This is a genomic window from Staphylococcus sp. EG-SA-17, assembly GCF_017151845.1.
Taxonomy (GTDB): domain Bacteria; phylum Bacillota; class Bacilli; order Staphylococcales; family Staphylococcaceae; genus Staphylococcus; species Staphylococcus aureus.
The window spans coordinates 57,672-173,014 of the sequence record NZ_JACVZO010000002.1 but is presented as its reverse complement, the minus strand read 5'-3'; the positions used below and the strand labels follow the sequence as shown (position 1 = coordinate 173,014).

Annotated in this window: 81 protein-coding genes, 1 other RNA gene, 2 pseudogenes and 1 riboswitch (2 of these 85 cut by a window edge); of the genes and pseudogenes, 23 read left to right on the top strand and 61 right to left on the bottom strand. The window is 33.1% G+C overall.

The annotated features are described in order from the left end of the window. From trpA to IDG65_RS01840, 5 genes are all read left to right on the top strand, one after another. On the top strand, window positions 1–199 hold the 3' portion of the coding sequence (gene trpA / locus IDG65_RS01860) for a tryptophan synthase subunit alpha (RefSeq protein WP_000163624.1). The gene continues 530 nt to the left of window position 1, outside the view; only the last 199 of its 729 coding nucleotides appear in the window; the start codon falls outside the window, past its left edge; it ends in the stop codon at window positions 197–199. Window positions 200–520: 321 nt separating this feature from the next. Then, window positions 521–1,783, top strand: a complete 1,263-nt coding sequence (femA, locus tag IDG65_RS01855) for a glycine glycyltransferase FemA (RefSeq protein WP_000673315.1) — start codon at window positions 521–523, stop codon at window positions 1,781–1,783. 18 nt (window positions 1,784–1,801) lie between these two features. Beyond that, the gene (femB, locus tag IDG65_RS01850) at window positions 1,802–3,061 is read left to right on the top strand and encodes a glycine glycyltransferase FemB (RefSeq protein ID WP_000673098.1); all 1,260 of its coding nucleotides are present in this window, start codon (window positions 1,802–1,804) and stop codon (window positions 3,059–3,061) included. A gap of 289 nt (window positions 3,062–3,350) precedes the next feature. Then, window positions 3,351–4,097, top strand: a complete 747-nt coding sequence (locus IDG65_RS01845; protein WP_031928673.1) for a hypothetical protein — start codon at window positions 3,351–3,353, stop codon at window positions 4,095–4,097. A 229-nt stretch (window positions 4,098–4,326) separates the two neighbouring features. After that, window positions 4,327–5,094, top strand: a complete 768-nt coding sequence (locus tag IDG65_RS01840; protein WP_001213026.1) for a Cof-type HAD-IIB family hydrolase — start codon at window positions 4,327–4,329, stop codon at window positions 5,092–5,094. Between the two features lie 48 nt (window positions 5,095–5,142). On the opposite strand, the gene IDG65_RS01835 is transcribed toward IDG65_RS01840, so the two are convergent. The 7 genes from IDG65_RS01835 to IDG65_RS01805 all read right to left on the bottom strand — a co-directional run bounded on the left by IDG65_RS01835 (window position 5,143) and on the right by IDG65_RS01805 (window position 9,651). Then, entirely contained in the window at window positions 5,143–5,616 is a 474-nt protein-coding gene (locus tag IDG65_RS01835; RefSeq protein ID WP_000523667.1) for an SWIM zinc finger family protein, read from the bottom strand. Between the two features lie 123 nt (window positions 5,617–5,739). Beyond that, window positions 5,740–6,441: an ABC transporter ATP-binding protein gene (locus IDG65_RS01830; protein WP_000571256.1), complete on the bottom strand. Its 702-nt coding sequence runs from the start codon at window positions 6,439–6,441 to the stop codon at window positions 5,740–5,742. Continuing rightward, window positions 6,434–7,207 carry an ATP-binding cassette domain-containing protein gene (locus IDG65_RS01825; RefSeq protein WP_000052325.1) on the bottom strand — a complete coding sequence of 258 codons (774 nt, stop codon included), beginning with the start codon at window positions 7,205–7,207 and terminating at the stop codon, window positions 6,434–6,436. Before IDG65_RS01825 ends, IDG65_RS01830 begins: the two co-directional genes overlap by 8 nt. Continuing rightward, window positions 7,194–8,024, bottom strand: coding sequence for a nickel transporter permease (nikC, locus tag IDG65_RS01820; RefSeq protein ID WP_000548940.1), 831 nt, complete (start codon window positions 8,022–8,024; stop codon window positions 7,194–7,196). Before nikC ends, IDG65_RS01825 begins: the two co-directional genes overlap by 14 nt. Beyond that, window positions 8,017–9,003, bottom strand: coding sequence for a nickel ABC transporter permease (gene nikB / locus IDG65_RS01815; protein WP_000469957.1), 987 nt, complete (start codon window positions 9,001–9,003; stop codon window positions 8,017–8,019). Before nikB ends, nikC begins: the two co-directional genes overlap by 8 nt. A 170-nt stretch (window positions 9,004–9,173) precedes the next feature. Further along, window positions 9,174–9,359: a hypothetical protein gene (locus IDG65_RS01810; RefSeq protein ID WP_001791844.1), complete on the bottom strand. Its 186-nt coding sequence runs from the start codon at window positions 9,357–9,359 to the stop codon at window positions 9,174–9,176. Further along, window positions 9,307–9,651, bottom strand: coding sequence for a 6TM ABC transporter family protein (locus IDG65_RS01805; RefSeq protein ID WP_000171798.1), 345 nt, complete (start codon window positions 9,649–9,651; stop codon window positions 9,307–9,309). The genes IDG65_RS01810 and IDG65_RS01805 overlap by 53 nt, the downstream gene beginning before the upstream one ends. Before the next feature lie 204 nt (window positions 9,652–9,855). Between IDG65_RS01805 and pepF the strand changes: the two genes are divergently transcribed. Next, complete coding sequence (gene pepF / locus IDG65_RS01800; RefSeq protein ID WP_000077545.1) at window positions 9,856–11,670, top strand: oligoendopeptidase F; 1,815 nt, start codon at window positions 9,856–9,858, stop codon at window positions 11,668–11,670. Between the two features lie 142 nt (window positions 11,671–11,812). On the opposite strand, the gene phoU is transcribed toward pepF, so the two are convergent. From phoU to cvfB, 6 genes are all read right to left on the bottom strand, one after another. Next, window positions 11,813–12,454: a phosphate signaling complex protein PhoU gene (phoU, locus tag IDG65_RS01795; protein ID WP_000974850.1), complete on the bottom strand. Its 642-nt coding sequence runs from the start codon at window positions 12,452–12,454 to the stop codon at window positions 11,813–11,815. A 6-nt stretch (window positions 12,455–12,460) separates the two neighbouring features. Further along, complete coding sequence (gene pstB / locus IDG65_RS01790; RefSeq protein ID WP_000079445.1) at window positions 12,461–13,312, bottom strand: phosphate ABC transporter ATP-binding protein PstB; 852 nt, start codon at window positions 13,310–13,312, stop codon at window positions 12,461–12,463. A gap of 46 nt (window positions 13,313–13,358) precedes the next feature. Further along, window positions 13,359–14,276 carry a phosphate ABC transporter permease PstA gene (gene pstA / locus IDG65_RS01785; RefSeq protein ID WP_052997617.1) on the bottom strand — a complete coding sequence of 306 codons (918 nt, stop codon included), beginning with the start codon at window positions 14,274–14,276 and terminating at the stop codon, window positions 13,359–13,361. A 1-nt stretch (window position 14,277) separates the two neighbouring features. Then, complete coding sequence (pstC, locus tag IDG65_RS01780) at window positions 14,278–15,204, bottom strand: phosphate ABC transporter permease subunit PstC (protein WP_052997616.1); 927 nt, start codon at window positions 15,202–15,204, stop codon at window positions 14,278–14,280. Between the two features lie 190 nt (window positions 15,205–15,394). Next, a complete protein-coding gene (locus IDG65_RS01775) occupies window positions 15,395–16,378 on the bottom strand; it encodes a phosphate ABC transporter substrate-binding protein PstS (protein WP_000759232.1) in 984 nt (327 codons plus the stop codon). Between the two features lie 312 nt (window positions 16,379–16,690). Then, window positions 16,691–17,593 (bottom strand): RNA-binding virulence regulatory protein CvfB, encoded by a 903-nt coding sequence (gene cvfB / locus IDG65_RS01770; RefSeq protein ID WP_001162348.1) that lies wholly within the window; start codon window positions 17,591–17,593, stop codon window positions 16,691–16,693. Between the two features lie 146 nt (window positions 17,594–17,739). On the opposite strand from cvfB, the gene IDG65_RS01765 reads away from it, so the two are divergent. The 9 genes from IDG65_RS01765 (at window position 17,740) to lysA (ending at window position 28,452) form a co-directional block, all read left to right on the top strand. Further along, complete coding sequence (locus IDG65_RS01765) at window positions 17,740–19,341, top strand: ABC-F family ATP-binding cassette domain-containing protein (protein WP_000942303.1); 1,602 nt, start codon at window positions 17,740–17,742, stop codon at window positions 19,339–19,341. Window positions 19,342–19,943: 602 nt separating this feature from the next. Continuing rightward, window positions 19,944–20,119, top strand: a riboswitch (Lysine riboswitch). A gap of 81 nt (window positions 20,120–20,200) precedes the next feature. Further along, entirely contained in the window at window positions 20,201–21,406 is a 1,206-nt protein-coding gene (locus tag IDG65_RS01760; RefSeq protein WP_000258716.1) for an aspartate kinase, read from the top strand. Between the two features lie 63 nt (window positions 21,407–21,469). Next, window positions 21,470–22,459 (top strand): aspartate-semialdehyde dehydrogenase, encoded by a 990-nt coding sequence (locus IDG65_RS01755; RefSeq protein WP_000163522.1) that lies wholly within the window; start codon window positions 21,470–21,472, stop codon window positions 22,457–22,459. A gap of 1 nt (window position 22,460) precedes the next feature. Beyond that, complete coding sequence (gene dapA, locus IDG65_RS01750; RefSeq protein ID WP_000149276.1) at window positions 22,461–23,348, top strand: 4-hydroxy-tetrahydrodipicolinate synthase; 888 nt, start codon at window positions 22,461–22,463, stop codon at window positions 23,346–23,348. Beyond that, complete coding sequence (gene dapB, locus IDG65_RS01745) at window positions 23,345–24,067, top strand: 4-hydroxy-tetrahydrodipicolinate reductase (protein WP_000698233.1); 723 nt, start codon at window positions 23,345–23,347, stop codon at window positions 24,065–24,067. Before dapA ends, dapB begins: the two co-directional genes overlap by 4 nt. 26 nt (window positions 24,068–24,093) lie before the next feature. After that, window positions 24,094–24,813, top strand: coding sequence for a 2,3,4,5-tetrahydropyridine-2,6-dicarboxylate N-acetyltransferase (dapD, locus tag IDG65_RS01740; protein WP_000249839.1), 720 nt, complete (start codon window positions 24,094–24,096; stop codon window positions 24,811–24,813). A gap of 142 nt (window positions 24,814–24,955) precedes the next feature. Further along, the gene (locus IDG65_RS01735; protein WP_001003801.1) at window positions 24,956–26,107 is read left to right on the top strand and encodes an amidohydrolase; all 1,152 of its coding nucleotides are present in this window, start codon (window positions 24,956–24,958) and stop codon (window positions 26,105–26,107) included. Window positions 26,108–26,111: 4 nt separating this feature from the next. Then, window positions 26,112–27,197 carry an alanine racemase gene (locus tag IDG65_RS01730; RefSeq protein WP_000127589.1) on the top strand — a complete coding sequence of 362 codons (1,086 nt, stop codon included), beginning with the start codon at window positions 26,112–26,114 and terminating at the stop codon, window positions 27,195–27,197. After that, window positions 27,187–28,452 (top strand): diaminopimelate decarboxylase, encoded by a 1,266-nt coding sequence (gene lysA / locus IDG65_RS01725; protein WP_000216942.1) that lies wholly within the window; start codon window positions 27,187–27,189, stop codon window positions 28,450–28,452. Before IDG65_RS01730 ends, lysA begins: the two co-directional genes overlap by 11 nt. Window positions 28,453–28,692: 240 nt before the next feature. Here lysA and msaC read toward each other — a convergent pair whose 3' ends face one another. The 3 genes from msaC to msaA form a co-directional block, all read right to left on the bottom strand. Further along, a complete protein-coding gene (gene msaC, locus IDG65_RS01720; protein ID WP_000876203.1) occupies window positions 28,693–29,094 on the bottom strand; it encodes a sarA expression modulator MsaC in 402 nt (133 codons plus the stop codon). A gap of 196 nt (window positions 29,095–29,290) precedes the next feature. Next, window positions 29,291–29,491 (bottom strand): cold shock protein CspA, encoded by a 201-nt coding sequence (cspA, locus tag IDG65_RS01715; RefSeq protein WP_000809131.1) that lies wholly within the window; start codon window positions 29,489–29,491, stop codon window positions 29,291–29,293. A 170-nt stretch (window positions 29,492–29,661) separates the two neighbouring features. Beyond that, window positions 29,662–29,970: a regulatory protein MsaA gene (gene msaA / locus IDG65_RS01710; protein WP_000269923.1), complete on the bottom strand. Its 309-nt coding sequence runs from the start codon at window positions 29,968–29,970 to the stop codon at window positions 29,662–29,664. A gap of 162 nt (window positions 29,971–30,132) precedes the next feature. Here msaA and IDG65_RS01705 point away from each other — a divergent pair, with 162 nt between their 5' ends. From IDG65_RS01705 to IDG65_RS01695, 3 genes are read left to right on the top strand one after another with little or no spacing between them, the layout of a single operon-like run. Next, window positions 30,133–30,402 carry an acylphosphatase gene (locus IDG65_RS01705; RefSeq protein ID WP_001215907.1) on the top strand — a complete coding sequence of 90 codons (270 nt, stop codon included), beginning with the start codon at window positions 30,133–30,135 and terminating at the stop codon, window positions 30,400–30,402. A gap of 18 nt (window positions 30,403–30,420) precedes the next feature. After that, window positions 30,421–31,050: a 5-bromo-4-chloroindolyl phosphate hydrolysis family protein gene (locus IDG65_RS01700; protein WP_001788788.1), complete on the top strand. Its 630-nt coding sequence runs from the start codon at window positions 30,421–30,423 to the stop codon at window positions 31,048–31,050. Between the two features lie 31 nt (window positions 31,051–31,081). Continuing rightward, window positions 31,082–32,218 (top strand): toxic anion resistance protein, encoded by a 1,137-nt coding sequence (locus IDG65_RS01695; RefSeq protein WP_052997615.1) that lies wholly within the window; start codon window positions 31,082–31,084, stop codon window positions 32,216–32,218. 72 nt (window positions 32,219–32,290) lie between these two features. On the opposite strand, the gene brnQ3 is transcribed toward IDG65_RS01695, so the two are convergent. From brnQ3 to IDG65_RS15030, 26 genes and pseudogenes are all read right to left on the bottom strand, one after another. Next, the gene (gene brnQ3, locus IDG65_RS01690; protein ID WP_001039279.1) at window positions 32,291–33,634 is read right to left on the bottom strand and encodes a branched-chain amino acid-like transporter carrier protein BrnQ3; all 1,344 of its coding nucleotides are present in this window, start codon (window positions 33,632–33,634) and stop codon (window positions 32,291–32,293) included. 224 nt (window positions 33,635–33,858) lie between these two features. After that, window positions 33,859–35,745, bottom strand: coding sequence for a nitric oxide reductase activation protein NorD (locus IDG65_RS01685; protein ID WP_001283682.1), 1,887 nt, complete (start codon window positions 35,743–35,745; stop codon window positions 33,859–33,861). Between the two features lie 13 nt (window positions 35,746–35,758). Next, window positions 35,759–36,550, bottom strand: a complete 792-nt coding sequence (locus IDG65_RS01680; RefSeq protein ID WP_001185421.1) for an ATP-binding protein — start codon at window positions 36,548–36,550, stop codon at window positions 35,759–35,761. A 180-nt stretch (window positions 36,551–36,730) separates the two neighbouring features. Continuing rightward, window positions 36,731–36,934 carry a DUF6501 family protein gene (locus IDG65_RS01675; RefSeq protein ID WP_000902175.1) on the bottom strand — a complete coding sequence of 68 codons (204 nt, stop codon included), beginning with the start codon at window positions 36,932–36,934 and terminating at the stop codon, window positions 36,731–36,733. Window positions 36,935–36,962: 28 nt separating this feature from the next. Further along, on the bottom strand, window positions 36,963–37,772 hold the full coding sequence (locus tag IDG65_RS01670) for a VOC family protein (protein WP_000334518.1): 810 nt from the start codon (window positions 37,770–37,772) through the stop codon (window positions 36,963–36,965). Between the two features lie 579 nt (window positions 37,773–38,351). After that, complete coding sequence (gene sucB, locus IDG65_RS01665; protein ID WP_001115439.1) at window positions 38,352–39,620, bottom strand: dihydrolipoyllysine-residue succinyltransferase; 1,269 nt, start codon at window positions 39,618–39,620, stop codon at window positions 38,352–38,354. Window positions 39,621–39,633: 13 nt separating this feature from the next. Further along, a complete protein-coding gene (locus tag IDG65_RS01660; RefSeq protein WP_000180673.1) occupies window positions 39,634–42,432 on the bottom strand; it encodes a 2-oxoglutarate dehydrogenase E1 component in 2,799 nt (932 codons plus the stop codon). A 524-nt stretch (window positions 42,433–42,956) separates the two neighbouring features. Continuing rightward, on the bottom strand, window positions 42,957–44,312 hold the full coding sequence (gene arlS, locus IDG65_RS01655) for a sensor histidine kinase ArlS (protein WP_000166801.1): 1,356 nt from the start codon (window positions 44,310–44,312) through the stop codon (window positions 42,957–42,959). Continuing rightward, a complete protein-coding gene (gene arlR, locus IDG65_RS01650) occupies window positions 44,309–44,968 on the bottom strand; it encodes a response regulator transcription factor ArlR (RefSeq protein ID WP_000192137.1) in 660 nt (219 codons plus the stop codon). Before arlR ends, arlS begins: the two co-directional genes overlap by 4 nt. Before the next feature lie 261 nt (window positions 44,969–45,229). Beyond that, a pseudogene (locus IDG65_RS01645) lies at window positions 45,230–45,362 on the bottom strand (hypothetical protein). Between the two features lie 76 nt (window positions 45,363–45,438). Further along, window positions 45,439–45,639, bottom strand: a complete 201-nt coding sequence (locus IDG65_RS01640; protein WP_000184336.1) for a hypothetical protein — start codon at window positions 45,637–45,639, stop codon at window positions 45,439–45,441. A 116-nt stretch (window positions 45,640–45,755) separates the two neighbouring features. After that, the gene (locus IDG65_RS01635; RefSeq protein WP_000084776.1) at window positions 45,756–46,370 is read right to left on the bottom strand and encodes a phosphatase PAP2 family protein; all 615 of its coding nucleotides are present in this window, start codon (window positions 46,368–46,370) and stop codon (window positions 45,756–45,758) included. Between the two features lie 16 nt (window positions 46,371–46,386). After that, a complete protein-coding gene (locus tag IDG65_RS01630) occupies window positions 46,387–47,457 on the bottom strand; it encodes an undecaprenyldiphospho-muramoylpentapeptide beta-N-acetylglucosaminyltransferase (RefSeq protein ID WP_000716819.1) in 1,071 nt (356 codons plus the stop codon). Between the two features lie 11 nt (window positions 47,458–47,468). Next, a complete protein-coding gene (locus tag IDG65_RS01625; RefSeq protein ID WP_000620199.1) occupies window positions 47,469–47,978 on the bottom strand; it encodes a GNAT family N-acetyltransferase in 510 nt (169 codons plus the stop codon). A gap of 396 nt (window positions 47,979–48,374) precedes the next feature. Beyond that, complete coding sequence (locus IDG65_RS01620) at window positions 48,375–49,865, bottom strand: S41 family peptidase (RefSeq protein WP_052997613.1); 1,491 nt, start codon at window positions 49,863–49,865, stop codon at window positions 48,375–48,377. A 188-nt stretch (window positions 49,866–50,053) separates the two neighbouring features. Continuing rightward, window positions 50,054–50,275: a YozE family protein gene (locus IDG65_RS01615; RefSeq protein ID WP_000801007.1), complete on the bottom strand. Its 222-nt coding sequence runs from the start codon at window positions 50,273–50,275 to the stop codon at window positions 50,054–50,056. Then, complete coding sequence (locus IDG65_RS01610; protein ID WP_000473653.1) at window positions 50,275–50,775, bottom strand: PTS sugar transporter subunit IIA; 501 nt, start codon at window positions 50,773–50,775, stop codon at window positions 50,275–50,277. The genes IDG65_RS01615 and IDG65_RS01610 overlap by 1 nt, the downstream gene beginning before the upstream one ends. Before the next feature lie 11 nt (window positions 50,776–50,786). After that, window positions 50,787–51,215, bottom strand: coding sequence for a peptide-methionine (R)-S-oxide reductase MsrB (gene msrB / locus IDG65_RS01605; protein WP_000913317.1), 429 nt, complete (start codon window positions 51,213–51,215; stop codon window positions 50,787–50,789). After that, entirely contained in the window at window positions 51,208–51,741 is a 534-nt protein-coding gene (gene msrA / locus IDG65_RS01600; protein ID WP_000159902.1) for a peptide-methionine (S)-S-oxide reductase MsrA, read from the bottom strand. Before msrA ends, msrB begins: the two co-directional genes overlap by 8 nt. A gap of 85 nt (window positions 51,742–51,826) precedes the next feature. Beyond that, window positions 51,827–52,666 (bottom strand): fatty acid kinase binding subunit FakB2, encoded by an 840-nt coding sequence (gene fakB2, locus IDG65_RS01595; RefSeq protein WP_000166065.1) that lies wholly within the window; start codon window positions 52,664–52,666, stop codon window positions 51,827–51,829. A gap of 14 nt (window positions 52,667–52,680) precedes the next feature. Further along, on the bottom strand, window positions 52,681–53,160 hold the full coding sequence (locus IDG65_RS01590; protein WP_000175748.1) for a dihydrofolate reductase: 480 nt from the start codon (window positions 53,158–53,160) through the stop codon (window positions 52,681–52,683). Window positions 53,161–53,359: 199 nt separating this feature from the next. After that, window positions 53,360–54,316 carry a thymidylate synthase gene (locus tag IDG65_RS01585; RefSeq protein ID WP_000934889.1) on the bottom strand — a complete coding sequence of 319 codons (957 nt, stop codon included), beginning with the start codon at window positions 54,314–54,316 and terminating at the stop codon, window positions 53,360–53,362. Window positions 54,317–54,739: 423 nt separating this feature from the next. Further along, window positions 54,740–55,177: a bacilliredoxin BrxA gene (brxA, locus tag IDG65_RS01580; protein WP_000995283.1), complete on the bottom strand. Its 438-nt coding sequence runs from the start codon at window positions 55,175–55,177 to the stop codon at window positions 54,740–54,742. Window positions 55,178–55,192: 15 nt separating this feature from the next. Next, window positions 55,193–56,317 carry a virulence factor gene (locus tag IDG65_RS01575; RefSeq protein ID WP_052997612.1) on the bottom strand — a complete coding sequence of 375 codons (1,125 nt, stop codon included), beginning with the start codon at window positions 56,315–56,317 and terminating at the stop codon, window positions 55,193–55,195. A 37-nt stretch (window positions 56,318–56,354) separates the two neighbouring features. Then, complete coding sequence (locus IDG65_RS01570; protein ID WP_001165814.1) at window positions 56,355–56,606, bottom strand: NifU N-terminal domain-containing protein; 252 nt, start codon at window positions 56,604–56,606, stop codon at window positions 56,355–56,357. 11 nt (window positions 56,607–56,617) lie between these two features. Further along, window positions 56,618–56,812, bottom strand: a complete 195-nt coding sequence (locus IDG65_RS15030; RefSeq protein ID WP_014667711.1) for a zinc-finger domain-containing protein — start codon at window positions 56,810–56,812, stop codon at window positions 56,618–56,620. Between the two features lie 244 nt (window positions 56,813–57,056). Between IDG65_RS15030 and IDG65_RS01560 the strand changes: the two genes are divergently transcribed. Beyond that, window positions 57,057–57,761, top strand: coding sequence for a queuosine precursor transporter (locus tag IDG65_RS01560; RefSeq protein WP_000282171.1), 705 nt, complete (start codon window positions 57,057–57,059; stop codon window positions 57,759–57,761). A gap of 379 nt (window positions 57,762–58,140) precedes the next feature. Continuing rightward, window positions 58,141–58,542, top strand: a complete 402-nt coding sequence (locus IDG65_RS01555) for a ribonuclease HI family protein (protein WP_001062947.1) — start codon at window positions 58,141–58,143, stop codon at window positions 58,540–58,542. Window positions 58,543–58,600: 58 nt separating this feature from the next. On the opposite strand, the pseudogene ebh reads toward IDG65_RS01555, so the two are convergent. From ebh to IDG65_RS01520, 7 genes and pseudogenes are all read right to left on the bottom strand, one after another. Next, window positions 58,601–88,945: pseudogene (ebh, locus tag IDG65_RS01550) on the bottom strand (hyperosmolarity resistance protein Ebh). A 397-nt stretch (window positions 88,946–89,342) separates the two neighbouring features. Beyond that, a complete protein-coding gene (gene norB / locus IDG65_RS01545) occupies window positions 89,343–90,734 on the bottom strand; it encodes a multidrug efflux MFS transporter NorB (protein WP_052997611.1) in 1,392 nt (463 codons plus the stop codon). Window positions 90,735–90,889: 155 nt separating this feature from the next. After that, entirely contained in the window at window positions 90,890–92,212 is a 1,323-nt protein-coding gene (locus tag IDG65_RS01540; RefSeq protein WP_000064778.1) for an APC family permease, read from the bottom strand. A gap of 30 nt (window positions 92,213–92,242) precedes the next feature. Beyond that, a complete protein-coding gene (gene tdcB / locus IDG65_RS01535; protein WP_000210828.1) occupies window positions 92,243–93,283 on the bottom strand; it encodes a bifunctional threonine ammonia-lyase/L-serine ammonia-lyase TdcB in 1,041 nt (346 codons plus the stop codon). Between the two features lie 94 nt (window positions 93,284–93,377). Then, window positions 93,378–94,496: an alanine dehydrogenase gene (ald, locus tag IDG65_RS01530; RefSeq protein ID WP_000959415.1), complete on the bottom strand. Its 1,119-nt coding sequence runs from the start codon at window positions 94,494–94,496 to the stop codon at window positions 93,378–93,380. Window positions 94,497–94,969: 473 nt separating this feature from the next. Next, entirely contained in the window at window positions 94,970–95,848 is an 879-nt protein-coding gene (locus tag IDG65_RS01525; protein WP_001133024.1) for a 5'-3' exonuclease, read from the bottom strand. A gap of 19 nt (window positions 95,849–95,867) precedes the next feature. Continuing rightward, entirely contained in the window at window positions 95,868–99,308 is a 3,441-nt protein-coding gene (locus IDG65_RS01520; protein WP_000608535.1) for a dynamin family protein, read from the bottom strand. 303 nt (window positions 99,309–99,611) lie between these two features. On the opposite strand from IDG65_RS01520, the gene IDG65_RS01515 reads away from it, so the two are divergent. Continuing rightward, window positions 99,612–100,952 (top strand): PepSY-associated TM helix domain-containing protein, encoded by a 1,341-nt coding sequence (locus IDG65_RS01515; RefSeq protein ID WP_000799007.1) that lies wholly within the window; start codon window positions 99,612–99,614, stop codon window positions 100,950–100,952. A gap of 208 nt (window positions 100,953–101,160) precedes the next feature. On the opposite strand, the gene IDG65_RS01510 is transcribed toward IDG65_RS01515, so the two are convergent. From IDG65_RS01510 to IDG65_RS01485, 6 genes are all read right to left on the bottom strand, one after another. Next, window positions 101,161–101,493: a DUF4889 domain-containing protein gene (locus tag IDG65_RS01510; RefSeq protein ID WP_000516801.1), complete on the bottom strand. Its 333-nt coding sequence runs from the start codon at window positions 101,491–101,493 to the stop codon at window positions 101,161–101,163. An 83-nt stretch (window positions 101,494–101,576) separates the two neighbouring features. Further along, on the bottom strand, window positions 101,577–102,722 hold the full coding sequence (locus IDG65_RS01505) for a THUMP domain-containing class I SAM-dependent RNA methyltransferase (RefSeq protein WP_000487150.1): 1,146 nt from the start codon (window positions 102,720–102,722) through the stop codon (window positions 101,577–101,579). A gap of 208 nt (window positions 102,723–102,930) precedes the next feature. Next, window positions 102,931–103,310, bottom strand: an RNA gene (gene rnpB / locus IDG65_RS01500) — RNase P RNA component class B. Window positions 103,311–103,372: 62 nt separating this feature from the next. Further along, window positions 103,373–103,717, bottom strand: coding sequence for a cell division regulator GpsB (gene gpsB / locus IDG65_RS01495; RefSeq protein ID WP_001286320.1), 345 nt, complete (start codon window positions 103,715–103,717; stop codon window positions 103,373–103,375). A 13-nt stretch (window positions 103,718–103,730) separates the two neighbouring features. Next, window positions 103,731–104,294, bottom strand: coding sequence for an SLOG family protein (locus tag IDG65_RS01490; RefSeq protein WP_000241302.1), 564 nt, complete (start codon window positions 104,292–104,294; stop codon window positions 103,731–103,733). Further along, entirely contained in the window at window positions 104,287–104,637 is a 351-nt protein-coding gene (locus tag IDG65_RS01485; protein WP_001000805.1) for a YppE family protein, read from the bottom strand. Before IDG65_RS01485 ends, IDG65_RS01490 begins: the two co-directional genes overlap by 8 nt. Before the next feature lie 538 nt (window positions 104,638–105,175). On the opposite strand from IDG65_RS01485, the gene recU reads away from it, so the two are divergent. After that, entirely contained in the window at window positions 105,176–105,802 is a 627-nt protein-coding gene (gene recU / locus IDG65_RS01480; RefSeq protein ID WP_001108885.1) for a Holliday junction resolvase RecU, read from the top strand. Beyond that, entirely contained in the window at window positions 105,799–107,982 is a 2,184-nt protein-coding gene (locus tag IDG65_RS01475) for a transglycosylase domain-containing protein (RefSeq protein ID WP_000138345.1), read from the top strand. The genes recU and IDG65_RS01475 overlap by 4 nt, the downstream gene beginning before the upstream one ends. 517 nt (window positions 107,983–108,499) lie before the next feature. Here IDG65_RS01475 and IDG65_RS01470 read toward each other — a convergent pair. The 6 genes from IDG65_RS01470 to IDG65_RS01445 form a co-directional block, all read right to left on the bottom strand. Further along, complete coding sequence (locus IDG65_RS01470; RefSeq protein WP_000182028.1) at window positions 108,500–108,841, bottom strand: YpoC family protein; 342 nt, start codon at window positions 108,839–108,841, stop codon at window positions 108,500–108,502. 4 nt (window positions 108,842–108,845) lie between these two features. Further along, window positions 108,846–109,505: an endonuclease III gene (nth, locus tag IDG65_RS01465; protein ID WP_000253765.1), complete on the bottom strand. Its 660-nt coding sequence runs from the start codon at window positions 109,503–109,505 to the stop codon at window positions 108,846–108,848. Next, window positions 109,495–110,181 (bottom strand): DnaD domain-containing protein, encoded by a 687-nt coding sequence (locus IDG65_RS01460; protein WP_000362222.1) that lies wholly within the window; start codon window positions 110,179–110,181, stop codon window positions 109,495–109,497. Before IDG65_RS01460 ends, nth begins: the two co-directional genes overlap by 11 nt. 327 nt (window positions 110,182–110,508) lie before the next feature. Next, window positions 110,509–111,801, bottom strand: coding sequence for an asparagine--tRNA ligase (gene asnS, locus IDG65_RS01455; protein WP_000858795.1), 1,293 nt, complete (start codon window positions 111,799–111,801; stop codon window positions 110,509–110,511). Between the two features lie 321 nt (window positions 111,802–112,122). Next, entirely contained in the window at window positions 112,123–114,816 is a 2,694-nt protein-coding gene (locus tag IDG65_RS01450; RefSeq protein WP_000525063.1) for an ATP-dependent DNA helicase DinG, read from the bottom strand. 23 nt (window positions 114,817–114,839) lie between these two features. After that, on the bottom strand, window positions 114,840–115,343 hold the 3' portion of the coding sequence (locus tag IDG65_RS01445; RefSeq protein WP_000049913.1) for a biotin--[acetyl-CoA-carboxylase] ligase. It continues 468 nt past the right edge of the window; the window shows 504 of its 972 coding nt (coding positions 469–972); its start codon lies beyond the right edge, outside the window; its stop codon occupies window positions 114,840–114,842.

Here is a 115,343-nt window from a genome sequence, read left to right as displayed (position 1 = left end):
AATTGAGTCAATTAAAGCGATAGCCAATGTGCCAGTTGTCGCAGGATTTGGTATAAGAACACCTCAACATGTTGCAGATATAAAAGAGGTTGCAGATGGCATCGTCATTGGTAGCGAAATCGTTAAGCGATTTAAATCTAACACGCGTGAAGAAATCATTAAATATTTACAATCTATCCAACAAACATTGAATAATTAAGTTTACTTGATTTAAAAAAATTAGTCGAATACTGTTTGAAAAAGTGAAAAACGGTGAATTATAAAATTGAATAGAAATGATACAAAAGTAATATGAGCAAACCCAAACGTTCATATTACTTTTTTTGAAATTGTATGCAAAAATCTAAATATTACTATAAAAGTATACGCAATTAAAGCGTTTATGTTTTAGTTTTAACATTAACTATTGTATACTTATTTAGATTAGATTTATTATTTTTGACATTTGCAGAGGGGAAATAGAAAAACTGCAAATACGGAAATGAAATTAATTAACGAGAGACAAATAGGAGTAATGATAATGAAGTTTACAAATTTAACAGCTAAAGAGTTTGGTGCCTTTACAGATAGCATGCCATACAGTCATTTCACGCAAACTGTTGGCCACTATGAGTTAAAACTTGCTGAAGGTTATGAAACACATTTAGTGGGAATAAAAAACAATAATAACGAGGTTATTGCAGCTTGCTTACTTACTGCTGTACCTGTTATGAAAGTGTTCAAGTATTTTTATTCAAATCGCGGTCCAGTGATCGATTATGAAAATCAAGAACTCGTACACTTTTTCTTTAATGAATTATCAAAATATGTTAAAAAACATCGTTGTCTATACCTACATATCGATCCATATTTACCATATCAATACTTGAATCATGATGGCGAGATTACAGGTAATGCTGGTAATGATTGGTTCTTTGATAAAATGAGTAACTTAGGATTTGAACATACTGGATTCCATAAAGGATTTGATCCTGTGCTACAAATTCGTTATCACTCAGTGTTAGATTTAAAAGATAAAACAGCAGATGACATCATTAAAAATATGGATGGACTTAGAAAAAGAAACACGAAAAAAGTTAAAAAGAATGGTGTTAAAGTAAGATATTTATCTGAAGAAGAACTGCCAATTTTTAGATCATTTATGGAAGATACGTCAGAATCAAAAGCTTTTGCTGATCGTGATGACAAATTTTACTACAATCGCTTAAAATACTACAAAGACCGTGTGTTAGTGCCTTTAGCGTATATCAACTTTGATGAATATATTAAAGAACTAAATGAAGAGCGTGATATTTTAAATAAAGATTTAAATAAAGCATTAAAGGATATTGAAAAACGTCCTGAAAATAAAAAAGCGCATAACAAGCGAGATAACTTACAACAACAACTTGATGCAAATGAGCAAAAGATTGAAGAAGGTAAACGTCTACAAGAAGAACATGGTAATGAATTACCTATCTCTGCTGGTTTCTTCTTTATCAATCCATTTGAAGTTGTTTATTATGCTGGTGGTACATCAAATGCATTCCGTCATTTTGCCGGAAGTTATGCAGTGCAATGGGAAATGATTAATTATGCATTAAATCATGGCATTGACCGTTATAATTTCTATGGTGTTAGTGGTAAATTTACAGAAGATGCTGAAGATGCTGGTGTAGTTAAATTCAAAAAAGGTTACAATGCTGAAATTATTGAATATGTTGGTGACTTTATTAAACCAATTAATAAACCTGTTTACGCAGCATATACCGCACTTAAAAAAGTTAAAGACAGAATTTTTTAGGAAGGGAATTATCAAAACATGAAATTTACAGAGTTAACTGTTACCGAATTTGACAACTTTGTACAAAATCCATCATTGGAAAGTCATTATTTCCAAGTAAAAGAAAATATAGTTACCCGTGAGAATGATGGCTTTGAAGTAGTTTTATTAGGTATTAAAGACGACAATAACAAAGTAATTGCAGCAAGCCTTTTCTCTAAAATTCCTACTATGGGAAGTTATGTTTACTATTCGAATCGTGGTCCAGTAATGGATTTTTCAGATTTAGGATTAGTTGATTATTATTTAAAAGAGTTAGATAAATATTTACAGCAACATCAATGTTTATATGTTAAATTAGATCCGTATTGGTTATATCATCTATATGATAAAGATATCGTGCCATTTGAAGGTCGCGAGAAAAATGATGCCTTAGTAAACTTGTTTAAATCACATGGTTACGAGCATCATGGCTTTACAACTGAGTATGATACATCGAGCCAAGTACGATGGATGGGCGTATTAAACCTTGAAGGTAAAACACCCGAAACATTGAAAAAGACATTTGATAGTCAACGTAAACGTAATATTAATAAAGCGATAAACTATGGTGTTAAAGTCAGATTCCTTGAACGTGATGAGTTCAATCTTTTCTTAGATTTATATCGTGAAACTGAAGAGCGTGCTGGATTTGTATCAAAAACAGATGATTATTTTTATAACTTTATTGACACATATGGAGATAAAGTATTAGTACCATTAGCATATATTGACCTTGATGAATATGTGTTAAAGTTGCAACAGGAATTGAATGACAAAGAAAATCGTCGTGATCAAATGATGGCGAAAGAAAACAAATCAGATAAGCAAATGAAGAAAATTGCAGAATTAGATAAGCAAATTGATCATGATCAGCATGAATTATTGAATGCAAGTGAATTGAGCAAAACGGACGGCCCAATTCTAAACCTTGCTTCTGGCGTTTATTTTGCAAATGCATATGAAGTGAATTATTTCTCTGGTGGTTCATCAGAAAAATATAATCAATTTATGGGACCATACATGATGCATTGGTTTATGATTAACTATTGCTTCGATAATGGTTATGATCGTTATAATTTCTATGGTTTATCAGGTGATTTCACAGAAAACAGTGAAGATTATGGCGTATACCGCTTTAAACGTGGATTTAATGTACAAATCGAAGAATTAATAGGGGATTTCTATAAACCAATTCATAAAGTGAAATATTGGTTGTTCACAACATTGGATAAATTACGTAAAAAATTAAAGAAATAGATGTAAATGATGTTAGGGCTTATAGTTATTGATGCTATAGGCTCTTTTTTATATGTTTTTTAGCGAAATTTTAATTATTTCACACTAAGAAAAACTAGTATGTATTTGTCAATCTAATGTTTTTCATTATAATGCTGTTTTATTGATTTAATTTTATGATTAAAATATTATGCAAAACATAAAATATATAGCGTCATATTTGAGTTTTAATGATAATATTTTTATAATATATAATATAAAATAATGGTTATCTGAGTATGAAATGCAAGTAAGTGAGGTAGTTAAAAAAATGAATCGAATTGAAAAACATGCTAAAAACACTTTTATTATTCTGATGCTCATTATGTTATTTTGGATTTTTATGAGTTTTATTTTCCAGAAATTATTATTTCCACCTTCGAAAAATAATTTAACTACATATGAAGCATTGAAATATTATACACATTTAAAGGGATATTACGGTTTGGATCATATATCAAAAGGAATAGCATACATTGCCTGTGTGTTAATTCCACTCAATTTCTTTTTTAGATTCAATGACATCAAAAAAGATAATAACTATAATAATATTATAAGTACGTTATTCCTATTATTATACTTTTTAGTTAATGGAATTTCATTGATTATTCAAGGATTCACTGCAGAATTTACAATTAGTTTAATTAGTAAGGCAAATATTCATAATAATCATGAATTTGCTGTGAACTTATTTAGATATGTCATACAAGAAGGTGGTATTTCTTTTAGTACATATCTAGTGTGTAACTTTTGCATAATAATGTGGTTATTATTTTCGTGTTCTTTATTAAAAGAAAGAAAACCAGTTGTCAGATGTTTACCATTAATTATATCTTGTTTAAAATTAATATTAATTCTACTATTTTTACTTTCAATACTTTTGGTCATATATCAAACTCAATCTGCACAAATCTTATTTGTTTTTATAGATTTTCTAAATTTTGTCGCGTTAATTTTAGTTTATTTATGTACTAATCCTAATAATAGAAGTATTGATAAAATAGCATGTGTTAAATAAAAAGTTAATAGTAACTACAAACATACTTTACTAATAATCAAAACGAGTTACACAAACATACAGTTATATAAGTCCCCTTATGGAATTTCACATTCTAGTTTACATAATATATATTATAGGAAGTAATGTGTGTGACGCAAAAGGTACCCTACATCATAATCATTATCTAATATCGTCACATAACTTACTTATGCTATAATCATGGTATTATATTGTTTGGAGTGATTTGATGAGATTTGTCTTTGATATTGATGGTACGCTTTGTTTTGACGGCCGATTAATTGATCAGACTATTATTGATACATTGTTACAATTACAACATGATGGTCATGAACTTATATTTGCATCAGCACGTCCAATTCGTGATTTGTTGCCAGTTTTACCATCAGTATTTCATCGGCACACATTAATTGGCGCAAATGGTGCTATGATTTCACAGCAATCAAAGATTTCTGTTATCAAACCAATTCATACTGATACATATCACCATATCTTAAAAATAATTCAAAAGTATGAGTTAGATTTTATTATTGATGATGATTGGAATTATGCTGCACAACTTGACGCTGAGAACGCGATTTTTGAGCGTTTAGATCCACATAAGCTGGCCAGTTGTATTGATGTTGCAAATATCGACACGCCAATCAAAGTTATTTTATTAAATATAGACCCGGCACAAATTACAACTATATTAGACGAGCTAAATAAATACCATCAAGAATTGGAAATGATTCACCATTCAAATGAGTATAACATTGATATAACAGCGCAAAATATTAATAAATATACTGCATTACAATATATATTTGATGCAGATGTTAAATATATAGCATTTGGTAATGACCACAATGATATTGTCATGTTACAACATGCTAGTAGTGGCTATATTATAGGACCATCAGAAGCATACACACACGCAATATTGAAACTTGATAAAATCAAACACATCAATAATAATGCACAAGCTATTTGCAAAGTCTTAAAATCATATAAATAAAAAACACCCCTATCAAATGATAATCATTATCAATCGATAGGGGCTATTTTAATAAAATTCGTCCTCGAACATTTCGTCCTCTTCATCTAATCCAAATAATTCTGCCATTTCTCCATGTTCAATTAACATGTTTAAATATGCATCGCGGAGTTCTTCTTCACTCATATCATTAATCATTTCTTTAAGAGAATCAATCCACATATTTCTGCGTAAGTGATAGTCTTCTTCAACTTCGTTTAACATGATTATATGTTTATTTGCTGCTTCTGGACTAGCTGTAAAGAGTAATGCAATCATATGTTTACATATCACTCGTCTTCCATCAGCATGAGGACAATTACATTTGGATTTTCTAGGATGTTCCATATCAATATAACAACGATATACTTTGTTACCACTGCCTTTTACTTCAGCCTCATGCTGCGTTTCTGAAAATGATTTTAAGTTAATGACGCATTCACTTTGATAATAATTAAAGCCTCTTTCTATAGAACGAATACTTGCAATATCAAGTAATCCCATTAATGATACTCCTTTTTATTATTATTTTTAAATACAGAAAATAAAATCGATAAGTGTCTAGATTAATATACTTGATTTATCTATATTTTATAACAAGTCTAGAATTATCGCATTCTTAAATAACTAATATGAAAATGCTTGCACTAATTCTTTTGTATAAGGGTGTCTATCAACATTAAATAATTCCTCTATTGCAAAATCATCGACTATCATGCCATCCTTAAGAACGATAATTCTATTAACTAAGCGTTGTAACACGGATAAATCATGAGAAATAACGATAAAATGATTTAAGTTCGTAATCGTTTGCGCTTTTAATATATTTATTACATTTTGTTCAGCTATAACATCTAAATTTGAAGTTATCTCATCACATATTAAAACGCGAGGTTGTACTAATAACGAACGCATGACATTAAATCTTTGTAATTGTCCACCACTCACTTCGCTTGGTAATTTAGTCAATAATTGCGCGTTCAACTCAAAAGTAGATAAATGTTGTATTAATAATTGATCCTGAGCAGTATTATCAGTTAGGCCTCTGTAATAATATAACGCTTCTTTTAATGAGGTCTCAATCGTCCAATCAGGGTTAAAGCTAGTTAAAGGGTGTTGGAAAATCGGTAACACAGCATTATCACTTAAGTAAATTTCTCCTTTAACAGGTTTAAACAAGCCAAGAACCAATGAAGCGAGCGTACTTTTACCACAGCCACTTTCGCCTAAAATACCAACATTTTCTCCATCAGGTATAGTAATATTGATATCTTGTAGCACCATCTGCTTTTTATTATAACCAAAAGTCACATGTTTTAACTCAATCATAGTAATCCCTCTTTAATTGTGTTCTATATTTAATTAGACGTTCAGTATACGGATGCAAATGCTCATACTTGAAATGATTAATATTACCTCGTTCAATGATTTGACCTTCTTTTAAAACATTAATGTACTGACAATATTTCAATACATGACTTAAGTTATGTGTGATAATAAATAATGTTTGACCATGTTCTAATACAATATGCTGTAATAAATCCATCACTTGATTACCGTTCAAAGCATCCAATGATGCAACTGGTTCGTCTGCAATGATTAATTTAGGCTCCAACATGAGAACGCTTGCTATGTATACGCGTTCAAGTTGGCCCCCAGAAAGTTGGAAACTATATTTATTTAATATATCTTTGCTTTGTAAATTAACCCACGACAAAGCCTTATCAATTTTGGACAAAGCCTCTTCTTTACTATTTTTATAATGCTTACGATAAATCGCAGTTAACTGTTTACCTAATTTAGTATGGTCGTTAAAACTTTCTGCATAATTTTGAGAAATATAGCCAATTGTATGACCATAATATTGACTCAATTTACTAACATTTTCCCCATCAAATTGGTACGAATCATACGTGCAGGTTAAATCGAATGGTAAATATTCAAGTAAGGCTTTAGCAATCAAACTTTTTCCAGCGCCGCTCTCTCCAATCAAGGCATTAATCCGTTGACTAAAAATTTTCAAATCAATCCCTTTAATAAGTGATTTCTCACTAGTATTCTTTATTGTTAAATTTTGTATATCAATGAGACTCATCATATTCACCTCGTTGTTTCAGCAATCTATCTCTTAGCGTATCACCGGTTAAATTAAAAATTAAAATAGTTATAGCAATGACTGAAGCAGGTGCAATCAACATAATTGGATGAGACGAAATAAAATCACGACCTTGTTGCAACATAGCGCCCCACTCTGGTGTTGGCGGTTGTGCACCTAACCCAATAAATGATAGTGAACTTATATATAGAATGATTTTACCGAAATCAACGACCATCAAAACGATAATAGCCGGTATAATTTTAGGTGTTAAATGACGTATTAATATTGTTCTTGTAGGTACATGAAATAATTGTGCCATTTTTATATAAGGCTTATTCATTTCGCTATTAACTATACTTCTAGTCAACCTTGTGTAATTCATCCATTTTATTACTGCAATTGAAATAACTAAATTCCATAACGATGGTTGGAAAAAGCTTGCTAAAGCAATCATGATGATAAATTCTGGAATACTTAGACCAACATCAATAAACCTTAACACTAATCGTTCAATCCACCCCTTTTTATATCCGGCAAATAGACCTAGTGTAACACCTATGACAACGATAGCTATTAATGTTAAAACAGTAACAAACAATGTTGAACGTGCACCGATAATAATTCGGGTAAATAAATCTCTCCCATAATCATCAGTTCCTAATAAATGCAACCAACTAATAGGTTCAAAAGTTTGTGATAAATTGACTTTGGTTGTATTTTCACTACTTACAAAGAATTGCAGTACAATTACCACAAAAATAAATGCAACGAATACAAAAAATATCAGGTTATTCTTTGAAAATATTTTATGCATGACGGTCACTACCTTCTGATATCAATGGTGTATTGGTTTTGTTTTTTGGATTTCCTAATTGTAGACGCTGCTTCGGATCAAGTAATAACGTTAATAAATCAGCAATCGTATTAATAATAACAACGAAGAAGCCAATAAATAACACGCATCCTTGAATAACAGGATAATCTCGAGATTTAATACTATCCATTAATAGATAACCAATACCAGGTATATCAAATAAATTTTCAATCACTACAGTACCACCTATTAGACTACCAAGTGAAATCCCTAATAATGGGATAATCGGAAAAATTGTTGGTTTTAGTAAATCATGAATTAAAATATAACGTTCATTCATACCGCGTAATCTTGATGCTTGTACGATATTACTTTGCAATAACATCAATAAATTAGAGCGCACTAAACGAATGATGTATGCACACATACCTAAAGATAGTGTGAGTACAGGTAATATAAACTGACTTAGTATAACGCTATCTATATTCATTAAATTTGTGACAATAAATAATAAAATAATACCGATAAAGAACGCTGGTAAACTAATTGATAGTGTTGAGATCACTCTAATCACTTTATCCGTCCACTTATGAAATCGTTTGGCTGCTATAATGCCGAGCGGTATAGATATGCATAACGACACTACTAATGTTGAAAATGATATGAGTAATGTTATGGGTGCATAGTTGAATAATATCTGTGTTACCGGTTCTTTTGATTCAAAACTTTTTCCTAAATTAAAATGTAATAAATGATTCATCCAATGCCACCACTGTACCAATAAAGAATCATTTAATCCCAATTTATCTTTGGTTGCATTTATTTGTTCCGTCGACACTTGTGCTACATCAAGATGTAATATTTTATCAACAGGATTTCCTGGTGATAATTTCATTAAAATGAATGTAAGTGTAGAAATAACAAATAAAACAACTATCATTTGTATCAGTCTATACATCATAGACTTTATTATGAACATAATAGTCCCCCTCCTTGTGTAAGTTACCAACACTTTCTTGTTACATGAGAATGGCGCGTGTATATGCAACTTACATATTAAGAACCAACGTTCATTATAGTATTATCCCAAAAGAAATTGAAGTATATTTAATTTTTTAACAAAATCATTATAAAATATAATATTTTGAATCAAGTCAACCATGTAAAATATAAAAAAGTCAAAACAAAAACAACTATAGCACTGTATTCCATCTCTTTCGAAATAATTGTTACTGCAGTGTAACTTAAAAGTCGATGATTTTGTGCATATAGTTGTCGAATATTATTTTTTATCTTTACGGCGAAGTTCAGCGCCCTCATAGCCGTATTTTTCAATTTGCTTTTCTAATTTACGCGCTTTTCTTTCTTTACGCCAATTTCTAGTAAAATACCATAATAGAAAACTAATTAATAAACTCATAATCGCTAAAAATGCAGCGTATCCTAATAATGGTTGATATTTTATATCTTGAAAATTTGGAATAAAAAATGCAAGCACACCTAATATAACAAATGTAATTACTGCAGATACAAACCATTTATTTAAAACTAAGCAACAGAATATTGTTAATAAAATCATTATTAATGTTGTAATCCATAAATAATTAGGCATATCGAATAATGTCATATTCATTCTCCTTTTATTTCATTACTTTCCTTGTATACATTTTATTATAAATTTTTAAAAACTTAAACAATAGCAGTCAGTTTCAAGCAATATTCTATCTACTATTAGAAAAATCATTGTTCCTTGCGACATGGAAATCGTAACATTATCGTTTAGGAGACAAAATTATGTATAATGAATGTATTATACCAAAGGAGTGATTATATGTCTCAAGGTTTACTTTTAAGAGAAGATGTTCCTGTTTCAGAAACATGGGATTTAGTAGACTTATTTAAAGATGATCAACAATATTATGAAAGTATTGACGCTCTAGTACAACAAGCAAATCAATTTCATCATACATATGCAACAACATTAAATTCAATCGAACAAATTAATACTGCTTTAGCTGAATTAGAAAATATTTTAATTGCCTTAGATCGCTTAAGTAATTATGCAGAACTACGTTTAAGTGTAGATACTAGTAATATTGAGGCGCAAGTATTGAGCGCTAAATTATCTACTACATATGGTAAAATTGTTAGCCAATTATCATTTGTAGAGTCAGAAATACTTGAATTACCAGAAGAAATACTTCAACAATTAGAAGAATCATGTCCATATCAACACTATATTAAACAGTTAATAAAACAAAAGCCATTCCAATTATCTGCGTCGGTAGAACAAGTATTAGCAACTTTATCACCTACGCTAAACAGTCCTTACGATTTATACGGCACGACAAAAATGCTAGATATTACATTCGATTCATTTGAACATGATGGTACAACGTACCCTGTCGACTATGCTACGTTTGAAAATGATTATGAAGATAATAAAGATCCTGAGTTTAGACGTAAAAGTTTCAAATCGTTTAGCGATGGGATTCGAAAATATCAGCATACTACCGCGGCTACATATAATATGCAAGTACAACAAGAAAAAATTGAAGCTGATTTACGTGGATTTGAATCGGTCATCGATTATTTACTACATAGTCAAGAAGTAACGCGTGATATGTTTGACCGTCAAATCGATATGATTATGCGTGACTTGGCACCAGTTATGCAGAAATATGCTAAACTTTTACAACGTATTCACGAATTAGATAACATGCGTTTTGAAGACTTGAAAATTTCTGTAGACCCTGATTATGAACCAGAGATTTCAATTGAAGACTCAAAAAATTATATTTTCGGTGCGTTAAGTGTTTTAGGTGATGACTATACAAACATGTTACGTGAAGCATACGATCAGCGATGGATTGATTTTGCACAAAATAAAGGTAAAGATACAGGCGCATTTTGTGCAAGTCCATACTTTACACATTCGTATGTGTTCATTTCTTGGACTGGTAAAATGGCTGAAGCATTTGTCCTAGCACATGAATTAGGTCATGCAGGTCATTTTACATCAGCTCAAAAACATCAACCATATCTTGAATCAGAAGCATCAATGTACTTTGTTGAAGCCCCTTCTACAATGAATGAAATGTTGATGGCCAATTATTTATTTAACACAAGTGATAATCCAAGATTTAAGCGTTGGGTTATTGGCTCAATTTTATCTAGAACATATTATCATAATATGGTTACCCATTTATTAGAAGCTGCTTATCAACGTGAAGTGTATCACAAAGTAGATCAAGGTGAATCTTTAAATGCGCCGACATTAAATGAAATAATGCTAAATGTTTATAAACAATTTTTTGGAGATGTAGTAGACATGACTGAGGGTGCTGAATTAACATGGATGCGTCAACCTCATTACTATATGGGATTATATTCGTATACGTATTCTGCTGGCTTAACAATCGGAACTGTCGTTTCTCAAAAGATTAAAAATGAAGGCCAACAAGCTGTTGATGCTTGGTTAGAAACATTGAAAAAAGGTGGTAGTGTATCACCTGTCGAACTTGCAAACATTGCAGGTGTGGACATTACTACAGAACAGCCACTTAAATCTACAATTCAATATATTTCTGATTTAGTCGATGAAGTTGAAAAATTAACAGATGAAATTGAGCAAGCAAATAACTAAGATGCGAGACAATTTATAGTAGAACAATATAAACCAAGATTTTCACATTACTAATTGTGAGAATCTTGGTTTTTTTTTTGAGGGTTTATGAATAATAGAAATATATATTTATCGTAAGGGATTTTATAGTAATAACTTTAAGTTATTGTTCGTAATGTGTACCTGTTAAATAAAAATAAACACTTTCAGCGATGTTAATAATATGATCACCAATACGTTCTAAATGTCTTGCTGCTAAATGAGCTTGTGCAGCGACAAATGGATCGTTATCAATAAGATACGTTGCGTTAATAATATGACTATATAAGTCATCGATATCTTCATCACGCTCAATTATTTCTCTTATTAATACGGTATCTTTCTTTTTAAATGCTTGATCTAAGTCCTTTAACATTAACATAGCTAATTTACCCATTGTCTTTAAACGGGTTAACACATAATCATCTGTAATCTTCGTACGCAATCGAATATTGGCAATACTCGATGCATTATCTCCTATTCTTTCTAAATCGGAGGCGATTTTTAATGAAGAAATCATCATACGCAAATCACTCGCAATGGGCTGTTGCTTTGTAATTAACATGATAACTCGCTCATTAATATTATAATTTAATTGATTGATATGTTTATCGTTTTTAACTGTTTGTCGTGCAAAGCCTCTATCGTCAATACTTAATGATTTTATACCATTTTCAATACTCACATAGACATTTGCACCTAACCGACGTAATTCTTTTATTAAATCATCAAGTTGCTCCTGATATCGTTGTCTAATTATTGCCATTATATATCAACCAAACCTTCCTGAAATATAATCTTCTGTTTTCTTGTTTGATGGGTTAGAGAAAATTTTATCAGTATCATCATATTCATTGACATAACCATTTAAGAAAAATGCAGTTTTATCTGATACACGAGCTGCTTGTTGCATATTATGTGTAACCATAATAATTGTATACTTTTCTTTTAGTTCTTGAACCAACTCTTCTACTCTTAATGTTGAGATTGGGTCTAATGCTGATGTCGGTTCATCCATTAAAATGACTTCAGGTTCAATTGCTAAACAACGCGCGATACAAACACGCTGTTGTTGCCCGCCGGATAAACTATATGCATTTGTGTGCAACCTATCCTTTAGTTCATCCCAAATTGCCGCGCCACGTAATGATTTCTCAACGATTTCATCAAGAACTTTTTTATTTTTAATACCGTGAATCTTTGGACCGTAAGTAATATTATCGTATATTGATTTTGGAAATGGATTAGGTTGTTGAAAGACCATGCCCACATTTGTACGTAATTGTTCTTTAGAATATTTTTGATCAAATATGTCTTGATCGCGATATAGTATTTTACCAGCTGTTTTGACTGTGGGTACTAACTCAACCATTCGATTCAAAGTTTTAATATATGTTGATTTGCCACAACCAGATGGACCTATAATGGCAGTTATTTCATTTTCATAAATATCTAAATTAATATTTTGCAATGCATGATTTTCGCCATACCATAAGTCTAAATTTTGTGTTGAATATATAACAGAATGTGAGTTTGTATCATCTGGTGTTTTATGATGACTTTGTGAGACATCAAACGTATGACTTTGAGATATTTGTTTAGTTTGTGCAAGTGTTTGCGCCATGTTTAAAACTCCCTTTTTAATAGATAAATGAGATTGATTGTTTAAATTAGAATTTTTTACTAAATTTGTTACGTAAAATAATCGCAACGCCATTCATTAATATTAAGATAACTAGTAAAACGATAATGCCTGCCGATGCAACATTCTGGAATTCTTCTTGAGGCATTTTCGCCCAAGTATATATTTGGATAGGTAATGCTGAAAATTGATCCAATATACTCCTAGGTGTTGCCAATAATATAGTCGGTATACCGATAAGCACAAGTGGCGCTGTTTCTCCCAGTGCTCTTGAAAGAGACAAAATGAATCCAGTTAAAATACCAGGTAACGCTGCTGGTAAGACAACACGTCTTATCGTTTGCCATTTATTAGCACCTAAACCGTAAGAAGCTTCGCGTACTGAGTTAGGTACAGCTCTAATTGCTTCCTGACTTGAAACAATAATAATTGGTAATATCAGTAAGGTCATTGTTAGCGCTGCTGCCAATATACTGTTACCCATTTTCAAGGCTTCAATCCCCGCGCCACCAACGAACAAAGTGTAACCTAATAACCCAAATACAACTGATGGTACACCAGCTAAATTGGAAATACTGATTTTAACAAACTGAGTAAATTTGTTGTTTTTCGCATATTCTTCTAAGTATATAGCTGTACCTATTCCTAGGATGATTGATAATGGAATGATACTTAACATTAACCAAAGTGAACCGATTAACGCGCCTTTAACGCCAGCCATAGATGGTGTTGAAGAAGAAAAATTAGTGAAAAACTGTAAATTTAAATGACTTACCCCCTTAATCAATGTTTGAGTTAACAACGCAATAAGTACGACAAGTCCTAATAATGTACATGCTAAAAATATGAGTTTGAACACTTTATTTTTAACCGTTCTGGATGATAAATGTTTTTGGACAAGTTGTTGATCGACGAGTGATTGTCTATTATTATCTGTCATTTCCATATTAATACTCCTCCCTAAAACGCTTAGAAATCCATTGAGAAAGTAAATTCATGATTAAGGTAAAGATAAATAATGTGAATCCTACAGCATAAATACTGTAATAAATATTTGATCCAAATGTTGCATCACCTGTCGCTATCTCAACAATATATCCAGTCATTGTTTGAATCGAACTTGTTAAACTTAATGAAGCTGTTGGCGAACTACCTGCCGCTAATGATACAATCATCGTTTCTCCAATTGCTCTTGAAATCGCGAGAACGATTGAAGCTACAATACCTGATGTTGCTGCAGGAAGTACGACTTTAGTTGCTACTTCTAATTTAGTTGCTCCAAGTCCATAGGCACCTTCTCGAATTTTATTTGGTACAGATGCCATTGCATCCTCACTCAAACTTGTGATGAGAGGGACAATCATAATACCGACAACTAAGCCGGGACTTATAGCATTAAACTCTCCAAGACCTGGTATGAAAGATCTTAATACTGGTGTAACAAAGGTTAATGCAAAGAAACCAAACACAATTGTTGGTATTCCTGCTAAAATTTCTAATATCGGTTTAATTATGCGTCGTGCACGGTCACTTGCATATTCACTTAAATAAATTGCTGCACCAAGCCCGACTGGAACTGCAAATATAGTCGCAATAACTGTGATTTTTAAAGTCCCTATTATCAATGCCCAGATACCAAACTTAGAGTCTGAACCGGTAGGATTCCAAGTAGTAGAAAATAGAAATTCAGTTATTGGAATTCTGGTGAAAAAAGTGATGGTTTCTAAAAGCAATGTGATTAATATACCTAGTGTTGTTAAAATGGAAATCGCTGAAATTGCGGCTAAAATAACTGGTATAATTTTGTCATTATGCTTCCCTTTTTTATTATTATTTTTTTCGATTAAAGCTTTAACATTAGTAGATGAAGTCATAATCAAACCTCTTTCTATTACTCCCAAAATAATTAGATTTGTAAAATAATGATGAACCACTATTTTAAGTTGATAAGCTTGTAGACTTACTGAATGTCAAAATCAGCGTCTCGATAAATCAAGCTTTGTACTCTAAATAATGATTCACCATCAAAATCATGTTTCAAGACACATTTGAAATTGCGTCTTATTATTTTTTGTCTTCAGACTTTTTATCATCAGATTTCTTGTCGTCAGATTTTTGATTTTTATCAATAAATGCTTTTAAATCATCTAGTTGTGATTTGTATGTTTTCTCTGGTGCTGCTACATATCCAGCTTCTTCAGCTGCTTTACCTTTATCTTCTAAGACGAATTTGATAAATTCTGACATTACTTTATTATCTTTTAATGCTTTTTCATTTACATAAATGAATAATGGTCTACTTAATGCATAAGAGTTATCTTGAATTGTTTTTTTCGTAGGCTCTGTTGCTTTACCATTTTCATCTTTGATTTTAACTTCTTTTAATTTATCTTTATTTTGAACGTAGAAGTTATATCCAAAGTATCCGATTCCCTCTTTGTTTTTCGTTACAGAAGAAACGATAGCATTTGTATCAGCATTTTTTTCTGCTTTAATATCTTCTTTATTCATTACTTCATTTTCAAAGAAGTCATAAGTACCATGACTTGAGTTTGGTGATACAGCATTTATTTTTTTATCTGGCCATTTACTATTAACATCTTTCCATGTTTTAGCTTTTCCAGAATAAATTGCTTTTAATTGCTGTTTGTCTAATTCATCTACAAAATCATTTTCTTTATTTACAGCAACCGTTACACCATCTTGCGCAATTTTGAATTCTTTGTATTTAATATTCTTATCTTGTAATTTTTGCTTCTCTTCATCTTTAATTGGTCTAGAAGCATCAGCGAAGTCGATATCTCCTGCAATGAATTTTTGGAAACCAGCACCTGTACCAGCTTGTCCTGCTGAGATTTTAGCATCCGAGTGATCTTGAGCCCATTTTTCATTTAATTTCTCCACAATTGGTGCTACTGTTGATGAGCCATCACCTTTAGCTTCCCCTTTTAAATCACTATTACCACTGCCACCATTACCGCCACCACAAGCACCTAATAATAGTGTTGCACCTAAAGCTGTAGTACCAACAAATTGCCATTTTTTCATTGAAATATCCTCCCTGTATGAACAACAAATAGTATTTGTATTGATTACATCTTTATCTTAACCTTGAATTATTAACCTCATTTTTAGAAACTGTAAATGTTACATAAAAATTTGTTAAGAAAATGTAAATATTAATTTTTGTTAATCTAAAAAATATTGCTTCATTAGTAAAATTAAAATGCTTCCTGAAAAATTATCGAAATTTAAATATGTACACAAAAAAATGGACAGATGAAATTAAAAAACTACTTCATCTATCCGATTTAATATTGAATATAAAAAACACGCATCCTACGATACGTGTAAAAATGATTATTCTTTTGAGTCAATTCGACTCCAACCTTTTTTAGTTAAAGTGATTTTGCCTGTTTCTATATTAATAATCTTCTGTTTATATAAGTGACCGATTGCACGTTTGAATGAACCTTTACTCATATTGAATACTTCTTTAATCGCTTCAGGGCTTGATTTGTCCCAGAATGGTAATTCACCATCATATTCAACTAGTAAATCAAAGATGACTTGGCCGTCATCGTCTAAACGTTCATGTGCAAGTGGTAAAAATGAACCATTTAACTCACCTTTATCATTATGCCCGATAATTCTAACTTGAACAGATTCACCTAATCTTGGTTCAGCTTTACGTTCTGATTCATGTACGAAAATTTTGTAACCTGATTCGCTTAATAAAAAGCTACCAATTCGTAATACGCGGTAAGGTTTGGCTTCAATGACTTCGTTTTTTAAATTATCGTCGTGTACAGGTGTAAACATATTTTCTACAACAGATTCACTCGCTAATCGTCCATACATATGATTCTCACGGTCAATTCGTAATGTGACTAGCAAATGATCACCTAGTTGTGGCCATAGTGATTTCACTTTTGGTAAATCTTCCCATGGTACTAACACTTCACGGGGTAATCCAACATCTATACGTGCCCCATCGCGATCCGTTTTAAGTACTTTAGCAAAGTCATATTTATCTTTCGTAATATCAGGCATATTTTGAGTTGCAAATAATTCACCTGAACGGTTTGGATAAATGAAGAAACTATATTCTTCACCTACTTCTAATTCATCATCATCGTTCATTTCTGATTGGTTTAACTTTACGTTTTCACCGTTTGGTCCTTTTAAAAGGTAAGTTGAACCTTGTAACCCTACTACTTCAAGGAATTCTATAGAACCTACTATATCTTTGTCTAATGCCATGTTATTCTCCTTCGATTCTTGTATTCTTTATTATTATAACATGTGTGAGTCATTCTATCATTACAACTTATATGAGGTCGAAACTGTGACGATAATATGATATAATTCTTCCGTTAGAATATCGAATGAAAAAAAGGAGAAAATGCATGTTACAAGTAACTGATGTGAGTTTACGTTTTGGAGATCGTAAACTATTTGAAGATGTAAATATTAAATTTACAGAAGGTAATTGTTATGGATTAATTGGTGCGAATGGTGCAGGTAAATCAACATTCTTAAAAATATTATCTGGTGAATTAGATTCTCAAACAGGACATGTTTCATTAGGTAAAAATGAACGTCTAGCTGTTTTAAAACAGGACCACTATGCTTATGAAGATGAACGTGTGCTTGATGTTGTAATTAAAGGTCACGAACGTCTTTATGAGGTTATGAAAGAAAAAGATGAAATCTATATGAAGCCAGATTTCAGTGATGAAGATGGTATCCGTGCTGCTGAACTTGAAGGTGAATTTGCAGAAATGAATGGTTGGAATGCTGAGGCTGATGCAGCTAACCTTTTATCTGGTTTAGGTATCGATCCAACTTTACACGATAAAAAAATGGCTGAATTAGAAAACAACCAAAAAATTAAAGTATTATTAGCGCAAAGTTTATTCGGTGAACCAGACGTACTATTACTGGATGAGCCTACTAACGGTCTGGATATTCCAGCAATCAGTTGGTTAGAAGATTTCTTAATTAACTTTGATAATACTGTTATCGTAGTATCACATGACCGCCATTTCTTAAATAATGTATGTACTCATATCGCTGATTTAGACTTTGGTAAAATTAAAGTTTATGTTGGTAACTATGATTTTTGGTATCAATCTAGTCAGTTAGCTCAAAAGATGGCTCAAGAACAAAACAAGAAAAAAGAAGAAAAAATGAAAGAGTTACAAGACTTTATTGCTCGTTTCTCAGCTAACGCTTCTAAATCTAAACAAGCAACAAGTCGTAAAAAACAACTTGAGAAAATTGAATTAGATGATATTCAACCATCATCAAGAAGATATCCTTTCGTTAAATTCACGCCTGAGCGTGAGATTGGTAACGACTTATTAATCGTTCAAAATCTTTCTAAAACAATTGACGGCGAAAAAGTATTAGATAATGTATCATTCACAATGAATCCAAATGATAAAGCGATTTTAATTGGAGATAGTGAAATTGCAAAAACAACATTACTTAAAATATTAGCTGGCGAAATGGAACCAGACGAAGGTTCATTTAAATGGGGTGTTACTACATCATTAAGTTACTTCCCTAAAGATAACTCAGAGTTCTTTGAGGGTGTAAATATGAATCTCGTTGATTGGTTAAGACAATATGCTCCTGAAGATGAACAAACAGAAACATTTTTACGTGGTTTCTTAGGTCGTATGTTATTTAGTGGTGAAGAAGTTAAGAAAAAAGCTAGTGTGCTTTCAGGTGGAGAAAAAGTACGTTGTATGTTAAGTAAAATGATGTTATCAAGTGCGAATGTACTTTTACTTGACGAACCTACTAACCACTTAGACTTAGAAAGTATTACTGCTGTCAATGATGGTCTTAAATCATTTAAAGGTTCTATCATCTTTACTTCTTATGACTTCGAATTTATCAACACGATTGCAAACCGTGTTATCGATTTAAATAAACAAGGCGGCGTTTCAAAAGAAATTCCATATGAAGAATACTTGCAAGAAATCGGCGTTTTAAAATAAACATAATATGTAGAATTTCTTTTCGAAAATCTCTGTGTTGAGGCCCGACCAACTTGCACATTATTGTAAGTTGGCTTACTGTCACCTTCTATATTGGGACTTATTCCGCAACTTGTATTGTTTGTAGAAATTAGGAATCCAATTTCTCTATGTGTGGCACCGACAAGGATTGAAAAAAGCTAGCTACAAAGTCATTTTCATTCAGTCAACTACTGTCAATATAACATTGCAGGGCCTAGGGCATTGATTCATATCCGAGACTATATTCAATTTAATAGACATTAACTGGGCGTCTCGATGCTAATATTTATAGCATCGAGGTGTCCTTTTTATTTTATTTTTTAACACATCAGCACAGTGAACACCCCTTCTCTAAATTACAAATACAGTTATCACCGCATTAAAAGAGTACATTTATTTAATGTGCATATTGAGTATGCTATAAGTATTTTGAATTTTATTTTTCAAAAAGTCTCATTATCACCACCTTTTAAAATATAAGCAACGCTATAACTTGAATTTTCAGGTTATTCCAAAAAATCTAAATTATCGGTTTACATTCATATTTGTCATATGTATAATGAACACATACCAATTTAATAATATTTTGATGAGGCGCATCAATCATGAGTAAAGTTTAGATTACTGTCTGCTAACAGCTAAATTTGAAAGGGTGCGATGCCGAAGCAATTATAATAGCAGTTATAATTTGTTGGACTTTTTGGTTAAGAGCTGAGAGTTTGTCATTATTTAAAAATAATGGAGTGCATCACTTGTATATAGATTAAGAGCAAGTTCGCATTCCGAACTTGCTCTTTTTTTATTATTGTGTGCCCTTCCTAACAATTAGGAGGATTATATGGTAACAAGAAGTGTGTTGAAATTTGGCGGATCATCCGTCAGTGATTTTACAAAAATAAAAAGGATCGCTGAAATGTTAAAGGAGCGAGTCAATCAAGATGAACAATTAATTGTCGTTGTAAGTGCTATGGGTAACACAACAGATCAATTAATGACGAATGTATCGACCTTGACTAAAGCACCAAAACAACAAGAACTGGCATTATTATTGACAACCGGAGAGCAACAAACTGTATCTTATTTATCAATGGTATTAAATGATATCGGTGTGAATGCCAAAGCAATGACTGGCTATCAAGCAGGTATTAAAACCATTGGCCATCATTTAAAAAGTAAAATTGCTCAAATTAATCCTCAAACATTTGAACAAGCCTTTCAAGAAAACGATATTTTAGTAGTTGCTGGATTTCAAGGCATCAATGAACATCAGGAATTAACAACTTTAGGCAGAGGCGGTTCTGATACGACCGCTGTGGCACTTGCTGTTAGTAATCAAATACCTTGTGAAATTTATACCGACGTTGATGGTGTGTATGCCACTGACCCAAGACTTTTACCAAAAGCTAAACGACTAGACATCGTCTCATATGAAGAAATGATGGAAATGAGCGCTTTAGGTGCTGGTGTACTTGAAACAAGAAGTGTTGAATTAGCTAAAAACTATAATATCCCTTTATATTTAGGAAAAACTTTATCGAACGTGAAAGGAACATGGATTATGTCAAATGAAGAAATATTAGAGAAAAAAGCAGTTACTGGTGTGGCTTTGGATAAACATATGATGCATGTAACAATTAGTTATCCCCTACCTGACAATCAGCTACTTACCCAACTATTTACGGAACTTGAAGAAGGTGCTGTAAATGTTGATATGATTTCACAAATCGTCAACTTGGATGGGCTACAACTATCCTTCACGATTAAAGATAGTGATTTTCATCAAATTTCTATGATTCTTGAAACATTAAAGAATCAATATGAAGCATTAGCTTATAAAATCAATGAGCATTATGTCAAAATTTCATTAATTGGCTCAGGCATGCGTGATATGTCAGGTGTGGCATCAAAAGCATTTTTGACATTAATTGAAAATAATATACCTTTCTACCAAACAACAACATCTGAAATAAGTATTTCATACGTCATTGATGATTTTAATGGGCAACAAGCGGTAGAAAAACTATATGACGCATTTAACATTTAATGGTAAAATGATTGTTAAAATATTCTAAAAATTGGAAATTATTATAAAATGGAGTGACAAGTTATGACAAAGTTAGCAGTTGTGGGTGCAACAGGATTAGTAGGTACAAAAATGTTGGAGACATTAAATCGTAAAAATATTCCTTTCGATGAATTAGTATTATTTTCATCAGCACGTTCTGCAGGGCAAGAAGTTGAATTTCAAGAAAAAACATATACAGTACAAGAATTAACTGATGCTCGTGCAAGTGAACATTTCGATTATGTATTAATGAGTGCTGGTGGCGGTACAAGCGAACACTTTGCCCCACTCTTTGAAAAAGCTGGTGCAATCGTTATAGACAATTCAAGTCAATGGCGTATGGCAGAAGATATTGATTTAATCGTTCCGGAAGTCAATGAACCTACATTTACAAGAGGTATCATTGCCAATCCAAACTGCTCTACGATTCAATCTGTTGTGCCATTAAAAGTATTGCAAGATGCTTATGGTTTAAAACGAGTGGCATATACAACATATCAAGCTGTATCAGGTTCAGGGATGAAAGGTAAGAAAGATTTAGCTGAAGGTGTAAATGGTAAAGCACCAGAAGCATATCCACATCCAATTTATAATAATGTGTTACCGCATATTGATGTGTTTTTAGAAAATGGATATACAAAAGAAGAACAAAAAATGATTGATGAGACGAGAAAAATTTTAAATGCGCCAGACTTAAAAGTAACAGCAACATGCGCACGTGTGCCTGTTCAAGATAGTCATAGTGTTGAAATTGATGTAACGCTTGACAAAGAAGCGACTGCAGAAGATATTAAAGCATTATTTGATCAAGATGACCGCGTTGTTTTAGTAGACAATCCAGAGAACAATGAATATCCAATGGCAATCAATTCTACTAATAAAGATGAAGTGTTTGTTGGCCGTATACGTAGAGATGATTCATTAGAAAATACTTTCCATGTATGGTGTACATCAGACAATTTATTAAAAGGTGCTGCATTAAATGCTGTACAAGTATTGGAACAAGTTATGCGTTTAAAAGGAGCGAATTAAAATGACACATTTATTTGAGGGTGTTGGCGTTGCACTTACAACCCCTTTTACAAATAACAAAGTTAATCTTGAAGCTTTGAAAGCACACGTTAATTTTTTACTAGAAAATAATGCCCAAGCAATCATCGTTAATGGAACTACTGCTGAGAGCCCTACTTTAACAACAGATGAAAAAGAACGCATTCTAAAAGCAGTTATTGATCTTGTAGATAAACGTGTTCCTGTCATAGCAGGAACTGGCACTAATGATACTGAAAAGTCAATCCAAACTTCAATCCAAGCTAAAGCCTTAGGTGCTGATGCAATTATGTTAATTACGCCCTACTACAACAAAACGAACCAACGTGGTTTAGTCAAACACTTTGAAGCGATTGCAGATGCTGTGAAATTACCAGTCGTGCTGTACAATGTGCCATCAAGAACAAATATGACGATTGAACCAGAAACAGTCGAAACATTAAGTCAACATCCTTATATAGTTGCTTTAAAAGATGCTACGAATGATTTTGAGTATTTAGAAGAAGTGAAAAAGCGCATTGATACCAATGTATTTGCTTTATATAGTGGCAATGATGACAATGTTGTAGAATACTATCAACGTGGTGGTCAAGGCGTTATTTCTGTCATTGCTAATGTCATTCCTAAAGAATTTCAAGCGTTATACGATGCTCAACAAAGCGGATTAGATATTCAAGATCAATTTAAACCAATCGGCACACTGTTATCAGCCCTATCAGTTGATATTAACCCAATTCCTATTAAAGCTTTAACAAGTTATTTAGGATTTGGAAACTATGAATTACGTTTACCATTGGTTAGCCTAGAAGATACAGATACTAAAGTGCTTCGTGAAGCATATGACACATTTAAGGCGGGTGAAAATGAGTGAAGATATTACTAATTGGCTATGGCGCAATGAATCAACGCGTTGCTAGATTAGCAGAAGAAAAAGGCCATGAAATTGTTGGGGTCATTGAAAATACACCGAAAGCAACAACGCCATATCAACAATATCAACATATTGCAGATGTTAAAGATGCCGATGTTGCAATAGATTTTTCAAATCCGAATCTATTATTCCCATTATTAGATGAAGAGTTTCATTTGCCATTAGTGGTAGCAACAACTGGCGAGAAAGAAAAACTACTTAATAAGTTAGATGAATTGAGTCAAAATATGCCTGTATTTTTCAGCGCGAACATGAGTTATGGCGTTTATGCATTGACTAAAATTTTAGCAGCTGCTGTTCCCCTACTTGATGATTTCGATATCGAATTGACTGAGGCACATCATAATAAAAAAGTAGATGCACCAAGTGGTACGTTAGAAAAATTATATGACGTGATTGTATCTTTGAAAGAAAATGTAACACCTGTGTATGATAGACATGAATTAAATGAAAAACGCCAGCCACAAGATATTGGTATACATTCTATTCGTGGAGGTACGATTGTCGGTGAACATGAAGTTCTATTTGCCGGCACTGATGAAACGATTCAAATCACGCATCGTGCACAATCAAAAGATATTTTTGCGAATGGTGCAATACAAGCAGCAGAACGCTTAGTTAATAAACCAAACGGCTTATATACGTTTGACAACCTATAAACATATTAAAGGAGATCGATTATTTTATGGTACAACATTTAACAGCTGAAGAAATTATTCAATATATAAGTGATGCTAAAAAATCTACACCAATTAAAGTATATTTAAATGGGAATTTTGAAGGCATCACATATCCAGAAAGTTTTAAAGTATTTGGTTCAGAACAATCAAAAGTAATCTTTTGTGAAGCAGATGATTGGAAACCTTTTTACGAAGCATATGGTAGTCAATTCGAAGATATAGAAATTGAAATGGATCGTCGCAATTCTGCCATTCCATTAAAAGACTTAACAAATACGAATGCACGAATTGAACCAGGTGCGTTTATTAGAGAACAAGCCATTATTGAAGATGGTGCTGTCGTTATGATGGGCGCAACAATTAATATTGGCGCAGTCGTTGGCGAAGGTACAATGATTGATATGAATGCTACTCTCGGTGGTCGTGCTACAACTGGTAAAAATGTACATGTAGGGGCTGGCGCAGTATTAGCAGGTGTGATTGAACCCCCTAGTGCTTCACCAGTTATAATCGAGGATGATGTTTTAATCGGTGCAAATGCAGTTATTTTAGAAGGTGTACGTGTTGGTAAAGGTGCTATTGTTGCAGCTGGTGCGATTGTGACACAAGATGTACCAGCTGGTGCAGTTGTTGCTGGTACACCTGCAAAAGTGATTAAGCAAGCTTCTGAAGTACAAGATACTAAAAAAGAAATTGTAGCAGCATTAAGAAAACTAAATGACTAGTGACGTCAACGTATAATAATTTCAAGGTTGAGATACGATTATGTCTCAACCTTATTGTTTATCATTGAATAAACTTATGATCACAAATTTCGAAATACGTTACACTATTTATATAGTAATTTAACACAAAGGATTGATAATTATGAATGAATTAGAATTTGTTACGAAACATCGCCGTCATTTACATCAACATCCTGAATTAAGCTTACATGAATTTGAAACAACTGCTTATATTAAAGCGTTTTTAGATAGTTTAAATATTAAATACGATTGCCCATTGGAAACTGGCGTCATTGCATACTTAGAAGGTAATGGCTCACATACGATAGCGTATAGAGCTGATATTGATGCGTTACCTATTTTAGAGGAAAATGATGTGCCTTATCGCAGTCAATCTGATCATGTGATGCATGCTTGTGGACATGATGGTCATACAACTGCATTAATGCTTTTTGTACAACGTTGCAAAGACATGCAAGATGCAAGTCAATTACCGCAAAATGTCGTTTTCATTTTCCAACCTGCAGAAGAAACTGGTGGCGGTGCAAATCGATTAATAAAAGCCGGTGCCTTTGATAAGTATCCAATTGAAGCGGTATTTGGTATTCATGTTAACCCATTTGCTGATGAAGGCATTGCAGTGATAAGAGATGAAGAAATTACGGCCAGCGCAACAGAGTATCGCTTTTTCTTAACAGGCCTGTCAAGTCATGTTGCTGATAAAGAACAAGGTCATTCTTGTGGTGAAGCATTACAACATGTATTAACTCAAATATCACAAATTCAACAATTTCACCTTAACGGTTTGAAACGAAATATTGTTCATATTGGTCATTTTAAAGCTGGTGAAGCGATTAACACTGTACCAAGTAATGGTTATTTAGAAGGTACTATTCGTACATATGATATTGATGATTTAACAATCGTTAAAAATCAAATGCACAAGATAGCAGAAAGTGTCAAGCTTCTGTTTAATGTAGATTGTGAAGTTAAATTTGCAGAAGGTTATCCCCCTACAATCAATAGTCCGAAATTACGTACTCAAATAGAGGACGCCTTAATAAAAGCTGATTTAAATGTCTATGACAAACCAACGCCATTCTTATTTGGGGAAGATTTTAGTTTTTATGGTCAACAACTAGCTCCAGCTTACTTTGTTTTTATAGGAACACGAAATGAAGATAAAGGTTTTGTAACTGGTTTGCACACATCACATTTAAATTTTGATGAAAAAGTGTTAATAAACGTGGTTAATTTTTACGAAAATTTATTAAATAATTACAAAGAGGTGTAATACATTGACAGCAACATGGTCTGTAAATAAGAAAATATTTTTACAAAATGCAATCACAGTCAAAAACAATCAGCCATTAATGGCAGTTGTTAAAAATAATGCATATCACTATGACCTAGAATTTGCTGTAACTCAGTTTATCCATGCAGGTATAGATACATTTAGCACAACATCACTACGAGAAGCAATTCAAATTAGACAACTTGCTCCAGATGCAACAATCTTTTTAATGAATGCAGTTTACGAGTTTGATTTAGTCCGTGAACATCAAATACACATGACTTTGCCGTCGTTGACATATTACTATAAGCATAAAAATGATTTAGCAGGTATTCATGTTCACTTAGAATTTGAAAATTTATTACATCGGTCTGGATTTAAAGATTTAAACGAAATTAAAGAAGTATTGAAAGATCACCATCATAATCAAAACGCAAAAATGATTATTAGTGGTTTATGGACCCATTTTGGATATGCTGATGAATTCGATGTGTCAGATTATAATGTTGAACGTTCACAATGGATGGAAATTGTTGAAGCACTTTTATCTGAAGGTTATCAGTTCGACCTAATCCATGCTCAAAATAGTGCGAGTTTTTATCGGGAAGGACAAATATTACTACCCCACCATACACATGCGCGTGTAGGTATTGCGTTATACGGTTCAAGACCATATAGTTCACTGAATCAACATGATATAGTTCAGTCATTAACTGTAAAAGCACATGTTATTCAAGTGCGCGAAGTACAAGCTGGTGATTATTGCGGTTATAGCTTTGCCTTTGAAGTGACTAAAAACAATACAAAATTAGCTGTAGTTGATATCGGTTATGGCGATGGAATTTTAAGAACTCGTGCTAAACATGAAGCACTTATCAATGGTAAACGCTACCCGATACGTGCATTAATGATGAGCCATATGTTTGTTGAAGTAGATGGCAATGTACATGCACAAGATGAAGTTATTCTTTATAATAATGATATCCGCATCGATGAATATACCTTTAAAGGTGTTGGTGCAAATTCTGAACAATTAAGTGCTATGAATCATGATTCTTTAAAAAAGGAGTACATTTCAAATGACTGTTAAATATAATCAAAATGGCGAATTAACAATGGATGGTATTAGTTTAAAAACGATTGCGCAAAGCTTTGGTACACCTACCATTGTTTATGATGAACTACAAATTAGAGAACAGATGCGCCGTTACCATCGCGCATTTAAAGATAGTGGATTAAAATACAATATTTCATACGCCTCAAAGGCATTTACTTGCATTCAAATGGTCAAACTTGTAGCTGAGGAAGATTTACAGTTAGATGTTGTTTCTGAAGGTGAATTATATACAGCTTTAGAAGCAGGTTTTGAACCGAATCGCATCCATTTCCATGGTAACAATAAAACGAAACATGAAATTAGGTATGCTTTAGAAAATAACATCGGTTATTTTGTTATAGATTCATTAGAAGAAATTGAATTAATAGACCGCTATGCTAATGATACGGTTCAAGTTGTATTACGAGTTAATCCAGGTGTTGAAGCACATACACACGAATTTATTCAAACTGGTCAAGAAGATAGTAAGTTTGGGTTATCAATTCAATATGGCTTAGCTAAAAAAGCAATTGACAAAGTCCAACAATCTAAACACTTAAAATTAAAAGGTGTACATTGTCATATTGGTTCACAGATTGAAGGTACAGAAGCATTTATTGAAACTGCTAAAATTGTTTTACGTTGGCTTAAAGAGCAAGGCATTCAAGTTGAATTATTAAACCTTGGTGGTGGCTTTGGTATTAAATATGTTGAAGGTGATGAAAGTTTCCCTATCGAAAGTGGTATTAAAGATATTACAGACGCAATAAAATCCGAAATTAAAGTTCTAGGTATAGATGCACCAGAAATAGGTATTGAACCAGGACGATCTATTGTAGGTGAAGCTGGCGTTACTTTATATGAAGTTGGAACCATTAAAGAAATTCCAGGGATTAATAAATATGTTTCTATCGATGGCGGTATGAGTGATCATATCAGAACTGCACTTTATGACGCAAAGTATCAAGCATTGCTTGTTAATAGAAATGAAAAAGCAGATGACAGTGTAACTATAGCTGGAAAATTATGCGAGTCTGGTGATATCATTATTAAAGACGCTAAATTACCTTCATCAGTCAAACGTGGAGACTATCTTGCTATATTATCAACTGGTGCATATCATTACTCTATGGCATCCAATTACAATCAAATGCAAAAGCCTTCTGTGTTTTTCTTAAAAGATGGCAAAGCACGTGAAGTTATAAAGCGACAATCGTTAAGACAACTCATTATTAATGATATAAAATAAAAATAAACAAAGTAATCCCCGAAGCACAGAAAATTATACTGTGACTCGGGGAATTTTTATGCATTATAGGATGACTGTAGATAACATGCTTGGACATATACTCTAAAAAAGGAAGAACAGCACTTTTTTAGTTAGAAAGTATTTATTTCTTTTTGTCATTAATCCTTTATATTTAGTTAGCCCTATTCAACTAATTTAAAGCATCATTTACATACCACACTTTAAACAAGCATCATGAAATTAGTTTTTATTCTTTACTTGCTTTTTCAAATAATATAAAACGATAAGAATTAACAACAAATATAATGTATAAAACAGAATTTCATCAAATCCAAAATCTTTACTTGTAATTAATACATCAATATGTTCTAATTCCATCATCTCTGTTTTGATATAATTATTAAACTTTGGCAAAGTCATTAAATGTACATTGTAAATATAATAATAAAAGTCTATGAATATGATGTTGAAAAATATGTATGTTTTATCAATATTAGTTTTGAAAAATAATATCCCAGAAATCATTATCGGAATCACTAATACAATCATCATTGCTGCTAAAATATTAATATTTAAACCAATTGCAGATAATACACCGAAAACTAATAAATTAGCAACTAAACTAAGGATAAGATATTTCATAAAATCACCTCGTCGTTGTACACCATAATTATATTATATAAATATAATTTTCTATTGCAAACAATGTTGGTGATATAAAAAAAGAGTTCTCAATTTGGTTGAGAAACTCATCGCGTTAAGTATTTGTAATAAGCATATAAAAACACCTTACTTCTTGGTAAGGTGTTAGTTAAAATCAATGATTCAAATCTAAGAATTATAGTTTAACAACGTTTGCGGCTTGTGGACCGCGGTCGCCTTCAACTACTTCAAACTCAACAGCTTGACCTTCTTCTAATGATTTGTAACCATCTTGGTTAATTGCTGAAAAATGTACGAATACGTCATTTTCTCCTTCAACTTCGATAAAGCCGAATCCTTTTTCAGCGTTAAACCATTTAACTGTACCTTGTTTCATAATCTGAAACCTCCAAGACTAAAATTCATTCAATATGCTTATTCGCATATTACAAAAAATACATGCAAATTTCACTCAAATATTCTTTGCAATATGGAATAATCATCTGCTTAACTTGTATTATAGTGCAGTTATTACCAAATTGCAATACAATAATAAAAAATATTCATTTAATCAATTATTGGTAGTTTATAATATACTTCATTATTTTGTAAAACAATGAAACTATAAAATATTTGTAAATCCTCTTCACAATCTTCGCAATAGTTCATGTCACAATTATTATAAAATGCATAAATATTATATTTGCCTGTGACATAATTATCGAACTGAACTTTACATTGATTAATCAATTGTTGATAGTGCTTAAACATGTCATCAAAATCTTGATATTGATATTTTTCAACAATGTTTTCTGGCCAGTCACTGAATAACCACCATCCCTCATAATCGGCTCTAATTTTGGTAACTGTCCACATTATTAAAGACCCCTTCCATACTTCAAAAACTCTATACTTATTTTTATACCTTTATCCTCTGAAAATCAAGTTTGACGACTTGAAACAAACAAAGTAGTAACTATAGTAATTATTAGTTTTTTTAAGTAAAACTACGTATAATAACATTATGAGGTGGTAAAAATGAGACATATACATTTACAAGTATTCGGACGCGTTCAAGGCGTCGGATTTAGATATTTTACACAACGCATTGCAATGAACTATAACATTGTCGGTACTGTTCAAAATGTAGATGACTATGTAGAGATATATGCACAAGGGGATGACGCAGATATAGAGAGATTTATTCAAGGTGTAATTGAAGGTGCCTCACCAGCATCAAATGTAACAAGCCATCAACTTGAAGAGTTAGAACTAAATCAAAAATTATCGGATTTTCGATCAATATAAAATGCTAAATAAAGGAAGATGACAGTGAGATATAATATTTCTCATATATTTGGGGTGTTAGTGGGAATTCCTGTAGCGTTTTTAACAAGCATATTTGGGATGATTGCACTTGATGTATCTTTTTTAATTGATATGTCTATTGGTATTGTTGGCTTTTTAATGACATACCTACCGATACAAAAACTCACTTCACGCAAATATTTAAACGAAATTGGTTTGACTAGAAAAGACTATCGCTATATTCGAAATCAGTTAAATCATACACATCAAAAACTTAGAGGTATTTTAAAAACGTATGTCAATATAAGATCAATTAAAGATTTTAGGCAGATTAATGATATATACCAAATTTCACGTTCTATTTATACGACAGTTAGACAGAGACCTGCATCATTTTATAAAGTTGAAGGCTTTTTTTATTCTCATATTGATAATGCTTTAAATTTGGTTGATGCATATACACGTCTAGCAAAAATGCCCAAAAAATCAATTAATGAACAGCAAAAGTTAGAACAAACACGAATTACTTTGGATGAGGTCAAACGAACATTAATCGCTGATTTAAAGCGTCTCAACGAAGATGATTATGAACGTTTAGATATTGAAATGGAATTAAATAAGTTACATCAAAAACATCATCAAGATTGATGTAAAATAGCAACTATTGGAGAGATGATTGATGACTGAAAATAAAAGTTTCAAAGAAAGTCATCCACTAGATGATTTTATAAGCGATAAAGAATTATCGAATAATACTATTCAAAAAGAAAAATTAACAATTGAACAACAAAAACAGGTAGACACAATCAGTAAACAAATTAACCCTTTAGACAATGAAGGTTTATTGGCGTTTGGTTCTGATTTACAGAAACAAATGTCTCAATTTTCACATCAAATGTTGGATGAAGTACAAAGTAAAGATGTTGGTCCTATTGGAGATACTTTGTCAGATTTAATGTCAAAACTAAAGTCAGTTAATCCAAATGAGTTAAATACTGATAAACCATCTATGTTAAAAAGAATTTTTAGCAGAGCAAAGTCGTCTATCAATGAAATCTTTTCAAGAATGCAATCAGTTAGTGCTCAAGTCGATCGCATAACAATTCAACTGCAGAAACATCAAACGCATTTAACAAGAGATATTGAATTATTAGATACGCTATATGATAAAAACAAACAATACTTTGATGACTTATCATTGCATATCATTGCTGCACAGCAAAAAAAGTTGCAATTAGAAAATGAAAAGCTACCACAATTGCAACAGCAAGCGCAGCAACCCACTAATCAAATGGATATTCAACAAGTTGCAGATATGCAGCAATTTATAGATAGACTAGATAAACGCATATATGACTTACAGCTTTCAAGACAAATAGCTTTGCAAACTGCGCCACAAATTCGTATGATTCAAAATGTTAATCAAGCACTTGCCGAGAAGATACAAAGTTCAATTTTGACAAGTATTCCACTATGGAAAAATCAAATGGCCATTGCGCTTACATTAATGAGACAGCGTAATGCAGTTGCTACACAACGAGCTGTCACTGATACAACTAATGATTTATTAACAGCAAATGCTGAAATGTTGAAACAAAATGCGATTGAAACTGCAACAGAAAATGAGCGTGGCATTGTTGATCTTGATACATTGAAACGTACACAGCGTAACATTATTGAGACAATTGAAGAAACATTAATTATTCAACAACACGGTCGCGAAGAACGACAATTAGCTGAAAAAGAATTACAACAATTAGAACAAGATTTAAAGTCACATTTAGTGAACATCAAAGGACCGAATAAACAATCATAAATTACGAATTAGATATAACAAAAAGGAAGCATCCTACGATTAAATTGGAGATGCTTCCTTTTATATTATTCGTTATTCCTGTTGATATTTAATTGGATCTTGTTTTACAAATATGCCGACTAGATAGCCTAATATCGTTGCAATAATTGCTACTGGGAACCACTCTAAAGAATACGCTCTTAGAGGCAATGATTCTATAAAGTTAATTTTCAGCCAACCTAACTTACTAATAACACTGAAAATCGACAATATAAATACGATAATAACTGGAATTTGTTGTGTAATGCGTTTTGTCGGTATGAATTGGGCAATTAAAATTAATAATACAACAGTTATTGCTACTGGATATACAATGCTTAATACAGGAATTGACATTGAGATAACGGCATTTAAACCTTGGTTAGCAATAATAAAACTCATTAAAATGAAAACTAATACAAATGCTTTGTATGATACTTTAGGTACGATTCTATGGAAATATTCAGAAACTGCAACAATAAGCCCACATGCTGTAGTTAGACATGCCAGCGCCACAATGATGCCCAATAAATATTTTCCGAATGAACCAAATCCTGTTGAAGCCATTGTCGTTAATAAATATGTCCCAATGTTTCGATCTTTGGATTTCAATTGATCTAACGTCATGTCACTTACTGGCATATGATTACCAATATAACCTAATGAAATATATATGAAAATTAAAGCTACGGCTGCAATTAAACCAGCAGTCAAAGTTTGTTTGAATATTTGATTTGTTTTAGTAATACCAGTTAGTTTTACTGCATTAACAACAATCATTGAAAAAGCAATTGCTGCAATGGCATCCATTGTTAAATAGCCTTGTGTAAAGCCTTCAGCAAAACTTGAAAAATTAGAATGATATAGTGCTTCATTGCCCTTTCCAGCACTATTACCGCTAAAGTCTAAGTATCCTTTAATAATCATCGCTAAAATAGTAATCAATAATAATGGTGTTAATAATGAACCAATACGATCGATTAACTTAGATGGATTTAAACAAATATACAAAACGACTATGAAGTAGATAATCGTAAATATAAATAAAGCGATACTACTATTGCTATGTATAATTGGTGTAATTGTCATTTCAAAAGATGTAGATGCAGTTCTAGGTATTGCGAAAAGTGGTCCTATAGTCAAATAAATGATGATTAAGAACAATATTGAAAATTTAGGTGAAATTTTATTTAATGCGCCAATATATCCTTCTTTATCAAGTGCACCTACAATCACACCTAATAATGGTAAACCAATCCCAGTTAGAACAAACGCTAAAATGGCGGGCCAGAAAAATTGACCACTATCCAATCCGAGATTAGGAGGAAAAATTAGATTGCCTGCGCCAAAAAACATAGCGAAGAGCGTAAACCCAATGACCCATGTATTTTTATTCATAGAGTTACTCCTTTTTTTAAAACACGAAATAATTTACAAGTAAATATTTTAGCACAAAAAATAATAAAGAGTCTATATGAAATATGTTGTACATAGCTGAAACAAAACACATGTGTTGTTTAAATCAAATTATGTCAGAAAATAAAATTCTTCAAATCCACTTTTTAAATAGTAACTGATGACTTTTATTCACAATTTCATATAAACTCATATTTTAAATTTATTTATAAAGATTTAAGTAGTAATTTTTTTAATAATGGAGAGAGATGTCCAGGTAAATGCGCAACACCTTCAACGAAAATAGCATATTGACCATAAATATTATGAATTGTTTGTTCAACATCTTCAGTTATTGGATCTTGACTCAAAAATACATTAAATACTTCAATACCAAATTTACGTGACATTTCTACAGCTTCATACGTATCAATAATACCATCTTGACTATAATTAAATGCAGACGGTTCGCCGTCTGAAAATACGATTAAAAATCGTTGATGTTGATTTCGACGCATTAATCGTTCACTTGCAACTCTAATAGCAACACCATCACGATTATCATCTTGAGGTTCAAGTGCCATAATACGTGGGCCATCTTTTTCAAAGGTTGAGTAATCATAGTTAATAATTTCATTAATGATATTTGGTTGTGCATGCTCGTCTGAATCAAAGGCATCCTCACTGAATGATAAAATTTCATGTTTAATGTTCAATGCTTTTAACGTCTCGTGGAATAACACTACACCTTTCTTCGTTTCAGCCATTTTATCATGCATACTTGCTGACGCATCAATTAACAATGTAAATGTCGCATCAAATGATTTACTTAAATCTTGTTTTTTGTAAAACAATTTATATTGATCGTCGATAAACCAATTAATTAAATCCTTTTGTAATCGCCCTTTTGTTAAATTAAAACGTGCATCTCGTTGTTCTCGTTCAATCGTTTTCTTTATAATTTGAATTAAGTCTTTGATTTCATATTGTACGTCTTGTTTCGATTCTTGATATTCTAAAACATATTGTGGCTCAATTTCAGGAATTTGCCATTTTATTTCTACATTTTTGTTCACACCATCAAGTTGAAATGCTTGGCTTTGACCAACAGCATCGCCTTCTTCACGATTTAGCGTATCGTTTGATCCTTTGCCCTTTTTGGTCATCATATCAGTCATATCATCTGTAGCATCGCCTTCACGTGCTTCATCATTACCTAATGTTTCACTATTTTGTCCTTCGTGAAGCTCCATTTCTAAATAGGCGCCACCTTTTGACTCACTATCTGCAGATTTAGAGTCAGCTTTTTCACTTTCGTTATCATCATCTTCTGAAGTATCATCTTGCCCATAGACTTGACTTGCATCAGTTCTCTTTAAATCATCAAACTCTGGACTAGCTAATGTATTATATAGTGTTTTAGGTAAGTAATAATATTCGTTTAGCATATCTTCTTTTAAAATATCATCTACTTGATACATAATTCTTTGAGCCAGATACATATTATCTTCAGAATTTTGATTTTGGAAAAAATTAGGTAAATATAAGAACATATTTACTAAAATATCATCTAAATCTGAATGTATAGATGGTATATCAAAGAAATCTTGACTTAAAAATGCATGTTCTAAATACAAAAATAATAAATCTGTATATTGTGTTTTAGTACGATACACTTTAATTTGAGATTCCGTATATGATACCCGTGTATCTAAGCGAAGATCAATTAATTTAGCAGTACTTGGGCGCTCAACTTTAATAGAATTTAATACACGCATATCTTCTAACAATTTAAAAAGTTGTTGATAAAATTTAGGGTGTTTAAAAGTTTTATCTTGTACTACTTCATTTACAATTTGTACATCCATCATATGATAACCGTAAGCAGCTAACATAACATCTGTTTTTAAACCAGCCATTTCGATATGGCTTGGTCGATGTGACCAAAACCAACTCGTAATCAAAACATTTTGAACAGGATTATAGTAAGGGAATTTTTGGATTTTAACTTGTGTTTGTTCATTTTTTAATAAGAGTCGAGCTAAGTCTTGCAACATCATTACTTGCTTTGCATCTAACTGTTCGTCGTTAAATTTTATGAAACGATCACTCATGTTTTATCCCTCTTTAAAAGTTTAGTTCTACAGCATTATATATTGCTTGTTGTTCACGTTCATCTTCCAATTTATCAATTATTGTACGTTTAATTGCACGTTCAACTGGCATTACAGTGATTAAATCACACAAGTCTAATAATGCACGGATACTAGCGGCTTCTTCAGAAATTTGTCCCTGCTTAGACATAGTACGTAAATCTTCGTTAAACTTAATAATTTGTTCGATTTGTTTATCATCTTGTAATAAACTTTGCTCTTTAATCACATTTTTTAAAATGTCCCCATCAATATAGTCAACGTGAATAACAACAAAGCGATTTTTTAGTGCTTCATTCATTGGCAATGTACCAACATAACCTTCATTTATCGCTGCTATAACGTTAAATCCTGGTACAGCTTTGATTACTTCACCAGTGTATGGATTCGTAATTTGACGACGATAATCTAAGACCCCATTTAATACAGGCAATGTTTCAGGTTTAGCCATATTTATTTCATCAATATATAAAATATGCCCCTCTTTCATAGCTTTAATAACTGGACCATCTACAAAGACAATTTCTTGTTGTCCTTCCGCATTTGTTTTAATTGTTTTAAAGCCTAATAAGCTTTCTGTATCTAAATCAACAGAACAGTTGACTTGATGCATGGGTGTATCAACAACTTCACTTAATGTTTCTGCCAACTTCGTTTTCCCTGAACCCGTTGGACCTTTAAGTAAAATATTTTTATTTAAATCAAATAATGCCTTCGCATCATTGAAAACTGTTGAATCTGAATTCTTATAATGTTTTAGTGCCATTTTAAAACGTTCTCCTTTAAATAAATTAAAAAACTAAGACATGGAATAAGTTCTCCAAATGCCTTAGTTTACTATTCTATTCTGATATAAAACGCAATGCTTAGTATGCGAATTGTTTATATTTTACCAAATTTACTAATTGAAAATCTCATATTAGGCTTCATTTCAATAATTATGCGTTTAAACTTCTTTGAAATATGTTTTATAGTAACCGCCAACTAATCCAGAATTATCTATTATTTGATAATATTCTTCAGTTTCGTTGATAACATCATATTGTTTGCCAACCGTTAACATGTCAGAAACTGTAAATTTCTTTGCATCTGTATTAATGACTTCTACTTTCTTGATTGGTGTACGTTCTTTCCAAGTTTCATGTAACATAAATTTTGTCCTCACTATCGTAAAAAAATTATTTTTGTAAAGTGAATATAAACGATAATCCACTGTTTTCAGTAATTCTAATTGATTCAATATCATCTTGCTCAAGCGTTTGATATGGTATTTCCACTTCATCTAAGCGCGATTTCGCTTGATTAAAGAAATCTGCATCTTTCGTTTCAAACTCAACTTGATCGACTGCGCCATATTCCGGCATTGTCATTTCGGTTTCTACAGGCATTAAATGTATTTCGCCACCTAGACCACCCGTTCCAACTTTGAATACTTGGACATGATAGTCAGCATTGTCGAAGGGTTGGTATTCTGCAAATACTTCAAGTCCGAATATATTTGTTAAAATTTGACCTGTAATATCTACATGATTCACTTTAAGAATCACTGGTCCTAAACCTTGCACTTGATGTAACGGATTGACCGCACTCTCAAAAGAAGGCATACCTAAACCAACGCCATAATTATTCTCGTTTGAATATATTGAGAAAATATGACCATTGTTATCTTCTAGACTGAAATATTTATTGCCATTTAATTCTTTAACTGTTGTAAATGGAATATCCTTATTCGATAATATTTCCGCATACTCCTCTAAACCTGAGTCAGTTGGTGTACGTAATCCAATACCCACAAAGTGAGATTCTTCTAATTGCTCACTTGGAACTTGTATAAATTGAAGTCTTGTTCCTGGGCTTATATCTGCATCGCCGAAACGAATTGAGTTTTCAAGAAGTTCTTCATAATTTAATCCTAATATGTCAACCATGAAATGTTTTGTCTGTTCTATATTTGTTGTACCTAATGTTATACTTCTAAGTCCACACATTATAGCCACCTCTATCTTTATCTTTACTATTATATTATAACTTATTTTAATCATAAATTATAGAATATCGGTCAGTTGATTTTGATTATAGATTAATATGTGAAAAATGTATTTCTTTAAAAGAACTATTTCATTTAAATAGGTAACATAATATTGTTATGGTTGCTATTGAGTATGTCATTAATGAGTATCTGTATATAGCAATTGAATATTTCGTTTTATGTAGTACATAAAAAACATATACATGTCGTATCCATAAAGTGAATTTACATCTTGTTCAGATGATTTTAAATTAACTAAAGGCGCTTATAGAATTCATAAATTTCATCGCTTGTTATTATCTAAAATGATTTCATTAGCATATTGAAACACGCCATTCCACCTATATTTCTATTGTGAGTCTATTTCAATAAAAATGATATATTTTTTAAGTTGTCAAAATTAAACTCACATTTTAATACGAAGCATTATAAAAATAAAGTACAGCAGTAAGATATTTCGACTAGAAAATAATCTTACTGCTGTTTGTTATTGATTTGATTACGTTTTTAGGAATAGTAAACTATTTTGTGTTGTGGATTAAGATTCTAATAATAAGTCTTCTGGGTTTTCAATTAATTCTTTAATTGTTTTTAAGAATCCAACTGCTTCTTTACCGTCAATAATTCTATGATCATAGCTTAATGCAATATACATCATTGGACGATTTTCGATTGTATCTTGATCAATCGCAATTGGTCTTGTAATAATTGAATGCATGCCTAAGATTGCAGCTTGATTACCATTGATAATTGGCGTACTCATCATTGATCCAAAAATACCGCCATTTGTAATCGTAAATGAACCATTAACCATATCATCTAAGCCAAGTTTTTTCTCTCGTGCTTTAACAGCTAAATTAGCAATTTCTGCTTCGATTTCTGCAAAATTCTTTTTATCACAATCTCTTACAAATGGTACTAATAATCCATCATCTGTAGAAACAGCTACACCAATATCATAATATTGTTTCGTAATCATGTCGTCGCCGTCGATTTCTGCATTAACTTCTGGATACTTTTTCAAAGCTGCTACTGAAGCTTTAGTAAAGAATGACATAAATCCTAATTTAGTACCATCATGATCTTTCATAAATTGTTCTTTCTTACGTTTACGCAATTCCATAACATTTGTCATGTCAACTTCGTTAAATGTTGTTAACATAGCTGTATTATTAGATACCTCTAATAATTTTTTGGCAGCTGTTTTCTTTCTGCGTGACATTTTTTCACGAATCACTGGTTTTGTAGGATATTGATTGTATTTTTTCTCTTCTTTTGCAGGTGCTTGTTGTGTTGTTTGTGTTGATGCCGGTGCCTGTTGTTTCTTATCAATATCTTCTTTACGAACCACATCATTTGTTTTTGGACTTACTTCAGCAAGATTGACACCATTTTCACGAGCATATCGACGCGCAGAAGGCGTAGCATTAATACGTTGCTGATTGTCATCATTTGCTTGATTGACTTCAGCTTTATCTACCGAATTATTTGTTGTTTCTTCTTTTTTATTATTTGTTTCTTCATTTTGTTGTGGAGTATTGTCGTTACTATTTTCTTTAGAAGCATTGCCACTACCTTCGCCGATGATAGCAATTGCTTGCCCAACTTCTACAGTGTCGCCTTCACTTGCAAGTTGTTCAGATAATACACCTGCTTCTTCAGATACAACTTCGACATTAACTTTATCAGTTTCTAATTCAAGAATAGCTTCACCTTTTTCTACGCTATCCCCTACGTTTTTCAACCATTCTGCAATGGTACCTTCTGTAATAGATTCTGCTAATTCTGGAACTTTAACCTCTGGCATGACTTATTTCCCCCTAGTTATTTTTTAATGCATTTTCTATAATTTTATTTTGAACAAGTTTATGAATTTCTCCATCGCCTTCAGCTGGAGCAGCCCTTTGAATTCTGCCATGATAACTTAAATCATATTTATCTGCAACTAGCACTTTAACATATGGATAGACATATAACCATGCACCTTGATTTTTAGGTTCTTCTTGTACCCATGACACTTCTTCAAGGTTTGGCAATTGTGCTAGTAATGCTTCAATCTCTTCCTCTGGGAATGGATACAATCTTTCAATCGCAACGAGTAACACTGATTCGTCTGGATTTTTAGCTAATGCTTCTTTTAAATCAATGAACATTTTACCAGTTGCTAAAATAACTTTTGTAACCTTATCCGCTTGATATGATTCTGTCAAAATTGGCTCAAATCCACCAGAAGTAAATTCATCAATTGGTTTTGCAACTGTTTTATTTCTCAGTAAGCTTTTTGGTGACATAACAACCAATGGTCGCATTTGTTCAGAATCTAAACTAGCTGCTTGTGCACGCAATAAGTGGAAATAATTACTTGAACTAGATAAGTTGACAACTGTGCAATTATTTTCAGCAGCTAATTGTAAAAATCGCTCTAATCTTGCTGATGAATGTTCAGGACCTTGACCCTCATATGCATGAGGTAAGAATAATGTTAATCCTGAACGTTCTCCCCATTTTGAGCGAGAACTGAATAAGAAGTTGTCAAAAATCATTTGTGACATATTTGCAAAATCACCATATTGCGCTTCCCAAATATTGAAGCTTTTTTTGTTTTCCACATTATAGCCGTATTCAAAACCAACTACTGCTGCTTCTGAAAGCGGAGAATTGTGTATATCAAATGTCGCTTTTTGATCAGGAACATGATGTAAAGGTGTATATGTTTCACCTGTTTGCTCATCATGTAACACGGCATGCCTATGACTGAATGTACCACGTTCACTATCTTGACCAGTTAAGCGAATCGGTGTACCATCTTGTAAAATTGTCGCAAATGCAAGTTGTTCTGCTTGTGCCCAATCAACTAAGCCATCCTCTTTATTAAACGGCTCATGACGCTTCTCAAGAACTTTGTTTAACTTTTTCAAAATGTTAAAGCCATCCGGATATGTTAACAATGCATCATTTATTTCTTTCAAATGATCAAACGTAAATGATTGTTCGTCTGCTTGTAACGGTAATGCAAGTTCTGCAGGTTTTTCCATATCTGGATTATCCATTTTATCAGCTTTATTAATTTTATCATGTGCTTGTCTTAGTTCCTTTTGGACTTGTTCTATAAATGAATGCATTTCATCTTCTGAAATGACACCTTCATTAACAAGCTTTTTACCAAACACATATTCAACAGAGTCATGTTTGCGAATATTCTGATAAGGAACTGGATTAGTAATTGATGGTTCATCCATTTCGTTATGACCGAAACGACGATAACCTACTAAATCAATAACGACGTCTTTATGAAACTCTTTTCTAAATTCCATTGCAATATCAATTGCTTCAATAGTAGCTTCAACGTCATCAGCATTGACATGGAATATTGGCACATCATAACCTTTGGCCACATCTGTAGAATAAGTTGTTGAACGTGCATCAATTGGTTCTGTAGTAAATCCAATTCTATTGTTAGTAATAATATGCAATGAACCACCCGTAGAATAGCCTTTCAAGTTTCCTAAGTTCATTGTTTCGAAGTTAATTCCTTGACCAGGATAAGCAGCATCGCCATGTATAATAATTGGCATTGCTTTATGATGATCAGTCGTCGGAGCCCCAGCACGTTGTGTATCATCTTGTGCTGCTCTCGTACGCCCCTCAACAACAGGTGCAACAATTTCCAAGTGACTTGGATTGTTAGCCAGTGCAATACGCTGCATTGTACCGTATGAATCAGTAGTTTTAATGCCACCAAGGTGATATTTCACATCACCAGTCCATCCAGCAGTTAACTGCAAGCTACCATCTTCAGGTAAGAATTTCATTGGATCTGTATGCATAAATTCTGAAATCATCATTTCGTACGGTTTTTCTAAGACATGCGTTAAAACGTTTAAACGTCCACGGTGAGCCATGCCTATTTGTATATTTTTAATACCTTCTTTCGCAGCAATCGTAATAGTACGTTGTAACATCGGTACGAGTGCGTCTACCCCTTCAATTGAAAAACGCTTTGCACCAACGAAGTTTTTATGAAGATATTTTTCGAACCCTTCAACATACGCTAATTGTTTAAATAGTGCCCTTTTTTCGTTGTTATTTAACGTTACTTTATATGGCGTTTCAATTCTTCTTTTTAACCAACCACGTTCGGTATTGTTATTAATATGTGTATACTCAAATGCAATTGGTCCTTTGTAACGTTTTTCCATTCTTAAAATTGCTTCATAAGCATTATCATAAATGTCGGCAAAGTGATCTGAAACAATTCCTGCTGATATACCTTCCAAAGTCTGTTGATCTAAATCAAAGTCTTCAATCTCTAATTTAGGTACATGTTTCCTTTTCGGAGGATTTACAGGATAAATATCGGCTTTAAGATGCCCGTATTGGCGAATATTATCAATTAAACGCATGACACGTTTAATTGTGCCGTCGCTATTTTGACTACTTGTACTTTTTAAAGCTGGTACAATTGAGTCATCATTCTTAATTGTGCTGAATAAGACTTGTAAATCTTCTGGTACAGATGATGGATCTTGTAAAAAGTCATCATATAGATCTAACATTAGACCTAAATTCGCACCGAAGTTTACAGGAGCCTCTGAAACTTCTTTTCTTTCGTTAGTCATTTTACACCCTCCACAAAAATGTTGAAACGCTTACAATGTAATAATATCACTATTTAGTTATTTGTTAAAGTAGATTTACCTATTTATCTGCTAAAAAGAAGAATCAACAAAAGCGTTGATTCTTCTAGGTTTATAGATGTATTTTATTGTAAATTTTGGGCGTACAACAGAAATGATAAAGAACCACTGTTTATTTGTTTTATAGTCGTTCTTGGGAGTGGGACAGAAATGATATTTTCGCAAAATTTATTTCGTCGTCCCACCCCAACTTGCATTGCCTGTAGAATTTCTTTTCGAAATTCTCTGTGTTGGGGCCCATCCCCAACTTGCACATTATTGTAAGCTGACTTTTCGTCAGCTTCTGTGTTGGGCCCCTGACTAGAATTGAAAAAAGCTTGTTACAAGCGCATTTTCGTTCAGTCAACTACTGCCAATATAACTTCGTAAAGCATAGAACATTGATTTATGTCCCAGCCTCACTTAAAAAATTGATCCTATGATTTTGATTGACGGCTCAAACATAATTAAAATATGATTTTAAACGTTGTTCCTTTGTTAATTTCACTTTTAATTTTAATCGATCCACCGTTTAATTGAATGATTTTTTGAGCAATAGATAATCCGAGTCCATTACCGCCTTGACTTCTTGAACGAGATTTATCCACTCGATAAAAGCGATCAAAAATGAAATCTTGATCTTCCTCTGGAATACCAATTCCATGATCTGTAATTTCAATTATTTTTTGCTTATTTTTTAACCTTGTCTTAACTTTAATTTTCTTATTCTTCACATCATATTTGATTGCATTATCAATAAAGATTAAAAATAATTGTTCAAATTGATGAGGCTTCATTTTAATTTCTAAATTTTTAGATGTCAGATCCGTATCAAATTGATAATCAGGATGTAATTGTTTTAATGAGTGTATTCGCGAGCGAATTTCATCATTAATATGCACGGTCTGCGCTTCAGAAGAAATGTCATTTACATCTCCTTTAGTCAATTCAAGTAATTCTTCGACTAATTTTATGATACGATTCATTTCTTCAATAGAAATATTTAACGATTCTTCTAATACTGCTGGATCTTTTTTTCCCCATCGCTGAATCAAATTTAAATGACCTTGAATAATTTGTAATGGTGTTCGTAATTCATGTGATGCATCTTCAACAAATTGTCTTTGTTGATTAAATGATTCTTCAATTTGGCTCATCATCTCATTAAACGTATTTGCTAGATTATCTATTTCTTCATAATTTGTATTTAATTGCAATTTATTTTGAAATCCATCTCGTCGAATCTCAATCATTTTATTTGATAAACTGACAAGCGGTTTAGTAATTTGAGTTGAAAATACATAACTGATTGTGGCAGTTATAATTGTTGCAATCACTCCAAATGCGAGCGCAATGATATACAATGATTTTACGATGTTATCATAATTTTCTAGTGAATGAATTAACAAGCTATACCCTTTGAAATCTTGCGTTGTGATTGGTTCTTTAATAATTAAATATTCAATGCCTTTATAGCGTTTTTTTATTACGCGGTCAAAATAACGGTGTTCATAACCTGGTTCAACTCTCACTGTGTTATCATTCGATGTCTCAAATAATTTATTATTATGTTCATCATAAATAATAATCTCTTGAAAATTACCTAAAGATGCATTCAAGTCTAATGCAGATATATCTTTAACAGGCTTAGAATGAAATAAATTATTAATATCGCTTGAGCTTCGTTCTGCATCATCAAGCTCACTATTATGCAGTGTATCTTTCAAGAAAAAGATAATAATTAAACAAAACAAAAATATCGTGACAAACGTAATCATCGTGGTAACAATAATCCAGTTATTGCGCAATTTACGTTTTGTCATCGTATCACATACCCAACGCCACGAACTGTTTCAATCATTTTGTCACGATCGTATGGTTTTAATTTGTTTCGTAAATATCTTATATAAACATCTACGACATTTGTTTCTACTTCACTATTATAACCCCATACATGATTTAAAATTTGTTCCCGTTGCATAACATGGTTTTTATTTTCAGCTAGAAGATATAGTAAATCATACTCTGTTTTTGTTAATTCAATTTCTGCGCCATTTACCGTCACTTTAAAAGCATTCTTATCAATTGTAATACCGTTAACATCGATAATATCCTTTTGTGGCTGACGACGTAAAATCGCACGAATTCTTGCTAAAAGTTCTTCAATATCAAATGGCTTAACTATATAATCGTCTGCACCGTAATCAAGCCCAGCAACTTTGTCATACGTGTCACTTTTCGCTGTAATTATAATGATAGGTGTAGATTGTTGTTGTCTAATTTTGCGACAAATTTCTAAGCCATTAATTGAAGGCAACATTAAATCTAATATGATTAAATCATAGTAATGGCTAAGCGCTTTATCTAAACCGTCTTGTCCATCATACTCAGTGTCCACATTGTAATTTTCATGTGTGAGTTCCAATTCAAGAAATCTTGCTAAGTTTTGTTCATCTTCTACTATTAAAATTTGCGTCATTTGTACACCTCATATTACGACTTTTTCTAATAAGGTAATATATTTTAAATTTTGTATTTTTCTATACAATAGTTGCTTTTTAAATTAGTTTGTTTACGTTTAAATTTTATCACAAATCAATAACCATGTTTTAAATTTTTCAAGCTACAATCATTAATTATTTATTAACTCAAATATTTAATGATCAGTTAATGGAATTCTGTTAATTCTGATTGCAGTACTTAAATATAGAATACTGTAACACAAGGCCTTACCGCAATATTAATTGTTGTCATATACTGACTTTTCACTATTGTAAAATGAATAGTTATTATCTTTATTTTCACAAAATGACCGTAGTTTAAACATTTTCACACATCATTTCAATGTGCGATTTTGAACTTACAAGTAACATTTCTTAATGTATGAATTCAAAAGGAGTATGTAAACAATATAATTTTTAAACCTCATCACTTTTAAATATTCTAATTCTAATGAGAAATACAAATTTTTTTATTTTCTAAAATAGCGTAATCATGCGTTTTATTTACTATTCTTAAAAAATATTCAAAAAAAGTTTTAGTTTCTAATTGACAATGATTCTCACTAATGTATAATAGTAGTTGAAAATGATTATCAATACCACATAGAACATCCCCCCCACAACGTTTCGTTCTTGTTGGATTGGTCATTTTCAAATATTCCCCTTTTATATGCCCGTAAAAGACAATATACGTTATAACAACGTTTTATAAAAGCAGTAAACCCTTACGACACTTTAGGTTTACTGCTTTTGTTTTTTTACTATTTAATTGATTAATTTATTTCTAAGTAATAACGTTGATAAAATAATGCAAAATACGCCACCAATAATACCGGCAATAATATCTGTTGGATAATGCACACCTAGATATACACGTGATATGGAAATCAATAAAATCATAGCTGCACATAACCCTATAAGAATACCTTTTGAATTACCTTGATTTAATCGTTTTAATAGATAGATACCACTTCCAAAATATGCAGTTGATCCCATAGCATGACCGCTAGGAAAACTAAATCCTGTTATATCAATTAAACGCAGCAATGTAGGTCTTTCTCTATCGAATATATTTTTTAGTACTGGATTCAAAATTCCAGATAGTGCCATTGTTAATGCAAAAAATAATGCTTCAATTTTGTGGCGCTTTAACATGAGATATGCCACAAGAAGTAATGAAATACATAACATTGCCCAGACTTCACCTACTTTAGTAGCTCCAAGCATGATAGATGTCGTAATAAAGCTCTCTGATGAATATATAAACTCATAAACTTCATTATCAATCCATTTCCCAAGTCTTGATTCGTGGAAAAACGCGATAATTCCAAAAACCAATGTAAAAACGATGAGCAAAGAGATACGTTTCCATTGACTCATAAAGCATTACCCCCCATTAATTCAATGCGTCTTTAATCATCTTATCAAATAAAGCTTCTTTCGTATAACTTTGTTCATACGATTTCATATTATTGATAATTCGAGTTCTTTCCTGTTCCATTTCATTTAGTTCTTGTAATAAAATTTGTGCTGTTAATTGTTCTTCATCAATCGCTTTAGCATAACCTTTATCAGCAAAATGATTTGCATTGTCAATTTGGTCGCCTCGGGATTGATCTAAACCTAATGGTACTAATAACATTGGTATACGTAATGTTAAGAACTCATAAATCGCATTTGATCCAGCTCTACTTATTACTGTGTCCGTAATTGCTAATAAATCTGTTAATTCCTCTTTAACAAATTCATATTGTATATATCCTGATTTTTTAACTTGAGCATCTTTTAATCCTTTACCAGTTAAATGTATCACTTGATATTGTTGTAATAATGCATCTAAGTTTTCGCGAATAATGCTATTTAATTTTTTACTTCCTAAGCTTCCACCCATAACGAGTAACACTTTTTTATTTTCATTAAAGCCTGTTAATTGATAACCATTATGTGCATTACCATTTTTTAAATCTTCTCGAATTGTTGCTCCAATAAAATCAGCTTTCTCTTTAGGTAGGTAGTTTAGCGTTTCTTCAAATGTTGTATATATTTTCTTGGCAAATTTAAGTGCTATCTTATTCGCTAATCCTGGTGTTAAGTCAGATTCATGAATAATAGTTGGTATATTTAATGATTTGGCTGCAATAACAACTGGCACAGATACAAATCCACCTTTTGAAAATAATAGATCAGGTTTTTCTTTTTTCAAAACTTTACGAGCATCAAGAATACCTTTCAATACTTTAAATACGTCTTTGGCATTTTCTAAAGAAATATATCTTCTTAATTTACCACTTGAAATAGGATAATACTTAATTTCTGGTAGTTGTGATTCAATCATTTCTCTTTCAATACCATTTTTAGAACCAATATAAAGCGCTTCATAACCTTGTGATAATGCAGTTGGAATTAAACTTAAATTTACTGATACGTGTCCAACTGTTCCCCCTCCGGTAAATGCGATTTTCTTCATTAATATTACCTCTATTCTTTTAAATTTTTATAATATGCATAAAATGGTTCACCTTTATCATATGGCGGATATTCCATTAATTGTTCACCGACCTTATGAAATCCAAATTTGGCAAATAAACCTTGTGCAGGTTTGTTTAACGCAAAGGTGTCCGTTAAAATAACTTCTGCACCACGTGCTTTAACTACATCAATAACATAATTGAATAATTCTGTAGCAGCTCCTTTATATTCTTTCGAACCAGTTAATCGATGAATAACAAAGGCGCCTTCTCTATTTACTGGCCAGTCAATGTCATCATACCATTCTGCTTGGTCTTGGTCGACAACAATAAAACCATATATTTTGTTATTTTCCTCTAATACGTACAAATAATCTTTAGCAATATCTTCTTCAAAATGTTCTAAAAGTGGGTACTGATCGTCCCATTGCTCGTTGTCGTGTTCTTTCATTAATTCTTTTGCTTCTTCTACTAGATTTAAGATTTGATCTAAATCTGACATTTTACCTAGACGGATCATGTACGTCACTCCTTATATCGTTATGTTAAACATGTTTTTCAGTACATGTTAATCTTACACACTATTAACATGCTTTAAACCTTTATTATGAATGAAAAATAGTAATTATCACACTATGGGATAAAAATAACCAATAAAAGTATCATATACCAATTAATCGATTGTTAAAACTAGTGAATAATACTATTTAAAAAGTATATGCTCATACTATATTAAAGCATGAATTGTTAACAGCGATGATAGAAATTGCGTTATTTACATCATTTGTAAATGTCTAATTTATATCTTTTAGAGTTAGACGTCAATAAAAATAAACACGCCTCCTAAATTGCTATCTTTGCAAATTTAGGAGGCGTGTCATTAACATAATAAAACAATTTTAGCAGTGTGTATCACTTATTTTAAAATATTAATCAATTTATCGAGAACATCATCATGTTTATTAGCTTTTTCAACTAATAACTCAGTAAATTTATTATTCGTTTCTTTATTAAATTCACCAGTTACCTCGAGTTTATTCGTTTGTTGGAAAGCTTTAACTTGATTTTCTAAAGCTTGATCAAATTGCGTTGATTCATTATCAACTTTATAACCTAAAGCTGATAAACCAATTTTAATAGTTTTAATATTTTTATCATCGTCTCCAACTTTAAATGTTTTCGTATTAGGAATGACATTTAAAGATTGATATTTAGGTGTGTCAATAGTAACGTCTGGTTTAATGCCTTTACCGTGAATATAATGACCATCTGGCGTTAACCATTTCATTTCAGTATATTTTAACAATGAACCGTCCTTAAACTCTCTTGTAGTTTGTACGACACCTTTACCGAATGTTTTTGACCCATAAACTTTAGCTTTATTATAGTCCTTTAGCGCACCAGTAAATACTTCAGAAGCGCTAGCTGAACCTTCATTCACTAAGATGGATATATCCATGTCTTTCGCTTCTTTTAACGAGTCATTAGAAGTTTGAATTGCTTCAGTATCTTTACCTTTTTCTAGTTTAACAACAGTTTTTCCTTTATCGATAAAAATATTTGCCATTTTAACAGCTTCATCTAGTAGTCCACCAGGATTATTTCTTAAATCTAAAACAATCTTTTTCAAACCATCTTTGTGAGCTTTAAGAACTGCATCTTTCAATTCACCTGATGTATCATTCTGGAATTTATTAATAGTAATAACTCCAACCTTATCTTTTTTCTTATACTCAACACTTTTAACATGAATTTTTTCACGTTTAATCTTAACGTCTTTTTCTTCACTGCCTCGTTGAACAGTTAAAGTTACTTCAGTGTTTTCTTTACCACGAACATCTTTGACAACTTCATCTAATGCTTTACCTTTAATTGATTTTCCATTTACTTTAGTAATGACATCTTTAGGACGAATGCCAGCACGTTCTGCTGGAGATCCCTTCATAGGACTAGTAACCATAATTTGATCATTTTTCTTTTGCATTTCTGCACCAATACCTACAAAATCACCTGAAACACCTTCATTAAAGGATTTCGTTTGTTCTTTTGTTAAATATTCAGAATAAGGATCTTTTAATTCTTTGACCATGCCATCAATTGCAGATTTACTTAACTTGTCAGAGTCCTGTTTTTTGTAATAATCACTATTTAAGATTTTATACACATTTTCAATTTTATTTAAGTTTGCTTGATCAGTTTTGTTTAAACCACTTATTTTTTGATTTATAAAAATATATGCAACAACTGTGATGACAGCTGTTATTAGGATTGTACCAATTAAAATTGATATGAATTGCCAACGTTTTAAGTGAACGCGTTTCGATGAATTAGTTTGTTGGTCTTGATTGCTTGTTGCAATTTCAGCGCGTTCATCATCGGATGAAGATGTGTGTTGCTTATCATCCATTGTATCACTTCCTTATTATGTATTATGTACTTTTAAATTCTGTGTAGTTAATCATATCAATTTATGCAAGATAGCGCACCATATTTCACTATAATTGATTAATTTTTAGTCACAACTTAGTTTATTTTAAATTAAAACCAGGATAACAAATTGCATCACCCTGGTTCTAACTATTATTAAATATTATGTTAAAATTTTAGCCATTCCGTATATTCTTCATATAAATCATCAAATACAGACATTGGCAATGTGAAATCACCATGTGTCTCAATATAATCAGACAGTATGTTAAAATCATCATCGTGTTTTGGGAAAGCAAGATCGTCAAATATCTCTTCTGCTAGACGACCTTTATCGTCGTGTCGACCACGAACTGTCATGACAAATTGATAAAACGAATAGTTTTTCATTAGTTCATTGTCACATCAATCACTTTTGTTTCACCTTTAATCACAGCATTTTCATCATAAATATTAATTGAAGCTGCTTGATCAGTGTTTGTAATTATAATTGGTGAAATAACAGATTTAGCGTTATTATTAATAAATTCAAGGTTGAATCTTACTAATGGATCTCCGACGTTAACTTCGTCACCACTAGACACTAACACTTCAAATCCTTCACCGTCTAATTGAACTGTGTCTAAACCGATATGAACTAATAATTCTAATCCGTTATCTGCTTTTAACCCAATCGCATGCTTAGTTGGAAAGACATTGTCAACACGTCCTGCAATTGGAGACACAACTTCTCCTTCAGTTGGATTAATACCAAAACCTTCGCCCATCATTTTTTGTGCGAATACAGGATCTGGAATATCTTCAATTTTCACGTATTCTCCAGTTAATGGTGCATAAATTGCGATATCTTTCTGAACTTCTTTGCCTTTTCCGAATAATTTTTTAAACATACTTTCCACTCCTACTTATCAAAATGTGATATTAAATCGCCATAACCCAATTCTTCTAATTTTTCATATGGAATAAATTGAATTGCAGCGGAATTGATACAGTATCTTAAGCCGCCACTTTCTTTAGGTCCATCATTAAAGACGTGTCCTAAATGACTATTTGATTCTTCTGAACGGACTTCAGTTCTTACCATACCAAATGATTTGTCGACTAATTCTATAATTTCATCGTCATCAAGCGCTTTGGAAAAGCTAGGCCATCCGCACTCAGAATGAAACTTTTCTTCAGATGTAAATAAAGGTTTACCAGAAATCTTATCTACGTAAATCCCTTTAGCAAAATGATTCCAATATTCATTCATAAATGGTGGTTCAGTACCATTTTCTTGTGTAACAATATATTCTATATCTGTTAGTTCGCTTTTATCTTTTTTAAGCATTTTGATTCCCCCAATGTGATTCTATAAACGCTTTTCTACCTGAACCACGTTGATATTGGTAATAATGTACCGGGTTCTTTTTGTAATAATCTTGATGGTAGTCTTCAGCTGGATAGAAATTTTTATATGGTTTAATAGGTGTAATCACTGGTTTCTTGAAAATACCTTGTTCATTTAATTGTTGCTTTTTAAACTCAGCAGCCTTTTTCTGATGCTCATCATGATAGAAAATGACTGGTTGATAGCTTTCGCCTCTATCGAAAAATTGCCCTTGATCATCGGTTGGGTCAAATGTTTTGAAATATATGTCTAATATATTTTCAAAGGAAGTAACCTCTGGATCAAACGTAATTTGTACTGCTTCGACATGGCCGGTTTGATTCGTACATACCTGTTCATAAGTTGGGTTGTCAACATGACCGCCACTATAACCAGATACGACTGACTTGATGCCTGGATATGATGTAAATGGTTTAACCATGCACCAGAAACATCCTCCTGCTAATGTTGCATATTCTTTTGTCATATGAATTACCTCCTCTATCTATCTAATTATAAATTTAGTCTATAAAGGATTGAAATGGAAGTAATTAACACTGAAAAGATTAAATTTACTTCTTAAGGACTACGAGGCCAATCGCACCTTGACCAGTATGTGCAGAAATAACTGGTGTAGTTACATTTATATCGTAATTATTCACATGAAAAGCTTCATTAAAAACTTTCTTCAATTTATCAACATATTCAATAACGTTAGCATGTGCGACACCAACGGATTTGATTTCATGATCTCCTATAAATTCAGCAATTTCCTTTTTCAAGTATTGGATACTAGAATTTTGAGTTCTCGCATTGTGCACAAGCTCTAAGCGACCATCATCTAGTGTACCAATTGGTTTGATTTTCATAAGATTACCAATCAAACCTTTTGTTTTACTAATTCTGCCACCTTTAATTAATTGATTCAATTGCCCTATAACTACAAATAATTTAATGTTTTCTCTTAAATGATTTAACTTTTTAACTATTTCAGAAGTTGAGACACCTTCTTTTACAAGCTCTACTAGGTGTTGTATTTGATACCCTAAACCAAAAGAAATAGATTTTGAATCAATAACAGTTACATTAGCATCTACCATTTGACTTGCTTGGTAAGCAGTGTTATATGTACCACTTAATCCTGAAGAAAGATGAATACTTATGATTTCGGAGCCATCTTTTCCTAGTTCTTCATAAGCAGATATAAATTCACCTATGGCTGGCTGACTTGTCTTTACATCTTCATCATTTTCAATATGATTAATAAATTCTTCTGATGTAATATCTACTTGGTCAACGTATGAAACTCCTTCAATAGTTAAACTTAAAGGAATTACATGAATGTTGTTTGCTTCTAAATATTCTTTAGATAAATCGGATGTTGAGTCTGTTACTATAATCTGTTTTGTCATGGTCGTTTTCCCCCTTATTTTTTACGAATTAAATGTAGAAAGGTATGTGGAATTGTATTTTTCTCATCTAGTTTACCTTCAACTGAAGAGGTAACTTCCCAGTCTTCAAATGTATAAGGTGGGAAGAACGTATCACCACGGAATTTACCTTCAATAACAGTAATATACATGTCGTCCACTTTATCAATCATTTCTTCAAATAATGTTTGCCCTCCAAATATGAAAACATGTCCCGGTAGTTGGTAAATATCTTCAATAGAATGAATCACATCAACGCCCTCTACGTTGAAACTTGTATCTGAAGTAAGTACAACATTTCGACGATTCGGTAGTGGTTTACCAATCGATTCAAATGTCTTACGACCCATTACTAAAGTATGACCTGTTGATAGTTTTTTAACATGCTTCAAATCATTTGGTAGGTGCCAAGGTAATTGATTTTCAAAACCAATTACTCGTTGCAAGTCATGTGCAACTAGAATGGATAAAGTCATAATTATCCTCCTTCTTCTATCATTTCATTTTTTATTACTAAGTTATCTTTAATTTAACACAATTTTTATCATAAAGTGTGATAGAAATAATGATTTTGCATAATTTATGAAAACGTTTAACACAAAAAAGTACTTTTTTGCACTTGAAAATACTATGATGTCATTTTGATGTCTATATGGTTAGCTAACTATGCAATGACTACACTGCTATTGGAGCTTTTATTGCTGGATGCGATTCATAGTCAACAATTTCCAAATCTTCATAATTTATGTCGAAAATAGACTTGTCACTGTTAATTTTTAATGTTGGAGGATTGAAACTTTCACGCGCTAATTGAGTTTGAATTGCATCAATATGATTTGAATAAATATGTGCATCTCCAAATGTATGCACAAATTCACCTACTTCAAGTCCACATTCTTTGGCAATAAGGTGTGTCAATAAAGCGTAGCTTGCGATATTATATGGCACACCTAAAAAGATATCTGCGCTACGTTGGTATAACTGGCAACTTAACTTACCATCTTGGACATAAAACTGGAACATTGTATGACAAGGCGGAAGTGCCATTGTATCAATTTCTGTTGGATTCCATGCAGATACGATGTGTCGTCTTGAATCTGGATTATGCTTAATTTGTTCAATTACTGTTTTAAGTTGATCAAAATGATTACCATCTTTATCAACCCAATCTCGCCATTGTTTACCATAAACATTTCCTAAATCACCGAATTGCTTCGCAAATGTATCATCTTCAAGAATACGTTGCTTAAATTGTTTCATTTGTTCTTTATATTGTTCGTTAAATTCAGGATCACTCAATGCACGATGTCCGAAATCTGTCATATCTGGACCTTTATACTCGTCTGATTTAATATAATTTTCAAAAGCCCATTCGTTCCAAATATTATTATTATATTTTAATAAGTATTGGATGTTTGTATCTCCTTTAATGAACCATAATAATTCGGTTGCTACTAATTTAAAAGAAACTTTCTTTGTCGTTAATAGTGGAAATCCTTTAGATAAGTCAAAGCGAAGTTGATGACCAAATTTCGAAATCGTACCTGTATTTGTGCGATCATTTCGTGTATTTCCTATTTCTAAAACTTCTTCACAAAGACTGTGATATGCTGCATCAAATGAATTCAACATATGCGATAACACCTCATTTTCATTATTTATAGTATGTATATTTAGTTTGATATAATTTAACTTTATGTAGCATTTTGTTATCACTCATTTTAGGAATGTGATATTAATATCATGGATTCCGTTACTTAATTTATAAAATGCTGATTAAGTACCTACCACATCGTAAAGTGATAAATGTTTCCAATTGCTAATTGTTTACCCAAATCTATAACTTTAATGCTAAAAAATTTTAAAAAAGAGGTTAACACATGATTTGAATATTATGTTTGATGTCCTATTAAAACAGTTAAATTTATAGAAAATATAGTTGAAGTGTACGGACTTTATATAACAAATAGAATACAACTAAATTCTCTATTTTCAATGACAGACACCATTTTTAATATTATAGAATGTGTTAACCTTTATATTTATTTATGTGTACTATTTACAATTTTCGTCAAAGGCATCCTTTAAGTCCATTGCAATGTCATTAATATCTCTACCTTCGATAAATTCTCTAGGCATAAAATAAACTAAATCTTGACCTTTGAATAAAGCATACGAAGGACTAGATGGTACCTGCTGAATGAATTCTCGCATAGTAGCAGTTGCTTCTTTATCTTGCCCTGCAAAAACTGTAACTGTATTTGTTGGTCTATGTTCATTTTGTGTTGCAACAGCTACTGCAGCTGGTCTTGCTAATCCAGCTGCACAGCCGCATGTAGAGTTAATAACTACAAAAGTTGTGTCATCAGCATTTACTTGGTTCATATACTCTAATACTGCTTCGCTCGTTTCTAAACTTGTAAAACCATTTTGAGTTAATTCGCCACGCATTTGTTGCGCAATTTCTTTCATATAAGCATCATATGCATTCATATTTAATTCCTCCAATTAAATTGTTCTGTTTGCCATTTGTTTCCATACTGAACCAAGTGCTTCATCTCCGTTTTCAATACGAGATATGGCCATTTCAATTTGTAATTTAACTTCAAACGCATTGTCATTAATATGGGCTTTAAGTGCGGGAAGCTGCTCTGCATTACCTTCATCAAAGATAAACATAGCAGCACGCCACCTAACGATCTTCTGTGAATCATCTAAAAGTAGCACCATTTCTGGTAGTGCCTCTGGATACCCTAAATCACTTATGCAATCCCCTGCTGTCCTTCTTACAGCAGGACTTTTATCGCGAAGTCCCTTATATAAATACGGTAAAATTTCTTTACTTTCAATCATGCCTAATAATACAATCGCTTGACGTCTAACCGGTACTTTTTCATCAGATAAAGCTAAATCAAGCAGCGGTATATCTTCAAAAGTCGGCTTTGGAAAATGGTTTAACATTCGCAATCGAGTCTTCCAATTATCAGTCGCATGATATTCATCCAAAGAGACATGTCGATAGAAATGATAATTATTAGCTGCGTGATTTTCTTCTAAAGCATGTTTTACCAATACGGGCAACTGTGATTCTGGATAGGTAGCTAACACTTCTTCTAGGACACCATCCATTACTTCTTCAATATTTCCATAGCGATTTCCTAAACCTAGCCATTTACGCATAAAAACAATATTGTCATGTTCTGTTTGCGCTTGAGTCATATGATCAACGTATGTTTGTGGTAATTGTTCTCTTAATTCCTGGTCAGCAGAAGTTAGCTTAATTTGATACGGTATACCCTTAAAAGTTAATAATTCAGCTTTAATTTCACCAAAATGTTTATCAATTTGTGGGTCTTTTCCAGATTCCAATACCTGACTTTCACCAGAAAAAGCAGCTTTAATATCAGGTAATATGACTTCCCAATCAGCTTTTGGTGCCTTATCAACAGCTAAGAAGTTCATGACATGAAAAATGGAAGTGATACCATCTATAGATAACAACTGATTTATAAATCTTGGTTGATTTTCTTCTACTTTTTTATAAGTATTAGATAACTTGTCTTCTCTTGTATATGACAAAACAACTTTCATTGTATTTGGACTTGGCGTTGGCTCTATACGTAAAATTTCCATATACTTTATTCCCCCCGAATACTAGTTGATGAAAAATTTATTCGAATACAGCCTCTACTTTTGGCAATACTGTTTCCCAATTTGCGTCATTTTCTTTATCTACTGAAATAAAGTCCATAACATGGAAAATTGATTTAACGCCTTCAACCTTTAAGATGTCATTAATAAATGCTGGCTGTGAATCATCAACTTTAGTATACGTATCTGATGTCATACCTTCTCTGCTTTCACTAAGTGTAATCTTCATTGTGTTGTGGTTCGGTGTTTCTGATATAGATATAATTTGCATTTTACTTCCTCCTATTGAAGTTCATTTCCTAATTGTTTTATTTCTTTCCCTATTGAACACTCATTGATACAAAAATGATGCGACTTCGTTTTCCCCTCTAATTTACGCAGACGAGTTTTGATTGGACATTGATTGCAATAAGTATTCATTAAATCATCTATTTTCGCGAGTGCATTTTGCTCTGAAAAAGTTAAAATACGCGACACTTCCTTTATTACTTCAAAATATTGCAACCTTGTAAATAAGTGTTACTGCTTTAAATTTGACATAAAAATATTATAACATTTTTGACCCTAAGATTTGAATGAAACCTTTTACAATTCTATACGTAAAATGTATTTATATTCAAATGCTATTGCATCGCAAACGATTTTTCAGTAAAATGAGTAAGTTATTTATTGAGCGGTTTCTAAACACCCGCATGATCAAAATTTAGGAGGACATTTTAATATGTATAATGAAATTTTAGGACTAGTTACGTTTATTGCAACGTTCGTGCTTATGGTACTTATGTATCGCTTTTTTGGTAAACAAGGTTTAATTGCATGGGTTGCAATTGGCACAATCATTGCCAACATACAAGTAATTAAAACTGTAGAAATCTTTGGTATTTCAGCAACTTTAGGTAATGTCATGTTTGCTTCTATTTATTTAGCAACAGATATATTAAACGATATTTATGGGCGTAGAGTTGCAAAAAGAGCAGTTTGGTTAGGCTTTTCATCAACATTAATTATGATTATTGTTATGCAATTGTCATTACATTTTATTCCTGCACCAGAAGATATGGCACAAAAAGCTTTACACGCAATCTTTGATGTTGTGCCACGCATTGCTTTAGGCTCAATCGTCGCATATATTATTGGTCAACATATTGATGTATTTATCTTTTCACTAATTAAAAAAGTATTTAGTTCTGATAAAACGTTTTTCATCCGTGCATATGGTAGTACATTTTTAAGCTCAATAATTGATACAGCTTTATTTGTAGCTATCGCATTTATCGGAAGTTTACCTGGTACAGTTGTATTTGAAATATTTATTACAACGTACGTACTAAAATTAGCTTCAACAGTTTTCAATGTACCATTTGGATATATTGCTAAATCATTTTATCGTAAAGGCAAGATTGATAAATTAGATCAAGGTTATTAACGCACTTACTACATAATAGAATAAGTTTTAAGGGAGTGGGACAGAAATGATATTTTCGCAAAATTTATTTCGTCGTCCCACCCCGGCAAGGTTGACTAGAATTGAAAAAAGCTTGTTACAAGCGCATTTTCGTTCAGTCAACTACTGCCAATATAACTTCGTAGAGCATAGAACATTGATTTATGTCCCAGCCTGAAGATGATTTTTTTAGGAAGTATATTACAGTACTACGTATTAGAAAATCATCTTTGAATCAGCAAGTATTTTAAACACGTGTTACTTATTTAAGTGATGCGTGTTTTTTAATAGATTGTTTAATATATTTTGTATTACAGTAATAGTAACTTTAACTAAGTATTGAATAGAAAGTAGGTTTATTATGGCGAAAATAAATTTTGATGCTGCGACGAAAGGAAATCCAGGCATAAGTACGTGTGCCGTTGTAATCAAAGAAGATGATCAGCATTATACATATACACATGAGTTAGGCGAAATGGATAATCACACTGCAGAATGGGCTGCTTGTATCTATGCATTGAAACACGCCCGTGAATTAAACGTTAGCAATGCGTTGTTGTACACTGACTCTAAGTTAATTGCGGATAGTGTTAACGCTGGTTATGTAAAAAATGCAAAATTTAAACCTTATTTTGATCAATTGGAAATATTTGAACAAGATTTTGATTTATTATTTGTTAAATGGATTCCGAGAGAACAAAACAAAGAAGCGAATCAAAACGCACAGCAAGCATTGTACAAATTAATTAAAAAGAACAAATAAAAGGAGCACCGACTGACATAATTTCAATCGGTGCTCCTCTTTTTATCGAAGAAACAAATTATTTTTTATTTTTTTTAGATTTCTTTTTCTTCTTTTTAGCTACTAGCTTTTTAGAAGGTTTTTTTGATGCCGACTTTTTCCCTTTGGATTGGTTATCTTTTTGATTTTTCTTTTTAGCCAATAATAAAGGTGCGTCATCTTCATTAGATTCAATACTAGGTGTTGTTTCAACATCTACCTCTTTATCTTTGCGTCGTTTTGCGATTAAGAGTGGTGAATGTTCGTTATCTTGCAACACTTTTTCATCTGTGTTTTCATTTGTAACTTCCACATCTTCTTCATCTTCTTTGCGACGACGTTTAGGTAAGAAGAACGGCGTATGTTTAACTTTATCGAGTGACTCGTTATTGTTTAGCGAATCTTTTTCTTCAACAATAGCATCTTCTTCATCTTCTTTTCTGCGACGTTTCGCTAATAAAAGTGGTAAATGTTTAGTACCTTCTATTGAACCTTTCTTCTTGTCTTTGCTATTATCTCTAATTTCCAATTCTTCCTCTTCATCCTCTTTACGACGACGTTTCGCAATGAAGAACCAGAAGCTAGCAAGTAATCCGGAAATACCAACAACGCCAAGTGCGTTTTTGATAACATTACCAATTCGGTCACCGAAATGACGCATATGAAGTGGATCGATTTCATCATCTTGATCCAATTTCTTTTTATGTCCAATAGCCGAACTATTGAATGGATGGTTTACAGTTCCATATCCAATGCTTATATGACTATTAGATTCACCGTCCGAATCTGATGAATGCTTGCTATTATTAGATGTAACAATTTGTACTGCCAAAATTCGTGCGATACCATTATTCAATGCAGCCTCAACTTGTTGTGGCGTTTGCGCATTATTAATATCTCTGATTGTTTCAAGTACAATTTCGTTAATTCGATTCATTGCTGCTTGTCTTTCTTCAGCAGTTCCAGTTGAACTATTTTTAATGCGTTCAATTGCATCTGTCGAAATATCTTTAATTTTTGAAATCGCTACTTTTTTACGTTTTTCCAATTCTTTAGCAAATGGATTTGCTGCTTTTATTTGCGCTTTGAATTGCTCTAATTGTTGTGTGATTTCATCGATACTTTGCGCACGTTGAATCGCTTGAATTGCCTGTTCTTTTAATTGATTTAACTTAGATATAGCTTCTTGTTTCTCTTTATCAGTTAAATCCTTACTAGCATTAATTTCATCAATCATATGTTGAATAGCATCAGTAATTGATTTAATGGCATTTGATTTGGCTTGGTCAATTGTAAATTGCTCTGGATTAAATTGTTCAATATGCGTTTGTTCTTGTTGTTGAACTTCTTCCACCGAATGAACATCTGTTGCATTGTTAATTTGCTCAATAGCTTGTTGTTTAAGCTTATTAACTTCCGCAATCGCAGCTTCTTTTTGTTCTGGTGTTAATGTTGCGTGATTATTGATATCATTAATCTTTTGTTGTGCCGCATTTTCAATTGATTCAATTGCCTGTTGTTTGACTACTGCCAATTCTTTTTCTACTACTTTCACAGGAACATTAACAATTACTTTTGATCCATCAAGTAATGTTACTTCGACTTTTGCTGTTAAGCTATCAGAAATTGTTGCGGTTGACGGTGTATCAATAACTTCTGCTGTAAGCTGATCAACTAAGTTTATATGTGCTAGAATATCTTGTTCTGTAATGATGTCATCACGATGTACAATGAGTTCACCATTTACAAGGATTTGTTCAGGAGTTGCGTCAAAAATTTCATTTACAGCAGGTTGTGTATCAACTTCCCATACATGAGTATTTCTAATATCATCTAATCCTAAATTTAATCCTTGATTTAATTGATCTTTAGTTTGAGCATTTTCAATATTTTCTAGTGCTCGTTTTTCAGCTTCGTCAATTTCTTTGAGCGCTTTTGCTTTTTGCTCAGGTGTTAAATCAGGGTTTGAATTGATTTGATCACGCTTCGCATTTGCTAATGCTTTAATTGCATTTTTCGCATTTTCTTTAGCTTTCACTAAATCTTTAATTTCTTGTAATGCTTGTGCAAGTTGTGCTTTGGCTTGTTCAATTTCTTCTTTAGTCATCGCATTGTTAATGCCATTATGACCTTGTTGCAATATTTGATTAATTCGATCTTTAAGCGCTTGTTTTTCCTTATCTGTTAGATTTGGATTTCGATCAATTTCGTCAATTAATGCTTGTACTTGCTTATCAACATCTTGTTTCGCATTTTCTTTAGCTTTCACTAAATCTTTAATTTCTTGTAACGCTTGTGCAAGTTGTGCTTTGGCTTGTTCAATTTCTTCTTTAGTCATCGCATTGTTGATGCCGTTATGACCTTGTTGCAATATTTGATTTATTCGATCTTTAAGCGCTTGTTTTTCCTTATCTGTTAGATTTGGATTTCGATCAATTTCGTCAATTAATGCTTGAACTTGCTTATCCACATCTTGTTTCGCATTTTCTTTAGCTTTCACTAAATCTTTAATTTCTTGTAACGCTTGTGCAAGTTGTGCTTTGGCTTGTTCAATTTCTTCTTTAGTCATCGCATTGTTGATGCCGTTATGACCTTGTTGCAATATTTGATTTATTCGATCTTTAAGTGCTTGTTTTTCCTTATCTGTTAGATTTGGATTTCGATCAATTTCGTCAATTAATGCTTGTACTTGCTTATCAGCATCTTTATTTGCATCAATTTTAGCTTTCGGTATTTCATTGGCATGCACTTGTTCAATCGCATGGTTGCCAGCTGTTTGAACTTGAGATACATCCTGATTACTTGTTGCTTTATTAATGTTGTTAATGATACTGTTTGCCAATTCTTCTGCTTTATTTTTCGCAATAAGCTTGTCTTGATCCGTCGCATTTGAAGCTTCTATTTCTTTCAATTTATCTGCTAAGACTTTGTTAACATTTTGAATTGCTTTGTCCTTAGCTTCTTGTAGACGTTGATCACCATTAAGATTTTGGATTGCATCATTGACTGCTTGAATTGCGCCGTTAATATCATTCACATTTGTGTTATCACTATTTAGCAATGTATTTGCCAGACGTTTTGCATCATCAAAGATTGATTTAGCAACGTCGTCAGCGTTTTGGTAATTGATAGTTTGTTCTGCAGTTGGAATTTCATTGTCAACTAAGTGTTTCAATGTTTCCATAGCGTTATTCAAGTCGATTTGATCATTAATAATATTCGCTATACCTGTTACAGTATCGGCATTATTAATTGCTTGATGTGCAAGATCTTGTTGTTGTTGATTTAAACCATTTAATGTATCAACAAAGGCATTGGCTTTATCTTTAGCAGTTGCAAGATTTTGATCACCATTTAAGGCTTGTTGCGCATCTATAATATTTTGTTTTAATTGTTCTGCCTCAGCTTTCGTGATTGCACTACCTTGAACTTTATCTAACTCATGCGCTGCATTTGTAATGGCATTATCATAATTTGCTTTCAAGTTATCGTCTGCATTGATGTAATTTGTACTGCTAATGACATCAAAATGATGATCATCAATATACTGTTGTACTGCACCCATTGCATCATCTAATTGAACAGCTCTATTAATTGCTCGAGACGCTTTATTTAATGTTTCAGCATTATTAATTTGTTGTGTTGCTAATTGTCTTTGAGCATTGTTTAGATGTGTTAATTGATCCAATCTTTGTAATGCTTCAGACTTACGCTTGTTAAGTCTTTCTTCACCATTTAATGCCTGTTTCGCTGCTGTTACCGCATCGTTCAACTTGATAACTTCTTCTGCAGTTAAGTTTTGACCTGTCGCTTTATTTAGTGCTTCCTTCGCTTTATCAACTGCATCATCGTACACGCGTTTAACTTGTGTATCTGCATTGACATAGTTCGTACTACCTTTCGTACGTCCTTCATTGCCAGTGATTTCTTGAGACAATTGATTCATTGCACGATTTAGAGCTTTAGCTTCATCTACAATTTGTTTGATCTCATTTAAGTCATTAGATTGATCAATTCTGCCTTTAAATCCATCTTGTTGTGCATTGTTTAATGTATTTAATTGGTCAATATCATGTTTACCATTTGTTTTAGCAAGTGCTACGCGTTCATCACCATTTAATGCTTGTTTTGCATTTAAAATGTTTTGAAGTGCTTGATCCACTTGTTCCTTATTCGCATTTTGTTTTAATACATTTTCAGCATCTGCAATAGCTTGTTTATAAGCATTTTGCTTATCTGAATCTGCTTGCGTGTAATCTACAGTTTGCTCAACGTTTGTATGATCATTGACCGCTTGTTGTAATTGATCCATAGATTTGTTCAATTGCGTTGCTTGATCTACTAATTCAGCGATTGGTTGAAGTTTCATCGCTTGATCAATGTTTTGTTTTGCAGTTGCAATTTGATCAGCATTTAAATGTGTTAATTGGTCAACTGTTTGTTTCGCTTGTGTTTTAGCTTCAGCGACTCTCTCATTACCATTTAACTCATTTTCTTTTTCTTGAAGCTTAGTTAATGCTTGTTCTACAGCATCTTTATTTGCATTTGAACCATTATTAGGTTCTGTAATGCTTTGTGCAGCTTGTAACGCTTGATCCACTGCTTCTTTTTTATCCGTCGATGCTTCAGTGTAATTTGGTTGGGCCTTATCTGTTTTCACTTGATCAACTTTATTTTTCAATGTTTCCATCGCGTGATCAAGTTCAGTAGCAGTTTGAACATGTTGTGCAACCTCTGTTCTTGTAGGCGCTGCATTAATTGCATCAGTTAATGCTTGTTGTTGTGCATGATTTAAGTTTGGTAATGCATTAACAGTCGTTACCGCTTGTTGTTGATCACGAGCTAGTTTTTGATCACCATGTAGGTTATCTTTAGCTTGGTTAACAGCTTGTGTCAATTGTTCAACTTGTGCTTTATCAAGCGTTGGATTGCTAGTTTGATTAATCAAATCTTTGGCATGTTGAACTGCTGCTTGGTATGCATCTTTTTGCGGCTTATCTTCATTGATAAACTTGCTACCCGCTTCTGTTTGCTGTTGATCTTGAATGCTATTACGTAAAGCTTCCATTGCTTGGTTAAGTGCTTGTGCTTCAGTTAATTTTTGTGCTACTTCGTCACGAGTTGCTGCATTATTGATTTGATTTTCAAGTGCTTGACGTTGTGGTGTATTCAAGTTAGACAAGTTATTTAACGTTTCTGTTGCACGTTGCTTATCTTGAGCTAATTTTTGATCACCATGTAAGTTGTTTTTAGCATCAGTTACTGCCTGTGTCGCTTGATCAATGATTGATTTAGCTAATGTAGGATCAGTTGTTTTGTTAATCAAATCTTTCGCGTGTTGTACAGCTTGCGTATAAGCATCTTTTTGTGCTTGATCTTCATTAATAAATTTACTACTTGCTTCAGTTTGTGGTTGATCTTTAATACTTTCTTTTAATGCTTTCATCGCTTCATTTAATGCTTGCGCTTGTGCAATGATTTCAGCCACTTTATCACGAGTTGTTGCATTATTAATTTGATTTTCTAGCGCTTGTTGTTGTGCTGGCGTTAATTGATCTAAATGATTTAGAGAATTTCCAGCAGTTTGCTTATCTTGCGCTAATCGTTCAACACCGTCTAATGCATTTTTAGATGATGTTACTGCTTGTGTCGCACTTGAAACATTGCCTTTATTGATAGTTGGATTAGTTAATCCTGCAATGATAGACTCAGCATTTTGAACTGCTTCATCATATGCTTGTTTTTTATTCGGTTCTGCATTGACATAGGCACTGCTCGCACGTGTTGCATCTTTGTCAGCAATACTTTGTTGTAATGTATCCATAAGTTGATCTAATGCTTGTGCTTCAGTCAAATCATGGTTAACGGCTGTTCTAGTTGTTTCACTATCAATTAACGTATCTTCCATATGTTTTTGAGCATTGTTTAGATGTGCTAATTGACTAACCGTTTGTTTCGCACGATCTTTATCATTTTGTAACTTCACATCACCATGTAATGCTGCTTTCGTTGTATTCACAGTTGTTGCTGCTTGATTAATCGCATTATTATCTAATGTCGCTGTTTGCTCATTGATAATGTTATTTGCAGCTTGCACTGCTTGATCGTAGTTTTGTTGCTCTGGTTGATCTTCGTTGATATATTTGCTATTTGCTTGAGTTGTTGCGTTATCTTGAATACTTTCTCTTAAGCCATGCATTGCTTGGTTAAGCGTATTCGCAGTTTGTTCAATTTGATGAACTGCAGTTACTAATGTTGCAGCAGTAACTTGGTCTTTTAATGCTGTTTTTTGAGGATCATTTAAGCTTGTTAAAGCATCAATTGCTTGCGTCGCATTTGTTTTAGCAACTTGTAAATTATGATCTCCATTTAACGCTTGAAGTGTTGTTTGAACTTTAGTAATAGCTTGTTCTACTTCTGTTTGGTTCGCATTTTGACCAGTTTGTTTGTTAATCATTGCTTCTGCTTCATTTACTGCTGTAGTATAAGCAGTTTGTTTATCAGTATCAGCATTGATGAAGTTACCACGTTGTTCAACGGCTTGATGATCTGCAATCGCATTGATTAAGTTACCCATTGCGGTATTTAAAGATTCTGCAGTTTGCTTGTGACCATTAACTGCTGCAATATCAGATGATTGCGTAATTTGTGATTGTAACTGTTGCTTTTGCGCATTATTTAAATGATCTAATTGATCAAGTCTATTGTTCGCTTGTTGCTTAGCTGCTACAAGGTTTTCATCACCATCTAATGCAACTTTCGTGTTATTCACTTGAGTTGTTGCACGATTAACATCATCTGGATTCATCGTAGGTGATGTTGTTTGATTAATGATATTATTAGCAGCTGTTACAGCTTGGTTATAGTCATTTTGTCTTTGCGCAGTTGCATCATGATAATCTTCAGATGCTAATGTCGCTTGGTTATCTGCAATACTATTTCTTAATAATTCCATCGCATGATCTAACGTTTGCGCTTTTTGATTAATTGTAGTGACATCTGTAACAAGTGGCGCTTGTGTTATTTGATTTTCAAATGATTGTTTTTGAGCATCATTTAAGTGTGTTAAATTCGCCAATTGTTGTTTCGCTTGTTGCTTAGCATTCGCTAAATTATCATTACCATTTAATGCTTGTTTCGCTGTTTTCACTTCATTAGTGATACTTTCAACTTGGGCTTGTACTTCATTAGTACCACTTTGTTTATTCAATAATGCTTCAGCTTTTGCTACTGCCTGTTTATACGCATTTTGTTTGTCAGGATCTGCATTTAAGTAATTACCGTCCGCTAATGTTTGAGCTTTATCATTAATAGCTTGTGATAATTGATCCATTGCATGATCTAGGCTCGTTGCTGTTTGTTTAACTTGGTTCACTGTAGCAATTTCAGGCGATTGATCGATTTGACCTTTTAATGCTTGTTTTTGAGCATCGTTTAAATGCGTCATTCCACTTACGGCATCTTTAGCATTTTGCTTTTCAGTTGCTAATTTAGCTTCACCGTTTAAGCCATTTTTAGCATCAGTTACTTGAGTTAATGCACGTGTTATTTCATCTGGATTAAGCGTTGGATTTGTCGTTTGATTGATAATACCTTCCGCTTGAGACACTGCATTTGTATATGCTGTTTGCTTATCGGCATCAGCATCATGATAGTTCTCACTTGCTTTGACAGTATCTTTATTTGCAATACCTTGTTTCAAGTTACCCATTGTTGCATTCACATTTTGTGCATTTTGTTTAGTTTGTTCGACTGTAGCTAACGCTTGTGCTTGGTTGATTTGATTACGTAACGCATCACGTTGTGGTTGATTTAAGTCACGTAACGTATCCAGATTTGCTAAAGCATCCTGTTTCGCTTGCGCTAATTTTTCATCACCGTTTAATGCATCTAGTTGTAACTGCTTGTGTTACTGTATCAGGCGACAATACAGGTGTTGGTGTTCCATTTGCAATTTGTTGCGCTTGGTTAGCTGCATTGTTATATGCTTGTTGTTTGTCTTGATCCGCTTGTGTAAAGTCAACTGATTGCGGTACTTGACTGTTTGCTTGAATTTGTTGTTTCAACGTACCCATTGCATTATTTAATGCATCAGCATTTTGCTTAATAGCATTAACACCTGTAACAAGTTCTGCATGTGACACTTGGTCTTTTAACGCTGTTTTTTGTGGTTGATTTAAGTTTGGTAACTGATCAATGGCAGTATTCGCATTGTCTTTAGCAACTTGTAAGTTATGGTTACCGTTTAAATCACCCTTAGCTTGAGTCACTTGTTGTAACGCTTGAGCCACTTGTTGTGGATCCACGTTTGCATTTGGTGTACCACTAATGATTTGTTCAGCATGTGCTACCGCATTGTTATATGCATTTTGCTTATCAGTATCTGCATTGACAAAGTTACCATTTGCTTTAGTTTGGTCTTTATCTGCAATACCTTGCTTCAATTGTGTCATTGCTTGATTTAAATCTTGTGCTGTTTGCTTAATTGTGTTTACATTTGCAACAGTTTGCGCAGCATCGACTTGTTGTTTTAATGCATCTTTTTGCGCTTGATTTAAATCATTTGCATTTGTAATTACTTGTTTCGCTGCATCTTTTGCACGTTGTACATTGTCATTACCATTCAATGCTTGTTTCGCTTCGTTCACACGTTGTATCGCTTGTTCCACTTCAGTTTGACTTGCATTGCTGCCATTTGCTTTAGATAAAATACCTTCTGCATGTGCTACCGCATTAGTATAAGCATCTTTCTTAGCTTGATCTGCATCAGTAAAGTTAATGCTATTTAATGTCTCAGTTTTATCTTGTAATGCATTGTTTAAGTTAGTCATAGCATTATTCAGATTTTGAGCATTTTGCTTAACATTATTAACTGTTGCAATATCTGGTGCTTGTTCAACTTGTGTTGTTAACGCTTGTTTTTGAGCATCATTTAAATGATCTAATGTGCCAAGATTTGTCTTAGCTGCTTGTTTAGCATCAGCTAATTTTTGATTACCGTTAAGTGCTTGATTTGTGTCATTCACTTTAGTTAATGCTTGTTGAATTGTATTTGGATCCATTGTTGGATTTGTTGTTTGTTTTAACAATTCTTCTGCTTTTGTTACTGCATTATCATATGCTGTTTGCTTGTCAGTATCAGCATCGTGATAGTTCTCGCTACCTTTAATTTGTGCTTTATTCGCAATACCTTGTTTCAATTGTGTCATCGCGTCATTAAGCGTTGTCGCCGCTTGTTGAATAGCATTGACGTTTGGTACAAGAGTTGCTTGCGTAATTTGTTTGTTGTATTCATCACGTTGCGCTTGATTCAAGTTTGGCAATTGATCAATAGCTTGTTGAACATTTTGTTTCGCCGTTGCTAAGTTCGTATTACCATTCAAATCATTTTTAGCTTGCGTAACTTTATTTAAAGCTGCAGTAATTTCGCTAGGTGTAACGACTACATCAGGCGTACCACTAATTAATGCTTCAGCTTTTGCTACTGCTTGATTATATGCATTTTGCTTGTCAGGATCTGCATCTGCAAAGTTTTGACTGCCAAGTGTAGTGTCTTTATCATTCAAGCTATTTTTCAAGTTACCCATCGCTGTATTCAGTTCCTGAGCTGTTTGAATGGCTTGCGTTACTTCAGCTACAGTGTGCGCTTGATTGATGTTTCCAGTAACAGCACCTTTTTGTGCATTGTTTAAGTTATCTAATGTAGATAATGTTTGGTTTGCATTGTTTTTAGCATCTGTTACTTTTCTATTACCATTCAACGCTTGTTTAGTAGTTGTTACAGTTGAAAGTGCTGCTTCAACTTGTGATTGGTTCGCATTTGTACCATTTGCTTGATTAATAATATTTTCAGCAGCCGTTACCGCATTGTTGTATGCTGTTTGTTTTTCTGGATCTGCATCTGTAAAGTTAACACTTTGTTTCACTTGATCTTTGTCTTGGATTCCGTTGATTAAACGTTCCATTGCTTGATCTAATTGTTCAGCTTTAGTTTTCACTTGATTTACTGTGCTAATATTTGGTGCATTTGTCACTTGCGTATTTAAATCTTGCTTTTGAGCATTATTTAAATGACTTAATTGGTTGATGTTAGCAGTCGTTTCTTGCTTTTTATTCGCTAAGTTTTGTACACCATTAAGCGCAGTTTTGTTAGTGTTCACTTGATTAGCTGCTTGTGTTACTGCAGATGGATCAAGTGTCGGCTGACTCGTTGCATTAATGATATTTTCAGCACTTGTAACAGCTGTGTTGTATGCATTTTGTTTATCTGTATCTGCATCAACATATGGCTGACTCGCTTTAACTTCATCTTTATTCGCAATACTATTTCGAAGTTGATTCATTGCATTGTCAAGATTTGTTGCATTGTCTTTTACACTTTGAACGCCAGTTACTTGTGTCGCACTATCAATTTGACCAGTAATACTTTGTTTTTGTGCAGCAGATAAATGCGTCATTTGACGTAATGCATCTTTAGCTTGTTGCTTCACAGTTGCTAAGTTTGAATCACCATTTAAACCTGTTTCAGCATTATTAACACGTTGTGTTGCTGCTGTAACATCTGCTGCATTTGTAACCACATTAGGTGAACCATTTACAATGTTTTTCGCAGCATTATATGCATCAGTATAAGCACCTTGCTTATCAGGACTTGCATTAGTGTAATTACCACCAGCAACAATTGTGTCATGATCAGCAATTGCTTGTTTTAATTGATCCATCGCATTATTAAGTGATGTAGCACTATTTTTCAGATCAGTTACACCTGATACACGTTGCGCAGCGTTCACTTGTTGTTTTAACGCTGTTTTTTGTGGTGTATTCAAATGTGTCAAGTTATCGATAGCTTGTGTAGCTTCAGTTTTAGCGCGTTGTAAGTTCGCGTCACCGTTTAAAGCATTCTTAGCAGTCGTTACACTTTGAATTGCTTGTTCAACAGCTTGCTTATCTTTATTCGCACCATGATCTTTATTTAAGTAAGATTCAGCTTGTGTGATGGCATTATCAAATGCTGTTTTCTTAGTTGGATCTGCGTCGATGTAGTTTTCGCTCGCTCTAGTTTGATCTTTATTTGCGATTGCTGACTCTAATCGTTGCATTGCACCATCTAAGTCTTGTGCTTTCGTTTTAACACCATTTACACCGTTGACTGTTGTTGCGCCTTCGATTTGTGATGTTAAATCTTGTTTTTGTGCATTATTTAAGTGTGTTAATGTACCTAAGTTTGCTTTCGCATCTGATTTTGCTTGTCTTACATTTGCGTCACCGTTTAAAGCATTCTTAGCAGTCGTTACTTGATTTAATGCAGCTTCAACTTGTGCTTTTGTCATATTTTGACCGTGTGCTTTATCTAAAATACCTTGAGCATTCGTAACAGCATTTGTGTAAGCATCTTTCTTACCTTGGTCAGCATCTGTAAAGTTCACTTGTTGTTTAACAGTGTTTTGGTCATTAATACTATTTTGAAGTTGACCCATAGCTGTATTTAATTCATTAGCAGTATTTTGTGCAGCAGTTACGCCTGCTACTGTCGTTGCATTGTCAATTTGACTAGTTGCTGCAGTTGATTGCGCATTATTCAAGTTATTATATGAAGCTAATGCACGTTTCGCTGCTTCTTTAGCTTGAGCAACTTTATTATCACCATTCAAGTCATTTTTAGCTTGATTCAATTGGTTAAGCGCTGCTTGAACTTGTGTTTCATTCGCGTTGCTGCCATTGGCATTAGTAATTGCTTCGGCTTGTGTAACTGCAGTGTCATACGCTTGTTGTTTTGGTCGATCCGCATCTGTGTAATTGACACTTCGCTTCGTATTATCCTTTTCAGCAAGTGCATGTTTCAAATTACCCATCGCTGTATTTAACGATGTCGCTTTATTTTTAGCTGCTGTTACCGCTGCAAGGTTTGGTGCTTGATCCACTTCTGCATTTGCCGCAGTTCGTTGGGCATTGTTTAAGTCTGTTAAACGACCGATATCTGTTTTCGCAGTTTGTTTTGCGGCTGCTAATTTTTCGTCACCGTTCAATGCTGACTTCGCACTATTCACTTGGCTCGCTTTTTGATTAATCGTATCTGGATTCATTTCAGGGTTATTCGTTGCACTAATAATACCTTCAGCATCTGATACTGCACGGTTGTATGCATTTTGTAAATCTGTATTCGCGTCTTGATAATCTTCACTTGATTTAGTCGCATCTTTAGAAGCAATACTTTGTCTTAATTGATTCATTGCTTGATTTAAAGTACCAGCATTAGCTTGAATACCTTGAACACCTGCAACAGTCGTACCGCGTTCAATTTGCGATGTTAAGTTTGCTTTTTGAGCATCAGTTAAATGTGACATTGTCGCTAATTGTTGTTTAGCTGTTTTCTTCGCTTCATTTAAGCGCGCATCACCATTTAATGCATTTTTCGCAGTATTCACACGTTGTAATGCTTGTTCAACGGCTGCTTTATTATCATTTGAACCAGCTGTTTTATTTAATAACGTTTTAGCTGCTGTTACGGCATCATTGTATGCTGTTTGTTTTTCTCTATCTGCATCAGTATATTTTTGAGCTGCTTTTGTAGCTGCTTCATCGTTGATACCACGTTGTAAGTTGCTCATTGCAGTATTTAATTCAGATGCCGTTGTAGACACTTGATTTACACCTGCAACTGTTGTCGCACCTTCAATTTGTGATTTCAATGCTTCTTTTTGTGCATTATTAATTGATGTTAAATTATTTAATGCATTTTTCGCAGTTGTCTTAGCATTCGCAACATTTTGATTACCGTTCAAATCGTTTTTAGCACGTTGTACATTTTGTAACGCAGTTTCGACACCGTCTTTTGCAGTATTTGGACCTTGTGCTTTATTTAAAATTTGTTCAGCTTGCGTCACTGCATTTGTATATGCATTACGTTTCGCTTCATCTGCATCAGTGAAGTTAACACCTCGCTTAATCGTATTTTGATCTTGAATACCATTTTTCAAGTTCGTCATAGCTGTATTTAATGCGTCCGCATTATTTTGCGCTTGTGTTACTTCATTAACATGCGTTGCACCTTCGATTTGGCGTTTGGCTGCTTCTTTTTGAGCATTAGTTAAGTCACTTAAGCCATTCAAATGTTGCTTCGCATTTGTTTGCGCAGTTCTTAAGTTTTCTTGACCGTTTAACGCTTGTTGTTTAGCTGTCACTTGGTCTTTCGCTTGATTGATTTCTTGCGCATTCATTGTTGGACTAGTTGTTTGACCAATGATTGCTTTTGCTGCAGTGACTGCATTGTTGTAGTCAGTTTGTTTACTTTGACTTGCATCCGTGTAGTTTTGATCTGCTTTAATCGTTGCTTCATTCGCAATGCTTTCTCGTAGACCTTTCATTGCAGTGTTTAATGTTTGTGCATTATCACGAACAGTTTGAACATTTGGCAACGTCGTCGCTTGACCCACTTGTTCTTTAAGTTTAGCTTTTTGCGGACCATTTAAAGAAGTTAAACCATCAATTGCTGTGTTAGCATTTTGTTTCGCTACTTCTAAATTATGATTACCGTTTAACTGCGTCTTCGCATTCGTTACTTGTGTTGCTGCATTTGTAACATCTGATGGTGTTAACGTTGGTGTTGGTGTACCACTAACGATATTTTCTGCAGCTGTCACTTTTTCATCATATGCTTGGCGTTTATTCGCATCAACATTGACATAGTTACCACTAGCTTTTGTCTCAGCTTTATCAGCAATGGCACGTTTTAAAGCTGTCATCGCAGTATTTAATTCAGTCGCAGTATGTTCAACACCATTTGCTGCAGATACTCGTCCTGCACTTGTTACTTGTGCTTTTAATGCTTCTTTTTGTTTTGTATTTAAGTCCGAAGCATTTGTAATCGCTGTGTTAGCAGCCTGTTTCGCACGTTCTAAGTTTTGAATACCGTTTAATGCAGTATTTGCTTGTGTAACAGCTTGCATTGCTCTTTCAACATCTGCTTTAGGTGTATTACCGCCAGCTGTTTTATTTAAAATAGTTGCTGCTGCATTTACTGCTTGAGAATATGCAGTTCGTTTCGCATCATCAGCATCTTGATAATTTTGACTTTGTAACGTCGTGTCTTTATCACGTATTGATGTTTCTAATTGACCCATAGCACCATCTAATTGTTGCGCTTTGGCTTTAACTGTATTAACACCTTCAACATTTGTTGCTTGTGTAATTTCATTATCTAACGCTGTACGTTGTGCATTATTAATGTGTGTTAATGTACCTAACGTTTGTTTCGCAGCGGCTTTAGCTTCATTTAATTTCGCATCACCGTTCAACGCCGTCTTCGTACTGTTCACATTTTGTAATGCTTGTTCAACTGCTGCTTTGTCTACATTTTGACCACTAGCTTTTGTTAAAATTGCTTTCGCTGCATTTACAGCTTGATCATAAGCTGATTTCTTACTTGGCTCAGCATCTAGGTATTTCTGAGTTTGTTTTGTTTGTGTCTCATCATTGATACCATTTTGTAAACTGTGCATTGCGTTATTTAATTCTGTTGCTTTGGCAGTTTCTTGATTTACACCAGCTACTGTTGTTGCACCATCAATGCTACGCGTTAACGCATCTTTTTGTGCATTGTTAATTGATGTTAAGTTATTTAAGTTGTTTTTCGCAGTTGTCTTAGCTTGAGCTAAGTTTTGCGCACCATTTAATGCATGTTCTTTAGTTGTCACTTGTGATGTTGCTTGCGTAATAGTATTTGGTTCCATCGTTGGGTTCGATGTTTGATTAATGATTGCTTTTGCTGCAGTAACTGCACTGTCGTACTCGTTACGATTATTTGGACTTGCGTCAGTGTAGTTTTGACCTGCTTTAATTGTTGCTTCATTCGCAATACTATCTCTTAAGCCTTTCATCGCTGTATTCAACGTTTGAGAACTATTTTTAACAGTTTGAACGCCATCTAATGTAGTTGCACTTTGAACTTGTTCTTTTAATTTTGCTTTTTGTGCATTATTCAATTGCGCTAAGCCATCAATTGTATTGTTGGCATGCTCTTTCGCTACACGTAAGTTGTTATCACCATTTAATGCTGTTTTAGCCGCATTGACTTGTGATGCCGCACTATTTACGTCATTGACTGTTAATGTCGCATTCGGTGTACCACTAATAATATTTTCAGCGTTAGTCACTTTTGAATCATACGCTTGACGTTTTTCTTGATCAGCATTGACATAATTACCGCTTGCTTTTGTTCTTTCTTTATCAGCAATAGCTGCTTTAAGTGCTGTCATCGCACTGTTCAATTCAGTAGCTGTACGTTGAACGTTATTTGCATCAGATACACGTTGTGCATTGTTAACTTGTGTTTTTAATGCATCTTTTTGTTTTTGGTTTAAGTCATGTGCGTTGTTAATTGTGTTCGTCGCATTTGTTTTAGCTTGAGCTAAGTTTTGTGCACCATTTAACGCTGCTTTTGTTGTATTGACTTGATTTGCCATGCCATTAATCGCATTAGCATCCATATTTGGATTGTTCGTTGCATTAATAACACCATTTGCATTATTTACAGCAGTATTGTAATTATTTTTGTTGCTATCAGATGCATCAAGATAATTTTGACTTGTTTTCGTCGTATTATCATTTTGGATACTTGTACGTAATGCACCCATGGCAGTATTTAACGTATTACCTTTATCTTTAACACCATTTACACCAGCTACATTTTGCGCTTGTTCAACTTGATGCTTCAAGTTGTCTTTTTGTAATTGTGTTAAGTGTGGTAACCCATTAATCGTATTTGTTGCTGAAGTTTTCGCATTTCTTAAGTTGTCAGCACCATTTAAAGCCGCTTTCGCTCTTGTAACTGCATTTAATGCATTATCAACGTCTGCTTTAGATGTGTTACCACCAGTTTGTTTATTTAAAATGCCTTCAGCCGCTGTGACAGCTTGCGTATATGCATTTCGTTTTGATTCATCTGCATCAAGATAATTTTGATTTCTTAATGTCGCATCTTTATCATTGATTGAACCTTGCAAGCTATTCATTGCGCCGTCTAATGTATTTGCATTTGTTTTCACAGTATTAACGCCATCAACAGTCGTCGCTTGATTGATTTGACCTTCTAACGCAGTACGTTGTGCATTCGTAATATGGTTTAAAGTGCCTAAGTTTTGTTTAGCTGCCGCTTTCGCTTCTGCCAGTTTAGCATCACCATTCAATGCATCTTTCGTACTTGTTACTTGTTGTAATGCATGGTCAACTGCTGCTTTATCTGAATTTGATCCAGTTTGTTTATTTAAAATTGCTTTCGCAGCAGCTACAGCTTGATCATAAGCAGTTTTCTTATTTTGTTCAGCGTCACGATATTTTTGAGTTTGTTTTGTTGCATTTTCATCATCAATACCATGTTGTAATTGACCCATAGCTGTATTAAGTTCATTTGCAGTTTGTTGGATACTTGTTACATTTGCAACACGTTGCGCACTTGTCACTTGTGCTTTCAACGCATCTTTTTGCGCTTTATTTAAGTTAGTAGCACCATCGATGGCATTTGTTGCTGTTTGTTTCGCTTGTGTTAAATTATGTGTACCATCTAATGCATTTTTCGTTGATGTCACTTGTGTAGCGATTTGGTTAATTGCATTAGCATCCATATTTGGATTGCTTGTTGCATTAATGACACCATTAGCACGATCAACAGCATTGTTATAGTTTGTTTTGTTACTTTCTGTAGCATCAAGATAGTTTTGGCCATTTTTCGTACCTGTGTTATCTTGAATGCTATTTCTTAACGTACCCATAGCACCATTTAATGTGTTGGCACTTGATTTAACAGTATCTACACCTGCAACATTTTGTGCTTGTTGCACTTGTTGTTTCAATTTATCTTTTTGTGCAGTTGTTAAATGTTGAAGTCCGTTTATAGTAGTGTTTGCATTTGATTTAGCTTGCTCTAAATTATGGTTACCATTTAGGGCACCTTTTGCATTTGTTACTTGTGACAACGCGTTTTCAACGGCAACTTTGTCTAAATTTGATCCACTATTTTTATTTAAAATATTTTCTGCGTTCGTAACGGCTTGAGTATAAGCAGTTTTCTTATCTGAATCAGCATCATGATAGTTTTCGCTCGCTAGTGTATTTGTTTTATCATTAATACCATTTTGCAAGTTAGCCATCGCTGTATTCAATTGCGTACCTGTATTAGAAACCGCTTCTACACCAGCTACAGTTGTTGCTTGATCAATTTTAGTTGTTAAGTTACGTTTTTGTGCATTATTAATAGACGTTAAGTTATTTAATGCATGTTTAGCTGTATTCTTCGCATTTGTGACATTTTGATCACCATTCAATGCATTTTTAGCACTAGTAACACTTTGAATAGCTGCTTCAACATCTTGTTTTGAAGTATTTGCACCTTGCGTTTTATTCAGAATTGTTTCTGCTCTGCTTACCGCATTTGTATACGCATCACGTTTAGCTTTATCTGCATCAGTAAAGTTAACACTTTGCTTAACTGTGTTTTGATCATGGATAGCTTGTTCCAAGTTACCCATTTGCGTGTTTAACTCAGTTGCTGCATTTTTAGCAGCTGTTACCTCACTCACATGACCTGCACGATCAATTTGTGATGAGATTGCAGATTTTTGGTTATTTGTTAAGTGTGATAACGTATTTAAGTTTTGCTTAGCAGTGTTTTGTGCATTTCTTAAGTTTTCAGCACCGTTTAAACCATTTTTAGCATTATTCACTTGTGTTGTAGCTTGGGTAATCGCACTAGTATCCATAGTTGGATTGTTAGTTTGATTAATGATACCTTTCGCATTTGACACAGCGCTATTATATGTTGATTGGTTATTCGGACTTGCGTCTGTATAGTTTTGACTTGCTTTGACTGTTGTTTCGTTAGCAATACTATCTCTTAAGCCTTTCATTGCATTGTTCAATGATTGTCCATTTGTTTGAACAGTTTGTACGTCTTCCAATCTATTGGCTTGTCCCACTTGTTCTTTTAATTTAGCTTTTTGAGGAGTATTTAATTGCGTTAATGCATCAATAGCAGTATTGGCGTTTTGTTTTGCTACACGTAATCTTTCGTCACCATTTAATTCTTGTTTCGCGCTGTTTACTTGATTAGCTGCAGCTGTTACTTCTGAAGGTGTCGTAACAACCGTTGGCGTACCGCTAATAATATGTTCAGCATTGGTAACTTTAGTTGTGTATGCATTTTGTTTAGTGCTATCGGCGTTAACATATTTACTGCTCGCTAACGTATTCGTCTTATCTGCGATGGCATGTTTTAATGTACCCATTGCCGTGTTCAGTTCAGTCGCATTGCGCTGTACATCTTGTGCATTAGAAACGCGTTGAGCACCATTAGCTTGTGCTTTTAATACATCTTTTTGTTTTTGATTTAAATCAGATGCGCCATTGATTGCTGTAATCGCTGCTTGTTTCGCATTATTTAAGTTTTGCGTACCATTTAATGCATGTTTCGCACTATTAACATTATTAAGTGCTTGTTCAACTGCAGTTTTCGCTGTATTCGGTCCAGTTTGTTTATTTAAAATTGTTTCGGCATTTGATACAGCTTGATTGTAAGCATTACGTTTTTGCTCATCAGCATCCAAGAAGTTTTGGCTCGCTAATGTTCCAGATTTATCGTTGATAGCAGTTTGTAAGTTACCCATTGCGCCATCTAAACTATTTGCACTTTGTTTAACTGATTCAACACCAGCTAAGTTTGTAGCTTGTGAAATTTGATTTGTTAAATCATTACGTTGTGCTGTAGTGATATGTGTTAAAGTACCTAGATGTTGTTTTGCTGCGTTTTGAGCTGCAATTAATTTTGCATCACCATTCAATGCATCTTTCGCAGTATTCACACGTTGCAATGCTGCTTCAACTGCATTTTGCGCAGTGTTTGGACCTGTCGATTTATTTAAAATCGCTTTCGCTGCAGTAATAGCATTATCATACTCTTGTTGTTTATTTGTATCAGCATCACGATATTTCTCAGAAGATTTAACTTGAGATTCGTTATTAATACCATTTTGTAAGCTAGCCATAGCTTGGTCTAGATGTTGCGCATTTTGTTTTACAGTATCAACACCACTCACTCTTGTCGCACTACTAATTTGACTAATCAAATTGTTCTTTTGAGCATCTGTAATACTCGTTAATGTGTTTAAGTACGTTTTCGCATTTTGTTTTGCCGTAGCTAAGTTTTCATCACCGTTAAGTGCCGTTTTAGAACTATTCACTTGCTCTGCTTTTTGTGTAATCGTACTTGGATTCATTTCTGGATTACTATTTGCATTAATAATCGTTTCAGCAGCGGCTACTGCGTTGTTATATGCTGTTTGCTTATCATTATTAGCATCTACGTAATCTTCACTTGCTTTAGTCGCATCTTTGTTGGCAATACTTTGTCTTAACGTATTCATGGCTTGATCTAATGTATTGGCATTTGATTGAACCGTATGAACACCAGCGACAGTAGTACCACTATTAATTTGGTTTGTTAAATTCGTTTTTTGTGCAGTTGTTAAATGCGTCATATTATTTAACTGCTGTTTCGCTGTTTGCTTCGCTTGATCTAATAAACGCGTACCATCTAAGTTATTTTTAGCCGAATTCACTTGATTCATCGCTTCAGTAACTTGATCTTTCGTTTTATTTTGACCATTTGATTTATTTAAAATATCTTTCGCAGCTTGTACCGCATTTGTGTATGCTGTTTTCTTACTAGGTGTCGCATCTTGATAATTTTGACTATTAAGTGTCGTTTGTTCATCATTGATCGCACCTTGCAAGTTACCCATTGCTGTATTTAAATCTGTACCTTGTTGTTTAACAGTATTTACGCCAGCAATATTTGATGCAGCATTAATTTTAGATTTAACATCTGCTTTTTGTGCATTATTTAAATGTGGTAATGCATCAATTGCTCTTGCAGCATCTGTTTTAGATTGTGCTAATTTTTCATCACCATTTAATGCAGTTTTATTAGTAGTAACAGCTGAAGTTGCACGATTAACATCATCAACAGACATTGTCGGATTTGTTGATTGATTAATGATTGTTTCAGCACTTGAAACGGCACTATTATATGCATTTTGTTTAGCTGTATCTGCATCCGCATAATCTTCTGTACGTTTGACTTGCTCTTTATCTGCAACAGCATGTCTTAAATTACCCATTGCACTATTTAAGTTAGTTGCATTTTGCTTAATCGTATTAACTGTCTCGATTTGATGCGCACCATTAATTTGCGATTGTAAGTTTTGACGTTGTGCATTATTCAAGTTATTTAATTGACCTAATGCAGTGTTCGCTTCTTGTTTCGCAGTATTTAACTTAGCTTCACCATTCAATGCATGTTCTTTACTTGTGACATTTGATAAAGCATTGTTAACATCACTTGGTGTTATAACTGGATGTTGTGGATTACCATTAATAATGTCATTCGCATGGTTGTATGCATTGTTGTAATCATTTTTCTTATTAGTATCTGCGTTGACATAATTATCACTTTGTACGACTTGGTTATGATTAGCAACGCCACGTTTTAGACCTGTCATTGCAGTGTTTAAGCTTTGAGTTGTTTGTTTAATATTATTTACTGCTTGAACATTTTGCGCACTATTCACTTGTTGTGTTAATGCATTCTTTTGTGCTTGGTTTAAATCACTTGCATGTGTAATCGCATTTGTTGCTTCTGTTTTCGCACGTTGTAAGTTTTGTTGACCATCTAAAGCATCTTTCGTCGATTTAACAGATGCTGCTTTTTGGTTCACTGTATTAACATCCATCGTTGGATTATTCGTTTCCCCAATGACACCTTTAGCCGCATTAACTGCATTATCATACGCTTGTTTATTAGCTTGAGTTGCGTCAGTGTAGTTTTGACCTGATTTAATAGAATTATTATCCGCAACACTTTCTTTTAATTTTGTCATCGCAGTATTTAAAGCCGTAATGTTAGACTTAATTGTTTCAAGCGCAGCATGATTTTGAGCAGCATTAATTTGTTGCGTGAAATTATTTTGTTGTGCTTGGTTTAAGTTAGATGCACCATGTAATGTTGTTAACGCTGGCTGTCTATCTAATGTTAAACCTTGACGTGCTGTATTTAGTTGATCCTTAGCTTGGTTTGCCTCTGCCACTTTATCATTGATATTTTGGACAGTTGGGTTGCCATTCAACACTTGATTAATTTCAGTTAACTTTTGACGCGCTGCTTGTAATTTTTGGTTGTACGCATTTAACGAAGCGGTCGTCATACCTGTTGTATCTGTTGGTTGATTAATACTTTGTTCTAATTGCGTTTTCGCATTTTGAAGCGGTGTTTTATCTGGTGTTAATGCTTGACGCGCATGATCCAAATCAGATTTAGCTTGGTTTGCTGCAGACGTATTTGTATTAATTTGATCAACTGTCGGTGAACCAGCTAATACTTGATTGATTTGTTGAATCTTATTACGTGCAGCTGTTAACTTCGCATTGTATGCATTAATAGAATCTTGCGTCATACCAGTTGTACTTGTTTGCGTATCAATACTATGTTGTAGTTGATTTTTCGCATTTTCTAAAGGCGCTTTATCGACTGTTAAGCCATTACGTGCTTGATCAAGTGCTGATTTAGCAGCATTCGCTGCTGTCACGTTTTGACGAATCGTTGCAACATCTGGATGAGATGCCAGTACGCGATTAATTTCTTGAATTTTAGTTCTAGCTGCTGAAAGTTTTTCATTAAATGTAGCAACAGATGCGCTTGTCATACCAGTCGTACTCGTTGGCTGATCAATATCATTTTGCAACTGCGTTTTTGCAGTTTGTAATGGTGCCAAGTCTGGTGTTAATCCAGCAATTGCTTGTTTTAAGCTATTATATTTTTCTTCTACTTTAGCTTTTTCTGCGGCAATTTGTTGGTCTGTCGCGTCACCATTGTTAATAACATTTTGTGCATTTGTTGATTCTGTTTGACCCGCACGTTTAGCATTTTCATATGCTTGGATTGATGATTGTGTCATACCATCAGTAGTTACTGATTTATTAATTTCTTCATCAAGTTTCGTCTTAGCAGTTCTTAAAGTACTATTATCAGCTAAAGGTACTAATTGATTAATTGCTTGCGTTAATCGCTCATTGACACGATTTACATTTGTTAATGCAGATTGTACCTCTTGCACTGTTCTTATTGGCTTCTGAATGATAGCATTAGCGCTATTTTTAGCACTTGTTAAGTCACTTTGAAGTGCACGAATCGAATTATTATACGCAGTGATACTTGCTGGCTTCTTACCAGTCGTTGTACCTGTGCGATTCAATTGTTGCACTGCTTGCTCTAAGGCATGTGTATCTGCAGTTAAATCATGTTTCGCTTGGTTTAATGCTGTTAATGCGTTATCGACACGATGTTTTTCATCTGAAATTTGTTGTGCAGTTGCATCTCCATTGTCAATGATACGTTGTGCAGCTGTAATTTCCGATTCTGCTTCACGTTTCTTCGCATTATAGTTATCAATACTTTGTTGCGTCATACCCGCAGTTGATGGTACTTGGTTCACAGAACTTTGTAAGTTATTTTTAGACGTTACTAATTGGCTATTATCTTCTTTATTTTGAAGTAAAGCTTTAGCTTCATTTATCTTAGTTTGTGCTGCTTGGACTTTAGATAATGCTGCGTTCACTTGTTGTGGTGTTGCACGCTCATTATTAATCACTTGTTGCGCTTCTGTTTTCGCAGCATTGATTTGTTGTTGCGCATTATGCATTGCATTATTGTACTGCGTAATTGTACCTGGCTTTTTACCATCTGTACTCACTGGATCATCTAAATGATTTTTAGCTGTGATTAACTCACGTTTATCCGCTTTTGTGAAAATGGACTCTTGTACTTCTTCAGTACTGCCATCATTGTATGTTACTGTCACAGGAATCGTCGTTGTGCTACCACCAGCTAAATTAGTAGGCATTGCTGTGCCATTTTTAATCGTTGCAGTACGTTTATTAGCAACTTGAACTGCATTGTTAATTTCAGATGCTGTTACATTTGAACCATAATCTTTCACAATTTCTGTTGTGTTGACAGTATGTGCTGCCGGTGCAGTTAATGTACTTGGATTACTGCTTGCTGAGTGACCTGTACCTGCTTTCGGTGTAATGGTAATTGCTGAATTTGGCTTGATAGTATTGGCATTGAATGTCACTTTACCAGTTTGTGCATCTAACGTTACATAGTCAGGCTTATTCGCAATTGTCCATTGATTATTTTGACCACGAACAACATTAATTGTCTTACTATGTTCTGCACCATTACCCACTTTTTCAGTGTAAGCAATATCCATTGCTTGAGTTGGATTAATTAAATGCCCTGATGGATTATTAGGCGTGATATCAATATGACCATTTTGCCAAATCTTAGTAGTCGCTTGGTTCGGTTGAGGTGCGACAACTGTGAAATCATCACTACGTTGTTCGTCACTGATTGTTTCACCACTACCTTGTGTTGCAACAACTTGAATTGTATCAGCAGGATTGAAAGTACCTGCTGCAACAGTAATACCATTATTCGTTCCAACAATACCTGTTACATTAGTTGCTGATGCTTCTTTAACCCATGGACTCGTATTATTATGACGTGTAAATGTCGTCACAACACTGCCGTTACGTTTAATAACTAATTTATCAGCGTATGTTGTTACGTTACCGGCATGTGTATTCACTGTTTGGTTTGCTCCAGGTGCAATTGTAATCGCTCCTGCCGCTGTTTCAGTCACAGTTGGTTTCGCTGGTTGTACATCTTTTACTACAAACTTCGCTGGTAGAGATGTTGCAAATGTATGTCCATTATAGATAACATCATATTTCGCATTAACGACTTTAGCCGCATTCGGTTTATTCATTGCTGCCCAGTTTGCATCGTTTGTACCCGTTGCTGCATTATTCCATTTATACGTAAATCCATCAGTTGGTATACCAGTAGCGTTTTGCATATGTGCATATCCCGATGCTTGCGTACCACTTGCTAAAGTGCCACCAACTGTTGTTGTATAAGTAGTTTGAGGGAATTCAAATTGATATACGTTCACAGTTACAGGAACTCGTTTAGCAGCTGAAATACCCGGATATGTGACATCGACATTTAAATGTTGAACGCCTGCTTGTTGGTTATTTGGTTGTTGTCTATTTGCCCATGCTGCAGTGATACCATTTGTGTTTGTATTTGGATCAAATGTAATGTAGCTCATCGCATCCGTTCCATTAGTCAAATTTTGACCTTTCACATCACGTGATAGCGCCTTAGCATTAGCAACTGGATAAACTTTGACTGGAACTTCAACATTACGCGTACCTTGACCACTTGGTAATGTTACAACCGCAGTTTTATGAGTGTTACCGACTGTATTCTTCCATGTATCTGGATTATCGTGCCATGCGACCGTTGCGCCATGTGGTGGGTTTTGAATAAATCTTTCTACGTGTCCGAAATCAAAACCGTCGCCACCTTTAATAAATACAGCGCCTTCAGTAGTTGCTTGTAATTGTGGTGTTACTGTAACAGAAGCACTATCATTTGAATCAACAGATTCATTTCTTGTTACTGTAACAACTTGACCATGTTCGTCTTGCGTCGTATACGTCACATTGTTCATTGAAATTGAAGATTTCGCTTTAATTCCACCATTTGGTAACGCATCACTTACTGTCACAACCGAACTATAGCCACTGCCATGGATAATATTTGTAACATTTAATGGCGTATTGTCAGCTTTAAACAATTTAACCGTCGAGTTACTTAATACGTTATTAACTTTAACTTCTTGGTTTGTAAGACCTGCTTTATATGTTACAGAGTTGCCATCAATTCTCGGTGGGTCTGGTTTAACTTTAGATAAAATAGTTAATTCTTCAGTTTGTCTATTATCATATGTGATTCTAATAAGACGCGTTGATATACCTACAACATCTTTGTTAGGTCCATAAGTTCCCACAAATTGGAAATTCATATTTTGCGCATTTGTCGACCAAGAATTATTCACTGGCTTAACATATTGTTTTGCATCATACATATCTGAAACACCTGGGTATAAAACACCTCTGTCAGTTTCAAAGACATGTTTCGGTACAGTTCTTACTACTTTATATGTTGCTGTTTTCGTAATCGGCGTTGTTTCGCCATCAATTAAGATATGTGCAGTTACTGTTATATCTTCACCAATACGCGTATTATCTTTATTTGGCGCTTGTCCACTTACCCATGTAATAGTTGCATCTGGAATGGCACTACCATTAGATAACTTAAAGTAATCTGATGCACTAGAACCATTACCTGCTGGGAAGTCTTGGCCTTGTACAGTGTAATGCGAATGTGCAACGATTTCTGGAATGACATGCTTTACAGGTACAGTCACTGTTGATGTTGTTCCATCTTGATAAGTAACAGTTACTGTGACATTGGCATTATTTCCAGTACGACTCACATTACTAACTGTTTTACTAGTGATTTCATTTGCACTTGCTCTTGCATAACTTCTATTTGGTACTGTTTCAGTAAACGTCAATGAATTAATAATTGCTGTTTGATCAGCTTGTGATACTATCGCATTATTCGAAATATTAGCAATTCTCACTGGATTAGCAGCCGTTGATGATGTTCCAACTCGATATTTATCACGTAAAGGTTTAATTGTGACATTGTATGACGTTGTTGCAGTATTGCCGCTTGTATCAGTTGCCACTAAATTGATCGTTTTATTTGTAGCAGATGTCACATTTGGCGCTGTTGCAGAAACGTGCTGATGATTATTGTCAACAGTACCTGTAATTTGTGATGTATTTGGTACAGTTACAGATTGCACACCAAAGTTATCATTCGCTGTAATCGTATTGGTAAATGTTTCACCAGAGAATACTTGATGATTTGCGTAATTACCTACTGAAATAGTTGGATTTACTAGATCACTAGGTACAAAATAAATGTTAATAGCATCGGTAGTATTTCCCGTATTTTGATTTAAATGTTCAACATATTGTTTTGGTCCATATGGAGATAAGTATAACTGCGCTTTGTATACCGCATCAGCTGCATTATGCGTAGTATTATTTTTTACCACATGATCAATTGTAAATGCACCCGCACCATTAGCTGCCGGTTCATTGACACTAACAACAGTTGAATTACTATGGTTTGCACGAACATTTGAGTTTGTAATCGTTTGACCACCGAAACCATTCGTCGGGTTAATAATATCTAGAACTTGGATTACTTGTCCATTTAACGTATATTGACGTTGCCCATCTGATGAAGCATTTGCTTGTGAATATCCAGTTGGTCTATAGTTTGGTCTGCCACCAGCTTCAGCTTGAGTTTTCTCATTACCGGCAATGTTATTACGCAATCCAGGCACTGTCGTTGTTGCTTTTAACATCGTTAAAATATCATTCGTCGTAATTGGTGTACCTAATGTTGCATCATAGCGATAAATTAATGATTTATGATCATCAGACCATGATAAACCACCATCAGTTGGTCTACTAGCGATTTTCGCATTTGTCCAAGATACAGTATAATCTTGTGGGAAATTAACCCAACGTAAGAAATTCATATTAGCAAGGTTTGATGTAAACGATTTCGTTAATCGACCTTTATTAATATTGACAGTAACGGTACTCACATTGGCACCATTTGGTGTATTTGTAACCGATATATCTCCTTCTGCAAACGTAATCGCATCCCTATTGGCATTAATAAATGCTTGTTTTACTTTTGAAATTTCATCAGTAGTTAAATCATATGTTGATGTACGATATACACGTTGATCACCCTCTGGTTGTTTCACATCGATGATTTTCAAACTAATATATAAGTCTTCAGTGTCTTTATGATACGCGTTTGAAGCGACGATATGGTATAACTGTGTACCTGCATTCATTTGACTAACTTCTTGTGCTGTTGGAATCGTTCTGTCCGAAGTAATATTTGTAAATGTTCCATTTGGAATCGCTTGTCCATTACTTAAAGTGAAATATTGTTTAATATCACCTATACTAAATGATTGTCCTTTAGCAATTGTTACCGTTGCCGTTTTAGGTGCATTGGCAGTTTGATATTCAGGTTTCACAACTGGTTCGTATGTCATCACATTTGTAGCATCAAGCGTTGTTGATGAGCCATCACGGTAATGTAATGTGACATTACCATTATTATCAACTGTAACTGGATTTGATGAAGCTAAATAACCTCTTATATTTTGGTTTTTATTCATAAATGCAGTAATTATTCGTTGTTTTTCATCATTAGATACAGATGTCGGATTTACAACGACAACTTTTTCAGAATTTGCTAATACAATTGGATGCGCATCTTCACTAATTTTACCTACATGTACTGTCACATGTTTAGATTGACTATCATTTGTCGTATTATTGACATTATCTGTCGCTGACACTTTAAATGTAATATCACTGTTAAATGCCTGATTCATACTCACTCTACCAGTAATAGATAATGAGCCATTATTCTTATCCGCTTTAGTTAAATTTGATGTCCAACCATTCGGTAAAGTAGTAATAGTTGTATTTTTTATTCCAGAATGTCTATCTGAAACTCCCATTGTAAAGTTGACTTCATCACCACGATAATACTTTGCATTTAAGCCAACTGGATTATTAATTGTCGGCGGAATATCATCCGGCAAAATAGTAACCGCATTACTCATATTAGAAGCAACAACTTTATTGTAATAAATCAATGCTCTAATTTGTTTACCTACCGGAGGAATAAACACAGTATAGTCTTTTGGTTGTATTGTTATGGTATTATGCACACCATCAGGTGTACCAGTCGCCAGTATTGAATAGTTTGAAGGCATTTGGTCTGCTTCAGATCCACCATCTCTTGTTTGATCTGTTGGATAAACGATATAAACTAATGACGATGGGTCCAACGGAATATTCGTAACTGTAATTGGCACTTTTTGTAATGCTGTACCTCTTAGTTGTTCAGCAGTTGTAGTAATTGTTGGTGTATGTGGCTTAACACGTATTTCGAATAATTGTTCTTTACGGCCAAAACGTATTGTTCCAAAATAGTCACCCGGTAATAAATTACCAACCAATTCAATGTTACGTTCTCTGGCATTATTAGGTCTATTTGTCGAGTTTTCAATGTGTAACGTACGTGGAATACCTGTTATTTGCCAATCTCTATCTGTAAAATTTTCACTACTTGTTAAATTAATACGTAACGGTTGAATAGATGTTACGCTTCCACCTAAATTCACTGAAGCATTCCCTTGATTACCTGCATATACATAGAAGATTGGATGTCCTGCTTGTCTTGAAGCTGGTTTATCGGCAATATTTTGTGTGTCATCATTTTTATAAAATTTAATATTATGTTGAATTTCAGGTAATACCGTCAAGTTAACTGGTACTAAAGTTTCTGCGTTGCCATGACCATCTGGATAGTCAAATCCAATCATTAATCGTATTGGATTGCCAGTTCTAGCTGCCTGTTGTAGTTTATCATCAGTAAATAACTGACTTAATTGATATTCATTTAATGGATTAGTTCCACCATGTCTATATGCATTGGGATTCGCATTTGTTGGATAAAAACCTAACACTTTATTACTCGGTGTCTTAACATAACTTAATGGATCATCCATAAAGTCATCGATATTTAGGTTTGTACTTTCAAGTACTTTTTTAGTTTGAATGTTACCCTGACTTACTTCTACTCTTTTTGTTGTACCTAAACGATAAGAACGATTAACTACTTGTCTAAAACCATCAAGTCGTTGTTGGTGGTCTTGCGTTGATTCTACGTATAGTTGGCTATACATAAATAATTGATTGTATTCTAGAGCACGACCACCGGCTGCATAATACAATTTGTTCGTTGTTGGTCCTTGTGTTTTAAATGAAATCGTATAACTTGCATCGCCAGCACCAATAAAAGTATAAACTTTTGATGCACCAGGGGATTCTGTTGGTCTTTCACCATTAATATATCTAAACGTTTGTTCCCCTATAGCTTTAGTCGCAGCGGGTGCTCCAGCTTCACTGAAATAATCTCCTGCTCGCGCTAAGTCTCTCAATGTATTTACATGAACATCAGTCCAATCATAAATAACTTGTCCGCTTCTATTTCTAATTTTAAAGTCTCGCGAACGTGAGTCATTTACACCATATGGCCACATTTGTGGAAGTGGTTTGTAAGCACCAGCTCCCGCACCATTACTCCATTGTACATTCGTCCCGTCTGCATTCACTGTTACAAAGTCAGTACGTCCAACTGGCACTTGATCTGACGGTAAAGCAAACCAGAAAATCATATTTTCATGTGGTGCATGACCTTTGTTAAACTTAATTACCCATTGATATCCGTCTCCAGTTTGTTTCGCTGTGATCAGTACTATTTCTTTTGCAGCTGATGCTTTCAAAGTATTCCATGGGCTGTAGGAAGATAGAATGGCGCACCTTTGTTTGATGCATTAATATATGTACCTACAGGATACCCTGAACCGTCATTAGCATTTTCAACGTAGTATGAAGAGTCTGCATTTTGATAACTTGATACTGATCTAGGTTCTGCAGCTCTTGACTCAACTGAACGCGTTTGAATTCTGCTTGAGCGTCGGCTAGTTTGTTGACGTTGAGGCATAGTGCGGATCAATGCAACAGCTTGTTCCAATTCTTTATATGCAAGTTGCAAGTCTTTATTGTTTATTGGATCATTGCTTCCTAATAACGTATTAATCTTGTCAAAAATGCCTTTTACATAGTTAAATGTCCCAGAATCTGCATTTTCGCGGTCAATAAAGCGATAATCATGATAATTTGCATCAAAAAATGCTTGTAGTTCATTTCGGTCATGTTGTACGTTACCATTATCAGGTGAATCTGAAGCTGTGACTACATTTGCTTCATGATTTTCTACATGAGCCGCTTTATTGTCGTTTTCTTTTTTGTTAGCAGAACGACTTTCATTTTGTTCATGCTTGCTTTCCGCTTTAGCCGATTGTGTTGGCGTAGCATCTGCTGTATCTTTCTTTGTTTGCTTATTTTGAGATACTGCTTGTTCATTTTCAGTTGTAGATGATTGTTCTGCACTTACATCTACATGGTTTGTTTGATTAATATTTGGTTGCTCATTTTCATGAGTAGCAGATAATGATTGACCATTTTGTGAATTTTGAGAATTTTGTACTTGAGATTCTCGATTCTCAGTCTGTTCATTATTACTTTGTTGTTTCTGTTTAACCACGCTTGCTGGTTGATTTGTTTCAGCAGCATGTGCTTGTGATGTATTGAATCCTAAAAATACCAATGTCGCAATGACCGTTGAAAATGTACCAACGGTATATTTACGAATACTAAACTTTTGAATTTTATCACGATAATTCACAGCTATTGTTCACTCCTTATCTTGTTGTTATGTCTCTGTTGTGTTGTGAATGTATTTACTTTTGATTGCTTGTGTATTGTAATGCTCATTCCATTCTCATTTAAAAATTTAAAACGATGACGATTCAATACAATTTCGCAATCTATCCAAAAAGTATTGAAACACATTACAACTATGTGTTGAACAATTTATTTATGCTCCAGAATATAATAACACAAAATATATTGTAAGGTAAATTGAATTTGTGACAATTTATAATAATTATAAATAAAGTAGCGTAAAAGAGTAATAAAAAACCAATCCCTATGTTCATTTAAAATAATGACACATAAGAATCGGTTTATATTTTTGTTTAATATTGTAGCGACTTATATGATTTCAATTTAATTCTCAATTATCATAATTGAGTGTCGTTTTGTTTAGGCACAAGTAACAAAATGATAACGAATGATAAAATTCCCATACCTGCGTTTAACCATAATGCAATCATTGCACCTGTATAAATGTTTGTCATATTTGATACGATTGCATAAACTGCACCACTTAATGCGACGCCAAATGCTCCACCTAATGCAGAAGCCATTTTATAGATACCTGCAGCAACGCCTACTTTTTCTAACGGTGCATTTGCAATTGCTGTATCTGTTGTTGGTGTAGCATATATTCCTAGTCCTAAACCAAAGAATAAATAACCTATAACACAACAAATGACATACAATATTTCTGGCAAAAATGTTAATGAAATGAGACATTCTCCGACAATAAGAACTCCTGTTCCAATTAACATTGGTTTCTTGCATCCGAGTGTTTGAAGTAACTTTTCACCAACACGAATCATAATTAGTACCATTACTAAATAAGTGATTGATAAACTTCCTGCTTGCAATGAAGAATATCCTAAACCTCTTTGAACAAATGTGTTGGCTACTATTAATGTTCCCGCAACACCATTTAACAAAAAGTTTGAAGCTGTTGCACCTGTATAAGCTTTATTTTTAAATAATTTAAAATCGATTAAAGGATTTGTAGCACGCTTTTCAAGAACTATAAATAAACTAAAAGATCCAATTGCAATTGCTAATAAAGTGATAAAAAGAAGTGAGGTTACACCTAATTCTGATCCTTTAGTAATTAAAATGTTTAAACTGAGGAGCATAATGACTAAAAGAACCAGACCTTTAATGTCAAATTTATTTAGAGAAATCGATTTAGATTTAGTTTCAGGTGTGCCTTTAATAAGAAATAGCGCAATTAATGAAATTATAATTGATAGGATGAAAATCCAACGCCAACCTAAAAGCGTTGCAACTGCACCTCCAAAAAATGAACAAACACCTGAGCCGCCCCATGAGCCAATTGACCAATAACTTAAAGCGCGTTGTCTATCTTTCCCAATGTAATATGACTTAATAATAGACAAAGTTGCAGGCATAATACATGCTGCTGAAAGTCCTTGAATTAATCTTCCTAAAATAAGTAATAAAGGAATATTTGAAATAATGATTAATAATGAACCCAATATATTTAAGATAATACCAATGTTCGTGAGTTTAATTCTGCCATATTTATCAGCAAGACCACCTGCTCCTACTACAAACATTCCTGAAAATAAAGCAGTTATACTAACGGCGATATTTACCGTTCCAATATCTGTATTGAAACTATCTTCAAGTATTGGTACAACATTAACCAATGATTGTGCAAATAGCCAAAACGTTATTACACTTAAAACAATTCCTATTAACAACTTATTATTGCCTTCAAATGCCTCTCTTGACGGCTTTTCCATCTCTATTTGCCTCCCTATACTTTTGAAAACAGACAAATTCCATAACAGAAATTTGTCTGTTCGATAGAATAATTGAATGGTTTTTGATTTTAATGTGTAAAACTTTAAATTTATTAGTAGTCCATCCATTTATTCTCAATGCTAGTTATCTTACCTTATGCTGCTTTTTGTTTCTTCTTATAGTAATAAACTGGTATACCAAGTGCTGTGATTAGAATCCCAATAATTGCTAGTATAAATTGTGTAAACAGTGTATTAATTAATACAAATGATCCTGCCAAAATAGCAATTAAAGGTATGATTGGATATAACGGTACTTTATATGGTCGCTCCATATTTGGTTCACGTTTTCTTAAAATTATTACCGCAACAAATGACATACAATAGAACAACCAAATAACAAAGATTAACATGTTTGTAATTGTATCAAATGCTCCCATTGACATCATGATGATAGCGATTATAAGTTGTATAATTGCGCCAAACCATGGTGCGCCAGATTTTGTTAATTTTGCGAATAAGTGGCTAAATGGCAATAATTTTCTTTCAGCCATTGCATATGGTACGCGCATACCAGTCATAGTATAGCCATTGATCGTACCATAAACAGAAATTAATATACCAATTGTAATAATCTTACCGCCATTTTCACCAAATAATATTTTTGATGTATCTGAAGCTGCATTTAAATTACCAGCAAGTAGTTCAATTGGCAACGTTAATAAGAATGTAGCGTTAATTAATAAATACACAGCCATAATACAACCGATACCAACTGAAATCGCTAAAGGTAAATCGCGTTTAGGATTTTTAAGTTCCCCCGCAACATTTCCTACATGAATCCAACCATCATATGCAAACATAGTTGCTAATAAACCACTACCAATTGCTGTAAAGAAACCATTTCCTGAATTACCTGTAGTTGGAATTAATGAAAAAGTGATATCTCCAGATTGAAAAATACCAAAAATTACGATAACGATGATTGGAATCAGTTTAATTACTAATGTAACTGATTGTAAAATTCCACCTGCTTTTGAACCTAGGAAATTTATCAACACAATAGATAACGCAGATGCGATTGCTATTGGTATTAATGAACCTATAGATAAATGGAATAAATTAATTAACTGTGTCGCAAATACGATAGACAATGCTGCTACGTTTGCTGGAAAATAAATAAATGATTGTGCCCAGCCTGATAAGAAGCCCCAGAAATCACCGTATGTATATTCTATATACTTCGTTAAGCCACCTGTTTCAGGGATTGCAGCAGCAAGTTCTGCTGCTGTTAACCCCGCACAAATGGTAATGATGCCGCCTAGGAACCATACAAACAAGGCCATTCCTGCTGTTCCTGTTACTTCTGTTACGTTTGATATTTTAAAGAATACTCCTGAACCAATAACTGTCCCCATAACAATAGCAAACGCTGAGAAGAAACCTATATTTTTTTGTAATTCTTTACCATTTGACATAATTACACCTCATTTTTAAGATTAAATGTTTTAACCTACCACACCCTTGCTTGTATCTGCAATATTCAGTCCATGTTCAATGACACCTGAAACTCTAGTTAAGTCAACATTCCCGCCTGAAACTAATGCAACAACATTTTTATCTTCAAGCCATTTATTGTTTATTTTTCCACTTAAAATTGCAGCTGTTGGTAATGCGCCTGCACCTTCAGTAATAATTTTGGCACGCTGCATTAAATCTTTCATAGCATGTTCAATTTCTTCTTCAGTAACAAGAATAAATTCATCTACTAAATGTTTAACTACTTCATATGTTTGTTCACCAGGAACTTTTACATCACAACCATCTGCTATTGTGCTATCCACTCGATGTTCAGTTAAATCTCTCTTATAGAAAGACTCAGCCATACCATGAACATTCTCAGATTGAACACCGATAATATGAATTGAAGGGTTAAATGATTTTAATGCGGTGGCAATACCTGCAATTAATCCTCCACCGCCAACTGGTACGATGACTGTATTCACATTCCAAATATCATCTAAAATTTCTAAACCAATTGTTCCTTGGCCTGCCATTACAAACTTATCGTCATATGGATGAACGATTGTCATGCCATTTTCTTTCGCTAATTCTTCCATATAAAGTCTAGTTTCGTTAAAGTTTTTACCTTTTAAAATAACCTTTGCCCCATAGCCTTTTGTTGCTTGTTGTTTTGCTTGTGGTGCTGTTTCAGGCATTACGATAGTTGCATCAATGCCTAATAATTTAGCTGTTAAAGCAACACCTTGTGCATGGTTCCCAGCAGATGCTGCGATAATGCCTTTTTCTTTTTGTTCATCTGTTAAGTGATTAATTTTATTGCTAGCGCCTCTAAATTTAAAAGATCCTGTGAATTGCATATTTTCTAATTTTAGAAATACATTCCCTTTAGTTATACTTTGGCTTAAATACATTGATTTAATTAGAGGTGTTCGACGAATAAATGGTTTAATGCTTGCTTTAGCTTCTTCGATATCTCCTAAACTTACAATATGTGCTGTTTGTAATGTAACTGTGTTGGTTGTCATAATAATTACATCCTTCCGTTTTGTAAATTTTTAGTCCAAACTATAATGCTATATTTAAAATATTCATTTCACTCAATTTCATTTAAATTACTATCTATTCGATAACATTTAATATTTCTTTATAATCTAGGTCATGTGATGTAGCTAATCCTTGATTTGTCACTTGTCCTTGGTAAATGTTTACACCAGTACTTAAGGCTTCATTATCTTTAATTGCTTGTTCTAAGCCTTTGTCACAAATTTCTAATATATAATCAATATTTCCTTGTGCTAATGCCATTGTTGAAGTTCTTGGGACTGCTCCTGGTTGGTTTGGTACACCGTAATGAATCACACCTTCTTCTTCATACACTGGATCAGAAATTGTAGTTGGTCTAATTGTTTCAATAGTTCCACCTTGGTCAATAGCTATATCGATTAATACTGAACCTTTTTTCATTGATTTAACCATCTCACGAGTAACCAATTTTGGCGGTTTCGCACCTGGAATTAAAATTGTAGAAATAAATACATCTGCTTTTTTTATTTGTTCTGCTAAATTTTCTGGTGTTGATTTGACTACTGTGACATCTTTTTCTGCATACATGTCTTGTAAATATTTAATGCGATCATCGTTTAACTCGATAATGATTACTTTAGCATTTAGTCCCAAGGCAACATTTGCTGCATTTGTTGCTGCTACGCCACCACCGAAAATCACATATGTACTACCAGGTATATCCACATTTTCATGTACACCAGTCACTAAAGTACCTTGACCACCATGTTGTGCTTCAGAGTAGTAAGCTCCCATAATTGCTGAGCGTTGACCTGCTATAGCACTCATTGGCGCTAATAATTCTGCTTTTCCATTTTTTATAATGGTTTCACCACTAATAGCAGTAACACCAACTTCTTGCATTTTTTCTACTATTTCCTTTGAAGATGCTAAATGTAAGAATCCCCAGATGATTTGATCTTTTTTAAAATATTGATATTCACTTGTATGTGGTTCTTTTACTTTGATAACCAGATCTGCTTCCCATGCTTGTTCGTGAGTTACAATCTTAGCGCCTTCTTTTTCATACATATCGTCAGAAAATCCTGAACCAATGCCAGCATTTTTTTCTACAATTACTTTATGTCCTGCATCCGTTAACTTACGCACATTTTCGGGTGTGCAAGCTACACGTCCTTCACCTTGTTTTAATTCTTTGACTACTGCAACTAACATTTGCAACACTCCTTTTGATTTTGTGAATTATTTCACAATCATTTTATCTTGTGGGTATGCATATGTAAATACCATTAATTAATTATTCATATTTTATCTATAATTTGTTAATAAATATTTAATATATTATTCTTATTCTTAAATATTATGTGCAATTATACCATTATATTTATTTCTTATACTCCATTTGATTTATAGTTGCATTAATACATTGACTCAAAAACTAAATAATTAAATCTCTTTTTTAAATGAATGAAGTTGTAACTGTACTATTTTGTAGTGCATGGTAATTTATTTGGATGAAATATAATTCTTTAACTCTATTGATTAATCAAATATGTATCTATCAAAATTCGACTTATTTATTCACTTTGACATATCCAAATACGCAAAAAGACTATTTCTACCTTGTATCGATAGAAATAGTCTTTTTATACTTAATTGGTTTAATTTTTCATAAAATCTTATACTTTTTAAAAATGAGATGAAATATATTTTCCTGAAACATGTAATTCATGTTCGTTGCAAATTGATAAAATATGATTAAGCGTTGTTGCAAATGACATTTTCTCAAAAAGCGCTTCACTATCAATTGGTACTTGTGTGTGAATTTCAGCCAGTCGCTTCGATAAATATAGTTCATCTAAATTGTCATTAATCTTATTACGTTGTCCAGCTGATAATGCATCAATGTTTTCAACCACATTTTCAACGCTTTGATATTGCTGAATTAACTTAATAGCCGTTTTCTCACCAATTCCTTTAACACCTGCATATCCATCTGCTGTATCACCCATAAACGCTTTAATATCGATTAGTTGTTGTGGTTCAAGGTCATATTCTTCGTTAAAACGATGTAATGTATATCTATTATAAATGTTAAAACCTTTTTTAATTAGCCAAACTTCAACATTGTCATTAATACATTGCAGTAAATCTTTGTCGCCCGTAATAATATAGACATCGTTATCAGTTGAATATTGTTGTGCTAATGTACCTATAACATCATCCGCTTCATAGTTTTTAACGCCAATATTTACAAAGCCAAATTGCTCTGAAATTTCTTTAACATAATCAAATTGTGGTATCAATTCTTCTGGTGGTGCAGAACGATTTTGCTTATAACCATCAAACATATCATTTCTAAAAGTTGATTGTCCCATATCCCAACATACAGCTACATGTGTAGGGCGTATTTCATGTATTGCCGAAAAGATATGACGCACAAATCCTTGTATTCCATTTGTAGGTACACCTTGTGAATTGTACATAAATTGTTTATGAAGACTTGTAGCGTAGAAATGTCTAAATAATAGCGCCATACCATCTACAAGTAATATTTTATTTGGCATTTAAAACGTTCCTTCTTTCTTAATATAAAATAGTTTTCAGTTGTTGATGTTTATCTTTCAATTGATTGATAAGTGTTGTATCTAAATCAAATGCTAATAAATCGTTTATTTGCGTTTGAATATTAGCTTCAAAACTTTCAAATTGCGATTCAGCTTCTACAGCCATTTGCTTTACATATAATTCAAGCTGTTGCCTCAATAATCCCATTTGTGGTTGTAATAATCCTAACGTACTTTGACAAATTGATTCATGTATATCTCTTTGCCCATTTGGATTCAAAATTTTACGTTTTGTTAATTGTTTAGGCAATGCATTTAGCATATCATTGAAATCGATGTGCAATAATGGTTGCTCTATATTAGCTGATTCAAAGTTAAACTGAGGATTAACAATGACATGTAAATCTGCTAATTGTTGAACGATTGGGGCAATTTGCTCAGTGAGTTGCTTATTAAAGTATTTTTTTATACGTTCTGTAATTAAAGATTGCTCTAAAAACAATCGTTGATGAATTTGATCTAAGTATACTTTCGTAGACACTTTCTTTTCTTCATTAAAATCACTATTTTGCGTCATTTGAGAATTAAACACTGATTTAACATCGTCAAGTAGTTGTAATTTTAAACGTGCATTTAAATGATAAACTTGTTCTTCAACTTCGTTGTCTGTATGTTGTAGCGTCGCATCAATTAATTGATGTTGTAAACGCTGTTTATCTTTATAGTCTGTTAACCTTTGTTGGCGACGTGAAATATCAGCTTTATTTGTTTCGAATTCTGTAATCATCTCTACATAAGAACGATCCATTTGCTGAAGCTGATGAATCATTTGTTGTTCTAAAATTGATTTAGAATCAACATCAACAAATTGTTGTATGCTTTGTTTTAATTGATCAATGCCCTTATCTTCAGCTTGCAATGCATTTCGACTTGATACAGCAAAAATGTCTGATTGTAAGTGTACTTGTCTTAATGCATCTGATACATATGTTTCAACCGCTTCAAGATCATCTTGACTTTCTGCTAAATCAGCAGCATTAATTACCATTTTAAATGCTTGGTTTTCATTCAACTGGTTCATATCTTTCATGTGTTCTATAAACGCCTTGTCATTATCAGTAAATGAATGATTAAAATAACTCACATACAATATTAAGTCTGAAGAAGTTAAAATTTGCTCTGTTTCATTTGTATGCCTTTGGTTATTTGAGTGTAGCCCTAAGGAATCAACAATTATTTTACCTTTTAACCAATCATGCATTAATGCAATGTGTACTGTTTTAACAAATGTTGCATATTCATCTTCTGCACTCCACTTTTTCAATTCTTGTTGATTAATGGCATGTTTTTCTCCGTTTTCCAACATACTGACATACAATTTATAATGTTTTTCAACTGCATGAACAAAAGCGAGTTGATTTTTATTTAAATGTGATTTTAACTTTTCTAAATCTGAATTAATAAAGTCTTCTATAGTTGAAAAAGATATATCTTGGTATTCAACTACTGCATTAATTTCATCTAATAATTGCGATTGTGATTTTAGCGTTATATAACTCTCGTCTCCATAAGATATTTCTGTAGTAGCTGCTGTAGTAGGATTTGGAGAACTGACTAAAATATGCTCGCCTAATAATGCATTTATCAAACTACTTTTACCCGCACTAAATGTTCCAAATACGCCTATTTTTATTAATTTATTATCTATACGTGTTAATGTTTCGTGGATATCCTGCTTTGTACGCTTGAACAAAGGCACATCCGAAATTATATCAAGTGCTTTTTGAATATCTATAGACATATTTGTTGTAGCGGTATTCTGATTTAGCTGTTGATTATCTCGATTACCCTGAGCATTATCAGTAGCCACTTGATATGTTGTCTCTTGTCGATCTACTAATTTATCTAGAGATTCATCTAAATGAATATAGTAGTGACGATAATTCTTAGTCGTCAATGACTGACGCAGCTCATTTAATTCTGTATAACGTTGATATTCTTTTAAATCATCACTTTCTTCTGTTGGTAATTCATCTGCCTGCACATTTTCTATAATTTCTTTAAAAATCGGTGTTGACTGTTGTTCAACGTATTTCTTAATGGCTTTAACCACTTCGTCTGAAAATGTAAGTACATAAGTATTGCTGATTGATGTTTGTGGTTGATATAAAGCTTCAATCATTTCCGACTTAACGTCATAATGCTGATTTAATACTTTATCTGAAGCTTCTTTTTTATTGATAAAACGTGTAACAAATGACATATCTTCTCGCATTGGTTGACGAATTTGTTGATTAACATGTTCTTGTAACGCATCTGTCGCTGTTAATAATCGCTGTTGTTGAATTTGTAGCTTTTTCTTCTTTTTATTAAAAAATCCGCCAACATTAAAGTCTTGAGACATACTTTCCAAATAACTTCGTAACATTTCTCTCATATTATGCGGCATAATGTATGCATTTTCTAAAATATTTTTACGCTTATTCTTTAAAAATGCCATTAATTCATCTGGATTATTTAAAAGTTGTGCCTCTTCACTAATTGCTTGATGCTGTTGACTATTTAAAAATGCTTGTTCAAACTCTGCTTCTTCGATACCCAAATCTTCTAATACTTCCTGAATTTCAGACTGAATATAATCTAGCTGAGCTTCGGTAATATATTCAACCGTTCTTAATGTATAATCCTCTATTGTTTCTCTATGTTGATCTAATGAAACTAGATAAGTTGATAATACTTCAAGTTCATTTTCAGGGTGATCAAATTTAGATACATAAAAGATGCGTTCTAATTTAATGCCCCAATCAGCAATTGATTTTTCAACTCGAGATTTAAACGTAGAGAATGACAATTCATCGTCTTGATGCTTGTCAATTTGATTAATGATAAACACAACAGGTATTCCAACATCATTTATATGCTTCATAAACTTAAAGTTAAGTTCAGATTGAACGTGGTTATAGTCAACCGTATAAAATATCATATTGCTTGTATACATATATTGTTCTGTTATTGACTGATGTGATGCAACATTTGAATCAACACCTGGTGTATCTTGCAACGTAAACCCATTTTCAAATTTAGTTGATTGAAAATTAATTTCTACAGATTCAACGTCGACATTTTGGCGATTCATTTCCCTTACTTCATCATAATTAGATAATTTGGCATACGTTTGATTCGGCAAATTAGCAATAATATCGTGATTGTCTGAAACTGACACGATAGCAGTATTACTTGTCGTTGGTACAGGTGAACTTGGTAAGATATCTTGTTCAATTAATAAATTTATCAGTGTCGATTTACCTGCAGAAAAATGTCCAACGAACGAACATGTATATTGCTGCAAATATACTTTCTTAATTACTTGGTTAATTGTATGTAAAAGTGCTTCATTTCGCGACTTTTCAACTTCTTTTTTTAATTTATATAAAAGATCTAATTGTTCTTTATTAATCATGTTACTTTCCCCTTTGGTTCGTTCACATAGAAATGCTTGCTTGTTAAAACGAATTCATACAATATCGATATCCATTTAAACAAAGATCGTTGAATGGCTCGCATTGTATTATGTTTAAATTTTATCATAGCTGCTTGATAAAACATACGAATAATCAATTTTCTTCAAACATTCCAACTTAAAAGTTCATTTTTCTAAATATCACAAATCATCGTTAAATTTTTCTAGAAAATAAATATTGTCACAGTTTGTTCACACACGTCACAGAATTGACACCGTATAATAGCCAATTGGGAGGGAAATATGAAAAATACATTTAATCCATTACAAAGATTACATTTCTATGCAGCAATATTTATTGCTCCACTGTTAATCACTTTAACCATTTCGGGCATTGGTTACTTGTTCTTTCCAGAAGTTGAAAATAATATTTATAAGAATAAGTTTTTTGGTGACAGTGATGTAAAAACGCATCAAACATTAAATGATGCAGTACATCAAGTTGAACAACAATATGAAGGATTCTTTGTAAGTAAAGTTAGCATACTTGATGAACCATATAACAAACGAATTACACTGAGTGATATGGCAGGAAATCAACGTTACGTCTTTCTAGATCGTAACAATCAATTTGTTGCAGATCAAAATGCGAAACATACGTATTCTAATGTGATGCGAAGTATACATAGTTCTTTGTTTACTGAAAATACTATTATTAATTATTTAGTAGAGTTAACCGCATGTTGGACGATATTCATGATTTTATCTGGTACTTATTTACTCATTAAGAAGCATTTAATTTCTAACAAAAGTAAGGCACTTCGTTGGCAAAAGTGGCACGCAATGATTGGAGTTATCATTGCAATTCCAGTATTTGTATTAGTCATAACTGGATTGCCATGGTCTGGTTTTATGGGTAGTAAAATTGCCGGTATGATGGACACAAACGGTGACCTTGGTCAAGGTGAATTAGCGATTAATCCACCTAAATCAGATTTGAACGAATTACCTTGGGCTACACGTAAAAATAAACAGCCAGCTTCATCCGAAAAAGGTTCAAGTGGTCATCATGGTAATGCAGCAATGCCTCAAACCAAATTAGATTATCAAATATCTATTGATAAGGTCGTTGAACAGGCGCAAAAATCTGGTATTAAAAAGCCGTTTTCAATCGTATATCCAAGTGATAGAAATGGTGCCTTTATTGTATCTAATACTAGTAATTCAGGTGTTACTGGGCTAGATGTATCACCTTACAAGGAACAAACACTTTATTTCGATCAATATAGCGGTAAAAAGTTAGGTACGATTAAATATGATGACTACGGTATTATTGCTAAATGGTTTACATGGGGCATTCCGCTTCACGAAGGTCATTTATTCGGCATTTTAAATAAAATCATTAATTTATTTGTATGTATCGCTTTATTAGTAGCCATTGGCATGGGGTTTGTCTCTTGGATAAAGCGTACAAAAAATACTGCAGTAAAAGTACCACATCGCGTAAAAAAACCAGCATCTATATCACTCATAATATGTTTAATTGTATTAGGATTATTAATGCCATTATTTGGATTATCACTTATCCTTGTATTTATAATTGAATTAATATTATATATTAAAGATCGTCGTGCTAAACAATAATGCACTTAAAGTTTTGAACTGACGAAATTTACAAAATGATTCTCGACACTATAATTACTTAAAACGGGTTCTATAATAAATCGTACTGATGAAAAAGTTTTTTACTTTTCCATCAGTACGATTTTTTGAATTTGAAGATAAAAAAGCATCTAAAACGCATAAGAAGATAACTCTACTTCTTCCAAATTACGTTATAGATGCTTTTTTATTAATTCATATGCATGTCGTGAATTTTCATCATTAAACCGTGTGGGACGTCATCATGTTTAACAATCTCTTGTTTATAAAATGTCTTCCCACCATCTTTAGAAACTAATTTTACAAAGTCTCCTTTTTTCGGCTTGAAATCATTAGATGGTTCTACTTTGATATTATGTTTGACTAATCCATCTTTTTCACTGACAACTTTTTCTGCATTTGTATTACTATTCATATAACCAAAATAAGTCGTTTTTTGACTAGAAAAAATCATTAAACATACAACGGCAATACCAATAACAACCAATGCTATAGATAAACCTAGACCCATTTTTTTACCCATTTATAGACTCCTCCATTTTTCAAAAATACCTATTATCATGAGAACATAATTATTACTAATTTTAGTCACGCATTATAAACACTTTAGTTTTCGATAGTTTTACGTTCTGTCTTTTTACCCCAGTATTGATAATAAGTACATTCTATATATCCATTAAATAACTTACGTCGCTTCGTTGCTTTACGATCTACTAAATATTCAAATTCTTTATTACTTGTTAAAATGTATGTAGATAAAAATGGATGTTGTTTCATTAGTTTACCAATATAACGGTACATTTCTTCAACTTCTTCACGATCACCAATACGTTCACCATATGGAGGATTTCCAATTAACGCCACCGGTTCTTCTGTATCAATTGTTAATGTATTGACATCTTTTACACTAAATTTAATAATATCAGACAACCCAACTTCTTCAGCATTACGCTTAGCAATCTCTACCATTTCTGGATCAATATCAGAAGCATATACTTCGATTTCCTTATCATAATCAGCCATCTTATCCGCTTCATCACGGTAATCATCATAAATATTTGCTGGCATGATGTTCCATTGCTCTGATACGAATTCGCGATTAAAACCAGGTGCGATATTTTGAGCAATTAAACAAGCTTCTATAGCTATAGTACCTGAACCGCAAAATGGATCAATTAAAGGTGTATCACCTTTCCAGTTTGCGAGACGGATTAAACTTGCTGCCAACGTTTCTTTAATTGGTGCTTCACCTTGTGCTAATCTATATCCACGTCTGTTCAAACCAGAACCTGATGTGTCGATGGTCAATAATACATTATCTTTTAAAATGGCAACTTCAACAGGGTATTTGGCACCTGATTCATTTAACCAACCCTTTTCGTTATATGCACGACGTAATCGTTCAACAATAGCTTTCTTAGTTATCGCCTGACAATCTGGCACACTATGTAGTGTTGATTTAACGCTTCTACCTTGAACTGGGAAGTTACCTTCTTTATCAATAATAGATTCCCAAGGGAGCGCTTTGGTTTGTTCGAATAATTCGTCAAACGTTGTTGCGTTAAAACGTCCAACAACAATTTTGATTCGGTCTGCTGTGCGCAACCATAAATTTGCCTTTACAATTGCACTTGCGTCTCCTTCAAAAAATATACGACCATTTTCAACATTTGTTTCATAGCCTAATTCTTGAATTTCCCTAGCAACAACAGCTTCTAATCCCATCGGACAAACTGCAAGTAATTGAAACATATATGATTCTCCTTTTATACAGGTATTTTATTCTTAGCTTGTGTTTTTTATACATTTCCAACAAATTTAATCGCTGATACATTAACGCATTCGCTTATTATTTTAAAACAAGGCAGTGTCATTATATCAAGACAAGGCGTTAATTTTAAGTGTTCTTTTCATGAAAAAAGCTCTCCATCATCTAGGAGAGCTAAACTAGTAGTGATATTTCTATAAGCCATGTTCTGTTCCATCGTACTCATCACGTGCACTAGTCACACTGGTACTCAGGTGATAACCATCTGTCTACACCACTTCATTTCGCGAAGTGTGTCTCGTTTATACGTTGAATTCCGTTAAACAAGTGCTCCTACCAAATTTGGATTGCTCACTCGAGGGGTTTACCGCGTTCCACCTTTTATATTTCTATAAAAGCTACGTCACTGTGGCACTTTCAAATTACTCTATCCATATCGAAAGACTTAGGATATTTCATTGCCGTCAAATTAATGCCTTGATTTATTGTTTCATCAAGCACGAACACTACAATCATCTCAGACTGTGTGAGCATGGACTTTCCTCTATATAATATAGCGATTACCCAAAATATCACTTTTAAAATTATAACATAGTCATTATTAGTAAGACAGTTAAACTTTTATATTTAGTAATTATTTACCAAATACAGCTTTTTCTAAGTTTGAAATACGTTTTAAAATATCTACATTATTTGAAGATGTATTTGTTGTTGTATTATTCGAAGAAAAACTTTTATTGTCCTGAGGTCTAGATGTTGCTACACGTAGTCTTAATTCTTCTAATTCTTTTTTAAGTTTATGATTCTCTTCTGATAATTTTACAACTTCATTATTCATATCGGCCATTTTTTGATAATCAGCAATAATGTCATCTAAAAATGCATCTACTTCTTCTCTTCTATAGCCACGAGCCATCGTTTTTTCAAAATCTTTTTCATAAATATCTTTTGCTGATAATTTCAATGAAACATCTGACATTTTTTCCACCTCATTAGAAACTTTGATCTTCAGACCACTGTAAGTCATTGATGAATGCTGTTAATTCATCGAACGTCACAATATCACAAGTATAGTTTGTTTTATCCATAAAATCAACTAACATCTGCTTGAAGAACTTAGGACTCGCCTCTTGTTCCTCATCATAAATGAGCAATGTTTGGTCCGAATGTTCAAGCATAAATTGATCTGCTTGTTTAAATTGAAAAGGACCTTGATACGGCGTATGAAAAATACTATCAACATAATCTGCATGCTTAATTATGTTGGCATACTTACTTTGATTATGTTCATTCCACTTTTCTGTATGTCCTTGGAACGGTGTAATTACAGCAAACTTTAACGAATCATATGTTCGTTGTAATTCAATAACAACTTCTGCAGTCCATAATTCTATACCCATTTGCCCTTGTATTAACACCCATTCTAATCCTTCATCCAACAGTTGTTCAATTTTATGTTTTATAAATTGTTTTAAATAATGTACTTCAGGTGCGTCATCTTTAAAAATGTTTAATTCGAATGATTTGTAACCTGTTACATAAACTGTTTTAACCATGAGTACCCTCTTTTGTTACGCCATCTAATATATTTTGTAAATCATATTGAACACTTTTAAGCTTTTCAATAAATAACTTTCGACTTGTTCGCTTAAAATGACATTCGACAGAAAGTTGTTCAATGTTAGCAATCAGTAGCTCAAATTTCCTTGAATTCATATAAGGTACTTCTATAATAAATTCACGATGTAATTTGATCTCATTGAGCATGCTATCAATATGTTCAGTATATGGCTTTACAGTTTGGTAAAAATCATGATCTTGTTGTTGTGATTTCACATTTTCAAAATTTTGTTGCATGTTGTTAACTTCATAAATTAGTGATTCGACTACATCATTCATGAGGACGCCTCCTACATTTTTTAATTTATCACAATATACTGTATTCGTCATGTTTTAACACTCTATATAATTTGATTTAACTATTTTTTAAATGTGTTATCTGTTAAATCAAGTAAATCTAAAAACTTCCTATATAAATACAAAATTTTATCGTGTATGTTGTTATACGATGAAAATACTTATAATCTAATAAAATCATTTAAATCAAATACACCCCTGCTGATTAACAACACATACTTGTACTTGCCTCAAAAATAATAATTACTGATCATGATTCGACTTTTATAACAAAATTCAAAAATATTGTAATGAGTATTCATTTTTATAAGCAAAACTTTTCAATTAATTAAAATTGTGTGTAAAATTCCAACATTAACGGTAAATGTATTATAATATTATTGTGTTAATGCTGAAATCACGTTAAAATAAGCTTTGGTGTATTGTGTCTTTCGCATTTATACTAATTTAAGTTTGGTGTTTCACTATAATGTTGTGTATAATAAACAACGTTTACTACCAAACTTGTGTGGTGAAATTTATGAATTATCCAAATGGTAAACCATATCGTAAAAATAGTGCTATAGACGGAGGGAAAAAGACCGCTGCCTTTAGTAATATTGAGTATGGTGGACGTGGTATGTCACTTGAAAAAGATATCGAACATTCAAATGCGTTTTATCTTAAAAGCGACATTGCAGTTATTCACAAAAAGCCTACGCCGGTACAAATAGTTAATGTCAACTATCCCAAACGGAGTAAAGCTGTGATTAACGAAGCTTATTTTCGTACACCTTCAACAACTGATTACAACGGCGTTTATCAAGGTTATTATATTGATTTTGAAGCAAAGGAAACTAAAAACAAGACGTCCTTTCCTTTAAATAATATTCATGATCATCAAGTCGAACATATGAAAAATGCATATCAACAAAAAGGTATTGTGTTTTTAATGATTCGTTTTAAAACGCTAGATGAAGTTTATCTTTTACCCTATTCAAAATTCGAAATATTTTGGAAGAGATATAAAGATAATATTAAAAAGTCTATAACAGTTGATGAAATACGAAAAAATGGTTACCATATTCCTTATCAGTATCAACCAAGATTAGACTATCTAAAAGCAGTTGATAAGTTGATATTAGATGAAAGTGAGGACCGCGTATGACGGAAAACAAAGGATCTTCTCAGCCTAAGAAAAATGGTAATAATGGTGGGAAATCCAACTCAAAAAAGAATAGAAATGTGAAGAGAACGATTATTAAGATTATTGGCTTCATGATTATTGCATTTTTCGTTGTTCTTTTACTAGGTATCTTATTGTTTGCTTATTATGCTTGGAAAGCACCTGCTTTTACCGAAGCTAAATTACAAGATCCGATTCCTGCAAAGATATATGACAAGAACGGAGAACTTGTTAAAACATTAGATAATGGCCAAAGACATGAGCATGTAAATTTAAAAGACGTGCCGAAATCAATGAAAGACGCAGTACTTGCAACTGAAGACAATCGTTTCTACGAACACGGCGCACTTGATTATAAACGTTTATTCGGTGCAATTGGTAAGAACTTGACTGGTGGATTTGGTTCTGAAGGTGCCTCAACATTAACACAACAAGTTGTTAAAGATGCATTTTTATCACAACATAAATCTATTGGACGTAAAGCTCAAGAAGCATACTTATCATATCGTTTAGAACAAGAGTATAGTAAAGATGATATCTTCCAAGTATATCTAAACAAAATTTACTACTCTGATGGCGTAACAGGTATTAAAGCTGCTGCTAAGTATTACTTTAATAAAGATTTAAAAGATTTAAACTTAGCGGAAGAAGCTTATTTAGCCGGTTTACCTCAGGTTCCAAACAACTATAATATTTATGATCATCCAAAAGCTGCTGAAGATCGTAAAAACACTGTTTTATACTTAATGCATTATCATAAACGCATTACAGATAAACAGTGGGAAGATGCTAAGAAAATCGATTTAAAAGCGAACTTAGTAAATCGTACTGCTGAAGAACGTCAAAACATTGATACAAATCAAGATTCTGAGTATAATTCATACGTTAACTTTGTAAAATCTGAATTAATGAATAATAAAGCATTCAAAGATGAAAATTTAGGTAATGTATTACAAAGTGGTATTAAAATTTATACAAACATGGATAAAGATGTTCAAAAAACATTACAAAATGATGTTGATAATGGTAGCTTCTACAAGAATAAAGACCAACAAGTTGGTGCAACGATTCTTGATAGTAAAACTGGTGGTTTAGTTGCTATATCTGGTGGACGTGATTTCAAAGACGTCGTTAACAGAAACCAAGCAACAGATCCACACCCTACTGGTTCATCTTTAAAACCTTTCTTAGCGTATGGACCTGCCATTGAAAATATGAAATGGGCAACAAACCATGCGATTCAAGATGAATCTTCATATCAAGTTGATGGCTCTACATTTAGAAACTACGATGTGAAGAGTCACGGTACTGTATCAATTTATGATGCTTTACGACAAAGTTTCAATATCCCAGCTTTAAAAGCTTGGCAATCAGTTAAGCAAAATGCTGGTAATGATGCACCTAAGAAATTCGCTGCCAAACTTGGCTTAAACTACGAAGGCGATATTGGTCCATCTGAAGTACTTGGTGGTTCTGCTTCAGAATTCTCACCAACACAATTAGCATCAGCATTTGCTGCAATCGCTAACGGTGGTACTTATAACAACGCGCATTCAATTCAAAAAGTAGTTACTCGTGATGGTGAAACAATCGAATACGATCATACTAGCCATAAAGCGATGAGTGATTACACTGCATACATGTTAGCTGAGATGCTAAAAGGTACATTTAAACCATATGGTTCTGCATATGGCCATGGTGTATCTGGAGTAAATATGGGTGCTAAGACAGGTACTGGTACTTACGGTGCTGAAACTTATTCACAATATAATTTACCTGATAATGCAGCGAAAGACGTGTGGATTAACGGCTTTACACCTCAATACACTATGTCAGTGTGGATGGGCTTCAGCAAAGTTAAACAATATGGTGAAAACTCATTTGTGGGACATAGCCAACAAGAATATCCACAGTTCTTATATGAAAATGTGATGTCAAAAATTTCATCTAGAGATGGCGAAGACTTTAAACGTCCTAGCTCAGTAAGTGGTAGTATCCCATCAATCAATGTTTCTGGTAGTCAAGATAACAACACTACAAATCGTAGTGCACACGGTGGTAGTGACACATCAGCAAACAGCAGTGGTACTGCACAATCAAATAACAATACTAGATCTCAACAATCTAGAAACAGCGGTGGATTAACAGGTATATTCAACTAATCCACTCAACATAAAATCCTCAGTTATACCATATTTATGGTGTAGCTGAGGATTTTTTTATAAGTATTCATACGCTATTGCTATATTAGTAGAAACCGTAAAATCAGACATTCACATACATTTTGAAACATCTAAATAGTCTTTCATATTCACATCTTTAGCTATGTAAAATTATTGAATTTCAATAAGTGGTTGTTCCCATTTTTAAAATTATGATTATATTTTCTCATAATCATCTTAGACGTTATTTTAAATTGATATGTTTATCAATTCCCTGAGTACGTTAATCAGTGAAATATCAACATGTTTGCAACATATTTTCACAATCATAGATATAAGAAATCCACCTACGATTCGAAATAGATATCTTAAAGCATACCTCAAGATATCCATTATGATGTAGATGGACAGTTTTTATATTAAGACGTTGTAATGACACGACATCTAACATAAATACAAATATGTGTGCATGAATTAGTCTTATATCTTTTTAACATTAGAAAATGATCAAACTTGTCTATACCTGCTTATTCTTTAACCTTGTTTGATAACTAGCATTCATTTTAATCAATTCAGTTTTAAAGGTCTTCATTTGTCGATAGCCCATAAAATGATATTTACGTTCAATCATATAATCATATCTTTCTTTAAAATTCATTGGCACAACAGGATATTGATTTAAATTATCAAAATCAATATTGCCAGTGATGTCATTAACCTGCTTAAAATAATCAATAATTTTACTATGGTATTCATCCAAGTAAGGTTTTGCTTCACTAGAACCTAATGTCTTATTTTTGGCAAATACATCAATCTCTTGTTCTAAATTATCAAATACCTCTTTTGTAATATTTGTCATATTATCACGCTTCTTTCAAACTAGCTTTATAACGTTTTTGTCCTTCTCTACAATCTTCTAATAGTGGACAAATATCGCATTTAGGTTTTCGGGCTAAACAGTGGTATCTTCCAAAGAAAATGAGTTGATGATGGCTCCTATTCCATCTATCTCTAGGTATGACAGAACATAAACGGTCTTCTACCTGTCTCACATTATCTTTCCAACGATTAATACCTAAGCGTTTAGAAACACGTTCTACATGCGTATCAACAGCTAACGAAGGTTCATCAAATGCTACACTCATGACTACATTAGCAGTTTTACGTCCTACACCTGCTAAACTTTCTAATTCCTTATGTGTTTGTGGTATTTCTCCATTAAATTGATCAATCAAAGATTGACAAAGTTTCTTAATATTCTTAGCTTTGTTACGATACAGACCGATAGAACGAATATCATTCATAAGTTCTTCATCACTGACTGCCAAATAATCTTCAGGCGTTTTGTATTTTTTAAACAGCTCAGTTGTTACTCTATTTACTAGAACGTCTGTACATTGCGCTGACAATAATACAGCAATAGTTAATTCGAACGGATTATCATGTTTTAATTCACATTCTGCATCCGGAAACATATTTGCTATAACATCAATCATTTCTAATGCTTTTTTCTTACTTACCATCAAGGTTCTCCCCGTTTAACCAATCAAATTTAGGTACCGTTTTAACTGTGTGCGTCATTTTCGGTTTATTGAATTTTTCTCTTATTTTTCTAGAATCGTCAATTGTTTTAACATTGTTTTTCTTCCAATTAAGTAAAATACGATCCATATATTTAAAGCTAAGTTTATTCAAACTATTCGCCTCGTCTAATGCCGCTTGTATAATTGCAGTATCGTGTTTATCAACATCAATCCATTGATTTAACGTTTCTATTTCATATGGAGATAACGGCCTTGCAAATGTATCCTCTAAAACTCTAAATAATTGTTTAAATTTTTCTTTACTATTTTGCTCTTTCGTTTCCATACTTTGTTGCTTCAATATATGACTTAATTTTTCGAAAAAAGGATCTAGATTCATATATTCGGTAAATCTACCTTCTTCATCTTTTTGAACTTGTAATTCTAGCAATTCACGTTGTATCAAATTTTGAATAACCATTGTAATATCACGTGGTTGCATAGTTGAGCCCTTCTGAAGTAATTCAATTGAAGGCTGTTTATTTGATGTTTCGGAAGCATAAATCAATTTAAGCAAAATGACTAAATCTTGCTCATCTAAACCTAAGTCACTGTAATGGTCTAATAATTCTCTTCGTATCACTACAGGTCTTGCTTTTAATTGATATTTATCCATGTTCGTGCCCCCTTTTAAATTTAACCATTACTTAATAGTATAAATCATTTTCTTTAATTTTCGACTAAAATGCTTAATATATTTAACTAGTAGCAAACAAATTTTAAATAACAGTATTTTTTAAAACTAGATTTTAACAATGAACTTTATGGATAATCAGATGAACTATTTATTTTCCAAATATAGTTACTAAACAAAAGTTTGTTCATGATTAATATAAGCCGTTATCAATCTTCATTTTCCAAGCATAAATCGCCCAGCTATTAATATAGGCTGGACGATTCTTTTTATTATCATAATATAAATATTAAGTAACGATCCTAAAACTTATGGATATAAACGGTTTAATAATCTTGGGAATGGCGCAGTTTCACGAACGTGTTCAACACCAGAAATCCATGCTACTGTACGCTCTAAACCTAAACCAAATCCACAGTGTGGCACACTACCATAACGACGTAAGTCTAAGTAGTAACTATATGCTTCTTCGTCTAATCCATGTTCTTTAACGCGTTGTTCTAACAATTCTAAGTCATCCACACGTTCAGATCCACCTATAATTTCACCGTATCCTTCAGGTGCAATTAAGTCTGCACATAATACAGTTTCTTCATTTTCAGGATTTGGTTGCATATAGAAAGGCTTAATTTTAGTTGGATAATTAGTAATAAACACCGGTAAATCATAATGATTAGCAATGGCTGTTTCATGTGGCGCACCAAAATCTTCGCCCCATTCAATATCATCAAAGCCTTCTGCTTTTAAGAATTCAATTGCATCATCATATGAAATTCTAGGGAATGGTGTCGCAACTTTTTCAAGTTTTGATGTATCACGCTCTAACATTTTCAACTCTAGTTTACAATTTTCTAAAACTGATTTTACAACATGTGTTACATATTGTTCTTGAATTTCTAAACTTTCAGCATGATTTGTGAAAGCCATTTCCCCTTCAATCATCCAGAACTCGATCAAGTGTCTACGTGTTTTTGATTTTTCAGCTCTGAAAGTTGGACCAAATGAAAATACTTTTCCGTGTGCCATAGCTGCAGCTTCTAAGTATAACTGACCACTTTGAGATAAAAACGCATCTTGATCAAAGTATTTAGTATGGAATAATTCACTTGTACCTTCTGGCGCACTTGCTGTCAAAATTGGTGGATCAACCTTTGTAAATCCATCTTTGTTGAAAAATTCATACGTTGCACGAATAACTTCATTTCTAATTTTCATTACAGCATGTTGTTTTTTAGAACGTAACCATAAATGACGGTGATCCATTAAGAATTCTGTACCATGATTTTTAGGTGTAATCGGATAGTCATGCGCTTCTGAAATAACTTCAATTGATTTCACTTGCATTTCGTATCCTAAGTCAGAACGATTATCTTCTGTAATTGTGCCTGTAACATATAGAGATGATTCTTGAGTAATTTCTTTCGCAAGTTTGAATACCTCTTCATCAACTTCTGATTTAACTACTACGCCTTGCATAAAGCCTGTTCCATCACGTAATTGTAAAAAGGCGATTTTACCACTTGAACGTTTATTTGTTAGCCAAGCACCAATTGTAACGTCTTGGTTTAAATGATCTTTCGCTTGTTTAATCGTTGTTTTCATAACCATTCTCCTATTTATTTTTTCGTTATACAATACTCATTCATTTTAACAAAATCCGCTTTCAAGTTCTAGAACTAGACTAAAAGATAACGTGTAAATGGTAATGATTTAAGCACAGATTTGAACATTAATTTATATTAAGACAATACAATCATCAGTTTCAGACAAAATATATAATAAATCCTCAATATTATTAGTATGAAGGTCGTTTTTTGTGCTAACATTCAAGTTTAATTATAAAACTCAAATTTTGACGACCAAACAAAAATTCTTGTAACAGAACATAGCACATGTCATGTCACAAGAATTTTACTTTGTATTTCACTTTTTCTTTTTTTGAATTTGTCTTAATAATTTTCCAAACTGTTGAATGTCGCCTTTTTTCTGACGATAATTTTCAAGTGTTTGTTCAAAAAAGTTTTTATAATTACTGTTTATGAGTCGATCATCAAATGAAACTATTATGCCGCGATCATTTTCATTTCTAATTAATCTTCCAAGTCCTTGTCTAAAACGTGTAACTGCATCAGGTAATACATATTCCTTGAAAGTTGAAGTGAATTCAGAATCCATAAGCCAATATTTTGCATTATGCTTGTTCATAAACGGTAACTTCGCTATCATCACACATTTAATACCATTTGCTTGAAAATCAAAACCTTCAAAAAATGTTGACGTACCAAGCAGTATGGCCTTATCAAAATTATTAAACTGTTGTACTATTTTATAATTTTGGTTCTGCTGTTGTGTTAATACAACATAATCTTCAAATTCTGGCAATTCATTTAGCATATCTTGTACCATATGCATCATTTTATAACTCGTAAATAAGACTAAACATTTTGATGACGTTATAGTCGTATATTCAATAATATAGCTTACAATCGATGCTACATACTCATCTATATTTTTATATTGATAAGATGCTACATCACTCGGTATAAATACACTTGTATTTTTTGCACTTTGTAACGACGTGTTAACTTCAAATGTATTAAAGTGAACATCTTTGTTGAATAACTGTTTAAAAGCTTCAAACGAATGATTAAATTTTAAAGTACCAGATATAAAAATGAGTGATTTAAATTTTTCCAATACTTGTTTCGTTAATACATCTTTTACAGCGTAATCTTTCACATATAAACGTATTGTTGATTTTTGAGATAAATTTTTAATTGAAATGAAACTAGTATGTCCAGCTTTTAAACTTTGTTCGATATTTTTAAATTTATCTTTTAAATACAACAACTGTTTCCGTAATGATTTAACTGTTTTATGACTAATGCCATTGAATATTTCTAGCGTTTTATTTAACTTATCGATAATCGCATGTAAATCCTTCAAAATGTCTTTTGTTTCAAAAGTAAATACATTATGGAAGCGATGAATATCATCATCATAAACATCAGAATCATTGATAATCGTAAATATCGTTGAAAACAATTGCTCATTTAACTCATGAATCTCATTCATACTAGCCTTCAAGCCAAAAATATCAATTGGTGCAATATCTAACTTTTCCAAAATTCGCTGCTTTTCCAGTTGATCAATTGCCTTTAACAATTTTTCATTTTCGTTTTTACCAATCAAACCAAGCTGATATTTAATATCAGCATAACTCAACTCATTTGTCACTTGATTTAAGGCATAGTCTGGTAAGCGATGTGCTTCATCCACTATACAATCATCAAACAATTGATATATTGAATTTTCAACATCAGAATGAATTAAATGTGCATGATTTGTAATACCAATTTGAATGTTCTGTGCATTTCGCTTAATAAAATTATAATAATGGACATCGTGACGTGCCGGTACATATGTTTCAATTTTCTGGTCAAAATACATCTTTTGACCACCTTTTAAATTTAATTCCTGTATATCTCCGGACGGCGTCTCTGTAATCCAAATCAGCAATTGCATTTTCAAGATATTCACTTCGTAGTTACTTGTGTCATCTTTTAAAATTTGACTAATAAGCCCCAATGAAATGTAATCACTTTTACTTTTAATCAATAGTGCATTAATTTTAAAATTTAACGCTTCATTCATTGCTGGAATATCTTTTTCTAACAATTGACTTTGCAGTAATTTGGTATTGGTAGAAATCATAACATGCTTTCCAGTTTCAATATTATACATCAAGGCCGCAAGTAAATATGCTAATGATTTACCACTGCCTAGTGATGCTTCAATCATTGCTTTTTCACTATGCATGAGCTGATCTAATATAGTTTCCGCTAAATATAATTGCTGCGGTCGATATGTTAAGCCAAGTTGATCTACAGCTTTGCTATATAAAGACTTCAAGCTGCCATTATAATTTGTTGTCGGCTTTTTAAAATCAACTTGCTTACGATAGATAATCTGTTCGAACTTTTCGTACGATTTATCCAATGGCTTTGCATCATATTGCCTAACCATCTCAAAGAAAATATCATACAAATCGTATTTCAACTGTTTACTTAAATAATATAATTGCTTTAAAGTATCTAACGGTAACTTTTCAAATTTTTCAAAAGCTAATATCATCAATTTAGCAGTAGTAGCGGCATCCTCGTCAGCTCGATGGGCATTTGCTAAGTTAATACCATGTGCTTCTGCTAATTCACTTAATTGATAACTTTTATCTGTAGGAAAAGCTATTTTAAAGATTTCTAGTGTATCTATAACTTTTTTGGGACGATATTGAATATTACAATCTTTAAATGCCTTTTTAATAAAATTTAAATCAAAATCTACATTATGAGCGACAAAAATGCAATCTTTTATCTTATCGTAGATTTCTTGTGCAACTTGATTAAAATATGGCGCTTGTTGTAGCATATTTTCTTCAATGGATGTTAACGCTTGAATGAATGGCGGAATCTCTAAATTTGTTCTAATCATAGAATGATATGTATCAATAATTTGGTTATTGCGCACAAACGTTATACCAATTTGAATGATATCGTCAAAATCTAATTGGTTGCCTGTTGTTTCCAAATCCACAACGGCATAGGTTGCCATACCCATAGCTATCTCTCCTTGCTTTAGTGTTAAAAATCTATATCTGCACTAATTAAACGGTGTGATTCACCCGCTTCATCTCTAACAATTAGATAGCCATCGTAATCTAAATCAATTGCTTGTCCTTTAAACTGTTTATCATTTTCTGTAAATAGCAACGTTCTATTCCAAATATTAGAAGCTGCAATATATTCTTCACGAATTTCAGAAAAAGGTAACGTTAAAAATTGATTATATCTTTTTTCAATTTCTTGAAGTAATCTCTCTAAAAATTGATATCTATCTAATTTATTTTTATCATTTAATTGTATACTTGTTGCTCTATGTCTAATACTTTCATCAAAGTCATCTAGTTGTTGCGTCAAATTAATACCTATACCACATATTATTGCTTCTATACCATCATTATTAGCAACCATTTCAGTTAAGAAACCACACACTTTACCATTATCAATATATATATCATTCGGCCATTTCACTTTGACTTCATCTTGACTAAAATGTTGAATCGCATCTCTTATCCCTAATGCAAT

Coding starts and splice junctions, on each gene's coding strand:
- norB (WP_052997611.1), bottom strand. CDS start 90,734: ATGGAAAAGCCGTCAAGAGAGGCATTTGAAGGCAATAATAAGTTGTTA.
- IDG65_RS01640 (WP_000184336.1), bottom strand. CDS start 45,639: ATGACCAATCCAACAAGAACGAAACGTTGTGGGGGGGATGTTCTATGT.
- IDG65_RS01520 (WP_000608535.1), bottom strand. CDS start 99,308: ATGATTAATAAAGAACAATTAGATCTTTTATATAAATTAAAAAAAGAA.
- IDG65_RS01620 (WP_052997613.1), bottom strand. CDS start 49,865: ATGGATGATAAGCAACACACATCTTCATCCGATGATGAACGCGCTGAA.
- lysA (WP_000216942.1), top strand. CDS start 27,187: ATGACTGTTAAATATAATCAAAATGGCGAATTAACAATGGATGGTATT.
- IDG65_RS01680 (WP_001185421.1), bottom strand. CDS start 36,550: ATGGCACTAAAACATTATAAGAATTCAGATTCAACAGTTTTCAATGAT.
- msaA (WP_000269923.1), bottom strand. CDS start 29,970: ATGTGGACAGTTACCAAAATTAGAGCCGATTATGAGGGATGGTGGTTA.
- IDG65_RS01760 (WP_000258716.1), top strand. CDS start 20,201: ATGGTAACAAGAAGTGTGTTGAAATTTGGCGGATCATCCGTCAGTGAT.
- IDG65_RS01540 (WP_000064778.1), bottom strand. CDS start 92,212: ATGTCAAATGGTAAAGAATTACAAAAAAATATAGGTTTCTTCTCAGCG.
- fakB2 (WP_000166065.1), bottom strand. CDS start 52,666: ATGACAAAACAGATTATAGTAACAGACTCAACATCCGATTTATCTAAA.
- cvfB (WP_001162348.1), bottom strand. CDS start 17,593: ATGGCATTAGACAAAGATATAGTAGGTTCTATAGAATTCCTTGAAGTA.
- msaC (WP_000876203.1), bottom strand. CDS start 29,094: ATGAAATATCTTATCCTTAGTTTAGTTGCTAATTTATTAGTTTTCGGT.
- msrB (WP_000913317.1), bottom strand. CDS start 51,215: ATGCTTAAAAAAGATAAAAGCGAACTAACAGATATAGAATATATTGTT.
- IDG65_RS01590 (WP_000175748.1), bottom strand. CDS start 53,160: ATGACTTTATCCATTCTAGTTGCACATGACTTGCAACGAGTAATTGGT.
- IDG65_RS01805 (WP_000171798.1), bottom strand. CDS start 9,651: ATGACATTATTCGATATGCCTAATTATTTATGGATTACAACATTAATA.
- nikC (WP_000548940.1), bottom strand. CDS start 8,024: ATGCATAAAATATTTTCAAAGAATAACCTGATATTTTTTGTATTCGTT.
- IDG65_RS01460 (WP_000362222.1), bottom strand. CDS start 110,181: ATGGATAAATATCAATTAAAAGCAAGACCTGTAGTGATACGAAGAGAA.
- dapD (WP_000249839.1), top strand. CDS start 24,094: ATGGTACAACATTTAACAGCTGAAGAAATTATTCAATATATAAGTGAT.
- arlR (WP_000192137.1), bottom strand. CDS start 44,968: ATGACGCAAATTTTAATAGTAGAAGATGAACAAAACTTAGCAAGATTT.
- phoU (WP_000974850.1), bottom strand. CDS start 12,454: ATGGCAATAATTAGACAACGATATCAGGAGCAACTTGATGATTTAATA.
- tdcB (WP_000210828.1), bottom strand. CDS start 93,283: ATGACAACCAACACAGTTACATTACAAACAGCACATATTGTAAGTTTA.
- IDG65_RS01615 (WP_000801007.1), bottom strand. CDS start 50,275: ATGAAAAACTATTCGTTTTATCAATTTGTCATGACAGTTCGTGGTCGA.
- femA (WP_000673315.1), top strand. CDS start 521: ATGAAGTTTACAAATTTAACAGCTAAAGAGTTTGGTGCCTTTACAGAT.
- IDG65_RS01610 (WP_000473653.1), bottom strand. CDS start 50,775: ATGTTTAAAAAATTATTCGGAAAAGGCAAAGAAGTTCAGAAAGATATC.
- IDG65_RS01670 (WP_000334518.1), bottom strand. CDS start 37,772: ATGTGTGGACTTAGAAGTATAACATTAGGTACAACAAATATAGAACAG.
- IDG65_RS01685 (WP_001283682.1), bottom strand. CDS start 35,745: ATGAGTGATCGTTTCATAAAATTTAACGACGAACAGTTAGATGCAAAG.
- IDG65_RS01825 (WP_000052325.1), bottom strand. CDS start 7,207: ATGAGTCTCATTGATATACAAAATTTAACAATAAAGAATACTAGTGAG.
- IDG65_RS01660 (WP_000180673.1), bottom strand. CDS start 42,432: ATGACTAACGAAAGAAAAGAAGTTTCAGAGGCTCCTGTAAACTTCGGT.
- IDG65_RS01705 (WP_001215907.1), top strand. CDS start 30,133: ATGAGACATATACATTTACAAGTATTCGGACGCGTTCAAGGCGTCGGA.
- dapA (WP_000149276.1), top strand. CDS start 22,461: ATGACACATTTATTTGAGGGTGTTGGCGTTGCACTTACAACCCCTTTT.
- pstA (WP_052997617.1), bottom strand. CDS start 14,276: ATGGAAATGACAGATAATAATAGACAATCACTCGTCGATCAACAACTT.
- IDG65_RS01735 (WP_001003801.1), top strand. CDS start 24,956: ATGAATGAATTAGAATTTGTTACGAAACATCGCCGTCATTTACATCAA.
- IDG65_RS01845 (WP_031928673.1), top strand. CDS start 3,351: ATGAATCGAATTGAAAAACATGCTAAAAACACTTTTATTATTCTGATG.
- IDG65_RS01765 (WP_000942303.1), top strand. CDS start 17,740: ATGTTACAAGTAACTGATGTGAGTTTACGTTTTGGAGATCGTAAACTA.
- nikB (WP_000469957.1), bottom strand. CDS start 9,003: ATGTTCATAATAAAGTCTATGATGTATAGACTGATACAAATGATAGTT.
- IDG65_RS01635 (WP_000084776.1), bottom strand. CDS start 46,370: ATGAGTCAATGGAAACGTATCTCTTTGCTCATCGTTTTTACATTGGTT.
- brnQ3 (WP_001039279.1), bottom strand. CDS start 33,634: ATGAATAAAAATACATGGGTCATTGGGTTTACGCTCTTCGCTATGTTT.
- gpsB (WP_001286320.1), bottom strand. CDS start 103,717: ATGTCAGATGTTTCATTGAAATTATCAGCAAAAGATATTTATGAAAAA.
- cspA (WP_000809131.1), bottom strand. CDS start 29,491: ATGAAACAAGGTACAGTTAAATGGTTTAACGCTGAAAAAGGATTCGGC.
- pstC (WP_052997616.1), bottom strand. CDS start 15,204: ATGACTTCATCTACTAATGTTAAAGCTTTAATCGAAAAAAATAATAAT.
- IDG65_RS01555 (WP_001062947.1), top strand. CDS start 58,141: ATGGCGAAAATAAATTTTGATGCTGCGACGAAAGGAAATCCAGGCATA.
- IDG65_RS01630 (WP_000716819.1), bottom strand. CDS start 47,457: ATGAAGAAAATCGCATTTACCGGAGGGGGAACAGTTGGACACGTATCA.
- IDG65_RS01675 (WP_000902175.1), bottom strand. CDS start 36,934: ATGTTACATGAAACTTGGAAAGAACGTACACCAATCAAGAAAGTAGAA.
- IDG65_RS01830 (WP_000571256.1), bottom strand. CDS start 6,441: ATGATTGAGTTAAAACATGTGACTTTTGGTTATAATAAAAAGCAGATG.
- IDG65_RS01485 (WP_001000805.1), bottom strand. CDS start 104,637: ATGAATGATGTAGTCGAATCACTAATTTATGAAGTTAACAACATGCAA.
- IDG65_RS01575 (WP_052997612.1), bottom strand. CDS start 56,317: ATGGAAATTTTACGTATAGAGCCAACGCCAAGTCCAAATACAATGAAA.
- IDG65_RS01585 (WP_000934889.1), bottom strand. CDS start 54,316: ATGTTGAATTCATTTGATGCAGCATATCACAGTCTTTGTGAAGAAGTT.
- femB (WP_000673098.1), top strand. CDS start 1,802: ATGAAATTTACAGAGTTAACTGTTACCGAATTTGACAACTTTGTACAA.
- IDG65_RS01475 (WP_000138345.1), top strand. CDS start 105,799: ATGACGGAAAACAAAGGATCTTCTCAGCCTAAGAAAAATGGTAATAAT.
- IDG65_RS01510 (WP_000516801.1), bottom strand. CDS start 101,493: ATGGGTAAAAAAATGGGTCTAGGTTTATCTATAGCATTGGTTGTTATT.
- IDG65_RS01625 (WP_000620199.1), bottom strand. CDS start 47,978: ATGATCCGTCTAGGTAAAATGTCAGATTTAGATCAAATCTTAAATCTA.
- IDG65_RS01695 (WP_052997615.1), top strand. CDS start 31,082: ATGACTGAAAATAAAAGTTTCAAAGAAAGTCATCCACTAGATGATTTT.
- IDG65_RS01450 (WP_000525063.1), bottom strand. CDS start 114,816: ATGGGTATGGCAACCTATGCCGTTGTGGATTTGGAAACAACAGGCAAC.
- IDG65_RS01515 (WP_000799007.1), top strand. CDS start 99,612: ATGAAAAATACATTTAATCCATTACAAAGATTACATTTCTATGCAGCA.
- msrA (WP_000159902.1), bottom strand. CDS start 51,741: ATGACAAAAGAATATGCAACATTAGCAGGAGGATGTTTCTGGTGCATG.
- IDG65_RS01570 (WP_001165814.1), bottom strand. CDS start 56,606: ATGCAAATTATATCTATATCAGAAACACCGAACCACAACACAATGAAG.
- pepF (WP_000077545.1), top strand. CDS start 9,856: ATGTCTCAAGGTTTACTTTTAAGAGAAGATGTTCCTGTTTCAGAAACA.
- nth (WP_000253765.1), bottom strand. CDS start 109,505: ATGGTAAGTAAGAAAAAAGCATTAGAAATGATTGATGTTATAGCAAAT.
- IDG65_RS01835 (WP_000523667.1), bottom strand. CDS start 5,616: ATGGGATTACTTGATATTGCAAGTATTCGTTCTATAGAAAGAGGCTTT.
- IDG65_RS01490 (WP_000241302.1), bottom strand. CDS start 104,294: ATGGTTAAAACAGTTTATGTAACAGGTTACAAATCATTCGAATTAAAC.
- IDG65_RS01755 (WP_000163522.1), top strand. CDS start 21,470: ATGACAAAGTTAGCAGTTGTGGGTGCAACAGGATTAGTAGGTACAAAA.
- sucB (WP_001115439.1), bottom strand. CDS start 39,620: ATGCCAGAGGTTAAAGTTCCAGAATTAGCAGAATCTATTACAGAAGGT.
- brxA (WP_000995283.1), bottom strand. CDS start 55,177: ATGAATGCATATGATGCTTATATGAAAGAAATTGCGCAACAAATGCGT.
- IDG65_RS01700 (WP_001788788.1), top strand. CDS start 30,421: ATGACAGTGAGATATAATATTTCTCATATATTTGGGGTGTTAGTGGGA.
- asnS (WP_000858795.1), bottom strand. CDS start 111,801: ATGAAAACAACGATTAAACAAGCGAAAGATCATTTAAACCAAGACGTT.
- IDG65_RS01560 (WP_000282171.1), top strand. CDS start 57,057: ATGTATAATGAAATTTTAGGACTAGTTACGTTTATTGCAACGTTCGTG.
- IDG65_RS01505 (WP_000487150.1), bottom strand. CDS start 102,722: ATGTTTCAATTACTTGCAGTTTGTCCGATGGGATTAGAAGCTGTTGTT.
- arlS (WP_000166801.1), bottom strand. CDS start 44,312: ATGACAAAACGTAAATTGCGCAATAACTGGATTATTGTTACCACGATG.
- pstB (WP_000079445.1), bottom strand. CDS start 13,312: ATGGCGCAAACACTTGCACAAACTAAACAAATATCTCAAAGTCATACG.
- IDG65_RS01775 (WP_000759232.1), bottom strand. CDS start 16,378: ATGAAAAAATGGCAATTTGTTGGTACTACAGCTTTAGGTGCAACACTA.
- ald (WP_000959415.1), bottom strand. CDS start 94,496: ATGTTAGTTGCAGTAGTCAAAGAATTAAAACAAGGTGAAGGACGTGTA.
- IDG65_RS01840 (WP_001213026.1), top strand. CDS start 4,327: ATGAGATTTGTCTTTGATATTGATGGTACGCTTTGTTTTGACGGCCGA.
- IDG65_RS01525 (WP_001133024.1), bottom strand. CDS start 95,848: ATGCCAAATAAAATATTACTTGTAGATGGTATGGCGCTATTATTTAGA.
- IDG65_RS01470 (WP_000182028.1), bottom strand. CDS start 108,841: ATGACAAATATTACAAAAGAGGTATTTGATAATTTAGAACAAGAGATT.
- recU (WP_001108885.1), top strand. CDS start 105,176: ATGAATTATCCAAATGGTAAACCATATCGTAAAAATAGTGCTATAGAC.